The following is a 107,496-nucleotide window of genomic DNA, read 5'->3' as shown; positions in this document are numbered from 1 at the left end:
ACCGATCGACGCCAGCGAGCACGGCCACCAACTCCGGACCGGGAAGCATGTCGCCAAACCCGGGCGGGAGCGGAGAGATCCGCACACCATCGCCGTCGCTCGTACGTTCGATCTTACCCCACCAAGATCGTCACTGCAACGGGCGACGACCACAAGAGCCCTTATTTACAAAGCGATTCTGAGCGAGGAAGCATGGTCCCCTGTCACGTGGAGATAGATAGGCAGGCCCTGAATCCGCAGCCCGCTCCTATAGTCCTCACCATGGACCTCGTCTACCTCTACGGACCTCCGGCCGTGGGCAAGCTGACCGTCGCGACCGTGATCGCGGAACGCACGGGCTACCCGCTGTTCCACAACCACCTGAGTATTGACTGCGTCCGACCGGTCTTTGACTTTGGTAGCGAGCCGTTCTGGCGTCAGGTACACGCGATCCGCGAAGGCATCATTGCCGAGGCCGCCCGCGAGGGCCGCGACCTGGTTTTCACGACGGTCTACAACCACCCCGACTCCGCCCCACAGACCAATCGCCGCTTCGAGGCCGTCGAAAGCAACGGCGGCCGGGTCTGCCTCGTCCAGCTCACCTGCTCGAGGGAGGCACTGGAGGCGCGGGTACGAGCAGAGCATCGGTCCGCGATGGGCAAGGTCGCCACGGTGGAGCATCTGCGAAGGATGCTCGGGCAGTACGACATGTTCGCGCCGATCCCGGGACGGGACAGCCTGCACCTCGACACCAGCGACTTCAGCGCGACCGACGCGGCGGAGCGCGTCATCGAGCACTACCAGCTGTCGAGAGCCAGCCTGCCGCCCATCGGAGTACCGACTCGTCAGCCCGCGCGGTAGAACGCCTTCGCGGACGATCCGCTGAACCGAGCCGACGAACCCCGCGAGGTGCTCGTACACATGATCGAGGAGTACACCGGCACAACGGCCACGCCGACTTCCTGCGCGAACGCATCGACGGGACGGGTGGGGCAGTAACTCCGGGACCCCCGGCAAAATCGCCCCAGATCCGCCGATGAGTTCGGGCCGAGGGCCCAGTCTCTATTGACGTCACCCCACCTGAGAAGACCTGAGGAGCATCACTGTGAACGCCACCAACCGGGCATCTGCCGCCGAGGGCACCGGCCGGTACGTCGACGTCAACGGCATCAACCTCTACGTCGAGACCCACGGAGCAGGGCGCCCCATCATCCTGCTGCACGGTGGTCTCGGGTCGGGCGAGATGTTCGGGCCGATCCTTCCCGCGCTGGTCGACCACCACCAGGTCATCCTGGTCGACCTGCAGGGACACGGCCGGACCGCCGACATCGACCGTCCGCTCGACATCCGCCTCATGGCCGACGACATCGCGGCGCTCATCGACCACCTTGAGCTGGACAGGCCGGACCTCGTGGGCTACTCGCTCGGTGGCGGGGTCGCCCTGCAGACCGCGGTGAAGTACCCCACCAAGGTCGGTCGGCTCGTCGTGGTGTCGGCGCAGGTCCGCTCGGACGCGGTCTACCCGGAGATGCGGGCCCAGCAAGGCCAGATGGGCGCGGCCGCCGCCGAGTTCCTGAAGGACACCCCGATGTACGAGCTCTACCAGCGGGTCGCGCCGCGCCCCGAAGATTTCCCTCGCCTGCTGGACAAGATCGGCGAGGCGATGTCGAAGGGCTACGACTTCACCGAGGAGGTCCGCGGTCTCCAGGTGCCGACCCTCATCGTCGCCGCGGACGCCGACATGGCGCCGCCCAGCCACTACACCGAGGCGTTCAGCCTTCTCGACGGCGGCCTCCGCGACGGTGGCTGGATGGGCGAGGGACGACCGAAGGGCGGCCACGCGCTCGCGATCCTGCCCGGCCTGACCCACTACAACACCTTCAGCTCGCCGCTTCTCACCGCGACCGCCCTCGCCTTCCTCGACGAGTAGTCAAGCAGAGTGGCGTTCAACGGGTCCGATCTCGTAACGTCGGGCTGGACAGTGCGGGTCCGTCCAGCCCGACGTTACGCGTTCGACGACCACGACGATGGCCGCGACCTCTGGCTTGAGCGAGGTCGACCAGGCTGCAGTTCCTCGCCAACCTTCAGTGACACCTCAATGCGACTGCCAGACGATGCTCCAGGTCGGAGCGCAGCGTCGCCAACTGAAGGGGCTCGGACGGAAGGCCGAGGGATGCCGCGACCAACGCCTTCTTCGCGTTGAACGCCCGAACCCAGACGCCGGCCGCCCACGCCACGCCGCTCTCGGTTGGGGTGAAGCCGCGCGGCAACCGTTCGCTGTAGGCGTCGAGGAACGCCGCTGTCTGCTCGAAGGTGGCGGCCTGCCCGGGTCCTCCTCGCGCGACGTAGACCGCCGCCGCGGCGCCGGCCAGTGCTGCTTCGGGCTCGTAAACCAAGCTGTCCCAGTCGTACACACAGTGCAAGGCAGACGACATCCAGCGGAGATTCTGCGACTCCCAGTCCCCGTGACCGATCACGCGGTCGAGCGAGGCCGACAGAATCAGCTCGCGCGCATGTCGAGCCGCATCGTCGAGCCAGGACACTGCCGTGTGTTCATTCAGGTCGGCATCGAAGTCGTCGGGTGGTGGCCACAGGTCGGTCCCGTCATGGCGCCAGCCAACCCACGGAAGTGGTGCGCCAGCCAGCCGATCGGATCCGCAGCCACGCAGTGCTTCGACGAGATCGCGCAACCCCGCGGCAAAGCGGGACGCATGGGCGCGCGTGGCGGCCAGTTGCCGGCCCCCGCCGATCCATTCCTCCGCGGAGTACGCCTGACCTGCAACGTGTTCTGGCCCGGCAAGGACCCGCGGGCACGCGATCCCCTCGGCTGCGGCGGCTGACTGAGCCCGGCCGCAGTCGAGCAGCCGGTCGGCCCACGGCCTGACTTTCAGTACCACCCGTCGCCCGTCAGACAGCTCGACAAGCGACACCCTCGACAGATGCCCGCGCGACCACCGCAGCCGGCGGACGGATGAGCCGAGACTCATCTCGAGCCAGGCGTGGCCGTCCCGAGCGAGGTCGCCGCTCACTGGGCTACCTCGGCGGGGTGACCAAACGGGCCTGCTCGAAACCGACGCGGCATTGGATGTTGTCACTGCGACACTGTCCCGCATGCCTGAGCCGGAGTACAGCGACGACTACACCGACCCGCGCCTCGCGATCTTCTATGACCAGCTCAACCCGTGGGGGCCGGATCGCGACTTCTACCTCGATCTCGTCATGGCGGCCGATTCCGTGCTGGATGTCGGCTGTGGCACGGGCAGTGTGCTCCGGAAGGCCCGCCCGGCCGGACACACCGGGCGACTGGTCGGACTGGACCCTGCGGCGGCGATGCTGAACCAGGCCAAGGCCAGCACCGATGTCGACTGGATCCACGGCGACCTCGGCTCTGTTCCCTTCGACCAGGAGTTCGAGCTGGTCATCATGACCGGCCACGTCTTCCAGGTTTTCCTTACTGACAACGAGATCGCGGCGGCACTCACGGCGGTCCGGGCAGCGCTCGCCGACGGCGGCCGGTTCGCGTTCGAGACGTTGAACCCGCGGCTGCGTCCATGGGAGAGGTGGACTAACCAGGCAGAGGTCGTCGCCGCCGACGGCACCGTGGTCAGCACCGCGAACACCAACCCGCGGCTGGTGGAGCGCGGGATAGTCGAGGTGGTCGGCAGGTTCTCCAGCCCAAACTGGGAGCGGGAGGTGCTGTGCCCAAGCCGCTTCAGGTTCGTCGAGGTCGAGGAGCTCGACGCGTTCCTGTCGGAGGCGGGATTGGCGGTCGTGGAGCGTTACGGCCTCTGGGATCGGCGTCCGTTCACCGAGCAGCTGCCTGAGATCATCACCATCGCGACGGGCGTTTGATCGCCGAGCACTCTCAGCCTGAGCCTCTAGGGCGCCTCGGCGCAAGCCGGCCTGTCACTGCCCGGTTTCAGCCCAAACGCGATCAAGCGTCTGGACTAGCGTTGGTGAGGAACCGTCGAATCAGCTCGGCCACCTCGTCGACCGCGCTTTCGAGCAGGAAGTGGCCGCCGTCAAGCAGATGAATCTCGGCGTCGGGCTGATCCTGGGCGAAGGCGCGGGCTCCGTCGGGGCCGAAGATCTGGTCTCCGCGGCCCCATACCGCGAGCAGCGGCACTCGACTGGCGCGCAGGTAATCGTGCAGGAGTGGGTAGAGAGGAGGGTTGGTTGCATAGTCGAGAAACAGTTTGAGTTGGATTTTGTCATTGCCGGGGCGGGAGAGCAGCGCGAAATCATGGTGCCAGGTGTCCGGGCTGATCAGCGTCTGGTCCGGGACGCCCGTGACGTACTGCCACCTGATGGCATCGAGTGTGAACGCTTGCCTGATCGCGCTCTCGGTCCTCGGTGTCTGCTCGCGCTGATAGTCCCAAACCGTCTGCCAAAAGCTGGGGACGAACCCTGCGTCGTAGCCGTTTCCGTTCTGGCTGATGACCGCCGCGATCGCCTCGGGGTGTTTCAGAGCCAGGCGCCACCCGATTGGTGCACCGTAGTCCTGGACGTAGATGGCGTACCGGGCAACGCCGAGTTCACTGAGCAGGCCTTCGATGAGCTCGGACAGCGCGTCAAAGGTGTAGTCGAACTCCTCGACCGGCGGCATGTCGGACAGGCCGAAACCGAGATAGTCCGGAGCGATGACGTGATAGCTGTCGGACAGTCGCGGGATGAGGTTACGGAACATGAACGAACTGGCGGGGAAGCCGTGCAGCAGCACGATCGCGGGGGCGTCGGCGACGCCTGCCTCCCGGTAGAAGAGCTGCCGGCCGCGGACAGTGCCGTAGCGGTGGTGAACGGCAGTCATGGCCATACGTGCACGATAACCGCAAGACAGCATTGACGACGGTCGAAGCGGTGCGATTGCCTCCCAATGCGTTCCGCAGGAGCGGTCGGCCGGCCAGCATTGTCACCTACGCGTAAGCAGTTGCTCCCACAGTTGGGACAATTCTTCGGTTCGGACCGCCGACTCGGGAAGCTCGGCTTCCTCGCCACCTTCGACCCATTCGGGACCATTACCCAACAGCCGCCGGACATAGGAGCCATCGGCAAGGATGATGTGGTCGAGGGTGGCGCGGATGCTTCATCGACGCACTCTCCCCCGGGCCGTGCTCTTCGCTCAGAAAAGCTGCGGGTCCTGGCCAAGGGGCAGGTCGAAATCTGATGGCATCGCTTCCCTGGCTCTGCGATCCTGCGGCAATGGCCGAGGTACCCGCGCTACCTATGACGACCCTGCTCATGCTCACCGGGCCGGCTGGCTCGGGAAAGTCAACCGCGGCCGCCGCATGGGCGTCACGCGGAACTTCGCCTCGGTCCCTGATCGATACGGACGCATTGAGATGGTTGATCCGCGCTGGTGTTGCTCATCCGGAGCACGGCTGGACACAGGAGACTCAGCGTCAATGGGACGTTGCGATGGACCTCTGGAAGGCCATGGTCCGCGTCTACAAGCTCCACGGGATCGACTGCGTGGTCGACATCTACGCTCCACCGTGCCCGCCCGAGACAGGCGACGACATCATGACCGAGTTGGGTATTCGGCGGATCGTCTTACTCCCCAGCTTGGAGGTTTGCTTGGCACGGAACCTCGCACGTAACAGGAATCCGCTCCTGGAGGACAGCGACCTGCGCTCGAACTACGAAGACTTCGCATGGTGTGTTCGTCGACACAATCCCCACAACGTGATCGACAACAGTGCTCTCACGGTGGACGAGACTGTCGAGGCCATCGACGCGGTGCTGCGCGAGTCGGCAACCTCCTGATCCGGACGACCGCTCGCCGCTGCCCACTCCGACGCACCGCGAGCAGTTCGTAACGACGGACTATGCGGACAGCGCTTCGGGGTGCTCGAGCAGCCAACTGCTCAGCCGGATGGCGGCCAGGTTGTTGTGGAGCCACTCGCCCGGGTCGTTCCCGAAGCCAGCGTATGCAGCATGGTAGATCCGTGCAGCGGCGGTGTAGGGGGCAAGCGCACCGCGTTCCCTGGGAGTAAGCGGCCGGCCAGTGGCGATCTCGTAGTCCTTCACAAGTTGTCGTGCTCTATCCCACGGGAACAAGCAGGGATCCGCGGCCGTCCGCTCGTTCAGCATGAGCACCGAATGTGTGAAGGAGAACGCCAGGTCGTGAATACGCGGCCGCAGTGCAACGAATCCGAAGTCGAGATACACCGTCTCACCTGCTGGCGCGCTGCCGAAGTTCGCTAGCTTGACGTCCCCATGCACAAGCTGGGCTGGAAGCTGCGCGGGCGATACCCAATGACGCCGGAGTCTAGAAACCACTCTTCGGAGACTGCGTGCGATCTCCCTGGCCTCGCGGTCGTCGTCCACAGCCGCCTCGGTGGTTGGTAGCCACTTCGACAATGTGCTTGGTGCGGCGAAGATCGACGTTGGTGGGCGAGGAACCGCGACCCCGAGGGACGCCAAGCAACGGTGAAGCCTGCCCATGGCTCGGAACATCCACGCGTGCGAGGACCACGTGTCGGCGAGTTCGTCGTGCGGGATGTATGGCTCAAGTTCGGCCCACCGATCAGCGCAGCGGAAGACAGTCAGGCCATTTCGGCTGACGGCTACCGGGACAGTGAGCCCATGCTCGGATACCAAGCGCCGCACACGCTGTATCGACATCAGCCGCCTCCGGGAGACGAACGCCGGATGCACCCGCAGCACTAACCCGGCGGGCTCAAGCCGGAGGTTGCGGCTCATCCAGCCGCCGAGATCAGTGACCCGGCTGCCGGGAGCAATCTCGCCAGCCAGTCGTCGCACCACCAGATCGTCGGGCGGCGTGGAGCGAAGAAGGGGCGGCGAGGACGGAGGGGGTGGGCCAGCTCGGACACGATCCGTTTGCGGCATCGAGCCAGTATGAAGGGGCTCCTTGGTGCGCCTCAAACCCGTTTGGCGCCCGGGACTGCCCGAGGGGCACATGATCGACAGCGCCCAGCGCCTGGTCGCGGCAGTGCATCACACGTGCAACGACGAGAGGCGATAAGGGTCAGGAACGGGCGGTCGTCTCGTTACGCTCCTTACCCGCTGACCCATCCAGATCACTAACCTCCCCCTATGAACGCTCCCGAGCCAGTCGACGAAGATCCGTCAGACCGCCATCAGAGACGTTACGCATGGCGGGTTCTGGCCTTGAACGTCGTGGCGGTGTCGCCGCCCGCACTTACGGCCGGGATGCTCAATCTGGCTCTGCCAGATATCGTGCGGCGTACCGGCGCGAGCAGTACCGAGATCACGTTGGCGGTGTCGGTCTACTGGTTGGTTAGCACCCGTGCTGCTGCTCAGCTTCGGACGGCTCGCTGACATCTTGGGGCGACGCCGCCTCTACATTGCTGGCATCGCCTTGTTTACCCTCGCCAGTGGAGGCTGCGCACTGGCGACGTCCCCCGAAGTGCTTATCGGCATGAGAATAGGCCAAGCCATCGGCGCCGCAGCCATCTTCGCCAACTCGATGATCTTGCTCGCAGATGCGTTTCCACCGGACCTGCTGAGCACTGGCCTGGGAATCAGCGCATCCGTCTTGTTACGGTCGGCGCGCTCGTTGCAGCGCCCATCGCCGGGCGAATCGCCAGGAGGTACAGGTCTCAGGTGTTGAGCACGTGGGGCCTCGGGGTCCACACACTCGCGCTTCTGGTCCTCACGGTCGCTCTCAATGCCCCGTCGGACATTGTGATGATCGGATGCCTGGCGGCGATCGGGGCCGGCGCCGCGCTGTTCACGACACCCAACAACCACGCCATCCTGTCCAGCGTCGCCGCAGACCAACGCGGCATCGCCAATGCAGTCCGCTCGACAGTCCAGAATGCCAGCGGACTTACCGGCACCGCTATCGTCTCGCGATCGTGGCCGCGCCCGCAGTGACCGCCCAGCCGTTTGCTTCCGCAGTCTCGTCGTTCCAGCTCGCCAGCGTGGTCCTCGCGGTGCTGTGCGGGACCGGAACGATCTTCTCGCTCACCCGCGGATCTCTGCGCGACCCGTAGTGACAAGGAGGGCCGGTTGATCGGGCTCGTCTCACGGCAGCGAGCCGGGCGGGCCCACGCCAGACGCCCGTGCGAGGATTCCCTCCCGTGAACCGCCTGGAGAAGATCGACCCGCAGACGTGGCACCGTCGTGAGCACTTCGAGCACTACCGAACCCGCGTTCCCTGCACCTACGCGATCACCACCGAGATCGACGTCACCGCGATGAGGTCAGCTCTCAAGCGTTCCTCTCGCAAGACCTACATCGCGCAGGTGTGGGCCCTCGCCTCGGTCGTCAACCAGCGTCAGGAGTTCCGGCTCAGCCTCGACGACGATGGCGAGCCCGCGATCTGGGACGGCCTGCACCCGGCCTTCACCGTGTTCAATGACGCCAATGAGACGTTCTCGTGCGTATGGGCGCGGTTCGATGACGACTTCGGGCGCTTCCACGACGAAGCGGCCGAACTCCTCCTGAAGCACCGCTATGCGACGTCGATGTTTCCGCAGGGCTCGCTGCCACCGAACGTCTTCGACGTGTCGAGCCTGCCGTGGACGGACTTCACCGGCTTCACGCTCCAGATCGCCAAAGGCTGGGCCCATTTCCAGCCGATCTTCACCCTCGGCCGATACATCGAGCGTGCCGGCCGGACGCTGCTGCCGCTCGCGGTGCAGATCCACCACGCAGCCGCCGACGGGTTCCACACCGCGCGCCTCATCAACGACCTTCGGGCCCTCGTGGCCGAGCCGGACTGGATCGACTAACCGGAAGGCCGACGACTCACAAGGTGCTGGCAGTACGCCCAGCCGCTGCAGCCGCCGGCTTTCCGGGCTGTTGCGGTACTGCGGCGGAATGGCTTCCAGCGTGATCAGGTCCCCGGTACGCCAGCGTGCCGGGGACCTGATCACCACAAATGGCCGCGGCCCGGGCCCGGTCTCGATCCACTGCCGCAAACGTCGTCTCCACGTCGCAGACGGGATGAGTGTCTTGAGTCAAGAAAGTGGCAGGACGGACGTGGTCCCGCGATCGGATCGCTAGTTGGGCGTCCCCTCGCGCTCTCCTTTTCGGGCGAGCTGCTGTAGCTGCCATTCATAGACGCCGGGCAGCCAATCCTTGCCGAACGTGGCCGATGGCCCGATGCGCGGGTCGTCGGGTGCATGGCCGTCACGCAGGGCTTGCACGTACGCGCGATCCAGTTCGATCCGTGCGCGTACCTGATCAGCTCCGCCGACGGACCCGTGACCGGGGATGAGGACATCGACGTCGTTCGCCACGTCCTCGAGCAGCCGCAGCCCAACGAGGTAGTCCTCGATCGGATTCGCGGTGTCCAGGTCGGGGAACGGCATCAGGATGTCAGAAAGCATGTCGCCGGCGACAAGAACGCCGCGCCCCTCGATCAACAGCGCCGCATGGCCCGGAGCATGCGCCGGATGCTCGATGATCCGGACTTGAGGGCCATCCCAAGGAATCTGCGCAGTTTCGGCAGGCAGACCGGTAATGAGGCCGAACAGGTCCAGCGGTATCTCCTCGGCGATTTCCGGCGGCAACCCCTCGGCGACGCGGGCCTTCCAGTCCGCGTGCGACAGCAGATCTCGCATAGAAGCCGCGCAGCGGGCTGTGCCGTAACGGGGCGCTTCGCCGAGCTCGGCGTGCCAGAGCACGTGATCCCAATCAGGATGCGTCGAGAAGCCTGCCACCACGGGCTGGCCCAACTCGCGAAGGTCGTTCGCGAGGCAGGCCATTTCGGAGCCTTGTATCCCGGGGTCGATGAGCAACACGCCGGCCCGGCCTTGCACGACAACGGCGTTGTTCTGGAGTAATTCGCTCTGGTGAATCAGTACACCCTCCGCGACCTGCGTCAGCAAGGGGCTTCCTTCCGCTTGTGGTTTGCAACCGCTTGTCGAGACGGTATTACCTAGCGATGGTAGATTGCAAGCACTATGGGCCAAGTGGATGAGCCGCGGTCGGGGTGCCCGATCAACGCGGCGGTCGAGGTGTTCGGCGATCGCTGGACCCTGATCGTGCTCCGCGACATCATCTTCGGAGATAAGCGCTACTTCCGAGAGCTATACGCCGGCTCACTCGAGGGCATCGCCTCGAATATTCTCGCGGACCGACTCAAGAAGCTCGTCGCTCTGGGGTTGCTTACCCGAGAGGACACGCGACCCGGCCAGCGAGCTGGCTACAGCCTGACCGAACCCGCGATCCAACTCGTACCCGTGTTCGCGCAACTCGGCAGCTGGGGATCTCGCCACCGGCCCACGAACCCGACGCTGCGCGCGGGCGCCGAGCTGCTCGAACAAGGCGGCCCCGCGCTATGGCAAGAGATCATGACCGAGCTTCGCCACTCGCACCTTGGCCCCAAATCCCCAGCGTAATCACCGAGCGTTCGCGAGCGCCTGAACGCGGCCTACCTCGCTGCTACCCACCCCTCGTAGCTGCCCTCGCGGGTACCACCGCTGGCTCCGCTCCTGGGCGGAGCCAGCCCGGGTTGACACCTCACTGACTGAGTTGGATGGCGGTCTGTGCGAGCTGCGGCAGCACCCGGTTCCGCCATCCGGGGCCCATGCGGTCGAAGGCATCCCTTTCGGACTTCTGGTCGAAGTCGAATCCGCTGTGCTCGAAGAACAGGCGAGTGCCGTGACCTTCGGCGGCGAGACGCCAGGTCAGCGTCCAGGTCTCGTTGAAGGTGTAGACGAGCTTCTGTTCGGGGGTGACCTCGAGCACTTCACAGGGAACCGATCCCCAGCCGGGCATCTGGAGGTGGAAGCGGTGGCCGACGATGGCGGCGATGTCGCCGGGCACCCACCAGCGGGCGTGCAGTTCGGGCTCGGTGAGCGTGCGCCAGACCTTGCTCGGTGGGGCGTCGATGAACTGGTCGATAGCGATGGTGTCGGTGCTGGTTGCGGTCATTGGTCCTCCTCGGCGACGTCAGCGAGCGAGCGCAGCCGTTGGCGCCAGAATCGTTCGAACGGGTGGAGCCAGTCGCCGACCTGGGCGAGTGGCTCTGCGGTCAGGTAGTAGTGCCGATGCCGGCCCTTGGGTTCGTCGCGTACGAGTGCGGCGTGTCGGAGCACCTGCAGGTGCTCGGCGACCGCAGGCCGGCTCAGCTCGAACTGGTCGGCGAGTTCGCCGGCCGTTCGTGGACCCTCCGTGAGTAGCTGCAGCAGCCGGCGGCGGACCGGGTTGGCCAGCGCGAGGAACACGTCTTCTTGGGGCACCCACCCAAAATACGTCGGAAGTTTCCGACACGTCAATGATTTCCGACGCATTGGCAGGACAGGCCCCAGCCCGCCCGCGGTCGCCGAGCTACTCGGCTTCGACCAGGCGTAGGCGCCGGGAAATCTCGACACCGATCCCGTACGTCACGAGCTGACCGCCGAGGGATCGCTGCGAGGATCTGGCAGCGACCCGGAGGTCGACCTGGCTCAGCGGCGGGGTCGACCCGACGCAGGTCGCTGCGTGGGCCGGCCCAGCGCAGCCCGCGGCCTTGGATACGGCGCTCGCACTCACGGATCAGTGCCGAGCCGATGCCGCACGATTGCAAGGGCTCGAGCACGGCGAACTGCCATAACGCCCCGGCGCCGGGAACGGGCTCGTAGTCGACACCACCCTTGCCGATCACTTGACCGGACGGCAGACAGGCGACGAGGTAATCCGCCATACCGGCCCGCGCCCGAGCCAGCTGGTCGACAAGCTGCTTCACGTGCCCTGGCGTACCGGACCATCCCATCCCTGATAGGTCACCGTCGCGCATGTCGCGAATCGTCACGTTCAGTCTCATCAGCACGGGTGTGGACGTCGGCATCTCCGGAGGCTAGCAATCGCGTCGAAGCAATATCAGCGCCGTCATCGCCGGCTTCCTCGTCTGGGGGCTTCACTTGGGGCACGCGGAGGGCGCGTCGACCTTCATATCCGTATGGGCATCGTGATCACGAGCTGCTCGTCGGCGCTCGGGAGGTCGGCGACCTGGTGCTCATCGTCGCCCGGTGTTGCAGCTCGTTGGGGTCAGCGTGGGGGTACTCAGGGCCGCCGGCGATATCCTGTGGCACCACTAACGCGCCACCACTACCGTGCCCGGCTATGGACCGAACCGGCGTCTACCTGGAGATCACCGATCCAAAGCAATTGCGCGCCGCACCCGAAGTTCCGGAGCTTGTCCTCGATGAGGTGTCCGCGTCGGCTGCCCCCACGATCTGCAGGCTGTACAACGAGATCTGGGAGGACAGCGGCCGAAGCGGGTGGTCGCCCGAGCGGTGGGCCGGGGAACTGAGCCCTCCGCATATCCGCACCTGGATAGCCAAGATCGGCGAACAACCTGTTGGGTTCGCTGAGATCGGCTGGCAGGGCAACGGCCATGTCGCCATCGTTGTTATCGGTGTGATCCCCTCCTTCCAAGGCCGCGGCATCGGCGGAGACTTCCTCTCCCGTTTGACGCGTCTGGCTTGGAAGACACCCTCTTCGGAGGGAAGGTCAACCACCCGAGTGTGGTTGTGGACTGTTCCTGATGAGCATCCGCACACCATCCCGAACTACCTCAGTCGAGGCTTCCGCGAGACACAGCGGGGTAACGAAGCGGACTAGCGGCTTCGCTTACTTCGAAGGCCAGCGCAAGGGACGAGGAGTGCTGGCTCGCTCACCGCGCGTCTCGTCCGCGTCCTCAGCTTTACGAGACGCCGCCCTCACGTTCCTCCGTGTCGTCGTCGCCGTCTGGCTGCCCCACGGACGCTTTCCCACGTCCTCCTCGTCCCAAGCCATCATCGGGTGGAACGGAGCGGGTCAAGGGCGATCGAAGATCATCACGAGGTAACGGCGATAGCCGCCCGAAGACTGGCGAACGAGGAGGACGGGCCCCCGCGCGCTTGTTGAGCGCGGTCGTTGACGCCTCCTATCAAGCACCGCGCCTCTCGGGACAGCTCGCGTCCTTCCGTGCGGACGACCCACGAGACGGGTGGAGGCTCGAAGGCAGCGCACCGAGTTTTCAGAGGAACATCACTTAAAGCGCCGGCGGCGGAGGGCGACGCTTCCTCGGCTACTACAGCACGGGTGATGTGGAGTTTCGACTCAGCACCGTAGCTCGTCTTGCGCCTGGTCAAGTGTTCATACAGAACCCTCGGGAAGAGGGCCTGCCCGACCGAATGGTGACCATGCGCGAGTTCGTTGGAATCGTCCACGATTCGTGTTGATGGTGGACCATGCATGGAGGCTCATGCAGGAATGCACGCGCACCCGAAGTGGTAAATCTTGGCGAGTGGTGTGAGCCGTAGTCGCTGGCCGACGGTCTCCTCATCCACGCGTCGAGAGCCGGTGCTGTTCGGACGTGCCCCTGCGGTGGCCTGACAGACCGAGTTCATCTGCCCAGTCGGCCAGAATGTTCGCCTCGTCCATTCATTCCCGCCGTATATATGCCCACCATTCGCTATCATCTGCACGTAGAGCGATCGGCATTGGAGTGGCCTGAGCCAGGAATTCAGTGGTGAGACTTTTGTCGAAGTCCGCCAAAACCTCGGTCTCAACCTCCGAGACTATCTTCTCGACATCCTCATCCACGTCTTCCATGTCGTATAGGAATCTCGCCTTGATGTAATTCCGATCCCACGACACCGCAACGCCACGCAGTTCCGGGGTTACCATGCCCCATAGGGCTCTCTGCATCGACAACAGAGTACTTATGCGCATGTCTATCTGGTCGTAGGTCAGTTCGGCCTCGCTGGAATTATATGAATAGGGCCATTATTGTGGGTGTCTCGTTCGGAGAATGTCAGCGCTGAGGCGGGTCGTTCAGTAGCCGCTCTAATTCATCTGCTGGCGCGCTGCATCGCGTACGCCTGCATGCAGTGCGCGGCATGCTCCGCAGTGACCCGGCAGGTCCAGTCCAGAGTCCCGGCCGGGATCTGCCAGTCCTGGTCTGTTCCCGGCCGGAGCGCGGTGACCACGCTGTCGACTGCTCCATCGAGATACTCGGCTGGTCGCAAAGCGACTCCTCCATCGGTTGGTTGGCCCACACGGTAAGGAGCCTCACGCTTTTGCACAACGGCTTTAGTCCAGGCCGAGCCGCAGCGAAGGGGATGAATGAGACGGGAACTGAGACGGAGCGTCGGTGCCTCCAGTTGCTGGCCTTCGCACGCAGAACCAGCTTGGAAGATGTGCCACGTACGGCGGATCGCGTCACGCGGGCGGTACGCCTGGGTGAGCTGCCCCCTCCCTGCGCCGGCTACTCGACCGTGAGTGACCGAGATTCGCCGCGTCGGTCCGCACGATCGAGCACGTGGCGGGCACGCCGACCTTCCTATCCGTAGGAACGGGCACCGTGCTCACGACATGCTCGTCCGTGCTCCGCAGGTCGTCGACCAGGTGCTCGGCGTCGTCGGGCGTTGCAGGTCGTTGGGGTCACGCTGGGGTCAGGGCGAGCGAGGCATTACGAGTCTAGGTCGGGCATCTGGGAGGTGGTCGCGGTCTTCGTCATGGGCTCCTCCGGGTGGTCCGCGATTGGGGCAGTCCCCCTCGCGCTGGCTGAGCACCTTGAGGGAGGAAGGTCTCGAGCTGCAAGGGGCAGTCGCCAATCGACCTTCTCGGTCGTGATCACCTGGGCTCGGTCGTGCGCGAGAACGGGTCCCGTACGAAATCAGGTCGAGGGTTTCCAGCTTCGTGCGTAGGCTGCTGGGCCATGTCGAACTGGTACGACGCCTGGGCGGACAGATACGCGGACTGGACCGAGAGCGTCACTGCTGACGTCCCGTTCTACGTCGGGCTTGCCCGTGATGCTGACGGGCCACTAGTCGAGCTTGCAGTTGGGGATGGACGGGTCGCGATCCCGGTCGCACTGACAACGGGCAAGCGCGTCATAGGGATCGACGCTTCGCCCGCGATGCTCGCGCAGGCTCGAATCCGCGCATCTGAGGTGGGGGTCGAACTTGACCTGCGCGAAGGAGACATGCGGGAGTTCCAACTCGATGAGGCTGCCGCCCTGATCTACTGCCCCGGCCGGTCCCTTCTGCATCTGCCCACCTGGGCTGACCGCCGTCGCTGCTTTGAGCGGATCGCGGCATCGCTTCGGCCGGGCGGCCGCTTCGCCTGGAACGCCTTCACCTTTGACCATCACGTCGCATCCGCCATCGACGGCCAGCACGGCGACGCACCGCTGCCGCACACGACCCACTACAGCGTTGGCGACAACCGAGTGGACATCGCCCTGGACGATGGCGGAACCAGTTCGCTGTGGTGGGCAACGAAGAACGAATGGCTGGGTCTCCTCGACGTCGCTGGCCTGCAGCTCGAAGCTCTCTATGGCGGATTCGCCGGGGAACCGCTCGATGACCACAGCTCCGAGTACGTCTTTGTGGCCCGTCGCTGAGCATCGTCGTAGGTGCCGCCCGGGCCTGACGGTTGGAGCGGTTCTGGTCAGCCGAGGGTCACGATGACCAACGTGAGAAGGAGTCGTGTCGATGAACGATGCCCCGGCGGAGCCAGGACGCAGCATCATCGTCACTGGGCTGTCCGGGTCCGGGAAATCCACGTTCTCACACGCGCTTGAGGCCAGGTCCGGCTTGCCCCTCATTCATCTCGACATCCAGTTCTGGAAGCCCGGCTGGGTTGAACCGTCGGAAGCCGAATGGCGCGAGAAGCAACGTCGCGTCCTTGCGGGTGACGCGTGGATCGCCGATGGCAACTACACGGAGACGCTCGATCTCCGTCTCGAACGCGCCGACACCGTGGTGGTCCTCGCCACGCCGTGGTGGCGGTGCGCGGGACGAGCGTTCCTGCGCGGCTTCCGAAAGCCGGGCCAGCTACCAGAAGGATGTGAGTACTCGGCCTGGCAACGGTTGCGCGATGAATGGCGCCTGATCCCGGCCATCTGGCGGGTCCGGCGCACGAAACTCGAACGCGAGCTCGCGATCATTGCCCAGCACGGGCAACACGCGACTCGGCACGTGCTCAAGTCCAAGCGGGCGATCAGGGAGTTCCTCGACGGATTCGGCGCAGACCATCGCCCTACGCCGTGCTGTTCGCTCCTGGCGAGGAGGCCGTGCGGGTGCTCGCGCCGGACGCCATGATCGTCCTCGGCGCCAAAGCTGGCGAGCACCATGCCTGGTTCGCCTTGGTGAAGGATGGCGAGGCGGCTCCGAGACGACTAGAGCGGCCCGAGATCTCCAAGGTGACTGGCCCGCGTGGCATGCCGCCACCCTAGGCGGTGGGGGGCTCCTCTCCCGGAGTGAGGTCTGGGGTTCGGGGCGGAGCCCTCTGAGGTCTTCGATGAGTGCAAGTCCCGCGCTGGACGCTGGCCGTCCGAGGACGGCCCCCCAGGGCCGCCCGCAAGGGCGGCCGGCGAGCGCCCGCGTCAGCGGCGTCTTGACTCCATAGAGCCTGAACCAGCAACCCAGAGATCGGCATGTTTCGAGTGAAGGGCACAGGGGTGGGCGCGCCGTTCAAGATCTACGCCAAGTTCCTGGTTGGACAGTACGAGGCCCGTCAACGCCGCGTCCCCGCCGCACTCCGCCCGACCTGATCCGGGGCACGTATGGGGCACAGACAGCCGGAAAAGGCCGGTTAGAGCCGTCTACAGCCGGACACCGAGCCTCATGAAAAAGGGCCTCTCACCTGGTGTTTTAGCAGGTGAGAGGCCCTTTTCCTTTTTGCTCGATCTGTGGAGCTGAGGGGATTTGAACCCCTGACCCCCTCGATGCGAACGAGGTGCGCTACCGGACTGCGCTACAGCCCCAAATGGGTGCCGCCGCCGTGGAACCACCCGGCGCCGACCGTCGAAGACGATAGCACGCTGACCGCCCAGATCGACGCGGAGCCCGCCCGTGCACGGCCGTGTCGGCGCCGTCCGGATTGCCGGACTCCTGGTGATCCGGTTTTGGGTCGGGGGCACCCTTGGCCAATAGAGCCGTACAAAGGTGCCCCCGGCCCAAAACCAATAGCAACGAGAACGGAACTACGGGGGCAAGCGGGACCGGCAGCAGGGCAGTGGACGTTCAGTCGCCGACGGCCCGGCGGTGCTCCTGCTCGGGCATCGCGGCGTCGTCGTCATAGGAGTCGCTCGCCACGGCGTCGGTGCCCACCGTCTCGTCCAGCAGCACCCGCGGGGCCTCCGGATCGAGTTCCTGCTCCGACTCCGCGCTGTGCCCGGGCGTCCAGGTGCCGGGTTCGCCGATCTCCACCGTGCGGACCGTGCGGGTCGCCTTGGCCTTGTTGACGTACGTCGGCAGCGGGACCTCGACCGGATCCCACAGCTCTTCGTTCCCGGCGCGGTCGGAGGACTGGTCCTCGTCGCGGTCAGGCAGGACCGCCCAGATGATCTTCTCCTCGCCCGCACCGTCGCCTGCGCCGTCGCCCGTCGCCGAGCCCGGCGCCATCGAGCCCGCCGTCCCCGACTCAGCCGCGCCGGACCTGGCAGGCGCCGCCTGCCGCGAGGTCCCCGTCACACCGCTCGTACGCCTGGCCCGCCGAGCAGCAACCGCCCGCCGGCGTTCGCCCCGTGCGACCGACGTGGAGATCATCAGGAAGGTGAGCACGATCCCACCGGGGATGCCCAGCGCCCACCACGGAACGAGTTCGAGAGCGGCCAGCATCGCGACAACAGTCGCGAGGGCCAGGAGCACCACCAGAACCCGCCGGCGCCGCACCGCCGCCGAAGCACGCGGCAGGACCCGCGGCGCAACGCCAGCGACCTCACCGTCATCATGGGTCGCGGTCACGACGTCCTCGTCGTACTGCTCTCCGGCATCGTCACCCTCGTGCGGACGGCGCGCCAGCACCCGCACAGCGGTCGAGAAGCGGTCCATCGATCGCGCCGTGGCCGCCTCGTCGTACCGGCGAAGCCACAGGGGGACGAGGTAGGCAGCCCAGGCCGCGACGATCGCCGCGTAGATCAGGCCTGTACCCACGGGTACGAAAGTACGCAAGGTTCACAGCTTTATGGCGCAGGTCATCCGGTGTGTCGTCAGAGCGGCACCCGATTTCCTGATCAGGGCTGTCAACCTGATGTTGCGGTACGTCATCTAGCCGCTGCGTTCTGTGCCATACAGGGCAGTTCGGCGATGCGTCATCCAGGCGAGGCAGAACTCCCCCGCCGCTGCTGCCCGAACGCCTGGCTCCGCCGCCACCGGGCGAGCAGTCCCTCGGGTACCTCTTCGGAATTGAGCGCGAACGCCAGATGGTCGCGCCAGTCCCCGTCGATATGGAGATAGCGCGGCCGGAGTCCTTCCCGACGGAACCCGAGCTTCTCGACGACCCGGAGGCTGGCGGCGTTCTCGGGCCGGATATTGACCTCGATCCGGTGCAGCCCGAGGACGAAGAAGCAGTGGTCGGTCGCCAACGCCACCGCGGTCGGCATGATGCCGCGCCCGGCGTACGCCTGGTCCATCCAGTAGCCGATCTGCGCCCAGCGCGCCGAGCCCAGCGTGATCCCGCTGACCGTCAACTGCCCGACCAACCGCTCGACACCACCGACTGAACCCGCCCTTCCCGTCGGCTCGGTGTATGTCACGACGAACGGCAGGCACAAACCCGCCCGCGCCTGGGCCCGCAACAGCCGCACCATGGCGCCGAAGCTCCGGGGTCGCGGGTCGGTCCCGGCGGGCGGCGTCGCCTCCCACGGCTGCAGCCAGGCGGAGTTTCGGGCGCGGACCTCACGCCACGCCCGAGCATCCCGAACCCGGATCGGCCGCAGCCCGACCGGGCCCTCGGAAAGTCGTACCGGCCAGCCCCTGGTCAGGAGGCACCTCCTGGGTGATCACCACCGTGAACCTGCTCCACGGCGTGCACAAGCACCTGCTCGAGCACCGCCATCCCGTCGCGCGCCCCGCCCGTCGAGCCGGGGAGGTTGACGATGAGCGTGCCTCCAGCGAGTCCGGCGAGCCCACGCGACAGCACCGCGGAGGGCACACCGTGGGCGACACCGTACGCCCGAATCGCCTCCGCTATCCCCGGAACCTCACGGTCCAGGACCCGACTGGTCATCTCCGGCGTCAGGTCGTTCGGACTCAGGCCGGTACCCCCAGTGGTGAGGACGACGTCGTACGCCACAGAAATCGCCTCCCGCAGCTCCTTCACGACCGGCTCGCCATCGGGCACCACGACCGGCCCGTCGACCTCGAACCCGAGGCCGCGCAACCCTTCGACGAGGATCGGACCCGCCCGGTCGCTGTAAATCCCCGCTGCTGCCCGGTTGGACACGGTGACCACCACGGCTCTCATGCCCGCCGCCAGTCGCCCGACTTGCCGCCGGTCTTCTCGTCCACGCGTATGTCACTGATGACCGCGGCGGGGTCGACGGCCTTGACCATGTCGACCACCGCGAGCGCCGCGGTCGTGACAGCCGTCAACGCCTCCATCTCGACCCCGGTCCGGTCGGTGGTTCGGACCGTGGCCGCGATCGTCACGGCGTCGTCGGCGACCGCGAGCTCCACGTCGACGCCCGTGATGGCGATCGGGTGGCAGAGCGGCACCAGATCGGGGGTTCGCTTCGCTCCCATGATCCCGGCGATCCGCGCCACGCCCAGCGCGTCCCCCTTGGGCATACCGCGCCCCCGGAGCAGCTCCACCACCTCGGGTGAGACGAGGACCCGTCCGCTCGCCCGGGCCGCCCGCGCGCTGGTCGGCTTCGCCGACACGTCCACCATCCGGGCCGCACCTGTCTCGTCGAGGTGGGTGAGCCCGCGTCCCCGTGCGACACCAGGCGCTTCCCGCGCCGCCTCTTCGGGCATCGCCCGCCTTCTTTCTCCGCTGTCGGGTATGTGAGGGTCGCGGCTGCTCAGCTGCTCAGCTGTCGAGAACCATCACTTCCAGCGTCGCGCCTTCTGGCACCTCATGCACACCCTCGGGTATGACAGCCAGCGCGTTCGCCCGGGCGAGCCCCGCCACCAGGTGGGAGCCGGGCCCGCTGACCGGGGTCACCCGCGCCCGGCCGTCCTCGCCGACGGCGTACTCCACGCGGGCGTACTGCCGGCGACCCACCGACGACCGCCAGCCGCTCGTGGCCGTCGCCATCACCGTCGGCAGGATGTACGGCGTCACGCCCAGCATCTTGCGGATGGCCGGCAGGACGAAGACCTGAAACGAGACGTACGCGCTGACCGGATTGCCCGGTAACGTGAAGATCGGAGTGCTGTCCTCGCCGACCACGCCGAAGCCCTGCGGCATGCCCGGCTGCATCGCCACCTGGGTGAACTCCACCGTGCCGAGACGGCTCAGCACCTGCTTCACGATGTCGTACGCTCCGACGCTCACGCCGCCGCTGGTCACCACCACGTCGGCCCGGACCAGCTGGTCCTCCAGCACACGAATGAACTCCCGCTCGTCGTCGGGAACCACGCCCACTCGGTACGCGATCGCGCCAGCCTCACGGGCGGCCGCCGCGAGCGCGAAGCTGTTGGCGTCATAGATCGTGCCCTCGCCCAGCTGCTCGCCCGGCTCGCGCAGCTCCGACCCGGTGGACAGCACCACCACCCGGGGGCGCGGGCGTACCCACACCTCGTCCCGTCCCACCGAGGCGAGCACCGCGAGCTGCTTGGCGTCCAGGTGCGTACCCGCCCGCACCAGCAACTGGCCGGCGACGACGTCTTCACCACGGCGGCGGATGAAGCGGTTGTCGCCGGGCGCGTGGTTGATCGCCACCTTGGCGACGCCGCCGTCGGTCCACTCGACCGGGATCACCGTGTCGGCGCCGTGCGGGATCGGCGCGCCGGTCATGATCCGCAGGGCGAGCCCGGGCGCGAGCGCGTGGGTTTCGGTACCCCCGGCCGGAACGTCACCCACCACCGGCAGCACGACCGGATTCGTCTCGGTCGCCGACGCGACGTCCTCGAAGCGGACGGCGTACCCGTCCATCGCGGAGTTGTCGAACAACGGGAGGTCGAACCCGGCCACGACGTCCTCGCACAGTGCGCTGCCGTGCGCGTCCATCAACTGCTGCTGGAACGGCGGCAGCTCACGGACGCCGGAAAGGACCGTCCCCAGATGTTCCTCAACCGTCTTCACCCGGTGGCCTCTCGTACCGCGCTGTTTTCGGCGACGCTGCGTGCCGCTACGAACTGGCGCAGCCACGCCAGGAACTCCGGGCCGAGGTCGTCCCGGTCGCAGGCCAGCCGCACGATCGTCCGGAGGTAGTCGGCCTTGTCTCCAGTGTCGTACCTTCGCCCACGGAAGAGTACGCCGTGCACGGGCCCGCCCTCGTCCCTGGACCGACCGGCGAGCGTCCGGAGAGCGTCGGTCAGCTGGATCTCTCCACCGCGCCCCGGCGGGGTGTCCCGGAGGACGTCGAACACCTCGGGTGCGAGCACATACCGGCCGATGATCGCGAGGTTGCTCGGCGCGTCGGCGGCGTCCGGCTTCTCCACCAGGTCAGTGACCCGCACGACGCCTTCCTGGTCGGACGGCTCGACCGCGGCACAACCGTAGAGGTGCACCTGTGCCGGGTCGACCTCGATCAGCGCGACGACGCTGCCGCCCTTCGCCTTCTGGACCTCGATCATGGCGGGGAGGAGCGGGTCACGCTCGTCGATCAGGTCGTCGCCGAGCAGGACCGCGAACGGCGCGGGGCCGACGTGCGGCGCGGCGCACAGCACCGCGTGGCCAAGACCCTTGGGCACACCCTGGCGTACGTAGTGGACGTCTGCCAGCTCGCTGGAGCGTTGGACCTCGGCCAGCCGCTCGCTGTCCCCCTTCTCGCGGAGCGCCTCCTCCAGCTCGTACGCACGGTCGAAGTGGTCCTCGAGCGGCCTCTTGCCCCGGCCGGTGACCATCAGAACGTCGCTGAGGCCGGCCGCGACGGCCTCCTCCACGACGTACTGGATCGCTGGCTTGTCGACGACCGGAAGCATCTCCTTGGGCGTCGCCTTCGTGGCGGGCAGGAAGCGCGTGCCGAGGCCCGCCGCCGGGATCACTGCCTTGCGGACGATGGAATCGTGTGCACCGGAATGGCCCATGCGCCGACCCTAGTAGGTGACATGCGGCACGGGTCCGGATACTGCGGGCAAAGACGGACAGGTCACTCAATGTAGACGCTGACTCGGAGGGATTGCTCACGATCGGTCGCTCCGCCGACGATTTTGCATACGGAACGTCAACTTGACCGTGCCATCTCCTGGAACCCGCCCGCTCCCCGCGAAGGTTGAGAGAAGATAACGGACCATGCGGAGTCCGCGCTTCGAACCACGGGACGTCCACGAGGAGAAGCAACGCCTGCGCCGGCGGATACTTCTCCAGCGAAGCAAGCTGCGGCCAGAAGACCTTCACGCCGCGGCGGTCGCATTGTGTGACGTGCTGCTCAGCGTGCCCGAGGTGAGCCGGGCCGCGGTGGTCGCCGCGTACGTCGGCGTCGGCACCGAACCCGGCACCGGCCTGCTGCTCGACGCGCTCCAACGGCGCGGAATCCGGGTCCTCCTTCCCGTCCTGGAGCGGGACTTCGATCTCGACTGGGCCGTCTATACGGGCCCGGGCGATCTGGTCAGCGCACCACTCGGACTCCTCGAACCCACCGGCGGCCGCCTCGGTCCGCAGGCCGTCGCGACCGCCGACGCCGTGCTGCTTCCCGGTGTGGCCGCCGATCGCACCGGAATGCGGCTCGGTCGCGGCGGCGGCAGCTACGACCGGGTGCTTCCCCGGATCGCTCCCGAAGCGTTCAGCTGTGTGCTCCTCCACGAGGGCGAACTGCTCGAGGGGCCGATCCCGAGTGATCGGTACGACTGGCGGGTCAGGGCGGCGGCCCTCCCCTCCGGGTTGGTCCGCTTCCCCGCGCCGTGAGCGCCAAGCCGGCTAGGCGCGAAGTTGATCAACGGCGGGCAATTCGGAGACTCGCAGCGGTGGGCGTCCGATTTCGGGACCGTTGATCAACTTCGGGCGCCGGCAGCCGCTCCTTGCGAGCAAGCACATAGGCCACGATCTCGTCTGCCACCTCGTCGAGACGTTCCGCTAGATCCTCCACGGCGTACTGCGCCAGTTCCCACCCGAGTTCCAGGGTCACGGCGTTGGCCCGCCGGCGGCCGATGGCGAAGCGACGCATGTGGGTGAGGAAACCATCGATCTCGACGCCCAACCGAACCTCGGGAAAACCGAGATCGAGGTAGCACCGCCGACCTGACGGAGCGACCAACGACAGCTGGGGTCGCGGGCGCAATCCTCGCCTCACCAGGGCGTCGTGGAGGCGGCGCTCCCACACCGATTGGAATGCCGGATCGACCTCCTCCAGGATCTGTCGAAGGGCAGCCGAACCGGAGAGACCGCGACCCAGCACTCCCGACAGACGCTCCAGCGTGGTGCGCTGCTCCAACACCAGATGCTGAACCAGCGCGCGAAGATCGCGACGTGTCAGATGTGCCGCAAGATCCCGCACCGTGACCTCGAGTGGCGTGACCGGCCAGCCTCTTCGTACGACGGATCTGAACGCTGTGACCGCCACCCGTCGCACCCGCACGTACGCGAGATGAGTGAACCGACGGTTCCCCGGAACCACCAGCTCGGGGTAATCCACCCGCTCGGAGCCAGGCAGTGTCCACACCCAGGCAGCCGAGGCACCCGCGAGCGCGCAGTCACCCCCGACTGCCAGCAGCGCGGCTTGGCACTCAGACGCGGTGGTGGAGGGTTGCGTGGCGGCAAGGAAAATACCGGGATGTCGCTCAACCCACCGGCGCTCAGCCGTGAGCCGAATCAGGTCAGCGGGTGAGAGACCGCGCGCCAGCGCATCGCTCCGCGTGATCACGCCATGCTGGCGATGAGCGAGCCGGATGAGGTCAACGTCCGCCTGGCGCGGGCTTCGGCGGATCACAGCCTTCTTCATGCGCCGAGGATCGCCCGTCCGCTCGGTCCCGCGAGCTCCCGCGCACAGACCTGGGGACAAACCCGCCGTACGGTCCCCTGTGGACAGAAAACGGGCACACGTACGGCAAGCGAAGTTGATCAACGGTCTCCGAATCGGACATGCCACACGCCAAGCGTCCGACTTCGGGACCGTTGATCAACTTCGCCGAGGGCGTACCGTTACGGGACGAGGGTCAGGGTGTTCTCGGTCGCGCGTTCGACCGCCGCGGGCCTGAACGGCCAGCGCATGGTCCGGCCACGGCTCCATGCCTCGGTCTGGTCGTTGTAGTGATCTGACCCCGGATGGCCCGACACCCCGGCGACGTTGACCCAACGGGACCGGTCGAAGTCGGCGAGGTCGACCACCATCCGCATGCTCGGGACGGCGGTCACGTCATAACCTCCGGAAGCGGCGTTCCAGCTCGTGGCGAGCACCGCGTCAGTGCCGCCCGGGAGCTCGTACGGTCCGCGGTTGAAGAGGCGTTCCAGCGGCCCGATGTCACTCTGCCCGAACGACTGGTTGACCAGCTCCAGCTTGTGCAGCTTCCCCCAGCGCCAGCGCTTCGGGTCCTTCGCCAGCAGCCGGGTGAGCTCCTTACGCGCCTCGACCATCGCCTGACGCAGGATCGTGTCGCGGTCCTCGCGCACGCCCTTGGTCCTGACGTCGTCCCACCACAGGTTCCTGGGGTCCTTCATCAGATCTCGGACGACCTCGTACCACCGGTCGCCGCCGCTCGGCCAGGCATCCTTGGGGATCTGGTCGTGGAACGTCGCGGCGAGGAGGTTCTTCCAGACGGCGTTGAAGTACGCGGCCGGTGCCGAATCCACGCCCTGGGTGAAGTCCCAGCCGTCAAGGAGTGCTTGCCCCTCCGCGGTGAAGGCATCCACCTTGATCCGGCGAAGATGCGGCACGAGGAAGGCCGCGTTGGCGTTGTACGTGTCGAGCTGGATCCGCTCCATCGCCGCGACGTCAAGCTTGCCTTGCGCACGGATCAGGTCCGTGATCCGGTCACTGCGGTAGCCGTACGACCAGTGATCGGCCAGGCGATAGGGGTACGACGGTGGCGCGACCGCCTGGTTGGCCGTGACGATGTAGCCCTCCGACGGGTCGAACGCCGACGGGAGCTGGTCGAACGGCACCCACCCGGTCCATTCGAACCTGCTGGACCATCCAGGCACCGGCCACTCGCCCGTACTCCCGCGCCGGATCGGGATCCGGCCGGGTGCCTGGTAACCAATGTGTCCGTCCACGTCGGCGTACACCAGATTCTGTGCGGGCACCTCGAACCTCGCGGCCGCCGCCCGGAACTCCGACCAGTTCCGCGCGGTGTTGAGGTCGAAGATCGCCTCAGCGGTGGTGCCGGCGTCCAGAGCCGTCCAGCGCAGCGACACACCGGCCTTCCAGCCGCCGGCCCGCGCCTCGCGGCCGGTCGCCGCACCCGTCACCGCTGCCCGCAGCTGCGGATCCACGTCAGACAGCAACGGTCCGTGCCGGGTGGAGCGTACGACGATCTCGACCGAGGGCTGGTCCTTGACCTGGATGATCTCCCGCCGGCTCGACAGCGGGAGCCGGCTGCCGTCGTACATGTAGGTATCGCCGTCCAGGCGTTCGACGTAGAGGTCCATGACGTCCGGGCCGAGGTTGGTGAAACCCCACGCGATCCGGGTGTTGTGCCCGATGACGATGCCGGGTACGCCGGCGAAGCCGAAGCCCGCAACGTCGTATTGGCAGTCCGTCGAGGGGTCCTTGCAGTGCAGGCCCTGCTGGTACCAGATGGACGGCATCTGCGGCGACAGGTGCGGGTCGTTCGCCAGCATCGGCTTGCCCGTGGTGGTGCGCGAGCCAGCCACGACCCAGGAGTTGGAGCCGATGCCGTCCCCCTCACCGAGGCCACGCGGGGACGGGATGGTGTCGAGGAGCCGCTGGACCTGGCGAAGGGCCTGCGTGGTCCCCTCGGGAAACACGGCCCGGCGGTTCTGTCGTCCCGCATCCGCACCGGCCGTGGCCAGCCTGGTGACGATCGGCGGGTGCCGGTCGAACGGATAGGCGGGATAGAGGTCGGCGACCCGGGTGGCCGGGACCTTCGTGGAGGTGAGCGCGCGGGCGATCTCGTCGTCCATGTTGCCGCGCAGATTCCACGCCATCGCCTTCAACCAGGCGAGTGAGTCCACCGGAGTCCAGGGTTCTGGGCGGTCGTCCGGGCCGAGCAGCCCCATGGTGTACTCCACCGAGAGCCGCGAACCGCTGTGGGTGGCGAGGTAGGCGTTCACACCGTCGGCGTACGCCTGCAGGTAGCTCCGCGTCTGCGCCGAAAGGCGGGGGTACTCCTGCGAGGCGACCCGGCGCCACCCGAGGGTGCGCACGAACGCATCGGTCTCGACCATGCTCGGACCGAACCACTCGGCCAGCCGGCCGCTGGTCAGGTGGCGACCGAAGTCCATCTCATAGAAGCGATCCTGGGCATGGACGTAGCCCTGCGCCCGGAAAAGATCCTCGGGACTGCCCGCGGATATCTGTGGGACACCGGACGCGTCTCTGCGCACCAAGGCCTGCGAGCCGAGGCCAGCCAGGACCTCCCGGCCGTCGTACTCCGGAAAGGACCGGCGTACGCCCATTATCAGGCCCGCTGTCGTAGCGATCAGAGTGAGGCCGAGAAGGATCGCCAGCACCGTGCCGAGCCGCGTCAGGAGTGGTCTTTGCACCCTCCGCAGCCTAATCGCTACGGCGCGCCCCCGGATCATGATCGGCGATGCGGTCGTACAGTCTCACCACCGCGCCCCACCCGCAAGGTCGAGTTGCGAGGACCCGGGGGCTAAGGAGTGCTCGGGAGGAGAAATCCTCAACCGAGCGGCACGACCGCGATCAAAGCGAACCAGCGGGTTTTCCCGATCGGGATCAGGCGATGCCGCCTGCCTGAACGTAACACCTGAATTCCGCAAAGAATGAGGGCAATTAATCGACGCCCCCAATTTACGCGCGCGCGAATTCTCAAGAATTAGCCGGCCCGCCGCTCGGCCACCCGCCCATCAGCGGCCTTCAGCGGGTCCACGGACCTCCGACGGTGACGGACAGCAATTCCGGACCCGAGCCGGGACCTCTCCAGGCCGCGACCGGGATTGGCCATTCTCGTACGCCGACCCTCTTGCCTCGCGACCCTCTCATGTGCTGCTCGACGCGCCCTCCTTCCGTGACCGCACCTGGCGGCGTTCCCCTGCACACACAAGCGTCCCCGCTGCCAGCGACCGGCACGCGGGGCGTTGGCCGCCGAGTATGGCATCGGTACCAGCTCAGGTAAACCACCCACCTGGACTCGGTGGGTCGCGCCGCCCCGACCCTTGCGAGAAGTCAACCTCGGGCTCAGGTACGCACAAATCAGGTACGCATTGCGATATGTCGCTGACCCCCCGTAGTTCTCTTAGTGCAACTCTGATTTATCTTGATCCAGGGCCTTGGAACGTTGGCCTACCCGGCATTAACATGCCCGAAATTGTGCACGGGCTTCCCAGCCTCGGAGGCCCGGCATGACGGTGCCCGAAACAGGTAACGAGACGGTCGCAAAACGATGACGATTCAAGCGCAAGCCACCCGCCGGGGCCTCTGGAGGAGCGCTCTCGGGCGAAGCCTTGCCATTTCTCGCCAGCCACGGGCATCGCTCCGGGGTCGCACCTCGCTTACGTTCGTGAGCCGGGCATGACACCCGTCACGGCGCCGGCTTCGCGGCCAGCCACCCCGCGTGGCCGCTGCGGCGTCGCGACACCGTCTATCCGCGTCGTCGCCACTCCCGGCGCGACGAAGTATCCGCACCAACGTGACCGGGGCGTCCAACTCGTCTCCGCGGTGGGGTCGCGTGGTGCCAGTTCACTCGGAGCTGTGGGGTTACGACCTGCCACGGGCGTCCCCCGTCGGGTCCACGCCCACCTCGCACTCGCCGGCGACGTCCGGGAGTACTTGATGGCAGCTCCAAGCCCGTTGATGGAAAGGGCAAGACATCGATGAGTGAAAAGGCGACACTCAAACGGCGGACTTTTCTCTACACGTCCGCCGCCACCGCCGGCGCTGTGATGCTCGGAGCCTGCTCCAGCAATGAACAGTCGCCGACGTCTCCAGGCAGCACCAAGAAGCCCGGCGGCGGCCCGAGCGACGCGCCCAAGGGTTCGGAGACCAAGCCGCTCACCAAGCCGGCCAAGTTCAACGAGTCTCCGATGCTGGCTGAGCAGGTGAAGGCAGGGTCGCTCCCGGCGATCGAGCAGCGCCTTCCCGAGAACCCCTACGTCATCCCGCACAAGTGGGTGAAGCCGGGTAAGTTCGGCGGCAACCTCATGATGATCAGCGATGTCGCGACAGGTGGCGCGATCGCTGCTTCCAACAAGGAGTACAGCTACGGCCACTCGCTCCTTCGGTGGCTCAACGACGGCCTCAACATCGGCCCCGGACTCGTCGAGAGCTGGGAGTCCAACGACGACGCCTCGGAGTGGACACTCCACTTCCGCAAGGGTCTCAAGTGGTCGGACGGCGAGCCCTGGACCACCGCCGACATCATGTTCTGGTGGGAGGACCTCGTCCTCAACCAGGACCACACCGACGTGCCCCCGGACGAGTGCAAGTCCGGCACCGGCAAGGTGGCCACGCTGACAGCGCCTGACGAGGTCACGCTCGTCATGAAGTTCGACGTGCCGGCTCCGCTGACCGCCGACCGCCTCGCCATGTGGGTCAACGGCACAGTCGGTAACGGCCCCAAGTGGATGGTGCCGCGCCACTACGCCCAGCAGTTCCACCCGAAGTACAACAAGAAGGTGCCCAAGAACTGGGCCGCGGTGGGCGGGCTGTTCGAGCGTAAGGTCGACTACTCCCGCGAGCCGGCGTGCCCGACGATGACGGGCTGGAAGCTGAAGTCCCTCAAGGAGGGGCGCACCATCAGCTGGGAGCGCAACCCGTTTTACTACTGCGTGATGCCCAACGGTGACCAGCTGCCCTACGTCGACACCCTCACGATGTCGATCGTCCAGGACAAGCAGGTCGGCAAGCTGCAGATGACGCAGGGCAAGCTCGACTACGTCCACGGTGCGTTCTACTCCGTCGACCTGCCCGACATCTCGACGATGAAGCAGTCGGAAAGCACGTCGGGCCTGGACGTCGTCCTCTGGGACGGTGGATCCGGCACGGGCTCCATCTTCTTCTTCAACTACGACCACCCCGACGAGAACTTCCGCGCTCTCATCCGCGAGCCGAAGTTCCGCAAGGCCCTGTCGATGGCGGTCAACCGAAGCGAGATCCAGAAGGCGGTCTACTTCAACACCGGTGAGCAGACCACCGGCACGCTGAGCCCGAAGGCCAAGGAGTACCTCGCCAGCGACGAGGGCAAGCAGGTCTACAAGGACTGGCGCGACATGGCCGTCAAGTACGACCCGGAGGCTGCCAAGAAGCTGCTCGACGAGCTGGGCGTCGTCGACAAGGACGGCGACGGGATGCGGGAGTTCCCGAACGGCCAGAAGCTGACCGTTCGCCTCGACTACCCCGCTGACACCAGCGACGAGCACAAGAAGAAGAACAACTACCTCGAGCGCGACTGGAAAGCGATTGGCATCAACGCCAAGCAGAACCCCGTCGCACCTGACGGTTGGTCCGACAGCTGGAAGGCCGGAAAGCTCACGTCCCACACCGCGTGGGAGGTCGGCGACGGCCCCAACCACCTGGTTTATCCGCAGTGGCTGGTGCCGATCGAGCCCGAGCGTTACTGCCCGCTCGAAGGTCAGTGGTACAACGTGCGCGGTACGCCCGACGAGGGCAAGCAGCTCAACGTCGACCCGTACAAGCGGACTCCGCCTCGGATGGAGCCCGAGAAGGGCGGCCCAGTCGAGCAGCTGTGGAAGCTCTACGACCAGACCAAGGTCGAGCCGGACGAGATGAAGCGGCACGCGCTGGTCTGGGAGATGATCAAGATCCACATCGAGCATGGTCCGTTCTTCATGGGCACGGTCGCCAACACGCCACGCGTGGTGCTGGCGAAGAAGGAGCTGAAGAACATCCCGCGGAAGGAAAACCTCGCGCTGGGAGGCTTTGCCAACCCGTGGATCCACCCGACGCCAGCGGTTTATGACCCGGAGACCTTCTACTGGGAGAACCCCGACCAGCACACGGTCTAGGAGTTCATCAGCGTTGGGGGGCTCTCGGGCCCCCCAACGCACGAACGGCCCCGCCGCTCGCAAAGCCAGGCGAGCTGGCTCGACCGACCGGGAGACACTGCGATGCTTGCGTTCATTGTCCGGCGATGCCTCTACATGATTCTCACGTTGTTCATCATTTCGATCGTCAGCTTCGTCCTCATCGAGGCACCGCCTGGTAACGCGCTGACCGCGGAGATCCAGCGGTTGCGGAGCATCGGCAACAACGTCTCCCAGGACCAGATCGACGCGCTCGAAAAGCGCTACGGCATCAACGACCCGGTGCTGGTGAAGTACCAGAAGTGGATCATCGGCGACTTCCAGGACGGGAAGTACTCCGGTGGCTTCATCACTGGCAACTTCGGCCAGTCGTTCACCAACCGCCAGCCCGTCGCCGACCTCGTCTGGGGCCGGCTCGGCTTCTCGGTCATGCTGGCAGGTGGTGCGACCCTCCTCGCCTGGCTCATCGCCGTACCCATAGGTGTGTATTCGGCAACCCATCGATATTCGTTACCCGACTACATCATCACGTTGTTGCAGTTCATTGGCGTCGCGATTCCGGAGTTCCTGCTCGCGCTCATCGTGCTCGTCCTGGCGGCGAGATTCATGGGCGCTGATATCGGCGGGCTGTTCTCGGTGCCGTACCAGGACGCCCCGTGGAGCTTCGGTAAGGTTGTCGACCTTCTCCAGCATCTGTGGATTCCCATGTTGGTCATCTCGGCCAGTAGCACGGCCTGGCTCACCCGCGTCATGCGCGCCAACCTGCTCGACGTGCTCAACCAGCAGTACGTCCAGACGGCCCGCGCCAAGGGTGTGCTCGAGCGCAGGGTGATCTGGAAGCACGCGGTCCGTAACGCGATCCACCCGCTGATCATGGCGCTCGGCACGACGCTTCCAGTCATCATCGGCGGCGAGGCGATCGTCGGCATCGTGCTCAACCTGCCAACCATCGGACCGCTGTTCCTGAACGCACTCCTCAACCAGGACATGTATCTCGCGGGCAGTGTCCTGATGCTCCTGTCCATGCTGTTGGTCATCGGCAACCTGCTGGCCGATATCGCGCTGGCCTGGGTCGACCCCCGGGCGCGTTCGGCGGAGTGAGAGGGACGTACTGATGTCGATCGTTCAGGAACCAACTCACGATGTGACCGCCACGCCGCTGGAAAAGGGCAGCGATGTCGGCGACATTCCTCAGTGGCGCCTCATGGCGCGGAGGTTCAAGCAGAGCAAGCTCGCCGTAGGTGGCGGGATCGTTCTGCTCGTGATGTACGTCATCGCGATCTTCGCGCCGTTCCTCGCCTCCAACGACCCGAACGCGGTCGACTCCAACATGGCCAACGCCGCTCCCTCGAAGATCATCTGGAAGGGCGGGCTCGCGCTGTGTGGCCAGAGCCAGAAGCTCAATGAGGAGACCTTCACCTGGGAGTACACCACCGACTGCAACAAGGCGGTCAAGCTCCAGTGGTTCGGTCAGGGTTACGAACACCGGTTGCTCGGACTGATCCCCACCAAGACCCACCTGCTTACGGCCGGCAAGGGCACGAAGTTCTACCTCTGGGGTGGTGACGACCAGGGGCGCGACGTCTTCAGCCGTACCCTCGCCGGCTCGCGGGTCTCGCTGACGATCGGACTCTTCGGGGTCGGCATCGCCACCATTCTCGGCGCGGTCATCGGCACGATCTCCGGCTACTTCGGCGGCATCGTCGACAATCTGGTGCAGCGGGTCATCGAGATCATTCTCTCGGTGCCGACACTGCCTCTATGGGCGACCATGGCGGCGGTCCTGCCCCGAGATATGTCAGTGACCCGCCGATATCTGCTCATCTCGATTCTGCTGTCCCTGATCGCCTGGGCCGGCCTCGCCCGCCAGGTGCGCGGCAAGGTGATGGCGTACGCCGGATCCGACTACGTCGCCGCGGCCCGAGCCGCGGGGAGCGGCCATTCACGGATCATCCTCACCCACATGGTCCCCAACTCCGTCAGTCACCTCGTTGTCGTCACCATGCTGGCGATTCCGGGCACGATCATCGCCGAGACGTCCCTGTCGTTCCTGGGCATCGGTATGTTGCCCCCCGCGGTCAGCTGGGGCGTCCTTCTCCAGGACGCACAGAAGATCCAGGTGGTCACCCAGTACCCCTGGATGCTCATCCCCGCGCTCGCGGTGATCCTCGCGGTGACCTGCTACCAGCTGCTGGGTGACGGTGTGCGCGACGCGGTGGACCCCTATGGCTGATGCCCCTCCCACACCAACGGCCGGAACGACCAACCAGGCAGGGGTCCCCATGACCGAGGCAACGATCAGCACACCTGACGCGGAGATAGCGGGCGACAGTGTCATCAGCATCCGGAATCTGCAGGTGGAGTTCCCCACCCAGCTCGGAACCGTCAGCGCCCTCAACGGCGTGAGCTTCGACGTACCCCGAGGCCGCGTTCTCGGCATTGTCGGCGAGAGCGGTTGTGGCAAGAGCGTGACGGCCCGCGCGATCCTGCGGATCGTGGAACGGCCCGGTCGGATTGTCAGCGGCGACATTCTGTTCAAGCCCGGACGTCGCAAGCGCGGCGGCGCGGCCGCCACCAAACCGGGTCGCGCCGGCTCCGCCGCCCCGGACTCCGCCAACGGGTCCGTGGAAGGCGCGGGCGAGGTCGTCGAACTCACTGCCCTGGACCCAACCGGAGACAGGATCCGCAAGATTCGCGGCCAGGAGATCTCGATGATCTTCCAGGAGCCGATGACGTCACTGAATCCGGTTTACCCGGTGGGCGACCAGATTCAGGAAGCGATTCTCCTCCACCAGACGCCGGATCGCGCCGAAGCGCACAAGCGGGCCGTCGAGATGCTGCGCCGGGTCGGCATGCCCAACCCCGAACGCATCGCCAAGAGCTATCCCCACCAACTCAGTGGCGGAATGCGGCAACGCGCGATGATCGCGATGGCGCTCTCGTGCACACCGACGCTCCTCATCGCCGACGAGCCGACCACTGCGCTCGACGTCACGACCGAGGCACAGATTCTCGAACTCATGCGTGAACTCCAGGAGGAGTTCGGCATGTCGATCATGTTCATCACGCACAGCATGGGCGTCGTGGCTCAGTTGTGCGACGAGGTCGTGGTCATGTATCTCGGCCGGGTCGTCGAGCGGGCCTCGGTCGACGACCTCTTCCACGATCCCAAACACCCTTACACGGTGTCTCTTCTGCGTTCGATCCCACGCATTGGCGTCAACCGCGGAATCCCTCTGGAAGTCATCAAGGGATCGGTTCCCGACCCGTATTCCAGCGTCTCAGGGTGCCCTTTCCACCCACGCTGCCCAAGCGCCATGAAGGGCCTGTGCGACACGGTGCTGCCAGAGGAGACGACGATCGCCGGAAAGCCCGACCACACCGTCCGTTGCCACCTCTACCCCGGTAGCACCCCGGCGCAGGTGGCGAGCTCGGGCGCGGGCGAGTAGGAGGAATCGTGGACGACACGTTGCTCGAGGTCACTGACCTCAAGAAGTATTTCCCGATCAAGCAGGGCTTCCTCAAACGCACTGTCGGACATGTCCGCGCCGTCGATGGCGTCAACCTTTCGGTCAAGCGCGGCGAGACCTTCGCGGTGGTGGGCGAGAGCGGCTGCGGCAAGAGCACGACCGGCCGCACCATCCTGAGGCTGGAAGAACCCACCGGAGGTGAGGTCGTCTTCCAGCATTCCGAACTCGGCAAGATCAACGTCGAGACAGCGAGCGCCAAGGTGCTCAGGCGGATCCGGCCGGAGATGCAGATCATCTTCCAGGATCCGTTCTCCTCGCTGGACTCACGGATGACCGTCGGCCGGATCATCGCCGAGCCGATGATCATCAACAACACGTTGAGCGGGCGGGCGTTGAGGGACCGGATCGCCGAGCTGCTCACGGTCGTCGGTCTACGCCCCGAGCACGCCAGCCGTTATCCGCACGCGTTCAGTGGTGGACAGCGGCAGCGCATCGGTATCGCCCGGGCGCTCGCCCTCAACCCGAAGCTGATCGTCTGTGACGAGCCGGTGTCCGCGCTGGACGTCTCCGTGCAGGCGCAGGTGCTCAACCTGCTCGAGGACCTTCAGGACCGCTTCGACCTGACGTACCTCTTCATCTCCCACGACCTGAGCGTCGTCGAGCACATCGCCGACCGGGTCGCGGTGATGTACGTCGGCCAGGTAGTCGAGGTCGGCACCACGGACCAGCTCTTCTACAGCCCGAAGATGCCTTACACGGAAGCGTTGCTCTCCTCGCTTCCGACGCCCGACCCGCGCAAGCGCACCCGGCCGACGCTGCTGATGGGCGACGTACCCAGCCCGGCCAACCCGCCGAGCGGTTGCTACTTCCACACCCGCTGCCCGTACGCGCAGGATATCTGCAAGCAGGAGGCTCCACCGCTGCGCGACATCGGCGACAACCACCTGGCCGCCTGCCACTTCTCCGACGAGCTCCAGCTCAAGGGCGCGAGCCGCCTGAGCGAGGTCTCGGCGACGCTGGCGGCCACACCGCAATCGGCGGCGGCACCGCAGCCCGGAGGGCAGGACTCCGCGGCGTCGACAGCTTCAGCGCAGGAGGCAACGAAATGAGCACCACCACCCGCGAAGGACGGCCCCGGTTCACCGGGGTGAGCACCTACCAGGACTCCCTCGGACGCTTCTCGTTCCGGTTTCCTTCTGACTGGCAGCAGTTTGACCTTGCCGAGGATCTCGAAGGGGTGATGTTCTCCCCCGAGGCAGACGATCCCCAGACATACTTCGCGGTCTGGGTCAGCAAGCTGGACGACCAGGTGGTGGCCGAGGACCTCGACACCCTCCGGGAGGGCACCGAGGCCGGGCTGGAGCAGCTCGCCAACTGCGAGGTGGAGGCCAGGAAGGACGACCTGCTCGGCAATCTCGTGAAGCTCGAGCGGATCTACACCTTCGACGAGGGCGGGGTTACCCGGAAGCGCCGCGTCTGGACGTTGTACGTCGACACGTGGCGGATCGTGCTGGTCTGGCAGGGCTCCACGCCGCAGGAGTACGCGTACTGGCTCCCGATGGGCAACTACTCGTTCGCGACGTTCGAGATTCCCGAAGCGCTGTGGTTCGCGACCGACCGGGACCTGCAAGCGTTCGGCTGACGAATCGCCGCCTGCCGGCGCGTTGGGTCGGGGGACCCCTTGTCCAGTGTTGGGTCGGGGGACCCCTGGTCCAATAGAGCCGTACGAGGGTGCCCCCGACGCAAACGCAGCGGGCGGCGGGCAGGCGATCAGTCCGGGGGCGAAGACTTAGCAGTCCCACGAGTGGAGTGCTAACCTGTCCTGGGTTTCCGCCGTCTCGTGAGGCGGTGACGCTGACATGGAGGGGCCGTGCCGACTTATCAGTACGCCTGCGTCGACTGCGATGAGCAACTCGAGGTCGTCCAGAAGTTCACCGATGACCCGCTGACCCAGTGCCCGAGCTGCCAGGGTCATCTGCGCAAGGTGTTCAGCGCCGTGGGCGTGGTGTTCAAGGGTTCGGGCTTCTACCGCAACGACAGCCGCAGCGGCTCCAACGGCAGCTCCAGCTCCTCGAGCAAGTCCGAGAGCTCGTCTGGCTCCAGCAAGGACTCGAGCACTGACTCGGGCAAGGCTTCGAGCAGCGCGAGCAAGGACAGCGGATCGGGTTCGTCGACCACCTCGAGCAAGCCCAAGCCCAAGACCGAGTCCGCCGCCTGAAGGTCAAGGCGTCGTAGCGGGTCAACCTAGGCGACAGCGGCCTCGCGAACGGCTGGTTTCATCCACAGGCCGCGATTCGGCTGTCTCTGTGGACAACGCGGGCGAGGGTACGCGGTCTTCTCTAATCTCTCGGCATGACCCAATCGCCACCGTCCCGCTCCCAACCCACACGTGCCGAGATCGGTGTGATCGGCGGCTCCGGCCTCTATGCGTTCCTCGAGGACGCCACCGAGGTCCCGGTCTCGACGCCCTACGGTGATCCGTCCGACCCGCTGGTCGTGGGCACCGTCGCCGGCCGCCAGGTCGCGTTCGTCCCACGCCACGGGCGCGACCACCAGCATCCGCCTCATCGCATCAACTACCGCGCCAACCTCTGGGCGTTGCGCTCGCTGGGCGTCCGGCAGGTGCTCGCGCCCTGCGCCGTCGGGTCACTGCACGCCGATCTGGGGCCTGGCAGCCTGGTGGTTCCTGATCAGCTGGTCGACCGTACGTCGGGGCGGGTGCAAAACTTCTACGACCTCGGCGCTGTCCACGTGAGCTTCGCCGACCCCTACTGCCCCGACGGGCGCAAGGTGGTCCTCCAGACCGCCCGCGCCGCCGGCTGGCCACCGGTGGATAGCGGCACGATGGTGGTGGTCGAGGGCCCGAGGTTCTCCACGCGGGCGGAATCGCGGTGGTACGCCGAGCAGGGGTGGACGTTGGTCAACATGACCGGCCATCCCGAGGCCATCCTCGCTCGGGAGCTTGGTCTGTGTTACACCTCGATCGCCCTGGTCACCGACCTCGACGCGGGCGTGGCCCAGGGTGAGGGGGTGACCCAGGCGGAGGTCTTCGCGATCTTCGCGCGCCACGTCGAGCGGCTGCGTGAGCTGCTGTACGCGGCCGTGCCCGCCCTGCCGGTCGAGCGTTCCTGCCCCTGCACCTCAGCACTTGACGGACTTCCGTTGCCGTTCGAGTTGCCGGAGTGAGCCGGTCATGAGCACCTGGCGCGGGCTCTCGCGTGATCTGATGCGGGCGGTGTCGTGGCATCGCCGGCTACTCGCCGCCGCCCTCGCCGCGGCCAGCGTCGCGGTGGGTCTTCACCTCCTCCAACCCAACCCGGCGCCGACGGTTCTGGTTCTCGCCGCCGCCCGCGATCTTCCGGGCGGAGCCGCCTTGACCAGATCAGACGTACGCCAGGTCGCCCTTCCCCGGGACGTCGTGCCGAGGGGGGTGCTGCGTCCCGGGGACCCGTTGGCGACCCGGACTCTGGCGGGGCCGGTGCGAGCCGGCGAACCTCTCACCGACGCGCGGATGCTCTCGCCATCGCTGCTGGCCCACTTGTCTGAGGGCAAGGACACCCCCGACGATCTGGTGGCCGCGCCCGTACGCATCGCGGACGCGGAGACCGTCGGAATGGTGCGGGTAGGTGACCGGATCGACGTCCTGGCCGCACATACGGGAGTCGAGACGGCATCGCGGCCGGCCGAACTCATCGCCCGCGCCGTCGAGGTCGTCTCCCTGCCCGGCCGGCACGAGCCGTCAGACGCGGCGGCCGGCGGTCTGCCAGACCTCGACGAGCTCGGGTCCATCAGCGGTGACGGCGCCTCCGGCGACGGTGGGCTGGTCGTCGTGGCGGTCCCGGCGACCGTGGCGGCCGACCTCGCACGGGCCACGGTGACATCGCGGCTGTCGTTGGTCCTGCGTCCCAGCGATTAGCTGCCTTTGGCAAACTACGCATTCAGCTAAATTCGGACGGGGTCGGCACCCGCCGCCTCCGAGAGGGGACCAGCGTGATCCAAGGGTTCAAGCAGTTCCTCATGCGCGGCAACGTCGTCGACCTGGCCGTGGCGGTGGTCATCGGAGCCGCGTTCGGCAAGATCGTCACGGCCGTCCTCGACGGATTCATCAACCCACTCATCGCGGCGATCTTCGGCAAGCCCGACCTCACCGGCGTCGGACGCTTCACGATCAACAACGCCCACTTCAGCATCGGGCTGATCCTCGACGCCGTTCTCAACTTCGTCATCATCGCGGCGGCGGTCTACTTCCTGGTGGTGGTGCCCATCAACAAGCTCATGGAGCTCCGCCGGCGCGGACAGGTGATCGAGGACCCCGAGCCCACTCCGCCCACGGAGGACGTCGTCCTTCTCCGGGACATCCGCGACCTCCTCGCCCGCAGCGACCGCCCCACCTCAAGCGATCGGCCCACCTGAGAGGTCAAGGGATGGCCGCGCGGCCGTCAGCTGCCGTGGTGCGGCGGCATCTCGTTCAGGTACCACGCGTCGGAGTCCTCGGCACGGTCGCCCCAGCGTTCGGGCTCGTCCTCGGCGGCGCGTTCGGGCAACAGCGATCCGATCCGGTCTGCCCGCTGGTCAGTCCGCCGTGCCTCGTGCCGGGCTTGGTCGGGCGCGCCGCCCGCCGGCGGGTCACGGTCGACGTCCGGCCGCTCGTGCTCGTTCGGCTTCCCGCCTGGCTGCTTGGATTCCATGCCGTCGATGATGCCTCGCCTCCGTGCAAGCGGGCGAGGTGGAGTCGGGTCGGCGTGGGTGGACCGGGGCTGGTGTGGTGGAGAGGGCTGGTGTGGTGGAGGTGGGCCGGAGTGGTGGAGGTACGCCGGCGGGCGGCTACCGTCGGGTTCCCGGCACGTCTACGATCGACGAATGCGCCGTCGGCTGGTTCGTCCCCTGATCTTCCTCGGCATGCTCGCCCTCGCACTCACCGGCTGCGGCTCAGCCGGCAGCGGGAGCCCCGGCTCGACCGAGCCGGCCTCCCGAGCAGCGTCCCCCTCCCCCAGGATCAGTGGGACAGTCACGGTGCTGGCGGCCGCGTCGCTCACCGAATCGTTCGGCGTACTCGCGGACGAGTTCGAGCGGGCCCACCCCGGCACGACGGTGCGGACGAGCTTCGGCGCCAGTTCCGCCCTCGCCAGCCAGATCACCAACGGCGCACCAGCCGACATCTTCGCCGCCGCCAGTCCTGAGACGATGCGCCAGGTGGTCGACGCGCGGGCGGCCCGGTCGTCGTCGGTGTTCGCCCGTAACCACCTGCAGATCGCCGTACCCCGCGGAAACCCGGGCAAGGTCACCGGCCTCGCGGACTTCGGCCGGACCGAACTCCGGATCGCCGTCTGCGCACCCCAGGTGCCCTGCGGCGCCGCCGCGACCAAGGCGTTCTCGGCGGCAGACATCAGCGCCAAACCCGACACCTACGGCAACGACGTCAAGGCCGTCTTGACGGCCGTACGCACGGGCGAGGTCGACGCCGGCCTTGTCTACCGGACAGACGTGCGGGCCGCCGGCAACGCGGTCACCGGCATCAGCTTCCCGGAGTCCGCCCAGGCGATCAACGACTACCCCATCGCTGTCCTCGCGAACGCGCCAAACCCCAGTGCCGCCAAGGCCTTCGTCGCCTACGTACGCTCCGAGGCCGGCAGGCGGGCACTCAGCGCCGCCGGTTTCGACGTACCGTGACCCGATCGCGTCCCTTCTCGACCCGGATCCCGGTCGTTCTTGGCATTCCGGCGCTGTTCGGCATCGCGTTCCTCGTCATCCCGCTGCTCGGCCTCCTGGTGCGGGCGCCGTGGGGCAGCCTGATCACCCACCTGCACGAGCCGGGCGTGTGGGAGGCGCTCCGCCTTTCCCTCCTCTGCGCGACCCTCGCCACTCTGGTGTCCGTCGCCTTCGGTGTCCCGCTGGCCTGGGCGCTCGCGCGGAGTGAGATTCCGGGCCGGGCGTTGATCAGGGCGCTGGTCACCGTTCCGCTGGTGCTGCCTCCCGTGGTCGGAGGCGTCGCGCTCCTCCTCGTGCTGGGGCGACGCGGGTTGGTGGGCCAGTGGCTGGACCAGTGGTTCGGCATCTCCCTGCCGTTCAGCACGACGGCGGTCGTGCTCGCGGAGTCGTTCGTCGCGATGCCGTTCCTGGTCCTCAGCGTCGAGGGTGCGCTGCGCGGGGCCGACCGGAGGTACGACGAGGCCGCGGCGACGCTCGGCGCCTCGAGCTGGCTGACGTTCCGCCGGGTGACCCTGCCGCTGGTCGCTCCGGGGGTCGCGGCCGGCGCGGTGCTCGCCTGGGCGCGGGCGCTCGGGGAGTTCGGCGCGACGATCACGTTCGCCGGCAACTTCCCGGGCACCACCCAGACGATGCCGCTCGCGGTGTACGTCGCGCTGGAGACCAGCCCCGACGCCGCCATCGTCCTGAGCCTGCTGCTGCTCGCGGTCTCCGTCGGCGTCCTCGTGGCGCTCCGCCATCGGTGGGTGCCGACCGCATGAGCGAGCGAAGCGAGGGAACCGCTCAACACAGCGAGCGAAGCGAACGAACTGTCCAGCAGGGCGAGCGAACGATCCAGAAGGGCGGGCGGTCGCTGAGTCTGGACGCGGCGCTTCGGGTCGAGCGGCCGGGGTTCGTCCTCGACATCCAGCTGACGGCCCGGCCGGGCGAGGTGGTGGCGCTGATCGGCCCGAACGGCGCGGGCAAGTCGACCGCCCTGCGTGCTCTCGCCGGTCTGGAGCCGCTCAGCGCGGGCGTCGTACACCTCGACGGCGAGACTCTCGACGACCCGGCCGCACGGGTCCGCCTGCGTCCGGAGCAACGCCCGGTCGGTGTGGTGTTCCAGGACTACCTGCTGTTCCCGCACCTCTCGGCTTTGGAGAACGTCGCGTTCGGCCCGCGGGCACACGGCGTGGCGAAGCGTCAGGCACGGACCCTCGCCCAGGAATGGCTGCGCCGCGTCGGCCTCGGGGACCTGGCGAGCGCGAAGCCGGGCCAACTCTCCGGCGGGCAGGCCCAGCGGGTGGCGCTCGCTCGGGCGCTCGCCGTCGAACCCCGACTGCTGCTGCTCGACGAACCACTCGCCGCTCTGGACGCCGCGACCCGGGTCGACGTTCGCGCGGACCTGCGCCGGCACCTGTCCGCGTACGACGGGAGCTGCGTCCTGGTGACACACGACCCGTTGGACGCGATGGTCCTGGCCGACCGGATCGTGGTCCTCGAAGCCGGCCAGATCACCCAGGAGGGCCGCCCCGCCGAGGTGGCGCGGGCGCCTCGTACCACCTACGTCGCGCGACTTGTCGGGCTGAACCTCTACCGGGGGTACGCGGATGGTCCGGTCGTACGCCTGGCCGGCAGCGGCGAGGTCACGGTCGCCCAACCGTCCACCGGCGAGGTTTTCGTGGCGTTCCAACCGTCCGCGGTCGCGCTCCACCCCGAGCGGCCCGCCGGGAGCCCGCGCAACTGCTGGCCGGTCACCGTCTCGACCGTCGAACGCCACGGTGACCTGATGCGGGTGCGGCTGGCCGGCGTACCCCCTGTGCTCGCCGACGTCACCGCCGGTGCCGTCGCGGATCTCGGGCTCACCCCCGGCACCCAGTTGTGGGCCGCCGTCAAGGCCGCCGAAACCCGCGTCTACCCGGCCTGAACGCACCCCGCGCAGCTGCCAAAGGTCCCTCGTGGGGAGACGTTGGGCCCGGGCGGCTCCGGGCGCGCACCCAACTTAGGTTCGGCGTGCTCTTGTGGGCGCTGTGACCGCGAGCCGCGAGCCCTTCGTCGAGCATCAGGAACGCTTCGGCCGACCTGGCACCGAGGTGTTGGACGAGCTTCGCCGCGCTCGACTTCGGCAGGGTGAGGTGACGGACGCCGACCTGGTCCGGATCGCCGACCAGGAACGGGAGCCGGTCGCCAGGTGACGGTCGTCGCCCTGAGCCCCGCCTGAGCGTGTCGCGAGCTGCGCTGCTGCGTGGGGAGCCAAATGATCACGTATACGTGGTCATNGCATGCCTTGCATGGCATCGACACCATGTGAGGCAGGTAATGACCACCTATACGTGATCATTCGGCTCCCCACCCGAGGGGGCAGGGCAGGATTGGTCCGAAGGACCGACAGCGCTCTGAGCGAAAGAATTTTGGTGCCGCATTGTCAGGCGAAGCGGGCGCCGAAGCCGCCGTCGACGTTCCATTCCGAACCCGTGACGTACGACGCGGCCGATGAAGCAAGGAAGCACACGACTTCGGCGACTTCTTCCGGCGTGCCGATCCGGCCGAGCGGATGGACGTCGAGCACCTTCTGTTCCACACTCGGGTCGTCCTTGAGCGCGAAATACTCGTCAACCAAGCGGGTCCGCACATATCCGGGACTCACCGCGTTGACCCGGATCCCATGCGGTGCCATGTCGAGGGCGAGGCTCCGCGTCATTCCGACCAGGCCCGACTTGCAGGCGGCGTACGGAAACATCCCTTGGGTAGTGAGCTTCGAGTGCACCGAGGCAATGTTGACAATGCTGCCTTGACGGCGTTCGATCATCGCCGGCAGCACCGCGCGCGCCATCAGCCAGGCGCCCTTGAGGTCGACCGCGAAAACGTCGTCCCATTCCTTGACCGTCATCGCCACCGGGTCGGCGTACGAATTCCGCCCGGCGTTGTTGACGAGCACGCTGGCCGCGCCGAGTTGCCCAGCGAGACCCGAGACGGCGCTCGCCACCTGCGCCTCGTCGGTGATGTCGGTGCGGACGAAGGCGGCGTTCACACCGTCGACCGCGAGCTCGGCGACCGTGGCCCGGCCACCCTCCTCGTCGATGTCGAGCAGCCCGACCGATGCGCCTTCCCGGGCCGCGACCGCCGCGATCGCCCGACCGATGCCCTGCGCCGCGCCGGTGACGAAGACCACCTCACCGGCAAGCCGTCCTTGCCCCATTGATCGTTCCTCCTCGCGCGAGAGGAACGAGCCTGTCAGACCGCGTTCCGCACGTCTTCCACGACATCCTCCGACAGCGACGCTCGGACGCATCCGGCCACCAGCCGCACCACGTCGGGTGGGTCAACGAGCGCCGCGAGGTCGACGGCAGTGGTGGGAAGCCCCAGGCGTTCGGCGCCGAGCAGGGTCCGCTGGTCGACGTACGGCGCGAGGTCCGGCCACACGCCCTGCACCTCGCGGCAGAAGATCGACGCACCCACCGGCCCGATACCCGGAAACTCCCGCAGGAGCCGGGTGATCCCGTCGACGTCGCGGCCCTCCTGATGCAGCCGCCGCAGGTCGCCCGCCCAGCGTTCGAGAAGCAGGGTGGCGCCGTTACCCAGCATCGTGGAGGTCCGGAAGTCATACCGGACGTAGCCCGCACGGTCCAGCGCTTCGACCCGGTCCTCCCAGGCCGCATCGCTCATGGTGCGCGCTGACTGGTACCCCGCGGCGAACAGCTCGGCAGCCGACGCGACCGCGATGGCGGTGCTGATCCGGGCCGACAGCAGGGTCGCGAGCACCAGGAGCTGGTACAACGGCTCGGGCGCGTCCCCCAGGCGGATGCCCGCCTGCTCCGCGTACGTCGTGCCGTGCCGTTCGATCAGGGCGCGGGCGATGGCGCGCGAGGAGGCCACGCCGGCAGCCTGCCCAACGCCGGTCGGCTCACACCCAGGCCTTGGCCAGGAGGTCAAAGCTGCGGAGCCGGGCGTCCACGCCGTACGTCATCGTCGTCACCATCAGCTCGTCCGCACCGGTCGTGGCGACCAGCTCAGCGAGTTCGGCGCGTACGCTCGCCGGATCTCCGATCGTCGGGCGACCCGGGGACGCGGCGAGGATCTCGAGTTCGAGGTCGGTCCACTCGTGTGCCGCCGCCTCCTCCGGACTCGGGAGCGCTCGCGGGCGGCCGGTCCGCAGGGAGACCTGGACCAGCCGGCCGGGCAGGGCCTGCCGCTCCGCCTCCTCGTACGTGTCGGCGACGATCACAGACTGCGTCACCATCGCGTACGGCTCGTCGAGCACCGCCGAGGGGCGGAACCTACTGCGGTAGAGCTCCAGCGCGGGAATGGTGTTCTTGGCGCTGAAATGGTGGGCGAACGCGAACGGCAACCCCAGCAGGCCCGCCACCTGGGCGCTGTAGCCGCTGGAGCCGAGCAGCCACACGGCGGGCGACGACTCGGCGGCGGGCGTTGCCACCAGGCCGCTCGTACGCGACGGCGGGCTGGTCGGGCCGGTCGGGCCGTGCGGGTCCTGGCGTTCCGCCGCGCCGAACAGCCCGTCCTGTTCAGCAGGCTCGGGGCGCTCGAGCAGGGTCAGGAGGTCGTCCAACTCGCGCGGGAAGTCCTCGGCGTTCAGCCCTTCTGGCGTACGCCGTAACGCCAGGGCCGTCCTCTGGTCGGTGCCCGGCGCGCGGCCGATGCCGAGATCCACGCGGCCCGGATGCAGCGCCTCCAACATGGCGAACTGCTCGGCGACCACCAGCGGGGCGTGGTTGGGCAGCATGACTCCACCCGAGCCGACCCGGATGGTGGACGTCTGCGCCGCCACGTGCGCGATCAGGACCGCCGGGCTGGTCGAGGCGACGCCCGGCATGTTGTGATGCTCCGCCACCCAGAACCTGCGGTAGCCCAGCTGCTCGACCCGCTGCGCGACGGCGGCCGTGGAGCGGAGCGCGTCGGCGCTTGACTGGCCGGAGCCGACGGGAGCGAGTTCGAGGGCGGACAGGGGTACCCGCGCGTAGTCGTTGGACACGTTCAGCCCAACGCCGTACCCCCACCACGGTCTTCCCGTCCGCGGGGACGGCGTTGGGTTCAGGCCGGGGCTGGGGGTCGGGCGCGGCGAGGTCAGAGCCAAGCAGGACCGCATCTGGCCGGCCGTCCACGGTGCGCGACGGTTGGTTCTGGAAGCCGATCAGGGTAGGACCGGACGCATGACGAACATCGGGCTTGCTTCAGACCTCGTGGTCCCTCTGAACGACGGCCGCCGGATCCCCCTCCTCGGCTTCGGCACCTGGCAGCTGCGCGGCAACGAGGCCCGCCAGGCGGTGAGCCGGGCGCTCGAGGCGGGATACCGGCACATCGACTCCGCGACCGGGTACGCCAACGAGACGGAGGTCGGTGCGGCATTGCGCGAGAGCGGGCTCCCGCGTGAGGAGGTGTTCGTCACCACCAAGCTGCCGCCGGACCACGTCGGACGCGAACGCCGCACGTTGGAGGAGAGCCTGGCGAAGCTCGACGCCGACCACCTCGACCTGTGGCTCATCCACTGGCCGCCCGGGGGTACGGCGGGCGTGGAGTCCTGGCGGGTGTTCGTCCAGGCGCAGGCCGAGGGCCTGGTTCGTTCGATCGGCGTGAGCAACTACTCCCTCGACCAGATCGACGAGCTCACCTCCGCCACGGGAGTCACGCCGGCGGTGAACCAGATCAAGTGGAGCCCGTTCCTGTTCGACCGTTCGCTGGTGGAGGCGAGCAGGGAGCGCGGCGTGGTGATCGAGGGATATAGCCCCTTCCGGGCCGCCCGGCTCAATGACCCGGTGCTCACCGAGATCGCCGGGAGGTACGCCATGACCCCGGCGCAGGTGATCATCCGCTGGCACCTCCAGCACGGCATCGTGGTGATTCCCAAGTCGGCGCAACGCGAGCGGATCGAGGCCAACATCGATGTCCTCGGCTTCGAGCTCACCCCGGAGGAGGTGGCCGCGCTCGACGGCCTGTCCGGCCACTAGCCAGCGACCAGGTGAGGACGCCCGCCAACAAGAACCCCCGGAGCTCAGTGACTAAACGTAGATACTTGACTACTAATTGTCTACGAACTGTTCAGCAGAGCCCTATCACCAAAAAATCACCTCGATTCACCCGTTTTCATCCCACAAGGCGTAACCCGTGCCACAACAGCTCGTTCGTCCAGGGCACAAGGAGAACGCGAGGCACCGGGCGCCTTCGGGGGGCGGATGCGTTCTCCATAGGTGAAGGGATGTACAGCGTCGATGGTGATGCGAGGCCCGGGATCCTCCCCGGAAAAGCTCACTCGAGCTGGAACATGGATCGGACGTACCGCCGTGGTCGGTACGGGAGTGGCTCTGCTCGCGACGCTCACCGCGTCTCCCGGCGTAGCGGCCACCGATAACGACGGGATCGTTGACGGCAGCTGGACCAGCCGCGCATCGGCCCATTCGCTCAACCTCAGGGCCGGCGGGCAGATCGCCGACAGCGGCGCGTACGTCGCGGTCAACGACGGCGTGCTCGAATCGGTCACCGGGGCGAACGCCCCGAAGCTCCCGCTGATCGGCGACCAGCAGGTCGCGGTCGCTGGCGCGCTTGGTCAGGACGCCCTGGCCACGTCCAATGGGTACGCCGCGGCGTGTGCCGGTGTGGTCGGCAGCACCGGCACCGTACAGCTCGGCGTCGACAACACCTGCCTGGCCTCCGACGGGGGCGGCGTCCAGGTCTCCCTCGGCACGCTTGACCAGCTTGGCCTCAGCACGCTCCTCGACGGCGACCTGTCGCTCCTCTCCGACCTCGGACTTCCGGCACTACCGCTCCCCGACGTGTCGGTGGACGGACTGCCCAACGTCGAGCTGCGGGTGGTCGGCGACTCGCTCACCGCCGAGTGCCAGGCCACACCAGGCGAGCTGGAGGGCAGGGCCAACCTCGCGCAGGCCAAGGTCGTCGCGGTCGTCGACGACCAGCAGGTCGCGCTGGCCAACCTGAGCCCGGCGGGCGTCAACCTCAACCTGGGTGACGTTCTCGGTGCGGTTCGCAGTCAGCTGTCGGTGAACGCGAGCGGAACCCTCGACCGGGTGCTCGCCGCGGTCCCGACGTCGAAGCTGGACGCGGTTCCCCTGGCCAGCCTCACGGTGGGCGGGAAGTCCACCTCCGCCGGCCAGATCAGTGTGACCGCGCTCGGGGTCGAGACGGCCTACCCCGGCCTGCTCGACCTGCAGCTCGGCAAGGTGAACTGCGCCTCCGCCACCACGGTCAAGTTCCCGAAGGGGCCGCAGTCGGCAGGCATCAAGGCCGGTGCGCCTGACGTCAAGACCAGCGCTCCGCAGGGTCAGGCGGCCGCACCCAACACCGGCGTCAAGGGCGGCACCAACGCCGAGGCGCAGGCTCCGAACACCGGCGCGGACAACGCCGCCGACAACGCCGAAGCGGTGACCACCACTGACCGCGCGGCCAAGGGAGCGGACTCCGCCAAGGGCGACACGGTGGCCTCGGGCAGCGTCCAGCCCGCGGCCAACTCCACCCCGCTCGCTCCTTGGGGATGGGCTGCCCTCGGTATGGCGATGCTGGTCGGCCTCGGCCTCGCCGGCTTCAAGGTGCGCCAGCTCCGTCGTAACTAACCGGCTGGCCGCCCACCACTCCGCACCGGTCGGCCGGCTGACACCGGCTCTGCCCGACGCTCGACCCGCGATCCAGGTCGGGCCGCGGAGATAACAAGGCGCGCCGGGGGTTCGGGCCCAGGCTTTCCACCCCACCCCGAACCCCCGGCGCGCCCTCTCTTCTCATCCGGGCCTTCCACGTAGCCGTCCCGGTGACGTACCAGTCGCCGCCTTCACGTGCCGGCTCAGGTGACTCACCGAGTCGTACCCCGTGAGGTCGGCGATCGCCTGCAGTGTCAAGGTCGAGTTACGCAGGTGGCCGAGCGCGTGCCGCAGACGTACGCCGTGAAGATGCGCGCGCAGCGAGGTACGCCGATACTTCGCGAAGTACGCCCGGAGAGTCGAAGGCGAGACGCCGAGTTCGTCCGCGAGATCACTGATCCGGATGCAGGATGCGAAGCGGGCTTCGACAATCCGCTCGGCCTCGGCGACGATCCGTTCCCCCGTTGGGAGATCCGCGCGCGCCGCTGCCCGGCGGAGCAGGATGTCGAGTTCGGCCAGCAACAGCCTCGCCAACTCACCGCTGTCAACCACGGGTTGCGCGACCTCCCGCGCCAGCCCGTCGAAGACCCGCCCCATCGAGCGATCGCCGTCGTCGAAACAGACCCGGGGCCACGGCCAGCCCGCCGGCGCCGCGACCTGCACGTGGCGGTTGGTATAGCCGCCGGTGGTGTATTCGGCATGCGGAGTCTGCGGCGGGGTGAGCAGCACTGTGCCGGGGGTTGCGTCGTACCACTCCTCGCCCACCGGACAACGCGCCCGCCCGCTCACGTAATAGACCAGCTCCCAGGATCCGTGTGAGTGCAGGGGAAAGTCCCGTCGTGGTGGCGCGACATGGATGCCCGCACCGAGCAACCGCGGCTGCGGCTGCGGCTGCGGTTGCGGTTGCGCATCCTGCGGACTGCCGCTGCCGTCCATCAGTCTTGACGCAGACCTGACTCGCGGACGGTGATGTTGAGCCGGCCCTGGCTCATGCCGATGTCCGGTCCGGTGCCGGGGAGCGTGCGGGGTACGCCGTGGAAAGCCAGCCTTGACGGTCCACCGAAGACGAAGAGGTCACCGGACTCGAGTTCGACATCGGTCCAGGGGCGCTGGCGGTGCTCGGTGTTGCCGAACCTGAACACGCAGGTGTCACCGAGGCTCAACGACACCACGGGGGCCAGGCTGCGTTCGTCGCGGTCCTGGTGCATGCCCATCCGGGCCTTCGCGTCGTAGAAGTTCACCAGCGCGATGTCGGGCTGGTACGCCGCACCCGCGTCGGGATCGTCGTACGCCTCCGCGACCGCACGCCGCGCCAGCTCACCCAACCAGTCGGGGAACTCCTTGACCGGCACACCGTCCCCGTCATCGACGCTACGCGAATAGTGGTACGGGACCCAGTGCCATCCAAGGCACACCGTGCGCACCGACATCACGCCGCCGCTGGGCAGGCGGGTCGCCCGCATTCCGGCCGGCGGGGCCGCCCACTCCCGGCAGGCCCGGACCAGACGGCGCTGCTCCGCGAGGGACAACCAGCCCGGCAGTTGGACCGCTCCGGGAGGGAGGTCGACCGGTGGCCGGGGAATGAGTGCCGCCATAGCGGTCCACTGTGCCACCCGCGGACTTTGCTCGCACGCCCTGGTCTCGTCGGCGTTCTGTGCAACGGTCTCGTCGTGTCCTGCATCGCAACCCTCCCAGAAACCTGGGAGGTTCGGGATCGAGACGCTCCTCGCCCGTGCCGTTCCATGCAAGCTCGTGCCGCTCCATGAAAGCCCGTGCCGGTCCATGCAAACTCATGTCGTTCCAATGCGAAGGGAGCTTCGACCCGTGGACATGCTCAGCGCCCTGGCCGACCTCGGGGTCGCCGCCGACACCCTGTCCGCTGCGGAGAATCAGCGGTTGGATCGCGACGGTTTCCTGCCACTGCCCGGGATCCTGCGCCAATCCGAGGTTGACAGTCTCAACGCCAGGCTGGCCGCGCTCACCGACGCCGAAGGCGATCGTGCCGGACTCGAGGTGCACCAGGAGACGGGCACCGACCGGCTCGCCGATCTCGTCAACAAGGACCCCATATTTTACGTGTGTTTCTCCCACCCACGGGTGCTGGCCGCGATGCGGCATGTCCTCGGCGAATTCAAGCTGTCCTCACTCAACAGCCGAGCCGCGCTGCCCGGCCAGGGCCACCAGTCGCTCCACGCCGACTTCGGCGAGCCCGTCTCGGCGGGTGCGTACCGCGTGTGCAACTCGATCTGGCTGCTCGACGACTTCACGGCCGACAACGGCGCCACCCGCGTCGTACCCGGCTCCCACCGGCGTGCCACCATGCCGGCCCAGGAGATGCCCGACCCGGCCGGTTCCCACCCCGAGGAGGTCCAACTCATCGCGCCCGCGGGCACCGTCGTGATCTTCAACAGCCACCTCTGGCACGGCGGGACCCTGAACCGCTCCGACCGGCCCCGGCGAGCCATGCACGGGTACTTCTGCCAGCGGGACCTGCCGCAGCAGCTTGACCAGAACGCCTACCTCCGGCGTACGACGTACGAACGGTTGAGCCCGGCACAGCGGTTCGTCCTCGGAGTGACGGAGCCGCCCACGTCGTGAGACCGGCCCCGTGCCAGGGCCTCGCTTCGCCGGGTGGTGGGGATAATGCTCCGATGAATCACGACACGTCCACGCCCAACGTCTTTGTGGGCCCGCAGGCCCTGCCCGAACTCGTCGAGGCCGTCGTCGCCTCGGGCGGCAAGGTCGTCGATGAGGTCGCGGACGCCGAGGCGATCGTGTGGTTCGGCGGGCCGCCGCGGGATCTCGCGGACCTTGACCATGACGGCATCCGCTGGATCCAGCTCCCGTCCGCCGGGGTCGAGTCGTGGTTCGAGGCGGACGTCTTCCGCGGCGGCAAGGTCTACACGTGCGCGGTGGGCAGCTACGCCGAGCCGGTCGCCGAGCACGCGCTGGCGCTCATGCTGGCCGGCGCGCGCCAGCTCGCCACGCTCGCCCGGCGTACCACCTGGGACCACGTCACGTCGGGCACCCTCCTCGACTCCACCGTCGGGATCATCGGATGCGGCGGGATCGGGCGCGCGCTCATCCCGCTGCTGGCGCCGTTCCGGGCCCGCATCCTCGCGATCACGCGCTCCGGTACGCCAGTGCCCGGCGCCGCCCTGACCACGACGCCGGACCAGCTGGACGCCGTACTCTCCGAGTGCGACTTCGTCGTCATCGGCGCCCCCGCCACGTCGGCGACCCAGCACCTCATCGGGCGGCGCGAGCTCGACCTGTTGCGCCCGCACGCGTGGCTGATCAACATCGCGCGGGGCTCGCTGGTCGACTCCGACGCCCTGGTCGAGGCGCTGCGAGCCGGCATCATCGGCGGCGCGGCGCTCGACGTCACCGACCCCGAGCCGCTCCCCGACGGCCACCCGCTGTGGACCGAGCCGCGCGCCCTGATCACCCCGCACTCGGCCAACCCCGCCTCTCTGCTGTTCCCCCGGCTCGCCGCGCGGGTGGCCGAGAACGTACGCAGGTACGCCGAGGGCCGGGAGCTGCTCGGCTTGATCGACGTCACGCGGGGGTACTGACCTCGGGTTCTGGGCGCGCTGAGGCGGGTTTCGGACGCTCTGTCCTGCCTTGGCGCGACCTGGGCGGCACCGCCGTCTGCGTGCCGAGGGCTGGTGTCGGTACGCTGGGCCCGCTGATCCAGCCCTCGTAGCTCAGGGGATAGAGCAACGGTTTCCTAAACCGTGTGTCGCAGGTTCGAATCCTGCCGGGGGCACCCAGTCTCACCACCCGAAACATGCCTCTGAGCTGCAGTTTTGCGGGTTCCGCGCGATCTTGGTCGTCCGGCTGTGTCCGGCTGGCGGCGACGCTTTCCGGCAGTCTGTGCCCGTACCGTGCCCGTGAGCGGGCACATTGGCTGCCGGCGGCGATGCGGGTAGTCCGAGCTGCTGCGGCAGTCCAGCGCACCCGACGAAGGTGCACTCCGGTTCGGTGTATAGCGCCGAGCCTGCTGGAGCCATTGCCTGCCATCCTCACCGGCCGGACCAGAACCACCGGCGTCGCCTCCGCGGGCGCGGCCTTCGATGCCTCTGACTTCCTTGGCGCCCTGTCATCGCACCTCTCCGTGCACGTCCCGCTCGACACACGCGGCTGACCGGCGCCCCGTGCCGGGACCCAGACCAGGAGCCGGACGCCGCGGCGGCGGTCTACACCGAGTCCTGAACGTCCACCAGCTCCGCGAGGTGGGCCCGGTAGTTCGGGCAGGTCGCGATGTCCTCGTGCGAGCAGTTCAGCCCGGCCTCGAGGAGATCGAGCGCCGAGCGCAGCGTCGCCATCCTGGCCTGCAGCGCGCGGTGGTTGCGGCGTAGCACGTCCTTGCGTGCGGCGGTGTGGATCGAGGTGAGGAACTCGCCGATGTCCGGCAGTGGCAGGCCGGCCTGCTTCATACGCACGATCGACGCCACCCTGACCAGGTCGTCGCGGGTGTAGCGGCGGCGGCCGCCCTCGGCGCGGGCGGGAGCGAGCAGGCCCACCGACTCCCAGTGCCGCAGTACGTGCGCCGGCAGGCCGAAGTGGTCGGCCACCTGGCCGATCGTCATCGGGCTTGACTTCATGTCGACATTAAGTCAGACCATGGCGGGCATGTACAGCCTGCTTACTGTCCTCGATGCCGTAGACACGCAGCCCTGGGCCGTGGCGCTGCGCGCACGTTCCTACGAGTTGCTCGGCGACCTCACCGGCCGAACCGTGGTCGACGCCGGCTGCGGCCCTGGCCGCGCGGTCGCCGAGCTGGCCGAGCACGGGGCCCGCGCGATCGGCGTCGATCTCGACCCCGCGATGATCGCCGCGGCCCGGAAGCGCTGGCCGGCCGGCGAGTTCCACGTCGGCGACGCCTGCGAGCTACCGCTGGAGACCGAGTCGGTTTCCTGCTACCGCGCGGACAAGGTGTTGCACACGCTCGACGACCCGGCGCGAGCCGTGGCCGAGGCCCGCCGGGTGCTCGCGCCGGGCGGGCGGGCCGTGCTGCTCGGCCAGGACTGGGACACGTTCGTCATCGACTCGGACGAGCCGGAGATTACCCGCCGGCTGGTCCACGCGAAGGCGGACTCGCTCCCGTCGCCGCGCGTCGCCCGCAGGTACCGCAACCTGCTGCTCGACGCCGGGTTCACCGACCCAGTCGTCGAGGTGCGCACCGGTGTGTTCACCGACGACACCGCGCTCGGCCTGCTGCACCGGATCACCGACGAGGAGAGTTGGCTCGCCGAGCAGGCCGAGCGCGCCCGCACGAACCGGATCTTCGTCGCGGTGCCGATGTTCCTCGTCGCCGCACAGGGATAGCGTCAAGCTCGGAGATGCCGTCCTCATCGTTGATGTCTCCTGTGGCGGCTAAGGCCGAGGAAGCGCCTAGGACTACAGCCGTAGATCGTGATCTGAGGTTGTCCCCTTGCGGGTAAGGGCTCTGGGGCGTGGGCGTCCTCGCCTATAGGGTGACCAAACTTCTCGGAGGTCTTTAAGTCAAAACCTCCGGAGTGCGAGAGTTGCCCGGTGATTGTGCAGACGAAGATCTTGGGGGACACGTCGTCGCCGGATATCCAAGAGGTGTCGGTTGTCGAGGAGGTGGTCACACTTCGCCAACTGCTCGAAGTCCTGGTGAGTCATGAACTCGCGAGCTATGAGGAGCGGCGGGTGAGGAGTCGCACCCTGTGGGTGCTCACCCCTGGCGACGTGGCTCGCGGCGTCGAGACGGGACGGTTCGGGCGGGAGTCACGCGCGGTTCCGGCCGCACCGCCGCTGGATGTGGCGCTGGTCCGCGCCATCGAGGCGTTCACCGACGGGCTCTACTTCGTTTTCCTCGATGACATACAGGTCGAGGATCTCGACGCGGTCCTACGGATCGAGTCCGACTCCCGGCTGCGGCTGGTGCGGCTCGTGGCTTTGGCGGGTGGCTGACGTGCTGTCGGCGGAGCAGGCTGATCTCGAGCTGAGGAAGTATGCCGCACCGGAGGCCGAACGAAGGCGCGGGGTCTGTGTGCGGAAGCGGCTCGCGCCTCCGCTCGCAGCGCGGATCGCAGGCGCCCTGGCCGATCGCCGGCTTGCTTGGTCCGACCTCGCTTCGGAGCTGGATGGCCTTTCGACCCAGAAGCGCGCGAAGGTTCTTTCCGCCTTGTGCCCATCGCTGGGCGCCGACCTCTCGGTCTGGTGGGAGTGGTCGCGATCCGCGCCGTACCAGCGGGGCTGGGATCGTCGTGCCTACCGCTCCGGGAACCCGCGCGACTCCCTTGCTGGGCGCTGGGAGGAGCTGGTCCAGCTGCTGAACCATGGCACGTGGTATCCCCAGCCGCTGTCCTGGCATGCATCGTGGCTGCTGTACCTGGGCAGCTACGTGCCGCTTGGAGGACTCCTTGCTGCCGCCGTCGACGCCGGGAACACCGAGATCAAGAGGATCCTCTTGGACAGCGTGCGCGGGCGCCACCCCATCGGCGGGCCGTCGCAGCAGGCGTTCGTCGCCTTGCTGGCCTGCACGAGCTCGGACTGTTGGGAAGCAGTCGAGGACCTGCTGGTCAGTGCGCAGCGAGCCGAGGGCCTGCGACAGACGATCCTCGAAGCCAGCGACCTGGGTCATCCCGACGCGTTCGCACGCATGCTCGCGGTCATCGGCCAGCACGATCTGGTTCGCTTCGCTGGAACCGTGCGTGCGATGGGGGTGTGGCTGGGCGAGGAGCTCGAGGTCCGGCAACCGCTCGCCCAAGCCATTGCCACCCTTCAGATGTACCTCAGGCGCCCGCCCGCGGCCGAAGAACTCCTCGAGGCCGACCCCGCCACGGCATACCTCGGCCTCTGGGCGCACGCGGTTCGCGACGCGAACGCGGCGGCCGCCGTCGCCGCCTGGGTCCTCAACAGCCCTGACGGCGGGCATCGTCTAGCCGCTGCCCGGCTGCTCACTGATCTTGCCCTCCCTGAAGCCAGCGAGCACCTTGCGTTGGCCCTGGAGGACGAATCCCTACCGGTGTTCGCCGCCGCGGTTGCTGCCTGGCCGGTGTCTGTGTGGGGCAAGGAGACGAGCACGGATCTGCACCCGAGAGTCCGAGAAGAGCTTCAGCGACGGGTAGGTCAGCTCGGCAGACAACAAGACGTACAGACCGGAATCTTGGGATCACGGACGCAGAAGGTGAGCGCGGCTTTGGCTGCCGACGTGATCGTCGCATACAGTCCCGCGCGCGCCGTCGATCTCCGCATTGTCGAAGCCGCATCCACAGATGGACGCCAGATCGCCGTAGGTCGGTACGCCCGCGAACCAGATGTGAACCGTAAGGTCCTCTTCTCATTTCTCACCGACCGATCCTCGACGGTCCGTGGGCTGGCCGCCAACGCTCTCGAGGGACTTCCCACCATCACCTCGGAGGAGGCGGTCGGGCTGGAGAAGATGCTCACCCGAAAGGCTGCTGACTTGAGGACGGCCGCGCTGTTATTGCTGCGGAAGCAAGACGCCGCCTCGCTCGCGGGATCAATAGGGCGGCTCTCGGCTGGTGTGCCGGAACAACAGCGTGCTGCTAGGGAACTCGAAGGTCTGCTGGGCACGGGGGCCGAGTCCGGCAGTTCCGACGACGTGCCTGCCGAGGTCCGGTTCATGCCAGAGGAGCGAACACAGGCAGCGCGTCCGGTGGCACGGCCGGCGCATGTCTGGAAGAAGTACCACCGGGGCGTCGCCCTGGCCTGGACGTCGCTTGGTGCCTGGCTCGACGAACATGCAGACGTTGAGGTTCAGACCTACAGCGGCGTGGAGTTGCTGGCCAACCTCCGCTGGATCCCGAACGCCGCAGACGGCTCGATGCCCCTGGCGTCGTTGATCGACCCGTGGTGGGAGCGGACGCAAGGCCACTTGACCGACGGCGGAGTCGAGGTCGCGCTCCTCCACTGGATGGGTTCGAGCAATCGGCCATGGGTGCGGGGGGTGAATAACGCTGTAGTGGGTCCGATAGGAGACTGGGACCGCCCCGATAATCTGAACCGGTTGCGCGCCCAGCTGATCGGGCATGTCGCTCGTCGAGAATGGCGTCCCAGTTGGGCAGGTCCGCTTCTGGACATGCTCGAGACGGCCGCGGCGGCGCTGCCGGCAGACGGACTCATGGGCGCCCCCGAGATTATGGCCAAGCGCGGACGCAAGATCGAACGGGACGACTGGGGCAACATCATCGGAACCGACGACCGCGTCACGACCTTCGGAGGGCTCTTCCGCGGCGCACCGGACGTTGTTGATCCCACCGACCTCACCGACGACCAACTTGCACGTCTGTGGCGCGCAGTACGGTTCCTGGACGAACCGGAGGGAACCTTCGACCGGTGGCACGGACCGATGCTCGAGGTCGCGGTCACGCAGTCGTATGGACAGGTCCAGGACAGCCGAATCCTCGTCCCCGACCAGCCTGAACGTCTGACACCAGAACCGCTCATCATCGTCGAGGCCTTCGAACGTGGCATCGCCTCAGAAGCAGACCTCATCGACAGTCTCATCATGGCGCCCCGTCGCGCGACCTACATCCGCCACTTCGGGGGCCGCGGTCGAGACGCCGTCTGGACCCTCACTGCCCTCAATCCGCCGTCATGGGTTGCACGAGAGCGGACCCAGACCATCGTGGAGAAGGTTCGCCGGGCCGCCATCGCCCAAGAAGCCGATCGAGGCGACCTTCCTACCCGTCTATCGGAGACATCGAAAGCCCTGCGATCGGCGTACGGAGCCGACAGCCTCATCAGGGTGCTTGCCGCGCTGGGAAAGCGACCGTTCGCCCGCGGCTACGCGTGGACAGACACACGCGAGAGCGGGCTCTCCCATCTCGTACGGATCCACCAACCACGCCAATCCGACACCGCCGACGAGCTTGGTCGTCTCGCCAAGCAAGCTCGCATCACCAACGCGCGCCTCATCGAAACCGCCGTCTACGCGCCCCAATGGGCCCAGCTGATTGAAGAACACCTCGGCTGGACCGGCCTCGAGTCGGCCGTATGGTGGGTTCACGCCCACACCAAGGACGACAGCTGGTCCGTTGACCAGGAGATCCGCGCACAATGGGCCAGCGAGGTGAGCCAACGCACGCCGCTGGACAGCACCGACCTGGTCCGTGGCGCAGCCGACGTGGCGTGGTACCGCGACGTCGTGTCCACTCTGGGCCCGCAACGATTCGCCACAATCCTCAAGGCGGCCAAGTACGCCTCCTCCGCCGGCGGTCACAAGCGAGCAGAGCTTTTCGCCTCAGCGCTCATCGGCGATGCCGACGAGCCTTCCCTGATGACCCGGATCCAGGACAAGCGCCATCAGGACTCCGTACGAGCCGTCGGGCTGCTGCCTCTGTCACCCCAAGGAGGCGACGGAGTCCTCTACCGGCGGTACGAGACCCTTCGAGGGTTCGTCGCGTCCGACCGCACATCCGGCTCGCAGCGACGCGCATCAGAATCGACCGCAGTCGAGGTCGGACTCGAGAATCTTGCTCGGACGGCCGGCTACCGCGATCCCCAACGCCTGATCTGGGCAATGGAGGCAGCTGCGGTTCGAGACCTCGCCGAGGGCCCCGTCGTCGCGGCAGGCGGCGATTTGGTCGTGAGCCTCCAAATTGATGACGCCGGCGTTCCGCTCATCGAGGTCAAGCGAGCCGGGAAGCCGCTGAAGACCCTTCCAGCCAAGAGCGCCAAGCTCCCCGAGATCGCTGCCATTGCCGACCGCGCGAAGGATCTGCGCAAGCAGGCACGCAGGATGCGCACCTCGCTTGAGGCTTCCTGTGTCTTGGGCGACACGTTCGATGTCGACGAGGTATCCAGGCTGCTCCAACACCCGATCCTGGCTCCAATGCTTCGCGAGGTCGTCCTCGTGGACGTTGAGGGGATCGCCGGCTACCCGTCATCGGAGAGCCCAGGAACTCTGCTGGCCCCCGACGGAACAGGCCGGCAGGCACGCGGCGAGTTGCGGATCGCGCACCCACTCGATCTTCTGGAATCGGGTGAATGGCCTGACTTCCAGCACGCCGTAATGACTCGAGAACGGCCGCAACCATTTAAGCAGGTGTTCCGTGAGCTCTACACTCTGAACACCACCGAGCGCGACGAACGCGGCGCCGGTTCGCGCCGATACGCCGGTCACCAGCTGGAGGCCCGGCGTGCCGGCGGGATCTTCACCTCCCGCGGCTGGGTCGCCGACTTCGAGACCGGCTTCTCCCGAACCTTCCACCAGGAAAAGCTGACCGTCTGGTGCCACCTGCTCAACGGCTGGGGATCGCCCACCGACGTCGAGGACGCGACCATCACCGATGTCACCTTCCACCCAGCCGGTTCATGGCAGCCAATGCCACTCGAGGACGTTCCGCGACGGCTCTTCTCCGAGGCCATGCGAGACCTCGATCTGGTCGTATCCGTTGCCCACGCCAGCGGCGTCGACCCGGAAGTGTCCGAGTCATCGGTCGAGATGCGGACCCGCCTCGTCGACGAGACCGCGACCTTGCTCGGACTCAGCAACGTCGAAGTCGGTGGCCACCACGCGAGAATCAAAGGCACGCTCGGCACCTACTCCATCCACCTCGGCTCAGGTGTCGTACATCGGAGCCCCGGAAACGCGGTGTGCATTGTGCCAGTCAGCGCCCAGCACCGCGGACGCATCTTCCTCCCGTTCGCAGACGACGATCCGCGTACCGCTGAGATCGTGGCCAAGGTCGTACTACTTGCCCGCGACGACAAGATCAAAGACCCAACGATCCTCGAGCAACTGGTCCGCTGAGCCGCAGAGTTGCCCGCCGGCGTCGATCGTGGACTCACGAAAGGCGATCATTAATCCAAACGGATCTCCGCGTACCGCCTATCCAAGGTGATGGCAATGGATGAATTATCAATGCATTGGAAGATGCATCCGCCCGGCTCAGCCGACCTCGTTCTACACCTTCCACGAGAGGTCATCGAAATACACACCACATACATAGGGAATGGTCTTGGTTCCGTAGTGCAATCGGCAATTGACCTGCGACTGGGGTCGAGCTCGGCAATCGCCTTCCTGCCTGCCGAGCCCGGGGGTACCTGCCTGTTCTTTTCAAGCGCCGACGAAGAGGCTTACCTGCAGGTCGTCCAGTTTACGGATATGGCATCAGAGTCCGGCCGCTGGCGCGGTGGCAGTCTGCGATGGCACGGTCGGGTTGGCGTCAGAACATTTATTCGCAGCGTGGTGCTTATGGCTGGCGAAGTGCTGGTTCAGTGTGGGGGCAGTGACGCGTATTCAAGGGCTTGGGGTGGCATCCCCTTCCCGATTCGTGAACTGGAGACTCTCCGGCAAGGATCGTGATCCTGGTGCGCCCAGCAGTCAGACCTGAGAAAGGTCTCTGAGTGGGTGCGCTCGACGAGTGGTTCGGGCGGCGCACGTTTCGGGCGTTACTTGTCCTGGGCGGCAAGTTCAGCGATCTGGCCGGCGGCCTCGGCGAGGGTGGCGACGCTCTCGCCGGTCCAAGGCCCGGTTGTGATGACGGTGGCGTGGTCGATACCCAGCTCGGCGAACGCCGAGCAGCGGGCCACGAACGACTGAGTTGACTCGCCGGGCTGCAGCCGGGTGGAGATCACCTTCTCGATCTGCTCGTACGGCCGTCCGATCTCAACGCACAGCCCACGCAGCACGCCCAGCTTGTGCTGTAACGTCGCGCCGCCGTCCGGGATGTCGAACACGTTGCATGCGTCCGCGTAGCGCGCGACCAGCGGCAGGGTCCGCTTCTCCCCCGTGCCGCCGACCAGGATGGGCGGGTGCGGACGGGCGACCGGCGCGGGACTGCCTACCGGAGCCTCGAGGGTGTAGTGCCGGCCGCGGTAGGGCGAGGTGTCTCCGGTCCACATTCGCAGCGCGATCTGCAGCGTCTCCTCCAGCCGGTCGAACCGTTCCGGCACCGGCGGCAGGGCCAAGCCCATCGCCGCGGCCTCCTCGACCTGGTATCCGGCGCCGATACCGAACATGGCGCGGCCGCCCGAGAGCACGTCGAGGGTGGTGACGGCTTTGATCAGCAACGCGGGCGGGCGGAAGGTCACCGCGGTCACCAGCGCACCGAGCCGGACACGCGAGGTCCGCGCGGCAAGGTAGCCGAGCGTGGTGTACGCCTCGAGCATCTCGGTCTCGCCGGGGCGGGCGCCGTACGGGTCGACCTGCAGCAGATGGTCGGAGACCCAGACCCCGTAGAGGCCGCCGCGGTCGGCCGCCTCCACGATCTCTGCGAGCTGCTCTCCCAGCCCGCGGCGCCCGTCCCGCCACGAGAAGTTGGTGATGCTCATGCTCAACCGCATGACAGTTCTCCTTCGACAACGCGGTAGCGGATGCCGCTAGCGACGCGAGCGGCGTTCACGCAGCGCCTCCACGGTCTGCTCCAGCCGGCGCTGACGGGTATCGTCCCTTTTGGCTTGCTCGATCCATTCGGTGTAACCCCGCTGCTGGCTCGACGTGAGTCCATCGAAGAAGGCGTGCGCCTCGGGTTCGGCGGCGAGAGCCGCACGCAGATCCTCGGGGACGGCGACCCGCGCAGGCTCTGTCGCGAGCTCGACCTCAACGTCGAGCCGGTCACCGGCCGCGACGCCTGCAGCGCTCCGGATCCCAGCGCTGACCGGGATCATGACCTCGCCGGACATCGTGCCCAGGCTCGTCTGGAAGGCGTAACCATTAAGCGTGACGTTGACCCGTGGCCTGCGGCCTCCGCCCAGGCCATCGATGACATCCTCCGGAACGGGCACGCCCGTTGCCGTCATCCCGTTGAGGCGCAGTTCCGCATCGAACCTCATCACGCACCACCAATCAACTCGTCGTCTTGCCGGCCGCTGAGCCAGCCGCAACCGGCCTCGCTGGAATCCGGGTCAGCCGATCAACGTCGAGCAATGGCAGGGTGTGGGATCGCGCGGTAGGCGGCGATCGAGGTCATCGCCAGCCAGCCCCAGGCGACCAGCACCGTGATCCAGAGGAGCCCGACGCCGCCGGGAAGTGCGGACAATGCTCCGCCAGCGAGGAAGGCCACAATGATGACCACGCCCGCGACCCTCGACCATGTCGTTCCGCGCGATTGGCGTCGACCGAGCCAGGAGCCGGCGATGATCGCTGCGATGCCAACGCCGACGAACCCCACGCCGCCGAACACGAAGTGGAGGATGCCCGCGGTGGTGAACTCCCCGCCGCCGGCGCCGGGTGGGAAGTTCTCGGTCGCGTCCGGTGGGAAGATCGCGCTGAGCACGAAACATGCGCCGTACACGCCGACCAGCAACCCCGCTGCGCGCGACCACTCGGGGGTACGCAACAGCCCGATCGCGGCGACGATCGACATCAGGCCGGACAGGACGAGGTTCAGCCATTGCAGCCAGCCGAGGTCTCCGATGAGCAACAGACTCAGCGCATCACGGGTCAGGTCGAATCCCGGCCGGGTGAGAGCGAGGGTGATCCCGAAGAGAAGATAGAACGGGCCGGCCACGACTCCCCATCCCAGCATCGAGCGGGTAACAGCCGCGCCACGGTCGCAGCCAAGCTCGGTCTGCGTATCTGCCATTTCATGCTCCAATCTTGGTTCGGCGAGTCCGGCGAGTCCGGCGAACGTCACTCTGAGGGCACAGGACTGGATCGACCCGTCCCTCGTCGTAGCGGCAGTGTTCTCTGTCGCGACCGCCGGCCATGCCTGCCGGTGCACGGCCGCGATCACGACCTGCTCTGCTGTGCTGAGCAGCGCCGCAGCCGCGGGCGCTTCAGTTCGTTCCCGTCAGAGCCCAGCTGCAGGCGGATAGGGACACCGTCGAGGATCCGTCGCCCATCCGGCCATAGGTACGGATTTACCCAGAACCAGAACTCGTCGACCTCAGTCCAGTTTGGGGATCTCGATATTGGAGTAGTGCGGGTTGGTGAACGGGAATGCGTTGGTCGCCCAGTGCTGCAGCGCCTGATACAGCGTCTGGTAGTGACCGGCCTCGTACGCGTCGGGAGTGACCCACCAGCTGACGTCTACGTCATGCTGGAGCAGAGCCTCGGTGAGTGGGCTCCGGACGCCGACGGGATACAGGTAACAGCAGCCGAGGTAGAGACCGTCGTCGTCGTAGACAGCGTAGGTAAACGACTTTCTGTCCCGGAACTCGCACTCGTGCCAGACCAGATCGATGTAGTTGCCGTCCGCGGTGACCAATTCGGTGGGCCAGCGTCCGCCCCGGGTACGGCGGATGAGGTCCAGGCTGGCGTTGATGCCCGCGACGTCGTCCTCGAGATCGACCCGGCTGATCGCCCGGGCGTGCAGGTCAGCGTGGCGCAGTTCGGTGGGAGCCTCGAATCCCTCGGGCAGCCCGAGCCGCTTGATGAGTCCAGCGAGGTCGACCGGGTCCACCCCGTCTCGTGGAGAGCTCCTCGAAGCCTGTTTCCGTGCTGCGCGGGCGATCGACGAGGCCAACGCGTCGAGCATCGACTGGGCGCCGTGGACGTCGTCGCCGTTGCCGTACGGCTTGTGGTAACTGACTCTCGTGAGCCCCCGGGTCATCGGCTGCACGTCGAGGGTGACCGCTTCGTCTGGTTCGGTGAAGGTGAACTGGGCCAGGCGGGGCGGATCGACTCGTCCGTAGCGGATGTCGAATGGGATGCGGGTGGAACCGTCGTCGCTGACCATCACGCCAGTGACGGCGCCGCCGGGTCGCGGGTCAAGCCGGATCTCCTCCGCAGGGGTGGTGTACCCGTCGACGACGAACCAGTGGGCGAAGAGGTCGGGTTCGGTGAAGTACGCGAAGACCGCGTCCGGCGTGGCCGGCACCGAGACGGTCGCGGTGAATCCGGCGTGGTCCGCCGCGGACTCAACCACGACACCGCTGGCGAGGGTGGCGTCGGTCATGCTGACCCTTCCTGCCGAGCGGCCTGGGTGCGGTAGGTGAGGATCACCACTCCGGAGCCGAGGGTTCTCGTACCCTCAAGCTGCAGGACCTGGTTCAGGCCTTCGTGCAGCAGGAGATCATCGCCGGAGCCGACGCCGGCCAGGACGGGATGCAACCACAGGTGGAGTTCATCGAGGACGCCCTCCGCCAGCAGGTTCTTCGCGAGCGGCCCATAGCCGTGCATCAGTATCTGCGGCCCGTCTTCCTCCTTGAGCGCGCGGATCGCGGAGACCGGGTCCTCGGAGATGACGGTGGTGTTGTTCCACGTCGCGTCGGTGAGCGTACTCGACACCACGTACTTGGGCAGCCGGTTGATCAGGTCGGGGTACTCGCCCTCACGGTTCGGCCACGCGCTGGCGTACACCTCATAGGTCTGTCGTCCCATGAGCAGGGCGCCGCTGGATTGCAGCTGCTCCAGCGCGAGGGTTTGAGATTCGGCATCGCTGTAGGCGAAGTGCCACCGTTCCATGTGGTTGATGACGCCGTCGAGGCTGACGAACGTATGACAACTGATGGGGCGCATGAGGTTTCTCCAGGTTGGTGTAGCGGGTCGTGTGATGGTTTCTGAGTGAGTGGTCCGCCGCACCGTGCGGCGGAGCGGCCACGGGATAGGCCTCGGTGACGAAGAAGCGTGTGAAGTTTGACTACGGTGGCTCTCCTCATGGATCGGTGATTGGTTCAGCGGGGTCCGGCGGAGCGACCTGTGCTGTGAGCGGAGCCAGATGACGCAAGCCGCAGCCGATCATGATTGCGAGGACTGCGGCGATCCCTGCGGCGATAACCGCCATCAGCCGCACACCGTCGAGAAACGCGGTATTCGCGTACTGAATGAGCTCGGACTTGGCAGGCCCAGGCATGCCCTCGGCAGCGGCGTACGCGGAAGCGATGCCCGCTTGTGCGCGCGCCGCGACATCCGGAGCCAGCCCCGCCCGCTGCAGCGAAGCTACGTAGACGGCGGCGCCGACACTGCCGAGCGTCGCGGTGCCGAGCGCTGCGCCGAACTCGTTCGCCAACTGCGGCAGCGCTGCCGCGGCGCCTGCCTTCTCGGGCGGAGCCGCGCCGAGGACGAGATTGACACCGAGCGCGAGCAACGGCCCGCCGCCAAGTGCCTGCACGGCGAACGCGACGATAAGCACCACGGGTTGGTCGACGACGATCACGATCGCGACTTGCGAGACCACCACCACCAGCAGGCCCACTGCGATCAGCCGAGCTTGAGGTACATGGCGGGCGAGAGTAGGAGCCGTGGTGACGCTGATCGCTCCGGCGAGCAGGCACGGAAGCAGCGCTAGGCTCGCCAACGGCGGCGAGAGGCCCGCGACGGTCTGCAGATACGTGGTCAGGTAATACAGGCCGGCAGCGCCGACCGCGGTGTAGCAAAGCAGCGCCACTAACGGCAGGCTCAATGCTCGATCGGCGAAAAGAGACAGGTCGAGCATTGGCTCGGCGAGCCTCTTCTGCCGCCTTATGAACAAACCTCCGAGAACGAAACCGACCAGGAAAGCAAGCGCGATCACGGGATGCCATCCCTCGGTTGCGGCCTGCTTGACGCCAAAGACGATCACGAGGATTGCCATCAGCGACAGTGCGGCACTCACCACGTCGATGCGGCCGCCACCAATGTCGGACTCGGGAAGAAGCGCCCTAGCCGTCGCGATGATGACCACCGACACTGGCACCGCCAGGAGAAACACCGAGCCCCACCAAAAACTGGTGAGCATCAGGCCACCGATGAACGGGCCGACGATGGCTCCGACCGTGAAGGCGGCAGCCCAGATGCCGATTGCCTGCGCACGTTGAGCCTCATTGCGGAACATGACGCTGATCAAGCCCAAGGTGGTCGGCCCTAACGTGGCGCCCGCGACACCGAGCAGCGCGCGCGCGATAAGCAGCATCTCAGGGCTTGTCGAGAGAGCCGCCAATATCGATGCGGCACCGAATCCGGCGGCGCCGAGGACGAGCAACCTGCGGCGGCCGATCCGGTCGCCAACCGAGCCCATGGTCAGCAGCAAGCCGCCGACCATGAAGCCATAGATGTCGACGATCCACAACTGTTCAGAGGCGGTGGTACCGAGATCGGCGGCCAGGTGAGGTAGCGCGAGCAGGAGGACGAAGAAGTCGAACGCGACGAACAGCATTCCGGCCGCGAGAATGGCGAGCCCAATCCATTCCTTCCTACCCGCACTCGCGGGTATGGGATTAGCGGTCACTGTGGGCCCCGGGCGAGAACATCAGTTCCTTCTCCTTCGTTGTGTGCTCATCGGTCGCTGCCTTCGGCCGCGGTGCGCCTGCGCCGGCGTGTTCGAACGTCTCGCTGCCGCTCGGAGCTTCGTTGACACCGTCGACGGAGATGTACTCGGTGGCTACGATCCTGCCCATCGGAATCCTCGTTACCTTGAGTCGTGTCCGGGCCCTGATTGAACGAACGTAACGACCGGTTACCCCCGGCGGGCAAGCCGCGACGAGACTCATGGCCGGAATCCTGGGAAACGTGTCAGACAGCCGCCACCGCGCCGATGTCGTCATGCCTCACGTTGCGGGCATGACCACCACCGAGAACGAGATCCGCGAGCTTGAGCAGGCGTGGGCGGCCGCCGAGCAGGCCGCCGACGCCGACGCGTTAGAGGAGCTGTCCGTGCCGGAGTCCCACCTGCACCGAAATGCGTATTTGCAGCTCAAATGGCATTTGAGTGTGGCCGGCCGATAACCGCCGTCAGTAAATTCCTAAACCGTGTGTCGCAGGTTCTAATCCTGCCGGGACGCACCCACAAAGCCGCAGGTCAGGCGCATCGTCCTGCTTGCCGCAGCTCGCGCTTGTAGATCAGATGCAGGAACGTGAGGACCGCCGTGAAAGCATCGACTGCCGACGTTGGTCCATCCATCCACAGTGCCGGGACGTCGGCGACTGCCTGCCAGCCGGTTTGCAGGTTTTGGTGATTGATGTTGGTATAGCGACCTCGGTCTGGCTGGGGGGGCGATGGATGCGGAGACGTTGGTCGGGGTGGTCAACGAGCGGTGCGGCTACGGACTGACACTGGTGGGTGTGGCCGAGCACGGCGAGACCTCCGGTGCGGTCTACGTGCGCTGGCCCGGGGGCCGCGAAGGGGTGATCACCAGGACGAACATGCCAGTGGAGCGGATGCAGCAGACCGCTGAGGTGGTGGAGTCGCTGCGTCGGAGCGGTCTTCCGGTGCCGCAGCAGGAGCCGATCCGGCTCGACGACGTGTACTGGACCGTCCTGGTCCTGCAGGAGCGCCTTCCCGGCAGCCCACCGAAGGTCGCCAACGCTGCGGTCATCGAGGCCATGCTGGCGATGAACGAACACTTCGAAGGAGCGCTCGCCGACCGCCCCGACGTACCCATACGACAGCTGTGGCTGCAGCGCAGTAACCCTGACTACACGCCGCCGAACGTGCTCTTCGACAACTCCGGGCAGATCAGCGGCATCGTCGACTGGAACGGCGGGGTCGCTCGCGGCGACCGATGCTTCGCCCTCGTCGGGCTCCGCGCCGACCTCACCCTGGGCGCATGGATGCAGGCGAATCATCCACAGGTCCTCCAAGAAGCCATCGATCGCCTCGACGAATACCTCACCAACTTGCTCGATCCGACCCTGCTGCGGCGCTACTGGGCACACTGCACACTCCATCGCCTGCATTGGACGATCACCTTCAACGACGCCGAAGGGATCGACATGGGCCTGCGTCTGGGCAACGTCTACCTCCGCTGAACCGAAAGCCGACAGGCGCGAGTGACCGGATGCCATGCCGAGGTCCCACCCCTTGTGATGCACACGCCAATCTGTCGCCGCCGCTACTCCTGTCTTGATCCACGATGCGCGCGGAAGACAAGAACTCGGGAGTCGGCCGTGACTGGCTCGTTGTGCCAGCCGCCGCGCACGTCAACATCGCTGAATCCGGCACGTTCAAGGTCAGCGGTGATGTCCTCAGCGGTGCGGAAGTACAGAGCGGTTGTGGTGCGCGCCGAACGCCACACGAGCCACTCGCGGAGGTGACCGGACGAGGTGTCGCGCTCGGTATAGGTCTCATCCGGGTTCCAGCGCTCCCACTCTTTGGCCCGCGGATTGCGGGTTTCGAAGCTGATCACTCCTCCGAGCCTGAGCGCGTCCCTAAGGGAGCCCAGGACCGTTGGATAGGCCTTGGGGCTTATGTGCATCATCGTGTTCCCGCTGCTCACGGCCAGATCCGCGTCGCCGGCGCCGGCGATAGTTGCGTCGCCGTGGATCCAGGTAACGGCTTCGGCGCCCGGCTGGCGGCGTGCGTAGCCCAGCATCGTTGCGCTCGGGTCAACACCGATAACCACCCGGCCCGGCGTCGCGAGCGCACGAGTGAGAAGCCCGGTGCCGCAGCCTAGGTCGATAATCTTCTCTGCTTCGATCGCGTCGGCGAGCGCCCGATAATACGCGTGGTCGTCGCTGGCAGCATTGTCGAAGTCATACCGCGCGACGAACTGCTCATCCCGATACGGGTCCCCAGCCATGCCGCTGCACGCTAGCGAGACCGTACAGCGCACGCGACGGGTTTCCCCTCTCCTCCAACAACAAGGACCCGGCCACGGTCAAATGCGGCCGGGTCAAGGGCCGCACGAAAACCCACTCGTAATCCGTAGGTGGGCGTGCAACCCGCGTGCAATGGGCGGCTGGACGAGCCTGGACTGACTACCACCAGTTGCGTAGCCGTCTACGTCGAGGAGCGCGGTCCGCACGAGTTGCCTACGTCGAACTTCGTATCCGCTGCCGCCTGCGGACGGAGGACGCCCCGGTCTCAAGACGCGACGATCGTTTGTGTCCATTCAACGACGGAGGCCCTCCATGAGCACCCGTCGTTCGACCGAAGGGATCCTCATGTCGATCCTTCACCTGCTTGTCGCACCGGCGGTCGCGCACGTCACCGTCGCCGCCGGTGGTTACGGCCCTGGCTCCGGGCGATTCGGCGCCATCGTGGCCGGCGTGGTGGGGCTGATCAGCTTGGTCATCGGTGGGCTGGCTCTGGCCCGCTCCGCTGGTCGTTTCGGCACCGGCAACGGGCGGGCCGGGGCGATCGCGGCCGCCGGGGTGGGGCTGAGCGGCATGGTCCTCAGTGTGCTGCACCTGGCCGGCTCCGCCGGTGGTTTCGGTACCGGCAACGGGCGGGCCGGGGCCATTGTGGCCCTGGTGGTGGGGCTGATCGGCGTGAACCTCGGTGGGCTGACTCTGGCCCGCTCCCGCCGCACCGGCTGACCCGGCTGACCCGGCTGACCCGGCCATGGTGTACCCGAAAGGATCCTCAATGTCCTTCCGTCACTTGCTTGCCGCACCGGCGGTCGCGCACGTCACCGTCGCCGCCGGTGCTTACGACCCAGGCTCCGGACGCCTCGTGGCCACCGTGGCCGCCGTAGTTGGGCTGATCAGCTTGGTCATCGGTGGGCTTGCTCTGGCCCGCTCCGCCGGTCGTTTCGGCACCGGCAACAGGCGGGCCGGTGCCATCGCGGCCCTGGTGGTGGGGCTGATCGGCACAGCCCTCAGCGTGCTGCATCTGGGCAGCTACACCGGTGCTGTCGGCACTGGCAACGGGCAGGCCCGCGCCATCGTGACTCTGCTGGCGGGGCTGATCGGCATGAACCTCGGTGGGCTAGCTCTGGCCCGCTCCCGCCGGCAGCCCGAATGACGCGGCCGGCATAGGTTGGACGCCGTGCGGATCACGAAGTACACCCACGCGTGTGTACGGCTCGAACACGATGGCCGGGTGCTGGTCATCGATCCCGGGACGTGGAGCGAGCCAACTGCCCTGACCGGTGCGGATGCCGTGCTGGTGACTCACGAACACGCCGATCACATCGATGTCCTTCGCCTGGCTGGGCTCGGCGTACCGGTCTATGCCCCGGCCGAAGCGGACATTCCACTGCTGGAGGTCACCGGGGTGTCCTCCGGTCAGGAGTTCACCGCCGCCGGCTTCCAGGTAGGCGCGGTCGGCGGGCGGCACGCGTTCATCTACGGCGGCCAACCGGACTGCGCCAACCTCGGCTACATCGTCGACGAGGCGATCTACCACCCCGGTGATTCGCTGCACGTCCCCGAGCAGCCGATCGAGACGCTCCTGGTTCCAGCCCAGGGATCGTGGATGAAGATGGCTGAGGCGATCGATTTCGTCAAGGCGATCAAACCGCAGCGGGCGTTCGCGATCCACGACGCCCAGATCAACGATCGCGGCCTCAGCAGCGTGAACGGCTGGCTCGCCGAGGAGACCGTCAGCGGCTACCGGTATCTAACGCCCGGCGAATCGGTTTGAGATGAGTCGCTGGCTTGTGGGGCGTGTCCTGCCGGCAGCTTGAGGGTGACGGTCAGCCCGCCGCCGGTGTTCGGCGCCGCCGTGACCGTGCCGCCGTGGGCGTGCACGATGGACCTGACGATGGCAAGGCCCAGGCCCGTTGATCTGGAGCCCGCGGTGCGGTCAGACGCGAGCCGCTGGAACGGCTCGAACAGCCGGTCGACCTCGGTCGGGGAGATGCGGTCGCCACTGTTGCGTACCGTGACGACTGCTTCCCCGCCGCCGTGACCGGTCACCACCTCGACCCAACCGCCTGGCTGGTTGTGCCGGATCGCGTTGTCGACGAGGTTGCTCACCAGGCGGTCCAGCAGGACCGGGTCGCCGTTGACCGGCGCCGGGCGCAGGTCGGTGGTGATGGTCAACCCGGCGCGCTCGGCTTCGCCGTCCGCCTCGCTCAGCGCCCCGGCTGCTGCGACCGCCAGGTCATGCGGCTCGCGAACGATGACGCCGCTGTCGCTGCGGGCCAATGCCAGCAGGCCATCCAGCATGCGTTCGGCTCGACCAGTCGCAACAAGCACGCGATGGGCTGTGGCCTCCCACTGTTCGGAGGTGCTGTGCCGCTTGGCCAACTGGACCTCGGCGCCGGTACGCACGATCGACAGGGGCGTACGCAGCTCGTGTGCGGCGTCGGCGATGAACCTTCGCTGGCTCTTGAACGAGGCTTCCAGTCTGGTCACCATCTGGTCGAAGGTGTCGGCCAGTTCCTTGAGCTCGTCGCGCGGCCCGGAGAGCGCGATGCGCTCGTGCAGCCGGTCCTGGGAGATCCGCCGGGTGGCGGCGGTGAGTGTACGCAGCGGCCGAAGCATGCGGCCAGCGACCACCCAGGAGACCCCGAGCCCCACCATGGCTGTGATCGCGAGCGCGATCGCGGAGGTTCCGGCGGTGCTCAGCAGCATGTCGTCCCGGAGCCGGGCGATCTCGGCCTGCTTGGTCTGGTAGGCCCTGAGCTTCTCGCCCGTCAGCCACGCGTCTCCTTCTGGCGGAGCGCTTGCTATCGCTTCCATCTCGGCCAGCGTCGGGGCGTCGATGTCGCTGTAGAGACTCTGATACAGCAGTGCGTAATTGAGCGCGAGAAGGGCCGCGCAGGTCGCCACGAGCACGACCGCGTACACAAGGGCCAGCCGCAGCCGGATCGACGGGTGCTTCCAGCGCGGCTTCACAGCCGGTACCCCGCGCCGACAGCGGTCTCGATCAGCGGCGGGTCGCCCAGCTTGCGGCGCAGCCGGGCGATGGTGACCCGGACGGTCGCGGTGAACGGGTCGGCGTGCTCGTCCCACGCCCGTTCCAGCAGATCCTCGGCACTGACGACGGCACCGTCGGCGACCATCAGGATCTCCAGCACGGCGAGCTCCTTCGTGGTCAGCGGGATGATGCGGCCGTCGCGGGTGACGACGCGCCGCGCGGTGTCGAAGGTCAGGCCGGCGCTCCGCAGGACCCGGGGCGCGTTGTTGGCCCGGCGAGCCAGCGCGCGGATGCGCAGCACCAGTTCGTCGAAGACGAACGGCTTGGGCAGGTAGTCGTCGGCGCCGAGGATCAGGCCGGCGACCCGGTCAGCCGCCTCGCCCGCCGCCGTGAGCATGAGGATCCGGGCGTCGCTGCCACTCGCGGCCAACGCCGTGCACACCTGGTCGCCGTGGACGAGCGGCAGGTCGCGGTCGAGCACGATTACGTCGTACCGGTTCGCGCCGGCCTTGTGCAGGCCGTCGATCCCGTCGGCGGCGAGGTCGACCGCCATGCCCTGGTCGCGCAGCCCGTCGGCGACCTGCTCGGCCAACAGCACCTCGTCCTCGATCAGCAGCACCCGCACCCGCACATCCTCCTTGACCGGCAGTCTCCGCGGTCGGGCATTACACCGGCGTTACAGGCGCGGTAACGGTGCTGTTGCGGGCCCGCGGCTGCACTGAAGCAATGAGAAAACGTGTCCTGGCCGCCTGCCTGCTACCGCTCCTGCTGGTCATGGCGGCCGGCTGTTCGAAAGCAGATGACGGCGAGGGCGTGGCCTCGGTGGGTAGCTCCGGACCGGCGCCGAGCCCGACATCGAGTCTCAGCGTGCTGGAGCAGGGAATCAAGTATGCGCAATGCATGCGGGCGGAGGGCCTGCCGTGGCCCGACCCAGAAGTAGACGGCGACACCGTCCGGCTTCGGGGGCTCGACAGCAGCAAGGGTGCGGTGGACGCAGACACGCTGCACAAGGCGGAAGAAGCGTGCAAGCAGGACCGCCCTGTCCTGAACGCCCCCGATATGGAACTGAAGCTGGAGGGGGCGCTCGAGTACGCGCGGTGCATGCGGGCCCACGGGGTGGAGAACTTCCCCGACCCGGACGCCAACGGCGGCTTTCAGCTCCCGCAGGAACAAACTGACCCGGACTACGACCAGGCGAGGGCGACCTGCCGGCAGCCTCGCACGCAGAGCCCGAGCCCGGGAGCGACGCGGAGGTGACGAGCCCATCCACAGTGCGTCGCAGGCGGCGCGGCCGGGGCATCGCGGTAGCTGGTGCGGTCGTGCTCGCGGCGGGGGTGGTGACCGTCGCCGCCGTGGGCTTCGGCGGAGGCGGCACGCGTACGCCGAACCCCACGGCGGACCTGCCGCCGGCCGCCGCGCAGGTGACCCGCCACACGATGCTGGACACCGACGAGGTGTCCGGCGATCTGGGCTACGGCGTCGAGACCACGCTGCCGGGCCGGATCGCCGGTGTGATCACCAAGGTGCCGCTGGCCGGCGACGTCATCGGCCGGGGCCGACCGATCTACCGGGTGGACAACGCGCCGGTCGTACTGATGTACGGCAACGTCGCCGCTTACCGGACGCTCGCCCCGGGCGTCACCGGTGCGGACGTACGACAGCTCGAAGCCAACCTGAAGGCCCTTGGCTATGGCGGGTTCACTGTCGACCGCACGTACACGTGGGCCACCGCGAGAGCGGTGCGGCGATGGCAAAAGGATCTGGGCCTGCCGCGGACCGGCCGGGTCGAGCTGGGCCGGGTGCTGTTCGCCCCGGGCGCGATCCGGGTCGACACCGTCACTGCCGGGGTGAACCAGTCCACCGGTGGCGGGCAGGAGGTGTTGCGCTACACCGGGACCGGCCGCCAGGTGACGGCCCGGCTCGAGGTGTCCCAGCAACGGCTGGCCCGCAAGGGGGTCGAGGTGCAGATCCAGATGCCCGACGGCAAGCAGGTGGCCGGCCGGGTGGAGCGGGTCTACACCGTGGTCGAGCAGTCGACCGACCCGGGTGGCGGCCAGGCCGAGACCCGAATCGAGGCGATCGTCTCGCTGGGCGACCCCGCGGAGGCGGCGGGGATCGAGGCGGCCGCGGTCACTGTGGTCTTCACCGCGTCCGAGCGCAAGGACGTGCTCACCGTGCCGGTGGCGGCGCTGGTGGCACTGGCAGGGGGCGGGTACGGCGTCGAGGTCGTCGAGGGATCGACCACGCACTACCTCAAGGTGGAGACCGGTCTTTTCGCGAGCGGCCGGGTCGAGGTCACCGGCGACGGGTTGACGGAGGGCATGACCGTGGGGATGCCGCGATGATCGAGTTGACCGACGTGACGAAGGTGTACCCCGGGAACGTCCACGCGCTCGCCGGCGTCACCCTGACCATCGGCCCCGGCGAACTCGTCGCGGTGGTCGGCCCGTCCGGCTCGGGCAAGTCCACCATGCTGCACATGCTGGGCACGCTCGACCGGCCCACGTCTGGCCGGGTGGTCATCGACGGGTACGACGTATCGAGGCTGTCCGACCGGCAGCTGTCAGCCCTGCGCGCGAGCCGGATCGGCTTCGTGTTCCAGCAGTTCCACCTCGCCGCCGGCGTACCAGCTCTGGACAACGTGGCCGACGGCCTGCTCTACGCGGGCGTACCGATGAAAGAGCGCCGGCAACGGGCGGCGGCCGCGTTGGAGCGGGTGGGGCTCGGACATCGGCTCGACCACGAGCCGCACGAGCTGTCCGGTGGTGAGCGGCAGCGGGTGGCGATCGCTCGGGCGGTGGTCGGCGGCCCCGCGCTGCTGCTCGCCGACGAGCCGACCGGCAACCTCGACTCCGCCTCAGGCGAGGGCGTCATGGCCGTGCTGCGGGAGCTGCACGCCGCTGGTACCACCGTGGCGGTCATCACCCACGACCGTGAGGTCGCCGGGGGCCTCGACCGGCAGGTGCACATGCGCGACGGCCAGGTGGTCGGCGACAGTGCGACCACGCCGCAGGCGGCCGGGATGGCGCAATGGTGACCGCGCTGCAAGACGGGCGCCGGCTCTCGCCCGCCCGGATGGCCCCTCGGGACGTGGCCCGGGTCGGCGCGGACGGCCTGCGCACCCGCCCGACCCGGGCGCTGCTGTCCGCGCTCGGTATCGCGATCGGCATCGCCGCGATGGTCGCCGTCGTGGGCATCTCGTCCTCCTCCCGCGAGGAGCTGAACCGCCAGCTTGCCGCGCTCGGCACGAACCTGCTCACCGTCTCCCCCGGACAGACAGTGGAGGGCCAGAACGCCAAGCTGCCGGCCGAGGCCGAGGCGATGATCGCGCGGATCGGCCCGGTCACCGCCACGTCGGCGACCGGGGCGATCACGAGCGCCAAGGCGTACCGGTCGGACAGGATCCCCAAGGTGGAGACCAACGGGCTGACCGTGGTGGCCGCCCGGGTGAGCCTGCCGCAGACCGTGGGCGCGACCGTACGCAGCGGCGTCTGGCTCAACGGCGTGACCGGCCGGTACCCAGCGGCGGTGCTCGGCGCCGACACGGCCGACCGGCTCGGCATCGGCCGGCCCAGCCCGCAGACGGAGATTCTGGTCGGCGGCGCACGCTTCACCGTGATCGGCATACTCAACCCGGTCACGCTCGCGCCCGAGCTGGACACGGCCGTCCTGATCGGCTGGGACATCGCCACCGACGCGTTCCGCTTCGACGGACGGGCGACGACCGTCTACACCAGGTCGCGGGACAGCAAGATCGAGGCGGTACGCGGCGTTCTGGCCACCACCGCCAACCCGCAAGCACCCGGCGATGTGAACGTGTCCCGACCATCCGACATCCTGGCCGCGCGCCGAGCGGCCGACGCCACCCTGAACGGGTTGCTGCTCGGCCTGGGGTCGGTGGCGCTGCTGGTAGGCGGAGTCGGGGTGGCGAACACGATGGTCATCTCGGTTCTGGAGCGCCGGGCCGAGATCGGGTTACGCCGCTCGCTCGGCGCGACCCGAGGACAGATCCGGCTGCAGTTCCTCGCCGAATCGCTCCTGCTGTCCACGCTCGGCGGCGTGGGCGGGGTGCTGCTTGGTGTCGCCGTCACCACCGGGTACGCCGCGTACCAGTCGTGGCCGGCGGTGGTGCCAGCGTGGGCGACCGCGGGTGCCCTCGCGGCCACCACGCTCATCGGTGGCGTCGCGGGGCTCTACCCCGCGATCCGTGCGGCCCGGCTGTCCCCGACGGAAGCGCTGGCCACACCCTGACCCTGGCGACGGATGCCGCGTGGGGGCCTGCGTGAGGGGTACTGACAGTAACTCCCACGCGCGGTCCGTGCCGGTTTAACGTCGACGGCATGGACAACCCGCGGTGGGCCGGATGAGGGCAGAACGCGCCACGCCGCACACCGTCCGATCGTGGGCGCCGTTCCGTCGCCGGGCGTTCTTCTGGCTCTGGCTGGGGGTGGTGATCTCCAGCGTCGGGACGTGGGCGCAGACCGTGGGTGCGCAGTGGTTGTTCGTGAACGACCCGCGAGCGGCCACGATCGTGCCGCTGGTGCAGACCGCGAGCACGCTGCCGATGATGCTGCTCGCGCTTCCCGCTGGGGCACTGGCGGATGCGTTCGACCGGCGCGGGCTGCTGTTCGTCGTCCAGGTGTACTTCATCGGGGTCGCGGTCCTGCTCGCCGTACTCACCGCGCTGGGGATGATGCCGCCGGCGCTGTTGCTGACGTTCACGTTCCTGGTCGGGGCCGGCCAGGCGATGTCGTCGCCCACCTGGCAGGCCCTGATCACCGAACTTGTGCCGCGGAACGAGCTGGCAGCCGCGACCCGGCTGGACATGGTCAGCGTCAACGTCGCCCGAGCCGCCGGGCCGGCCCTGGCCGGATTCGTGATCGCCTACTGGGGTGTCCCACCCGTCTTCGCTCTGAATGCCGTCGCCACTACCGTCCTCGCCGTCGTCCTGCTCGCCTGGCGCCGGCCCAGGGTCACCAGGGGTGAGCGCGAACGGTTCATCCCCGCCCTGCGGGCCGGTAGCCGTTACGTACGACACGAACCGGTCGTCCGAACGATCCTGCTCCGCTTCGCCACCTTCGTCTTTCCTGCCGGCGCGGTGTGGGCGCTGCTGCCGCTGATCGCGAGCCGACAGCTCGGACTCGCGGCCGACGGCTACGGAGTCCTGTTCGCGGCACTCGGCGTCGGTGCCGTTGTCGGCGCGCTCGGGCTCGGCCGAGTCAAGCAACGGCTGTCGTCGAACACCGTGCTCGCTGTGGCCGGGGCGGCGTTCGCACTCGCCTTCGCCGCTGTCGCCGTCACCTCCTCGATGTCTGTGGCGATGCCGCTGCTCGTGGTGTGTGGAATCGGTTGGACGGCGACCGTGGCCACTGTCATCTCCGAGCTGCAGCTGTTCCTGCCCGGCTGGGTCCGTGCCCGGGTGATCGCGGTCTACCTCATGGTGTTCCTTGGTACCCAAGCTGTCGCCGCCCCGATCTGGGGGCTGGTCACCCAACTCACCAGCCTGAGAGTGGCGCTGCTCGCGGCGGCCGCCCTCGTCGGGTTCAGCGCCGCGGCCGGTCGCGTCCTCCGGGTGCCCGACAGCCACCAGCTCGACCGCTCGCCGCTCGCGTACTGGGACACCCCCCGCCTCGCTGTCGATCCCGACCCGACCGTCGGCCCGGTCGTGGTGTCCATTCAGTACGAAGTCGACGACGACCACCAGCCCGCCTTCCTCGCCGCCATGCGGGCAATGCGTCGATCGAGGCTTCGCAGCGGCGCGACCCGGTGGCGCCTCTACCGGGTCGGCGAGGACGTCCGTCTGTTCATCGAGCAGTTCGAAGTGTCCACCTGGCAGGAACACCAACGCCAACACGACGGACGTCTCACTGCCGAAGACAAGGCCATCGAGGACGCCGCCTTCTCTCACATCGCCGGGACCCCGCGTACCCACCATCTGCTGCCCTCAACGCCCGAGTGACGAAAGCCGCGCCCGCCTGCGGTAAGGATCTGCCTGACTCCGGACATTCATGAGGTATGAGGGGCGGATCTGTGGCGGACCGGAAGGCGGAGGCGCGGTTCATCGGGCTCTACCGCGACAACTACGGCCGCGTGCTCCGGTTCGTGATGCGGCGGGTCGGCGACGAGAGCGAGGCGGAGGACCTCGCCGCCGAGGTCTTCAAGATCGCGTGGGCGCGGACCGTTGACGGGTCCTCCCCGTTGTCGCCTGGTTGGCTGTTCGTGACGGCGCAGAATCTGCTCAGAAACCATCACCGATCGCTGTTCCGCTCGGAGCGGTTGCTCCAAGCGGCTGAAGCGGAGTTGAAGACCCGCCAGACGACTCCGTCCTCGGTGGAGATCGTGCAAGCCGTCGTGTCCAGTCTCGACGAGCATCACCGACAGGTCCTTGTACTGGCGTACTGGGACGGGTTGAGCGCACGGGAGATCGCCGAGGTCATGCAGGTGTCGGTGTCCGCCGTGTGGGTCAGGATGCACCGGGCACGTCGCGCCTTTCGTGATTCCTTTCAAGGTCAGGTCGGGAGAACAGAATGACCACGATCAAGCGACTGATGCGTACCTCGAACCCGGTTCCCGGACCGTGGACGACCGAACTTTCGGAGCGTGCCCGCAATGAATTGAAGGAACTTGTGGAAACGACAGCCCAGGAACAAGCGCCGCGAACGGTTGCTCGCCGGCGACGCCTCGTCATGGTGCTGGCCGCGTCTTCGGCTGTGGTGGTAGCTGTCATCATCGGCTGGACAGCGATCCGGACCGGCGGCGGAGGCACCGCCGAGCCGCCGATGGTCGACGAGCCGGTCTACGAGAATTCGAGAGCTTTGGAGGATCGCGCCGACCTCATTCTGCGGGGAACTGTCGTCTCCACGCGGGAACAGGACAGCAATGGCTTTCCTGAGACCATCGCGAGAGTGGAAGTCGAGAAGGTGGCAAAGGGACAGGTCGCCGCGGGTCGGCAGATCGAGGTCGCGTACGTGACGCCAGGCTCGGGGCCCGAGACGCCGACTGGGATGTCCGTCGGTGGCCGGTACGTACTCCTGTTGGCTTCGTACACCGACGCTCCGGCCAGCCTGGTCAACACTTTTCAGGGGTACTACACGATCTCCGGCGGTCGAGCTGTCCCTGCTCCCGACAACGACGTGGCGCTGAGTCCGGCCGTGAAGCAGACGCTTGGCGTCCAGTAGGTGCCACGTGCCGCCGATGAGCCGACATCCTGCTTCCTCCAGACGAGCTCGAAAGCATCGCGTGATATCTCGAACGGCTCGAACTCGGCGACCTCCAAGGGCGCCTCGGCCAAGCAACCGTACTCATCCTCCGAGTGCCCCCAAGCGATCGTGCTCATCGCCGCGGGACTCGTCCCAACGGCGGCAGAAATAGCGCATCATGCGGCAACGATCCCACGCGAACGTCGGGTTAGGTGCGGATGGGGTGTTGGTTGATGTCGATCCAGGGTGGGGGTATGTATTCGGGTCTGCTGTTTGGTCCCATGCGGACTTGCCAGTCGCTGTTGTGGATGAGGTTGTGGTGGGCGCTGCATAACAGGACGCCGTTGTTGAGGTCGGTTCGGCCTCCGTCTACCCAATGGGTTATGTGATGTGCATCGCACCATTTGGCGGGGCGGTCGCAGCTTGGGAAGTTGCATTCCATGCCGTCGCGGATGCCTAGTGCGTGGCGTTGGGCGGCGGTGAAGAAGCGGGTGGTGCGGCCGAGGTCGAGTACTTGGCCTTTGCTGTTGAGGACGGCGGGAATGACGTCGGCGTCGCAGGCCAGCAGTCTCGCGGTCTCTGCGGAGATCTGTTCACCGCTGTCCAATGTNGCGTACCCGATTCCGGTGACGAGTTGGGCAAGCGTCATGGTGAGGATGATCTGCGGCCTCGTCCCACCACGCGTGGGCGCTTCACCGGCGGCGAGGGCAAGGTCGAGGAGTTCGACGAAGGCGTCGCCCAGGCGGCGGGAGGCGGTGCGGGTGTCGGGTGTCGGGTCCGTTCGCGTCGGTCTTTCGTGGTCTGGCTAGCGGGTCGAGGAGTGCTTTGAGGCGTGCCATCTCGTCAACGGGCAGTTGAATGCGGGCGCTGTGAAGTCCGGGCCCTGCTTGGGAGAACGTGATCGACCGCTTCTGCTCGGCCCGTTTGCGTTCCCGTTCCAACTGCTCACCCAGCCGCCGCTCAGCATCCTCCGGGGCGATCGCTTCGTACAGCTGGACCCCCAACTGCCGAAGCTCCTTCGGGTCATGTTGGGTTGCCAACTCCAGCAGGCGCCTCTCACCTTCCCGNTTGAGTTCGTCGCTGATGTCGTTGGGGAGCAGGTTGATCGACTCGCGGATGATTTTCGCGTGCAGGAGAGAGATCCTGCCCGCGGCAAGAGCTTGGCCGGTGGCTTGGAGGTTGGTCTCTAATGCCTTGGCGAGTTTGACGTCCGCGCCGATCGCGCCGGGGTGGAGGTGCAGCTTGTGCCGTAGCCACGCCGCGGTGGAGGTCGCTCCTGCTTGCGAGGCAAGCTCGTGGGTGTCGACGTCGTGGATGGTTCGGAGCCGAACCGCNTCGAACTTCCCAGCGAGCTTATGCGCCAGCTCCACAGCCTCGGCCAGATCAGCGTCCGTACACGACCAGGTTGGAAACCCCAGAATGTCGTCGAGCATGGAATCGACCGCACCCATCAAGCCCAACACCGGATGCGTGGGCGGGGAACCAGTCGTGACATCCATAGGTAGAACGCTATCGGCGACCACCGACAAAACCCCGCCCAAATGAGCCCATTCCAAGGCTCCCGGAAATGTAATTTTCTGTGGCTACGAGTAACCGATTGTGAACGGATCATTGGACCAATGAATGAACCGAATAATACTCCCCCGCAATGAGGGCAGCGTTCAGAGCCTTCTTGCTGCTGGGCTTACGTGCGATAGAGGGTGAAAGCGTCTCGATGGCGACCGCGGCGGCGCCACGCGCCAGCTACCATGGCCAACTCGATCGCGGGACCGGTCCGGTCGAAGACCGCCCTGACGGCGGGGTTCCGCATGGGCGGTCTTACAGTAACTGCCCCCGTCGAGCGTGGCCCTGCTCGAGGCAGTCCTCGATTCGGCAACCAGCGACTCCAAGGTCGCCGTCGTGGAGAACCAATGAATCCGCTTGCTAAGCGAGGAATCTTCTGACAGTGTCTCTCTCCGTGTCCGCCGTGGATGATCTGCCGAGCGATGCCGCTCAGCGTCCCCTTGTGCGGGCGGCCGGGCTGGTGAAGGAGTTCCGCCGGGTCAAGCGGGTTAGCGGCCGCCTGGGCGGGCTGCGCACGCTCTTCAGCCGGGACTATGACGTGATCCGGGCTGTGAACGACGTGTCTTTCGACATTCACAGCGGCGAGCTGGTCGGGTATCTCGGACCCAACGGTGCCGGGAAGTCGACGACGATCAAGATGCTCACAGGGATTCTCACGCCCACCGCCGGCGCGGTGTCAGTCGCGGACCGCGATCCATCGCGTGAACGCAAGGCGAACGCACTCAACATCGGTGTCGTCTTCGGGCAGCGCAGCCAACTGTGGTGGGATCTGCCGCTGCGCGAGTCGTTTCGCGCGGTGCGCGACCTCTATGGCGTACCAACAATGGAGGGCGACCGCAGACAGCACGAGCTCGTGAAGCTCCTCGACATGGACGAATTCCTCGACGCGCCGGTACGCCAACTCTCGTTGGGACAGCGGATGCGTGGTGACATCGCCGCGGCCATGCTCTACCAACCACGGCTGCTCTACCTCGACGAGCCGACCGTTGGGCTGGATGTGGTCGCGAAGCAACGCATTCGCGAGTTCATCGCACACGTGAACGCCGAACGCGGAACCACCGTCGTCCTCACGACCCACGATCTCGAGGACGTCGAACAGTTGTGCCGCCGCATCGTCCTCATCGACCACGGCAGGGTTCTCTACGACGGCGCCCTGACTGAACTCATGGCCCGCTACGCGCCATACCGCGACCTGGTTGTCACGCTAGCCAGTCCGGCAGATGTCGCGGTCAACGGCGCGGAGCAGATCGGCCGGGATGGTCCGGTCGTGACCCTGCGGTTTCGGTCTGATCGGGTGAAAGCACCGGAGATCATCGGGGCGGTCACCGCGGCACACGAGGTCGTCGACCTTTCTGTCGCCGAGCCGCGCCTCGAGGCGGTCATTGGTCGTATCTACACCCAGCGAGGTTTGCCGGAGAGTCCGGCATGACACTGGTGCGGCAGGTGCTGAGCCAGGTGCGGATCGGCTGCCTCACGCCGTGGGCGTATCGGGCGTCCATGCTGCTTTCGTTCCTGGTTCTTGCGCTTCAGGTTGCGCTCTTCAGCGTGGTGTGGCGTGCCATCTACGCGGGTCACAGCGGGCCGGTCGCAGGTGTCGACGTCGATACGGCGGTCGGCTATGCCGTGCTGAGTCTCACCGTCGCTACCGTCCTCAACACCTCGCCGTACAGCTCCATCGAATCACGCGTACGAGACGGCCTCATTGGGGTAGACCTGACCCGCCCGATCGGCCTCCTCACCCAGAGCCTTGCGGTCCAGGCAGGCTATGTCGTCGCCACTTTGCCAGCCGCCGCGGTCGGTCTCGGCACGGGACTGGCCGTGCGGGGACTCGCGCCTCCCCCTGACGTTAGCGACACGGTCCGCTTCGCGGTCAGTCTGCTTCTCGCATTCGGGGTCTCCCAACTGATCACCTTGCTGATGTCGCTCACCTCGTTCTGGACGTTGGAAGTGGGCGGCGTGGGCATGGCGTTCTTCGTCGTACGCACGTTCATGTCAGGCGCCGTCGTACCGCTGTGGTTCATGCCCGACTGGCTGCAGGCGATCGCCGTTGCCCTGCCGTTCCAAGCGTCGACGTACACACCGATCGCGGTCTATTTTGGACGGCCGCCGGGCGGCTTTGTCAGCGCCGTCGGCCTGCAGGCACTGTGGATAGTCATCCTGACTGGGCTCTGCCTGTGGCTGTGGTCGCGAGCGAAGCATCGGGTGGTTGTTCAGGGTGGCTGAGCTCACCAAACCGCCCTCGGCGATGCGCCAGTACGCCATCCTGCTGCGCGTCGGTCTCGCGTCCGCGATGCAATACCGTGCGGATTTCGTGATGACCGCGGTCGGGGCCATCTGCTACGAAGCGGTGTCATTGGCCTTCGTCGGAGTCATCGTGTATGCGTTCGGCAGCATCGGCGGATGGAGCCTTGTTGAGGTCGCCTTCGTGTACGGGATCCGATCCATGGGCCACGCACTGCACGGGATTCTTTCCGGCCAGCTGTGGACAGCCGATGGCGTGGTGCGCCGCGGGGAGTTCGACCGATACCTGTTGCGACCGGTCAACCCGCTGATTCAGTTGCTGGCCCGTCGATTCCAGGTGACTGCGGTGGGCGACATCGTGTTCGGCGCCGTGGTCCTGGCCGTTACCGCGGTGGCCGCCCCGATTTCGTGGTCCCTCGCCTCGGTCGTGTTCCTCATTGCTGCCGTCATTGGCAGCGCGCTTGTCGAGTCCGCGGTCATGCTGGCGATAGCGTCGCTGACCTTCCGGCTGCTTGCCAGCTCCCCCATTCTCAGCGTGGCCGACACGGTCTTCGTGACGTTCGGGCCTTATCCACTCAGCGTGTTGCCGCGGACGGTGGCGCACCTGCTGACGTTCGTGTTGCCGCTGGCGTACGCGGCCTTCTTTCCGGCCGCAGTGCTACTCGATCGAACGACCGAGCTGTTCGTGCCGACCTGGCTGGCGTTCGCATCTCCAGTGGTTGGGCTGTTGCTCTATGCCGCAGCAGTGCTCTTCTTTCATCGGCAGATGCGGCACTACTCCAGCCCCGGCCACTAACTGGCGAGGGCGGATTCGTCAGGTCGGACTTTGACGGACCCCTGACCGGTCGCTGGAGGTGGCGTCGGTCCCGTGCGTAACGATGAGATCGTTGGGCGAACAGCCGAAGATGTCACACAATGCCGCAAGAGTAGGAAGTGAAAGACGGGTGGGGTTGTGGTTGACCAATCGCCAGGCAGCGACGGCGGACAACCTGACTCCTCGCGCGGTCAGTGGTTTCAGGAGTTCGGTCGCGGCGACCATCTCGTGTGCCGCCATGACTTCTCGAAGTTTCCATTGATAACCGATGGAGCGGGAACGGCTGGTCATTCGCGTTCCCCGAAAGCACTAAGCGAGATCACGTCATTACCCTATGACCTTCACGCAAGAATGAAGACTTCGATAGGTTCACCCGCCGATGGACTCGTCAACGACTGCGAAAACCTTGCATTCATACTCGAAGTGCGGGTGTCGTCCACAGTTGTGGCAGGCATCGCGCTGGGTCATGGCGTTAGCAGGTTCCACGGCGCCGGCGGGCGAGAGCTGAGGAACTGGAAGACGTGGATGAGCCGCGCCAGAGGCTGCGCGCTCCAGTGAGAAGCGTGACTCGGTGGACGGTCTACACCAAGTGCCCAGTTCAGGTGGTGCCAGATGATCTGTGCGGCCATCCCTTCCGGCTCCGCGGTGGGGCGCTCGTTGAGATAGCCCTCGAGGGTGGCGGGCAGGTGCCACAAAGGGACCTTGGCGAAGTCCACGGCTGGGTCTGCCCACGCTGCGTCGCCCCAATCGATGAGGGCAACCAGGGTTAGGTCGGTCGGATCAACGAGGACGTTCTGAGGGGCTACGTCGCCGTGGATGAGCGTTGGGGTTATCGCCTGGGTCAGATGGGGCTCGAGGCGCTGGAAGAGACTTCGGAGCCAGTCGGCGTTCTGCTGATTGATGAGGCCGGCGGCAACCAGTTGTTCGATGGCCGGGAACGGGCTGGTCTGTGGGTCCGGTTCGACGAGGTCGGGTGGGCTGCTGAGGTCCGAGGAATGTAATCTCGCCAGCTGCCGACCGACCTCACGATAGGACTTGGCCAAAGCATCGGCCGGCTCGTCGATCGTGTCGAGATCAGCGCCGGCGACTCGGGTGATCACCATGTGCGGTACATCCCGGCTGTCCTTGTCGGCACAGGATCCGTCGAACAGCAAGAGCTCCGGAGTGGCGACGCCGAGCGTCCTGGCCACTGGGATGACCATTGCCTCTCGGCACAGGTCCCGTTTGGTGTCTTGGTGCGCAATCCGTAGTACGAGCTGATCGCCGAGGAAGTACACGTCGTTCGCCACCCCTTGGCGTGCGGCTGGCGTAACCGCAGCAGCTGGCACGCCGTATGTCTCGGCGATCGCAACTGCCTTCGAGTATGTCGTGACGGTGGTTCGCGTCACAGATAGTCCTTACTTGGTCTCATGTGGTGCCACCCCGGCGAACCACGATGTCGTGCACGGCGCAAGTATGCAGACGGTCGCGGTAGCGCACTCACCGCGGTTCGACCGCCACCTCCGCGGGCTCGGCGACCCGGCGGCGGGCGACAACGGCATACAGCAGCGCCGCTACGACAATCGTGAGCGGAAATGCCGTACCCACAAGGAGGCCGATCCGGAGTCCGGAGCCATCGTCGTCGGGGAGTACGCCGGCAAGATCGTGCAGGACCCCGTTGGTCCCAGCGGAAACGTCCGCGACAGCTCCGGCGATCCACGGCCCGCCCGCGCCGCCGGCATCACCGAATACGGCCAGGATTCCAAACATCGCGGCTCCACCGAACGGGAATCGCGCAGCGGCCAAGCTGAACGTCCCCGGCCACAACAGGCTCACCGCCAGCCCGCACACCGCACATCCGACGAGGCTGATCACGGGATGCTGCGAGAGTACGGCGACCAGGTAGCACACGGTCGCGAGCACACCGCAACCCGCCAGGGCGGGCACCAGCGGAACCCTCTCGCCCCATAGCCCGTACGCGATCCGTCCGATGCCCATGAGCACCGCGAACAGACACGGCCCGGCCAGGTCTCCCCACACCTTCGACACGCCGAGGCCCTGCTCAGCGAACAGCGAAGACCACTGCGACATGGTCAGCTCCGCTGCGCCCGCACCCAACATCAGCACCATCGCGAGCGCGAATGTTGGCGCACCGAACAGCGCCCGAAGCGGCGTACGATGCTCGTCGGGCACCGTCGCTGGCAACGGTACGCGAAGGAATGCGAACAGGTTCACCAGTGGTACGAGCGCCCAGATCAGCGGCAGGACCTGCCACGATGCCTGCCCGATCTGCGCGAGCAGCACGGTCGTGACGGCGACGACACCCACCTGGCCCCAGCAGTAGAAGGAATGCAGGAGGCTCATCTGCGCCGCCTTGCCCTCCTGCGGACTAGGCAGGGCATCGACGACCGGACTCACCAGCACCTCGAGCAACCCACCGCCGACCGCGTACACAATGACGGCGCAACTGAGGCCGACGTACGGCGACGGCAGCACAGCCGGGGCAACGGCGAGCATCACCAGCCCCAGCGCAGCGAGGATGTGGGCCAGCACCAGCAGCCCGCGATAGCCGACGCGGTCCACCACTTTGACGGCGACGATGTCCGTGAGCAGTTGGGTGGCGAAGTTCAGCAGCACCAGGCGGCCCAGCATCTCCAGCGGCACGGCGTACCGCGTCTGGAAGACGATGAACAACAGGGGCGCGAGGTTGTTGACGATTGCCTGGGTGATGTAGCCGGTGTAGCAGGCGCGACGGGTGGAGTTGAAGGTCATGGCACCCGCGGCTGGACGGCGCCCTCGCAGCTGCCGGTCTGGGGTTGTTTGGCGTCGACGACGAGCGTGTGCCGCAGGTCGTTGTAGCCGGTCCGCGGCTGCCAGACCCCCTGATTGGCAAGCTGGATGGCGTACGCCGCGTTGTAGCTGGTCTGGGTTCCGGGAAGCGGTGCCTGTGAGCGAAGCGACGGCGCGGGGTCCGGGAGGTTGAGCAGCAGCTGGTATCGGCCGGGCGGGAGGGCGGCGCAGGCCCGCACGGACAGGTTGGCCGTCGTACCAGCCTCCCAACGCCTGGGGTCGGCCTTCACCGAGAAGGCGTACGAACGCCGCTCGCCCTGGAGAACAAGCTCGACTCCCCGCCGACTGAACGGCGCGGCCCATCCGTCGTTGCGCAAGGCGAGGTTGACGGTGAACGACCTGCCCGGCCGCACGCCGTCGGTGAAACTCCCCTGGGTCAGCCGGAACCGATAACCCAACCGGCGCTTCGCTTCGACGAGGCCCTCACCCCAGCTATTCAGTACGGCACGGTTGTAGTCGGCGTTGAGATAGCTGTAGTGGTAGCGGGCCAGCTCCGCCGCTGCGGACGGCCATTCCGACCGCGGCGGATTGACATTGCAGGTCTCACCTCCAGCCGGGACGAACCTCGTCTCCTGCGCGAGGTACTCCTGGTCGAGGGTGATCGGATCCGACAAGAACGTGCCGAAGTCGTCGGGGCTGGCCAGGAAGCAGTCGTTGTGATGGCCGATCCTGGCGGCCGGACCGCCGGTGAACGCCTCCTCCGCGGTGAGCGCACCCTCCACACCGCTGGGCCGGCCCAATGCCTTCTGCTTCATCTGCATGGTGCGTACCTGGATCATCCGGTCCGCCGGCAGCGCCTTGAGGAGCGCGAGGTAAACCTCCCGCCGGTTCGCCCAGTCCTGCTCGGTCACCGTTCCCGGATCGCTCGGGTCAGCCACGAAGTGATCGGTGTAATAACCCTCGCCCCACAGCCCGATGAACCCGGCCTGCACCACCTCGATGACATCTGCGTTGCCACGCAGGACCGGCGCGAGCTGGGCGATGTGCTTGAGCACCCGGGACTTCGGCGCATCGCCGTACGGCGGCTGGTAAGGCCAGTCATCGCGCGGCTGCGCATAGGCGAAACGCAGGATCAGCTTGACACCCGCGGCCCGGGCGGACGCGAAGTCAGCGCGCATCAGGTCGAGATAGCGTGAATCGATCCGGTCGGTGGTGGCGAACTTCTCCAGATAGAAGACCCGCAGGACCTGCGTGACCTTGTCCTGCTCCCGCCACGTCCGCAAGGTCGCGGCGTCCAGCGGCGCATACCCAGAACCATCAGGCCTGTAATGGGTTTCGGTGTGGTGGTAGAAGCCGCGCTGCGGGTTGGCCAGCACCTCATCGCTCGGTGCGTACGTGCGGACAGCGCCGTCAGCGGTGGTCCGCGCCGGCGAGGTCGACGGCGGCGCGCTCGCCGACGTGCCCGCCGCACCAGCGAATACCAGCGCCGGGACCAACGCCGCAAAGACAACCAGCCGCCTCAAGACCCGCTCCCCTCCGCCCCTGGCCGGGCACGTGGATCCGCATCAGGACCAGGGTCACCGCACACCCGACCCCGCATCCTAGGATGCGCTTTCAGGCCATCACAATGGCACCGCCCTGGCAGGTGTCAGGATCCGGCCGTTCTCACCTCCGCCCCACGAAACACCGGAGAGGAAGCACGTGAACACCATCCCGGCTCTGTTTGGTCCGTACGGCAGCGCTGCCGTGGAATTCATTGACCAGTTTGAGCGATACGGCGCGAATGCCCTGTGGTTTCACGGCTTCGACCCCACCGCGTTCGAGGCCTGCCAGAAGCATCAGCTTTCCGCGTGCGTGGAGCTCAAGACCTTCCGGGCCGACTTTGCTTCCCATCCGGAACTCATCCCCATCGGCGCGGACGGTCACCCGATCCGCTACGGCGAGTTGGTACAAGGCGTCTGCCTTTCTCAGACGGCGTTCCTGGAGGAGATCGAAGCCGACCTCATCGACGCCCTGCGACAGTACGCACCTGCCGGCATCTGGCTGGACTACCTGACCTATGCGGGCTGGTTCGAAGTACCCGAGCCAGATCTGCAAGAGAGCTGTTTCTGCCCCGCCTGCATCGCCGACTTCTGTGAATCGACCGGCCTGGACGCGACCTCGCCGGACGAGATTCTCGGCACGGCTGCCGCGCAGTGGGAGCAGCACAAGTGCCAGCGTATCGCCGGCTTCGCCCGCCGATACGCGGACCTGATCCACGCCCACCTTCCCGAATGCATCGTGGGCGCGTACATGTGCCCTTGGCAGCCGCACGAGTTCGACCGGGCCAGCACGCGAATCTTCGCCCAGGACTACACCTTGCTCGCTCCGGCGATCGACGTGTTCACACCATTGATCTACTGCGCCAAAAGCGGCCGAGGTCCGGCCTGGGGACGTGAGTTTCTGGAGGCTTCGCCAGCCTTCATTCCGCACGATCGGCCGGTGCAACTCATCCTTGACGCGCTCGATTTTCCGGCCAGCTTGCACGAAACGGCCGCGTCCACCCACCCAAGCTGGGGATTGCAGATCTTTTCCGGCGCGCAGGTCTTCCGCGATCCGCAACCTGCTCTCGAGTTCGCGGCCGCGGTCGAACAGATCCGCGAGGCTCAGACGGGTTCGAGCCGGCCTTCGTAGAGCAGCACGACGGCGTGGTTGTCGTTGTACGGCGCGTTCTGGTAGATCGGGTCGCCGTCCGGCGGCCACTCCTTGACGCGTACGCCTTCGAGCGCGGCGTTGTTGCCGAGCCGTTCGAAGATCGGGATCTTCGGGAGCAGCTCGTTGAAGATCAACGCGAGCCTCGCGACCTTCGCCTTCTGCGCTTCGATGTCGAGGCCGGCGCCGGACTCCGCGAGGAGTTTCTGAATGTCGACCTTGCCGAAGGCCTCGGTGTTCTGAGTGAGTTCGAACGCCATACCGCGGCCGAGTTGGGCCGCCGTCCGGGGGATGTTCTGCGTAATGAGATCCTGCTCCAGGGCGAAGTAGGGGTGCGGACTTCCGACGCTCCACTGCTGGATCGCGAGCTCGAACTCCCCGGTCGGGATCAGCGGAACGACCTCGGGGTTGACGATCGCCTTCTCCTCGATCGCGAAGCCGAAATCGATCAGCTGTTCCATGACGTTCTGGGCCGCGCCGGCCCAGTCGAGCAGATCGCTGGGATAGAGGAGCTCGAACTTCGCGGGGCGGCCGTCTGGTGTCATCCAGCGCGAACCCGACTTCCGCCAGCCGGCTTCGACCAGCAACTGCTCGGCTTTCCCGGGGTTGTGTTCGTACCGCTCGAGCTTGGCGAGCTCCGCCTCGGTGAGCCATTCGCGCACCTGAATGTCGAAGAATCCGGCCATGAACTCTGACACCCGCGCCGACTCCCCCAGAGCCACCCTCGCCGCCTTGGCCCGGTCGATCGCGAAGGCGAGCGCCTGCCGCGCCTTGACGTCCTTGAACATCGGTACCTTGTCGAGGCTGAAGGTGATCGACGGTCCGGTGTAGGTGAGCGGCTTGAGGATGCGGAATCCGCCCTGCTCGAAGCGCTGCTGGGTCTCGAGGGGAAAGCCGTGCGTGGCGAAGTCAATGGTCTTGCTCAGGACCAGCGGTGTGATGTCGGCGGTCTCGCCCTTGTAGACGACGATCTGGTCGAACTTCACCTGCTTGGCGAGGACCCCGTTGTCCTGCTTTCGCAGGACGAGCCGCTTGTTGTCGTAGGCGTCGAAGTCGTAGCGGTACGGACCTGACGTGATCACCTCCGAAGCGTCGTCCTTGGGGTCCTTCGGACGCCAACTCTGCAGGTCGTCGCTCAGCTTGCCGCCTTCCGGCTCATCCATCGAACCGCCGGATTCGAAGAGTTCCTTCGCTCGCTGGGCCCACCTGCCGTAGATCCGCTCGGGAAAGACGTTCGCGCGGATGATGAACCGCTCAAGAACGTTGGCTGGGCTCTTCAGCTGAAACGTCACCTGATGCTCACCGGTCACCCGCATGGATTCGATGAACGTCCACTCCTGCAGGCGCATGATCCAGCGGCACCAGAACGTCGCCTCAACGTCCCTGGCCGTGATCGGATCGCCGGTGTTCCAGGTCAGGCCCTTGGCGACGTTGTAGACGAAAGTGCTCTCGTTGAACTCGAAGCTCTCGCACACCAGGTTGAGCCACTTTTCCTCAGCCCAATACCACAGGCCGCCGGGCGCGACGATGAGGTCGAGGTAGGCACCCAGGTCGACGCGGTTCTGGACGTCGGTGAAGAGGTTGAAGTGTCCACCTTCGGCCGGCATGAGGTAGGGCCAGCCGCCGTGGAACGCCTTGCCGTCATCGGTCGCGCTCGCCTTGGCAGCGTCGAGTCGGGTTTCGTCCCGGGCACACGCCGCCAGGCCGGAGACGCCGACCGCACCAAGACCGAGAATCTCGAGTACGCGACGACGGGAGATATCCCGATCGAACGCACCCAAGGGACCCGTTGTCGACGCCATACCAGTGCCGTCCTCTCCAGCCAGAGACTCAGAGCGCGCCAAATCTACGCGATCCGGATCAGGTCCGTGCGCCGAACCCAGATGTGCTTTCCGCATTCGAAAGGTGACGTTCTGTCGCGAGATGCGGAGATGATTGCCTGGCTTCCCGGCCTCTTGGGTTTACTTATTGCTCTCTCTCGGTGGGTTCGTCGACACTTAGCCCCGAAATACTTCTCGGGTACGTGAGGAGACCGCGCATGGGCGTGACCGGGAGCCAGTAGGTTGACGAGCACTTCGGCGCGGGGTGAGCGACCCAGGTAGGTCCGCAAGGCGTGACCACACCGCGATACGGGCCGTACCCACGGGCGCTCGCCGGGGACCGACTGTCAGGGGGTAGCTGCTGAGGAGGAATGGGCCGGATGAGTCGATGCGCCGACGCCGAGTGCACCGGTGAGGTCGAGGACGGCTACTGCAACGTCTGCGGCCTCGCGCCCGCGCAGGTGAGCGCGCGGGCGCAGCCTTCCCCTGCCTCCCCGCAGCCTGTGACGCCATCGGCACCGCCGGTTGTCGAGACGTCCGAAGCGCAGGTCCCGGCGACCGAGACCACGAACCCCGGGCTCTCGACGGCTTCGCACGCGCCCAGCGTCTCGAGCGGGTCGAGCCCCTCGACCCCATCGAGTCCGTCGACCCCATCCAGTCCGTCGAGTCCATCCAGTCCGTCGAGTCCATCAAGCCGCAGCACGTCCCTGGGGTCGCTCTCCACCCGGGTGAGTAGCCGGACGCGGACAGCCTCCAGCCGTACGTCGCGCTCCTCCAAACGTGGCACGCTCGGCGCGGGCCTGCTCGACGTCACGCCGGTGCCCGTCCGTGATCCCGCCGACGCGGTGCTCGACAAGCCGGAGGTCCGGGAGAAGGACCGCTTCTGCAGCGGCTGCAACGAACCCGTCGGCCGCAGCCGAGCAGGCGTGGCCGGCCGGCTGGAAGGCTACTGCCGCAAGTGCGGTCGCAGGTACTCCTTCGTCCCACGCCTGAAACCCGGCGACCTCGTGGGCGGCCAGTACGAAATGCTGGGGTGTCTGGCGTACGGCGGATTCGGCTGGATCTACCTCGCGCGCGACCGGAACGTGAACGACCGGTGGGTCGTCCTCAAGGGTCTGCTGAACGCCGGCGACACCGAGGCCATCATCGCCGCGGCGGCCGAGCGCGCGTTCCTGGCCGAGGTCGAGCACCCGAACATCGTCAAGATCTACAACTTCGTCCACCACTTCGACCCGTCGACGCAGTCGATGGTCGGCTACATCGTCATGGAGTACGTCGGTGGTCGCTCACTCAAGGACCGCCTCGTGGAGTTGCGTCAGGAGCAAGGCGACCACACGTCCATCCCGCTCGTCGAGGCCATCGCGTACACCCTCGAGGTGCTCAGGGCGTTCAGCTATCTGCACGATCGCGGCCTGCTCTACTGCGATTTCAAGCCGGAGAACGCCATCCAGTCAGAGGAGCAGCTGAAGCTCATCGACCTCGGTGGCGTCCGCCGCCTGGGTGACATGGGCGACGTCTACGGCAGCGTCGGCTACCAGGCGCCGGAGATCGCCAGTGAGGGTGCGACGATCCCGTCCGACCTCTACACCGTCGGCCGCACGCTGGCAGTTCTCAGCTTTCCGTTCAGGGGCTTCTCGACGAGACTCACCGACCGGCTCCCACCGCAGGAGGAAGTCCCGCTGCTCCAGCGGTACGACTCGCTGGATCGCTTCCTGCGACGCGCTACCCACACGGACGTGAGCGCGCGCTTCCAGGATGCCGCGGAGATGGCCGACCAGCTCACCGGAGTTCTGCGCGAGGTGCTGGCGTCCGAGGACGGTCAGCCCCGCCCCGGGCAGTCCCAGCTGTTCGGCGGCGAGACCGACCCGGCCGGCACTGAGATTCCTGGTCTGGAGGGGGCGCGCGGCCCGGCGCTCGGTGTTCTCGATCCCGTGCGGGCCGCGGCGGCACTGCCGGTGCCGCTGGTCGACAAGGCGGACCCGGCCGCACCGTTCCTCGCCGGCCTCACGACCCGCGATCCGCGCGAGGTCCTGCCCGCACTTTTGGCGAGCCCGCTGCAGTCGCCCGAAGTCTCGTTGATGATGGCGCGCACCCACATCCAGCTCGACGATCTGGAGCGCGCCCGAGCGTTGCTCGCCGACGTCGCGGCGAAGCTGCCGGGCGACTGGAGGGTGTTCTGGTACGAATCTGTGGCCGCACTCGCCGGCCGCGAGTTCGGCGTCGCGGTGCAGCGCTTCGAAGACCTCTACTCCCTCTTGCCGGGCGAGGCGGCCACGAAGCTCGCCCTGGCCTTCGCCTACGAATGTGCCGGCGACCTGGCCGCGGCGGCCCGCCACTACGACACCGTCTGGCGTACGGACCACACCTATGTGAGCGCGGCGTTCGGACTGGCCCGGACCCTCGTCGCCCGGGAGGACCGCGACGGCGCGATCCGGGTGCTCAACTCGGTGTCCAACGTCTCCAGCCGCTACATCTCCGCCCAGGTGGCGGCCATCGCCTGCGGGGTACGCGGTCGACCACCGGCGAACCTCACCGAGCTCGACATCACCAGCGCAGCCGAACGTCTGGAGGCCCTCCAACTCGATGCCGTACGCCACAGCCTGCTCTCGATCGAGATCATCGATGCCGCCCGGGCCTATGTGCGGGCCGACCGACCGGTCCGACCCGGCGTCGGCGTGCTCGGTGCGCCGATGACCGATACCGGTCTGGGCCGCGCGCTCGACCGGATCTATCGCAGCCTGGCACACCACTCCCCCGACAAGGATGAGCGGCGCGAGTACGTCAACCTCGCGAACGCCGTACGACCGAGAACGTGGGTGTAGGTGTGCTGACCTGTCCGTCCTGCGAGATCCTCGTCCACGAGGACGATGGCTTCTGCGAAGGCTGCGGCTACCAACTGCTCCCCCGGCGGTCGCAGCCTCGTGACCACGTGGAGGTCGACCTGGGCAGTGTCGGTGGGATCACCAACCGCGGCCTGCACCACTACCGCAACGAGGACGCGCTGGGCGTCGTTGGCTACACGTTCGGTTTCAGGCGGGGAATCGCTGCCGTGGTCTGCGACGGCATCTCGAACTCTCCGCGTCCCGACGTCGCCGCCCAGACAGCCGCGGACGTCGGCTCGGAGGTACTCGTCCAACACCTCGAGGCCGGCTTCCGGCCGGACTTCGCGACCCAGGCCGCGGTGGCCAGCGCCGGGAGAGCGGTGGCAGCCCTCGCCACCTCGGCCGACGACGCGCCTGCCTGCACGTACGTCTCGGCCGTTGTAGCACCGGATTCGGTCACCGTCGGCTGGTTGGGCGACAGCCGGGCGTACTGGCTCGCGACCAATGAAAGTGCGCGCTCGATGGTGCTCACCGAGGACGACACCTTGCTCAACCACCTGTCCGAGTCGGGAGAGATGACTCGTGAGGAGGCGCAGCGGCAGCCGCAGGCCGGTGCCCTGGTCAAGTGGCTGGGCGCGGATGCCACGGACATCCAGCCCCGCATCGTGAGCTTCGGGCCCGGCACCCCAGGTGCCGTGCTGATCTGCAGTGACGGCCTGTGGAATTACCTTCCTCAAGCCGAAACCCTCGCCGCGGCCGTTCCTGACGCAGCCAAGGCGCCGATGGCGGCGGCGCGCACGTTGGTGAACATCGCGCTCGACGCTGGTGGTCATGACAACGTCACGGTGGTCGTGATTCCGTTCCCATCTGAGGGAGTGCACAGAAGATGAATGCTGAGTCCGGCTTCACGTTGAAGGTCTCCCAGAACAAGTTTCTCGTCGGTGGAGCCCGGGAGGTCAACGCCGTGGTGACCGTCGAGTCCACCGGGCTCGACGATGGGCCGGGCCAGGCGCCCGCCACCGAAGCGGTCGAGGTCATCATCCTGGACACCTCGGCCTCGATGGAGTGGCCGATCCTCAAGATCGTGGCCGCGCGGCAGGCCGCGATGAAGGCCGTGGACAACCTGCGGGACGGCGTTTCCTTCGCGGTAATCGCCGGCAACCACCTCGCCAGCATGGTCTATCCACGGGGCGAGCACACCGTCGAAGCCAACTGGAGTACGAAGATCGAGGCGAAGGCCGCGCTCGGCGGCCTGATCACCAGCGGCGGCACCGCGATGGGAACGTGGCTCCAACTCGCCGATCGACTGTTCGCCCCGCACAAGGACGCCATCCGGCATGCGATCTTGTTGACCGACGGCAAGAACGAGCACGAGACGCCGGAGCAGTTCGGCGAGACACTCGCGAAGGTCGCCGGGAGGTTCGTGTGTGACTGCCGCGGGATTGGTACTGACTGGGAGCCCGACGAGCTGCGACGGGTGTCGTCCGCCCTCCTCGGGACCGTCGACATCATCCCCGACCCCAATGACCTCGAAGCCGACTTCCGTGCGATGACCGAGCACGCGATGAACAAATCGGTCGCTGACGTCGGGTTGCGAATCTGGCGACCGCAGGCAGCCCGCCTGAAGTTCGTCAAGCAGGTGCTCCCGACCGTTGAGGACCTGACGCACCTGGGTGTGGAGTCCGGTCGCCTGATCCGCGACTTCCCGACCGGCTCATGGGGGAACGAAAGTCGTGACTACCACATCTGTATAGAGGTGCCGCCCGGCGAGGTAGGTCAGGAGATGCGGGCCGGGTGGGTACGCCTGGTCACGTCCGGAGATGCGCCCGAGGTCCTGGCGTCGGCCAACATCCTCGCGGAGTGGACCGACGAAGAGCGGTTCTACACCCAGATCGACGCTCAGGTCGCTCACTACACAGGACAGCAGGAGCTCGCGAATGTCATCCAGGCCGGCTTGCACGCCAAGCGGGCCGGTGACCTCGACACGGCGACGACCCGGTTCGGGCGGGCGGTCGCCCTGGCACGACAGACGGGGAACGAAGCCACCGCAGCACTCCTCGACAAAGTCGTCGACGTCATCGACTACGAGTCTGGAACAGTCCGGCTGAAGTCAATGGTCGAGAAGGTCGACGAGATGTCACTTGATACCAGATCGACTCGTACCGTGCGCACCCGCAAGGAGTGACATGCCGACGTGTCCTGCCGGTCACCCGTCCGACGACGCTGAGTACTGCGAGACCTGCGGTGCCCGCATCGCCAGCAGTTCCACGCCCAGTACCTCAGCGCCAAGTATTTCCACGCAAAATGTTTTCGAGCCAAGTATTTCGGCGCCCAGCATTTCGGGGCCCAGCATGTCCGCGACCACGGTGTTGGGCGTCACCTCACCGGATCCAGTCCAGGTCTGTCCGGAATGTGGTGATCGGCTCACGGACCGATTTTGTGAAGGCTGTGGATTCGACGCCCTCCACCGGCAGGTACGAAGGCCCGCATCGCCCGTGCCGCGGAACGCCAATCCGACGCCGGGTGGTTGGGCCGGGTCGACCACGAGTGGCCGCAGCTGGACAGGCGGCGGGATCGACTGGATCGCGGTGGTCAGCGCCGAGCGCGCCTACTACGAGCGGCTGATGGCCGAAACGGGGTCGGACCCGGCCACGCTGCCCTACCCGTCACGCCTTCCGGAGCGGCAGTATCCCCTTACGTCGCAGTTCCTCCGGATCGGTCGGCGCAGCGTCGGGCGGGGCATCCAGCCGGACATCGATCTCAGCCTGCCCCCTGAAGACCCGGCCGTCTCCCACGAGCACGCGTTGCTGCTCGCCAAGCCTGACGGCACCTGGTCACTGGTCGACCTCGGCGCCACGAACGGCACGCTCCTCAACGACGAGCCCGAGCCGGTTCCGGCGCATCTCGAAGTCCCACTGCAGAACGGCGACCGGATCTACGTCGGCGCCTGGACCGTCATCACCCTCCGGAAGGGATGAACGCGAGGTGCCTGTAAAGACCGCGGCCCGACAACGACGCACGGCCGTGATCCTGCGAAACGTGCGTACGACACCGGGCCGGGTGCGGATGCTCACCGCACTCGTTCTGGTCACCATCGCTGGCCTGGCGACGCTCGGCAGCCTGGCGATCGACAACGCCCGCAGCGGGGTCCGGGTCATCGGCCATGGTGCGGGACCGCAGGTCGTCGCCACCAGCGACCTCTACTACGCGCTCAGCGACATGAACGCCCAGGTCGCCAACGTGCTGCTGGCGCGCGGTGAGGAGAATCTCGGCATCAGCCAGAAGGCCGCACTGGAGCGTTACGAGAATCGGCGCACACAGGCCAGCCGCGCACTCATGCAGGCCACCAGCCTCGCGGGCGGTGAGCGCGCTCAGGACAACACGATCCGGGAAGTGCTCGACGGCATCGGTAAGTACGAGCGGCTGGCGTCCCAGGCGATGATCCTGGCCGGGCGGGCGCAGGGCACGGGGCCGTTGCCGCAGCAGGCACTCGAGTTGTACCGGCAAGCCAACACTCTGATGACTCGCGACCTCCTGCCCAAGGCGGAGAAGGTCACCCTGGAGAGCGACGGGGCCGTTCAGGGTAGCTACGAGCACGCGCAGTCGCAGGTGAGCACGCTCCCACTCTGGATCGCCGTGGGCGGGGTCTGCGCGGTCCTCGCCCTGATCGGGCTGCAGGTCTATCTGGCCGCGCGGTTCCGGCGCATCCTCAATCTCGCGCTCGTGCTCGCGACTGTCGCGACATTCGTACTCGCCGTCGCGAGCCTGCTCGTCCTGTCTATCGCACAGGAGAACCTCACCACGGCCAAGGACGAAGGCCACGACAAGATCCTCTCGGTGTCGCGTTCGAGAGCCGCCAACAACACCTTGCAGGCCAACGAGGCGGGCTACCGTCTCGACGTACGCCAGAACGTCACCTCGAAGGAGACGCTGCGCGGCATCGAAGCGCGGATGGGCCCGCTGCTCGACGGCTTCGCGAGCACCGACCGCACGATGGTCGCGCTCATCGACGATCACCGGCAGGTCTTCGAGCAGGCGATCGCGGGCAGCGACCGAGCCCTGAATGGCTGGCACCTGATCTTCCCCGGCGCCGCCGGAGGGATTGCCCTGCTCGTCCTGCTGGGGGTTCGACCGCGGCTCGGCGAATATCGTTGACAGCCAGTAACAGGCTCTAATCTGGTGTCTGTCCGGGTGCCCACAATGAGCGGACGTCCTCCCCGCGAGCGTCGCGCCTCTGAAGGTCGGTCAGGAATTCAACGATTCCGTACCTTGGCTTCCAGTCGAGCAGCCGTTCGGCCTCGGTGAGGTCATGCTGCTCCACTTGAGCAGGCAAGGCGATCTCGTACCGATCGAGCAGCGCCGCTGAGCCGGGCACCCGCTCCTCACACCAGTCCCTGCCCTTGCTCGCGAAATCTTTGGCGACCTCGTCCGGCATGGCGTGGTTGGTGTGCACGATCGTCCGGAACAGGTCGACTTTGTGGTCAACGACACCGCGCAGAGCCGCGACCGTAGCCGAAGCCACGTCCCGCCGATCGACGCCGTTGCGCAACAACATCGACCCCCACGCAAGATATTGCTTGGGAACGAAGTCGTGGTAGCGCAGCTGCACAACGGATGCACCGGTGACCTCGTGGTACATCCGCCACAGGTCCTCGCCGATGACCTTCGTCACGCCGTAGACGCTGCCCCAGCCGTAGGCCATGGACGATGCGAAGACCACCGATGACACGCCATACCTGCGGCAGGCCTGCACGACGTTGAAGGTCCCATCCACGTTGACGGCGAAGATGGTCTCGTCACTGACCGGCGGCTCGTGCGCGCAATGCCACGCCGCCAAATGGACGACCGCGTCACAACCGCGGACCGCGCGGTCGACGTCAGACGCTGTCCGCGTGTCGCAACGGAAGAACTCTGCGCCGCGAAGATCGTGATCGGCGGGTGGTGCGATGTCAGCCATGCGCACGTCAAAGCCTGCGTCCAGGGCCATCCGGGCGACAACGCTGCCGGCATTGCCCGCGGCGCCGGTGATCAGCACGCGGCGTCTTTCCTGCGAACTCGTCATGGAAACAAGTATTCCAGGGCGGCGAAGTTGATCAACGGTGCCGTTCTTGGGCGCTTGCCGCTGTCGGTGTCCGATTCACCCACCGTTGATCAACTCCACCCCACCAGACAACTCACCATATCGAGCCGTCTGCGGCCAGTTCGCTGAGCCGATTCACCCTCTGAGGTTTCACCGCACGCTGAACTCCACCTTGTGTAGTTCGCTGATACCGCCGCCGACCGCGTCGGTGCCGGCATAGAGCTCGCCGGCGCTGTCCACGCCGAAGGTCGTGATCCGGCCGGGCAGCTGACCAATCTCCGCGGTCCGATAGGAATCATTGGTCGTACGCTGGATACCCCAGGTCTTTGCGGTGCAGTAGTCGGTCGCAACGTAAATGCCGGCCGCGATGTCCGCGAACTCCTTGCCGCGGTAGACGAACCCGCCGGTGACCGAGCATTCCGGCGCGCTTCCGCCACTCTGGTACGAGAACACGGGGGCGACGTACTTCTCCCCGGCGATGCAGCGGCTGCTGTTGAAGACGTCCGGTCCTTCCATGCAGGACCAGCCGAGGTTGGCGGCCCGCTGGGTGGATCGAAGACGGTCGACCTCCTCGGTCTGATTCTGGCCGACGTCACCGATCCAGAGCGACCCGTCGGCCGGGTCGAAGGAGAACCGCCACGGGTTCCGTAGCCCGTACGCCCAAATCTCGGGCCGGGCGTTCCTGCTCTTCGCGAACGGGTTGTCCGGCGGGATGCAGTAGAGCCGGCCACCGCAGATGTGCATGACGTCGAGGCGGAGAATCTTGCCGAGCAGCTGAGTCAGATCCTGCGCCGTGTTGAACGGGTCACCCGCACCACCACCGTCCCCCAGGCTCCAGTACAGGTAGCCGTCCGGACCGAATGCGATCTGGCCGCCGTTGTGGTTACTGAACTGCGCGTGCTGCTGAGTGATCAGCACCTCCTCGGTACCAGCCGGCACGGAGGCCTGCGTCGCATCGGCGAGCTTGAACCGGGACAGCGTGAGTGCTCCGTCGGGCAGCCTGGTGTAGACGACGAACAGGGTGCGGGTCTCGCTGAAGCGGGGTGAGGTAGCGATACCGAGCAGGCCCCGCTCATTGCCGTTGATGTTCACCCGGTTGGTGATGTCGAGGTACGCCTGCGCGGCCACTCCTTCGTTCGGTCGGAAGACGCGGACCACGCCGCTCTTGTCGACCACGAACATCCGTTTGCTGCTGTCGTCGGGAGCGACCATGGCGCTGATCCGCCCCAGGTCAGACGCGACGACGGTGGTGCTCACTGTGAGCTTGGACGGATCCGGGCCCGCCACCGGAGCGACTGCCACCGACGTGGACGGATTGATCGGCGAAGCCTGCGCCACCAGGGTCGAACTCCCCGCCAGCGGCACGATGAGGGCGGCGAGGACCGCTGCCATTCGCGTACGTCCCGATAACCGGCGAGATGCAGAGCTGTTTGCCATGCTGCCTCCAGAACTGGGGACCTTGCGAGATACGGGATCTGCTCCGTCCATCACGATCAGCGATCGCGAATGGTTCAGGACACGGCCGGAACTGGACTCAAAGCCGTGCCATCTCCCGCGACCAGCACCGAGCCGAACGGCTCGTCACCTACGTCGAGCGCCTGGGCCGCCAGCTCGACGCAACGCCGCAGGTGCCTCATCTCCACCGCGCCGATCATCAGCACCTTCCTGAAGGAGAACGACTCGTCGAATCAGGTTACCCACCTAGGTTGCAATCCAACCTAGGTGGGTCTACCGTCTAGATCGCATCGAACACTTCTTGGGGCCGTTCGGCCGTGTGAAGGGACGTGACATGGGAATCGCGCCGGAGTTCTCCACGCTGGCTGTGGTGCTGTCCATCCCGTTGCTCGCTGTCCTGGTCGTCGATCCGCTGCTGGGTAGGCGGATGTACGACCGGCTCCAGCGCCACAGGGAGCACGACAGCCAGGCGCTGAAACGGGTCTACCGCCGCATCCTCATCGCGGAATGGAGTTGTGCCGCGGTCGTCGTGCTGATCATCACGGTGTCGCCCGGCGCCGCGCTCGCCGACTTCGGGCTCGCGCTTCCGGACACGTGGTTCGACGTGGATGTCCTGCCCCGTGAGTCGTCGGAGATCGCCGGTGCGGTGGTGGGCTTGCTGGTTGTCGGCACCGTTCTGTTACTCCTCTCCCGCAGGCTGGCCAAGGTGAACGCCAGACCGGCCGGCGGGATCAAGGTTCTGCAACAGGCCGGCCTGGACACCTTCAATGCGATCATTCCTCGCACAGCCACGGAACGGCGGCTGGCGATCGCGGTCTCGGTGACAGCCGGGGTCTGTGAGGAGCTGATCTACCGCGGCTTTCTGATCGCGTTCGGAGTCGGGGTGCTCAACCTGAACGTGTACGTCGCGGCCGGTCTTGCGGCGTTGCTCTTCGGCGCCGCCCACCTTTACCAAGGCTGGCTGGGAATGATCCGAGTAACCTTCTTCGGCGTTCTCATGACGGCTCTCTACCTGAGCACCGGCAGCCTCGTTCTCCCGATCGTCATTCACGCGGTCGGCGACATCGTAAGCCTGGTAGTGATGCCCAGCGTTTCACGTACCAATCGGACTACCGTGCAAGAAGAATCCGCGCGGATCGCGGAGGTGAGCTAGGCGTGGCGACCGACCGGCGGGCCAGTTGGCTCAAGGGAGTGCTCGACCTGCTCGTACTCGCGGCGCTGACCAACGGCGAAAGCTACGGCTACAAAATCGCCAAGACCCTGGACAGTGCCGGGCTCGGCCAGATCCGCGGCGGCACCCTCTATCCGGTGCTCAACCGGCTGGAGGAGGCCGGACTCGTGGCCGCGGAGTTTCGCGCCTCCGAACGCGGGCCCGGCCGCCGCTACTACAGCCTGACACCGCGAGGGCTCGAAACCCTCAGAGAACAAGGCGAACTCTGGCTGGCGTTCGACGCGTCCGTGCGGAATGTGCTGGCCAAAGGAGGAATCGGATGACCGGCTATTTCGATCACCTCGCCGAACGCCTGCGCGGGCAAGGCATTCCTGAAGACCAGGTAGCGGAAACGCTCGACGACCTCACGACGTACCTCAGTGAAAACGGCGGGGACCCGGAGGTCGAATTCGGGCCGGTCTCTGAATTCGCTGCACAACTCGTACCCCCACCGGCCGGGAACGGCGGCGATGGCCCGGCCGGGCGGGCCGGGCGGGCCGGGCGGGTCAGGCGGGTCGACCAAGCTGGGCCAGCCAACCCACCCGACGGCGAGGTCTGGCGGTGGCGGGCAGCCGCGTTCAACGAACTGCGCTGGCTGGAAACGTTCGGGGATCAGGGCTGGGAAGTGGAGCGAGTCGACACTGCGGGTAGGTTCGTCTGCCGGCGAGACGCACAGGATCCGCAGCAGTGGGCGTACCGTCGAGAGCTCGTCAGCCGCAAGAATCTCCAGGCCGATACCGCCGCACTCGAGGACCAGCTGGCACCAGATGACTGGGAGCCCTGCGGCACCTGGGTGTGCTACGCGTACTTCAAACGGTCCAAGGCCGCGCTCATCGGGCCGAAGGCGATGATCGATGCCCCAGAGCGCCAGCCGGGACGGAAGTCCTTCTACAGCAGGCGGTTCTATCTGTTTCTGATCGCCTTACTGGCGCCCGTCGCCGTTGCGGTCGCTGTCCTGATGGCTGTCGGGGACCGCTACGCGGGTGGCAACTTCGCTACAGGCGCCCTGATCGGCGCGATCGTCGCGGGCATAGGACTCGTCGTACTCTGCGGCCTTCTGATCAGGCGGGCCGAAGCCCGCGCCGACCGCGAATAGACCCGGCCTCGCGCTCGGGGGTCTATTTGTCCCCGGCGTTCACGGCATAGATGGCCAGCTGGACGCGGTTGGCGCTACCCGTTTTGGTCATCAGGTTCGCCACATGCGTCTTGACGGTGGTGACACCAAGGTGCAGGCGTTCGGCGATCTCCGGATTGGAGAGCCCGATCGCGACCAGCGCGAGGACGTCGCGCTCGCGCCCGGTGATGTCGGCCGGCGTCTGGGGTGGCGGGGGCGGTGCCTGCACCGCCTGCGTTCGTACCGCATGCTCAACCAGCCGGCGCAGCACAACCTGACTGAACGGACTGTCGCCGCCGGATGCCCGCCGTATCCCATCGAGGAGTTCGTTCGGGGCGGCATCCTTGACCAGGAAACCGAAGGCACCCGCCGCCAGCGCGGGGTACAGGTGATCGTCGTCATCAAAGGTCGTCAGCACCACGACCCTGGTCGACGGGCGCCGCGCCATGATGCGCGAGGTCGCTGTGGTGCCGTCGACACCGGGCATCCGCAGATCCATGAGTACGACGTCGGGGGTCACCTCGTCGACGAGGCGGACCGCCGTCGCGCCTTCGGCTGCCTCACCCACCACCTCCATGTCGGGAACGGATTCGCACAACATGCGCAGGCCGGCACGGACCAGTTGTTGGTCGTCGACGAGCAGGACCCGGATCACGTCGCGGCCCCCGTCGGCACCAGCGCGGTCACGCGCCAGCCGGAGCCGGTCGCACCGGCCTGCAGGCTGCCGCCCAGGACCTCCACACGTTCGCGCAGGCCGATGAGGCCGTGCCCACCGCTGTGATGCCCGCCGTTGTGATGCGCGCCGTTGTGATGCCCGCTGTTGTGGTGACCGGCGGCGGCTGCGGCCGCTCCGCCGAAGTCGCGCAGATCGAACTCGACCCGGTCCTCACTGAGCCGGATCGACAGCTGTGCCTTGGCATTGGTGCCAGCGTGCTTGGCCACGTTCGCCAATCCTTCCTGGGTGAGGCGCAGCATGGCGAGGGCGGTACGCGCGTCGACCTGGGAGATCTCCGGATCAATGTCCGCCTGAACTGTCAGGCCGAGCTGCTGGCTGCGTTCGACCACGGACGCGAGGGCGACCGGTAGGCTCGTCGGATCGACAACGGGCGACGGCTGCGCAGACCCGGGGTCGCGGAGTACGGCCACCAGGCGGCGCAGATCGGCAAGTGCCCCGGATCCGGTCGCGTGGACGTCGTCGAGCACCTGCCGTACCCGTGGATCGTCGAGCGGCAACACGTTGCGTGCCACAGCCACCCGCAGCACGATCGAGGCCACGTGATGCGCCACCAGGTCATGCAGCTCGCGGGCGATCGTGGTGCGCTCCTCGGCGCGCACCCGCGCCGCCTCCTGCTGGGCACGGTCGGCGGCCTGGCGGTTCAGCTCACCAAGCGTCCGCACGTGCAGGCCCAGCAGAAGCGGCCCAGCCACTCCGGCAGCGAGGCGATAGATCACGGTCAGCGCCACCTCGCGAACGCCGGCGTAGTCCGACAGCATGGTCCCCGCGATCCCGACGATCAGGCCGCACCACACCTGCCAGCCGAACCTTCGCGCGCCCAGCTCGAACATCGCCCAGGCCAGCGCGACCGCGGGAACCGCGTCGTTCTCCACTCCGAGGAGATGACCAACCCCCAGCCCCGCGGAGATGCCACCCACGACCGCGAGCGGCGACCAGATTCCAACAAATCCAAAGACAAGAGCACCGACCGCGAGGATCCATTCGAGGCCGCTCTGCGTACGTGCCTCGGGCACCATCGCGAGATAGGCGACACCGGTGAGGCTCACAATGCTGAGCCTGAGGGCCGTGAGGCGCTCCTCGAACAGTCGCCCCACCCAGAGCATGACCGTCATCCTATCGACCAGCAGCCTGCAGGGGGCGGAGCCACGAGACGGTCGCCGCCAGCGCCGTCGCCGCTGCGAGGGCGAGGAGTGCCGTGATCGTCGCCGAGTCGGGGGCGAGCAGCGGCTGAGCCCGAAGCGCCTGCCAGGTCACGAGAACGAACAACCCGCCATAGGCGAAGGCGAACACGAACACCAGGTGGGTACGGCGTACCGCGTCCTTCACCAACCAGGTCACCAGCATGGTGAACAACAGGATCGCCTGAAGCCCATGGAGTCCCACGAAGTGGCCGATACGAAGATCTCCGCCGGTCGTGCTCCAACCGGTCAGCGGCATCCCCGGGCCACCATCGGGTACGCCGACAGCATGGGCGCCCATGTTTGTGGTCAGCCCGCGTTCGGCGAGTGCGATTTGGTCAGGCGTCGGAATCACCATCAGGAACGCTTCCAGGAACCCTCCCATCAGCAGGACGATTCCCAGCCGGATGGCCCACGTGCCGGCACGATCCGGCATCCCGTGACGCCAGAGCAGGACCGCGATCACGATCGTCCCCAGCGACAACGCCACAGTGAGGCCACCGAGGGAACGCCACAACACCATGTCGAGCAGCGTGGCCTCGTTGAAATGGCTGACCCGCCCCCGAATCACCTGGCCGACGATAATGGCCATCTCGAGATAGGTTGCGGCGGCAATGACGATCCCCGACCACTGGGCGACCCGCCTTCCCCGGCGCAGGTAGGCCATCAGCCAGGCCAGGGTGAATCCATAGACCCCCAAGGAAACCGAGAACTTCGCCGGCTTGAGCCAGATGGGCTGCCCGCCGAGCAGGCGGTCGTCGGCGACGAGCCCGACGATGCTGATCAGGAAGATGGCGGACATGACACCGGCGAGGATGGTGAGTGCTCTGCTGCCCTGGAGCGCTGTGCGCAGTGGCGTAGTAGTCGTCATGTCCTCGAGGATCACGGCTGGCGCGGGCGCGCACCTCCTGCCGGAAGGCCGGATTCGCCTCCTACGACCGGCCGCCGCCTCCTCCTATCGGAGGAGCCCGCCCTTTGCGCGTCGACATTTCCGTCACGCCGTCGCAGTCAATCAGCGTAGGCGGCGAGCTGGTCGCTGACCGGGGTGAACCCGGGTCGGCGTACGCGCGAGAAGTACTCCGCCTTGGCCGTACGCAGCAACTCCTCACCGTCGCGGGTCCAGTCGAACCGCGGTCGCTTCAGCAGGCGTCGGAACAGCACCCTGGCCATGTCCGGGTTTCGGTCGGCCAGCCGCCGCAACACCATTGGTTCGACGCTGTCGTCGTGTAGATATGACAGCACCTGTTCGCGATATCGCCGGCGCCGCACCAGATCCGGGTCGGTGAAGGCGTCCTCGACCAGACCGAACTCCGCGTAGAAACCGAGCCCGTCTTCTTCGTCGTGAATCAACGCCACTGTTTCGGAGTCGACGAATTCCAGGGGAGTTCCGTCAGTGGCTCCGGAGTGCTCGCGCTACGACGCCTTGCCCCCGAATTCGTACGAAGCACGTCCTCATGGCAGAACGCGTCAAACGCGTCGAGTTTATCCTGCGCCTGATCACCCGGCACGACCACGAGGTCGGCGCCGAAGAACCGGATAAACCGTTCCCGGTTTGCTCGCTGGAGCTCCCACGCCTGGGCCAGCTTCTCCGGATTTCGGTACACGGCCTCCGGGTTACGCACCGACATCTCGAGCGCCAACTTGTAGGCGAAATCTCGATTGGCTCGCCTTATCACGTTGGTCGGCCCGCTCAACATCCATTCGTCGCCGACCGCTACCAGGCGGGTGATCAGAAAGGACCGGCGCGGCATCTGCCGAAACATCGAGGAGCCCCTGTTGGACCGTACGCGGTAGGTCAACTCGTCCACAAGATTGACAGTGATCAGTGCCGGTCCGTCGCGCCGCTGGACCTCGAATGGCCCCTGCACTACATCGCGCCATCCGAGCAACATCTGCCGCTCCTGCTCGGGAAACTCCGGATGCGCGTCGACGAACTCCTCGACGACAGTCCGGCCATTGCGCAGACGGTACTCCAGCACGAAATAGTCCCACAGCGCGATCAACTGCTGCTCGTCGAGTGCCTCTGTTCCATCACCGTGTTGGGCCAGCACCTGGCGGACCGCCTTCTCGTACCGAGCACCCTGGGTCTATGCCACCAGCTCGGCCTTCAGGTCGCCAGCACGCTCAAGAAGTGCGGCATCCACTGCCATCCACTGCTCCATTCACCCGACGGGTTGACCTCCGACCCCGGTCACAGCCCACCCTATCGTGATCGTCTGCGCGTCGACGCCGCCCGGCGAATCGCTCGAAGGTCGGACGTCGACCACGACCAGGGTAATCGAATCTAGCGATATCCCCGCGCTTGCAGTCCATACAATTCGGCGTAGTGGCCGCCCGCCTTGAGTAACTCGTGGTGGGTTCCCTGCTCTGTGATCCGGCCGTTGTCCATCACGATGACGCGATCAGCGGCGGCAACTGTCGAGAACCTATGCGTGATGAGGATGGTGACGGCTCCCCTGCTCCTACTCGTCTGAGTGGCAGCCGCGTAACGCTCGAAAAGGCTGTGTTCGGTGCTCGCGTCGAGCGCCGCCGTGGGTTCGTCCAGAACGCGGAGAAGCGAGTTGTCGCGCATCATTCCTCGGGCGAGCGCAAGGCGCTGCCACTGACCGCCCGACAGTCCCACAACGTCCGGCCAGGTGGTGCCGAGCTGCGTTTCCAGACCGCGAGGCAGCGAGGAGACCACCTCGTCGGCGGCGCCAGCCGTGACCGCGGCTGTGATGCGAGCGTCGTCGTCGATGCACTCAAGATCACCCACGCCGACAGTTTCTCTGGCCAGCACCTCGAGTTTCGCGTAGTCCTGGAAGGCGGCAGAAATCCGGCTACGCCAGGCGGCAATGTCGAACTCGAAAAGATCAACGCCATCGAAGTATTCGACCACCTGTCGGCCGATAGAGACCGGTCAGCAGCTTGACCAGGGTCGACTTTCCGGCGCCGTTCTCTCCGACGATCGCGACGACCGATCCTGGCGCCAGCTCGAGAGAGAGGGGAATCACGACGAACAGGACTGCGGTCGCCCCGAACCAACGCCATACGCTGTCGGCCGCGGGCGTACCCAAACCGGCCCGCACCGCGGCCGGCATCGCACCGACCAGACGTCCCGTCGTCACCAACGCTGCCTACTCGCGGCCGCCATCAGCACGGTCAGGGTTAGACAGAGCAGCGAGAGTCCTGGCGCGGAACGCCACAGGAGCCTCGCGTGCAGGGCGTATCGACGCAGCGTCGGAACGAAAATGAGCGCAGCATGCCGTCACCTTTCGATTCGGTGTACGGCCGCCACTCGGAGAGCCCACGGCATCGCTCCGCATCGGATGGGAGCGACAGGTACGCCGGTGAGTCGGGCACGACATCCGCACCTCGGCAAGCTCCCGCCGTTGTTGCCCGTCCGCCGTCAATCGGCGGTTCGGTCGCGCTCTGCTGCTCCTGACCTGTCAGGTTCGGAGGCGGTTGTTGCGGATGGGGTTGCGGTTGGGGTCGATCCATTCGGGTGGGGTGAATTCGGGTACGCCGTCGGCTGCTAGCTGGACTTTCCAGGTGCCTTGGTGGATGAGCCTGTGGTGGTAGCCACACAGCAGTGCCCCGTTGGCCACCGTCGTCGGTCCGCCGTTCAGCCACGACTGGACATGATGGCCGTGACACCACGCCGGTGGCCGATCGCAGCCAGGGAACGCACATCCCCGATCCCGTAGCTCCAGCAGTTTGCGGAGCCTGCCGGTGAAGAACCGGGTCCCGTCCGATAGTGCGACTTCGCCGTCGCGGATGCCGAACCAGCTGACCTTCGCATCACACGCCCACTCCTGCACGGTGCGGGCCGACACATAGGTGCCGGTGCGCAGGAGCCGGCCGAGTCCTGTGCCGTTGACCAGATCCTCATCTGTGATCGTCACGACGATGTGCGGCTTCTCCCCACCCTGGGAGGGGGACGCACCGGAGTCGAGGTAGCGGCGGACGAGCTCGTCGAACGCGTCGCCTCTGCGCTGGGCCGGACTGCGGGGGTCCAACCCGTCGGCGGTGGTGGGTAGCGGCTTGGAGAGTGGCTCGATGGCGGTGCGGAACCGGTCGGCCGCAATTGGGTCCAGCTTGCCGCGGATGTGGGTGCCGGATCCGTCTGGGTCGTCGTACAGCGACAGCTCGCTCTGCCGGGCAGCCTTGGCTTCTTCCTCGGCGAGCTTCTTGGCGAGTACCTTGTCGGCCAGGTCGGGGTCGACGGCGTTCAACACGGCTCTGCCCAGACCGGCGAGGTCTTTGGGATCGAAGACCCGGGCGTGCTCGACCAGCACCTGTTCGGCCTCAGCCCGTGTCTCCTGGCCGGCTTCCTTCGGCAGGTCGCGGATCGCCTTCGCGATCACCCTCGCGTGATCAGCGCTGATCTCACCAGCGTTCAACGCCAACTGAACCAACGGCAAAGCCGTATCGAGATCGTTCGCCAGGCGCACCGCCGCCCGCGCGTGTTCGGGACGCATCCGCAGCAGCGACGACAGCAAGGCGGCTGTGCTGGTCGCGCCAGCGGTGCGGCCGAGGTCCTGTCGGTCGGCCTCGCGAATCACTTGGAGCTGGACCGCCTCGATCTGTGCCGAGAGAGCTTCAAGACTGATTAGGAGGTCGGTGAGTTCGTCCCCTGGAGTCGACCACAACGGCGCACCGGACTCCTCGGCGAACCGGGCCCGCGCCCGGTCCGCCAGCACCGAGAACGGGTGCCGGCCCGCATCCGTCGAGGTCGAATCCATGCCCAAACACTAGCGGCGACCACCGACAAGACCTCAGCCCCGAAAGCCCAACAAAACAAGGGCATCCAGCGACCCAGACTGACAGCGTCTGTACGAGTTAAGAGGTCCGTCGGCGCCCGCCTTGACCGCAGGTAACATTGACACGATGGCTACTGCTTCACAGGCCGGATCTAGCCCGTCCGACAGGATCAGCCCGGCCGAGGCCGACCGCCTTACTCAGATCGCCACAGCGTTCGCTGCAGTCAACGGCGATAAGAACCCCAAGGCGACTCAGGTCGTACGTGCCAGCGGGGCGACAGTCCTACGTCACCTGCTCGGCGCGGATGCCGTCACAGATGCGAAGGCAACGGAAGTGGTGGCTGAGGTGCTCGGTGCAGAGTGGTCTGCCCCGCGTTTTCCGGACAGCGGATTCAAGTGGTTCTACGCTGCCTGACGCTGGTTTAGGTACTCGTTGTAGACCTCGTGTGGGGTCTTGTAGCCGAGTCCCGAGTGGAGCCTTCGGGAATTATAGCGGAGCTCGATGTACCGAGCAATATCCGCGATAGCTTGTTCCCGGGTCGGATAAGCGGTCCGGTAGACCAACTCGACTTTCACGACGGCATTGAACGATTCCGCCATCGCATTGTCATAGCAGATTCCGGTCCGCCCGACCGACGCCCTGATCTCGCAGGACCGCAGATACTTCCTGAACTCGGCAGAAGTATATTGGCTGCCGCGGTCGGAGTGGAAGATCGCACCAGGTGGAATCTTGTGATTTCTGACCGCCATGGCCATCGCGGCGATTACCAGATCGGCGCGCATGTGGTCGGCCATCGCATAGCCGAGAACGGCTTTGGAATAGCAGTCGATGACCGTGGCCAGAAACACCCAGCCAGACCAGGTGCGAATGTAGGTAATATCGCCNACCATCTTCTGTCCGGGCGCGTCCGCGGTGAAGTCACGCCCCACCAGGTCCGGGACATCCTCGGCCTCGGGGTCGGCCACGGTGGTCGTCGGCCGGTACGGGCGCGGCTGACAGGACACCAAGCCCAGCTC

General features: G+C 66.8%; 113 protein-coding genes, 2 tRNA genes and 2 pseudogenes. 62 read left to right on the top strand and 55 right to left on the bottom strand.

Annotation, left to right across the window (positions count from 1 at the left end; all coding sequences use genetic code 11):
• Positions 1-261: 261 nt before the first annotated feature.
• Together B141_RS40750 and B141_RS0114970 are read left to right on the top strand one after the other, a co-directional pair.
• Positions 262-840, top strand: coding sequence for a P-loop nucleotide/nucleoside kinase family protein (locus B141_RS40750; protein ID WP_020575989.1), 579 nt, complete (start codon positions 262-264; stop codon positions 838-840).
• Between the two features lie 244 nt (positions 841-1,084).
• On the top strand, positions 1,085-1,909 hold the full coding sequence (locus B141_RS0114970; protein ID WP_020575987.1) for an alpha/beta fold hydrolase: 825 nt from the start codon (positions 1,085-1,087) through the stop codon (positions 1,907-1,909).
• Between the two features lie 154 nt (positions 1,910-2,063).
• Here B141_RS0114970 and B141_RS40745 read toward each other — a convergent pair whose 3' ends face one another.
• Positions 2,064-3,008: a phosphotransferase gene (locus tag B141_RS40745; RefSeq protein ID WP_020575986.1), complete on the bottom strand. Its 945-nt coding sequence runs from the start codon at positions 3,006-3,008 to the stop codon at positions 2,064-2,066.
• Between the two features lie 82 nt (positions 3,009-3,090).
• On the opposite strand from B141_RS40745, the gene B141_RS0114960 reads away from it, so the two are divergent.
• Entirely contained in the window at positions 3,091-3,831 is a 741-nt protein-coding gene (locus B141_RS0114960) for a class I SAM-dependent methyltransferase (protein ID WP_020575985.1), read from the top strand.
• An 82-nt stretch (positions 3,832-3,913) separates the two neighbouring features.
• Here B141_RS0114960 and B141_RS0114955 read toward each other — a convergent pair whose 3' ends face one another.
• Positions 3,914-4,792: an alpha/beta fold hydrolase gene (locus tag B141_RS0114955; RefSeq protein ID WP_020575984.1), complete on the bottom strand. Its 879-nt coding sequence runs from the start codon at positions 4,790-4,792 to the stop codon at positions 3,914-3,916.
• A gap of 410 nt (positions 4,793-5,202) precedes the next feature.
• On the opposite strand from B141_RS0114955, the gene B141_RS49295 reads away from it, so the two are divergent.
• On the top strand, positions 5,203-5,742 hold the full coding sequence (locus B141_RS49295; protein ID WP_157181023.1) for an AAA family ATPase: 540 nt from the start codon (positions 5,203-5,205) through the stop codon (positions 5,740-5,742).
• Between the two features lie 60 nt (positions 5,743-5,802).
• Here the strand turns inward: B141_RS49295 and B141_RS47455 are convergent, their stop codons facing one another.
• Positions 5,803-6,681, bottom strand: coding sequence for a phosphotransferase enzyme family protein (locus B141_RS47455; RefSeq protein ID WP_157181022.1), 879 nt, complete (start codon positions 6,679-6,681; stop codon positions 5,803-5,805).
• 354 nt (positions 6,682-7,035) lie between these two features.
• Between B141_RS47455 and B141_RS50705 the strand changes: the two genes are divergently transcribed.
• From B141_RS50705 to catA, 5 genes are all read left to right on the top strand, one after another.
• The gene (locus B141_RS50705) at positions 7,036-7,281 is read left to right on the top strand and encodes a hypothetical protein (protein ID WP_202805786.1); all 246 of its coding nucleotides are present in this window, start codon (positions 7,036-7,038) and stop codon (positions 7,279-7,281) included.
• Positions 7,250-7,573, top strand: a complete 324-nt coding sequence (locus B141_RS52820; RefSeq protein WP_202805785.1) for an MFS transporter — start codon at positions 7,250-7,252, stop codon at positions 7,571-7,573. Before B141_RS50705 ends, B141_RS52820 begins: the two co-directional genes overlap by 32 nt.
• The gene (locus tag B141_RS52560; protein WP_420313592.1) at positions 7,492-7,839 is read left to right on the top strand and encodes an MFS transporter; all 348 of its coding nucleotides are present in this window, start codon (positions 7,492-7,494) and stop codon (positions 7,837-7,839) included. Before B141_RS52820 ends, B141_RS52560 begins: the two co-directional genes overlap by 82 nt.
• Entirely contained in the window at positions 7,821-7,958 is a 138-nt protein-coding gene (locus B141_RS49290) for a hypothetical protein (protein ID WP_157181020.1), read from the top strand. The genes B141_RS52560 and B141_RS49290 overlap by 19 nt, the downstream gene beginning before the upstream one ends.
• A gap of 87 nt (positions 7,959-8,045) precedes the next feature.
• Positions 8,046-8,699: a type A chloramphenicol O-acetyltransferase gene (gene catA / locus B141_RS0114925; RefSeq protein ID WP_020575978.1), complete on the top strand. Its 654-nt coding sequence runs from the start codon at positions 8,046-8,048 to the stop codon at positions 8,697-8,699.
• 270 nt (positions 8,700-8,969) lie between these two features.
• On the opposite strand, the gene B141_RS0114920 is transcribed toward catA, so the two are convergent.
• Positions 8,970-9,800, bottom strand: a complete 831-nt coding sequence (locus B141_RS0114920; RefSeq protein ID WP_020575977.1) for an MBL fold metallo-hydrolase — start codon at positions 9,798-9,800, stop codon at positions 8,970-8,972.
• Positions 9,801-9,875: 75 nt separating this feature from the next.
• Here B141_RS0114920 and B141_RS40740 point away from each other — a divergent pair, with 75 nt between their 5' ends.
• Positions 9,876-10,313: a winged helix-turn-helix transcriptional regulator gene (locus tag B141_RS40740; RefSeq protein ID WP_020575976.1), complete on the top strand. Its 438-nt coding sequence runs from the start codon at positions 9,876-9,878 to the stop codon at positions 10,311-10,313.
• Between the two features lie 121 nt (positions 10,314-10,434).
• On the opposite strand, the gene B141_RS0114910 is transcribed toward B141_RS40740, so the two are convergent.
• From B141_RS0114910 to B141_RS52815, 3 genes are read right to left on the bottom strand one after another with little or no spacing between them, the layout of a single operon-like run.
• Complete coding sequence (locus B141_RS0114910; RefSeq protein ID WP_020575975.1) at positions 10,435-10,848, bottom strand: SRPBCC family protein; 414 nt, start codon at positions 10,846-10,848, stop codon at positions 10,435-10,437.
• Positions 10,845-11,156, bottom strand: coding sequence for an ArsR/SmtB family transcription factor (locus B141_RS0114905; protein WP_026257238.1), 312 nt, complete (start codon positions 11,154-11,156; stop codon positions 10,845-10,847). Before B141_RS0114905 ends, B141_RS0114910 begins: the two co-directional genes overlap by 4 nt.
• A 32-nt stretch (positions 11,157-11,188) precedes the next feature.
• Positions 11,189-11,599, bottom strand: coding sequence for a GNAT family N-acetyltransferase (locus tag B141_RS52815; RefSeq protein WP_420313591.1), 411 nt, complete (start codon positions 11,597-11,599; stop codon positions 11,189-11,191).
• 419 nt (positions 11,600-12,018) lie between these two features.
• On the opposite strand from B141_RS52815, the gene B141_RS45650 reads away from it, so the two are divergent.
• A complete protein-coding gene (locus B141_RS45650) occupies positions 12,019-12,519 on the top strand; it encodes a GNAT family N-acetyltransferase (RefSeq protein ID WP_020575972.1) in 501 nt (166 codons plus the stop codon).
• A gap of 804 nt (positions 12,520-13,323) precedes the next feature.
• Here the strand turns inward: B141_RS45650 and B141_RS40730 are convergent.
• Positions 13,324-13,614 carry a MafI2 family immunity protein gene (locus B141_RS40730; protein ID WP_020575970.1) on the bottom strand — a complete coding sequence of 97 codons (291 nt, stop codon included), beginning with the start codon at positions 13,612-13,614 and terminating at the stop codon, positions 13,324-13,326.
• 119 nt (positions 13,615-13,733) lie between these two features.
• Complete coding sequence (locus B141_RS49280; RefSeq protein WP_157181018.1) at positions 13,734-13,910, bottom strand: hypothetical protein; 177 nt, start codon at positions 13,908-13,910, stop codon at positions 13,734-13,736.
• 692 nt (positions 13,911-14,602) lie between these two features.
• Between B141_RS49280 and B141_RS0114875 the strand changes: the two genes are divergently transcribed.
• Entirely contained in the window at positions 14,603-15,289 is a 687-nt protein-coding gene (locus B141_RS0114875) for a class I SAM-dependent methyltransferase (protein WP_020575968.1), read from the top strand.
• Between the two features lie 91 nt (positions 15,290-15,380).
• A complete protein-coding gene (locus B141_RS45645; protein WP_020575967.1) occupies positions 15,381-15,989 on the top strand; it encodes a P-loop NTPase family protein in 609 nt (202 codons plus the stop codon).
• 591 nt (positions 15,990-16,580) lie between these two features.
• Here the strand turns inward: B141_RS45645 and B141_RS0114855 are convergent.
• The 7 genes from B141_RS0114855 to galU form a co-directional block, all read right to left on the bottom strand.
• Positions 16,581-16,654 (bottom strand) — tRNA-Ala (locus B141_RS0114855).
• A gap of 259 nt (positions 16,655-16,913) precedes the next feature.
• A complete protein-coding gene (gene sepX, locus B141_RS0114850; RefSeq protein WP_020575964.1) occupies positions 16,914-17,825 on the bottom strand; it encodes a divisome protein SepX/GlpR in 912 nt (303 codons plus the stop codon).
• Between the two features lie 158 nt (positions 17,826-17,983).
• The gene (locus B141_RS0114840; RefSeq protein WP_337587605.1) at positions 17,984-18,601 is read right to left on the bottom strand and encodes a GNAT family N-acetyltransferase; all 618 of its coding nucleotides are present in this window, start codon (positions 18,599-18,601) and stop codon (positions 17,984-17,986) included.
• Positions 18,602-18,651: 50 nt separating this feature from the next.
• Positions 18,652-19,137 carry a MogA/MoaB family molybdenum cofactor biosynthesis protein gene (locus B141_RS0114835; protein WP_040421310.1) on the bottom strand — a complete coding sequence of 162 codons (486 nt, stop codon included), beginning with the start codon at positions 19,135-19,137 and terminating at the stop codon, positions 18,652-18,654.
• Positions 19,134-19,646: a cyclic pyranopterin monophosphate synthase MoaC gene (gene moaC / locus B141_RS0114830; protein WP_020575961.1), complete on the bottom strand. Its 513-nt coding sequence runs from the start codon at positions 19,644-19,646 to the stop codon at positions 19,134-19,136. The genes B141_RS0114835 and moaC overlap by 4 nt, the downstream gene beginning before the upstream one ends.
• A 55-nt stretch (positions 19,647-19,701) precedes the next feature.
• On the bottom strand, positions 19,702-20,919 hold the full coding sequence (gene glp, locus B141_RS0114825; RefSeq protein ID WP_020575960.1) for a molybdotransferase-like divisome protein Glp: 1,218 nt from the start codon (positions 20,917-20,919) through the stop codon (positions 19,702-19,704).
• A complete protein-coding gene (gene galU, locus B141_RS0114820) occupies positions 20,916-21,866 on the bottom strand; it encodes a UTP--glucose-1-phosphate uridylyltransferase GalU (protein ID WP_020575959.1) in 951 nt (316 codons plus the stop codon). The genes glp and galU overlap by 4 nt, the downstream gene beginning before the upstream one ends.
• A gap of 205 nt (positions 21,867-22,071) precedes the next feature.
• On the opposite strand from galU, the gene B141_RS0114815 reads away from it, so the two are divergent.
• Positions 22,072-22,683, top strand: coding sequence for a 5-formyltetrahydrofolate cyclo-ligase (locus B141_RS0114815; protein ID WP_020575958.1), 612 nt, complete (start codon positions 22,072-22,074; stop codon positions 22,681-22,683).
• A 28-nt stretch (positions 22,684-22,711) separates the two neighbouring features.
• Here B141_RS0114815 and B141_RS0114810 read toward each other — a convergent pair whose 3' ends face one another.
• Positions 22,712-23,716, bottom strand: coding sequence for a type IV toxin-antitoxin system AbiEi family antitoxin domain-containing protein (locus B141_RS0114810; protein ID WP_020575957.1), 1,005 nt, complete (start codon positions 23,714-23,716; stop codon positions 22,712-22,714).
• 200 nt (positions 23,717-23,916) lie between these two features.
• Positions 23,917-26,439: a penicillin acylase family protein gene (locus B141_RS0114805; protein ID WP_020575956.1), complete on the bottom strand. Its 2,523-nt coding sequence runs from the start codon at positions 26,437-26,439 to the stop codon at positions 23,917-23,919.
• A 1,290-nt stretch (positions 26,440-27,729) separates the two neighbouring features.
• Here B141_RS0114805 and B141_RS0114800 point away from each other — a divergent pair.
• The 10 genes from B141_RS0114800 (at position 27,730) to mscL (ending at position 37,781) form a co-directional block, all read left to right on the top strand.
• Entirely contained in the window at positions 27,730-29,880 is a 2,151-nt protein-coding gene (locus tag B141_RS0114800) for an ABC transporter substrate-binding protein (RefSeq protein ID WP_020575955.1), read from the top strand.
• A gap of 102 nt (positions 29,881-29,982) precedes the next feature.
• Entirely contained in the window at positions 29,983-30,999 is a 1,017-nt protein-coding gene (locus B141_RS0114795; RefSeq protein ID WP_020575954.1) for an ABC transporter permease, read from the top strand.
• Between the two features lie 13 nt (positions 31,000-31,012).
• The gene (locus B141_RS0114790; RefSeq protein ID WP_020575953.1) at positions 31,013-32,131 is read left to right on the top strand and encodes an ABC transporter permease; all 1,119 of its coding nucleotides are present in this window, start codon (positions 31,013-31,015) and stop codon (positions 32,129-32,131) included.
• A gap of 49 nt (positions 32,132-32,180) precedes the next feature.
• A complete protein-coding gene (locus B141_RS0114785) occupies positions 32,181-33,347 on the top strand; it encodes an ABC transporter ATP-binding protein (protein ID WP_020575952.1) in 1,167 nt (388 codons plus the stop codon).
• A gap of 8 nt (positions 33,348-33,355) precedes the next feature.
• Positions 33,356-34,477, top strand: a complete 1,122-nt coding sequence (locus tag B141_RS0114780) for an ABC transporter ATP-binding protein (protein ID WP_020575951.1) — start codon at positions 33,356-33,358, stop codon at positions 34,475-34,477.
• Complete coding sequence (locus B141_RS0114775) at positions 34,474-35,010, top strand: PsbP-related protein (RefSeq protein WP_020575950.1); 537 nt, start codon at positions 34,474-34,476, stop codon at positions 35,008-35,010. The genes B141_RS0114780 and B141_RS0114775 overlap by 4 nt, the downstream gene beginning before the upstream one ends.
• Before the next feature lie 228 nt (positions 35,011-35,238).
• A complete protein-coding gene (locus B141_RS0114770; RefSeq protein ID WP_020575949.1) occupies positions 35,239-35,586 on the top strand; it encodes an FmdB family zinc ribbon protein in 348 nt (115 codons plus the stop codon).
• A 134-nt stretch (positions 35,587-35,720) separates the two neighbouring features.
• On the top strand, positions 35,721-36,554 hold the full coding sequence (locus B141_RS0114765) for an S-methyl-5'-thioadenosine phosphorylase (RefSeq protein WP_051114076.1): 834 nt from the start codon (positions 35,721-35,723) through the stop codon (positions 36,552-36,554).
• 7 nt (positions 36,555-36,561) lie between these two features.
• Positions 36,562-37,284 carry an SAF domain-containing protein gene (locus B141_RS0114760; protein ID WP_020575947.1) on the top strand — a complete coding sequence of 241 codons (723 nt, stop codon included), beginning with the start codon at positions 36,562-36,564 and terminating at the stop codon, positions 37,282-37,284.
• Between the two features lie 74 nt (positions 37,285-37,358).
• Positions 37,359-37,781, top strand: a complete 423-nt coding sequence (gene mscL, locus B141_RS0114755; RefSeq protein WP_020575946.1) for a large conductance mechanosensitive channel protein MscL — start codon at positions 37,359-37,361, stop codon at positions 37,779-37,781.
• A 26-nt stretch (positions 37,782-37,807) separates the two neighbouring features.
• Here mscL and B141_RS40720 read toward each other — a convergent pair whose 3' ends face one another.
• Positions 37,808-38,056: a hypothetical protein gene (locus tag B141_RS40720; RefSeq protein ID WP_020575945.1), complete on the bottom strand. Its 249-nt coding sequence runs from the start codon at positions 38,054-38,056 to the stop codon at positions 37,808-37,810.
• A 172-nt stretch (positions 38,057-38,228) separates the two neighbouring features.
• Between B141_RS40720 and modA the strand changes: the two genes are divergently transcribed.
• The 5 genes and pseudogenes from modA (at position 38,229) to B141_RS49275 (ending at position 41,248) form a co-directional block, all read left to right on the top strand.
• Positions 38,229-39,038, top strand: a complete 810-nt coding sequence (gene modA, locus B141_RS0114745) for a molybdate ABC transporter substrate-binding protein (RefSeq protein ID WP_020575944.1) — start codon at positions 38,229-38,231, stop codon at positions 39,036-39,038.
• Positions 39,035-39,835, top strand: a complete 801-nt coding sequence (gene modB, locus B141_RS0114740) for a molybdate ABC transporter permease subunit (protein ID WP_020575943.1) — start codon at positions 39,035-39,037, stop codon at positions 39,833-39,835. The genes modA and modB overlap by 4 nt, the downstream gene beginning before the upstream one ends.
• A 149-nt stretch (positions 39,836-39,984) precedes the next feature.
• Positions 39,985-40,407, top strand: a pseudogene (locus B141_RS52810) (ABC transporter ATP-binding protein); the annotation flags it as partial.
• A gap of 117 nt (positions 40,408-40,524) precedes the next feature.
• Positions 40,525-40,980 carry a TOBE domain-containing protein gene (locus B141_RS52805; RefSeq protein WP_420313590.1) on the top strand — a complete coding sequence of 152 codons (456 nt, stop codon included), beginning with the start codon at positions 40,525-40,527 and terminating at the stop codon, positions 40,978-40,980.
• A 103-nt stretch (positions 40,981-41,083) separates the two neighbouring features.
• Positions 41,084-41,248, top strand: a complete 165-nt coding sequence (locus B141_RS49275; protein WP_157181017.1) for a hypothetical protein — start codon at positions 41,084-41,086, stop codon at positions 41,246-41,248.
• Positions 41,249-41,478: 230 nt separating this feature from the next.
• On the opposite strand, the gene B141_RS0114725 is transcribed toward B141_RS49275, so the two are convergent.
• The 3 genes from B141_RS0114725 to B141_RS0114715 are packed head-to-tail and all read right to left on the bottom strand — an operon-like array spanning position 41,479 to position 44,043.
• Positions 41,479-42,252 carry an SDR family NAD(P)-dependent oxidoreductase gene (locus B141_RS0114725; protein ID WP_020575940.1) on the bottom strand — a complete coding sequence of 258 codons (774 nt, stop codon included), beginning with the start codon at positions 42,250-42,252 and terminating at the stop codon, positions 41,479-41,481.
• A 35-nt stretch (positions 42,253-42,287) separates the two neighbouring features.
• On the bottom strand, positions 42,288-42,929 hold the full coding sequence (locus B141_RS0114720; protein WP_020575939.1) for a hypothetical protein: 642 nt from the start codon (positions 42,927-42,929) through the stop codon (positions 42,288-42,290).
• Positions 42,930-42,957: 28 nt separating this feature from the next.
• Positions 42,958-44,043, bottom strand: coding sequence for an LLM class flavin-dependent oxidoreductase (locus B141_RS0114715; RefSeq protein ID WP_020575938.1), 1,086 nt, complete (start codon positions 44,041-44,043; stop codon positions 42,958-42,960).
• Between the two features lie 178 nt (positions 44,044-44,221).
• Between B141_RS0114715 and B141_RS0114710 the strand changes: the two genes are divergently transcribed.
• Both B141_RS0114710 and B141_RS0114705 read left to right on the top strand, forming a co-directional pair.
• Positions 44,222-45,016, top strand: a complete 795-nt coding sequence (locus B141_RS0114710) for an aldo/keto reductase (RefSeq protein WP_020575937.1) — start codon at positions 44,222-44,224, stop codon at positions 45,014-45,016.
• Positions 45,017-45,349: 333 nt separating this feature from the next.
• Entirely contained in the window at positions 45,350-46,633 is a 1,284-nt protein-coding gene (locus B141_RS0114705) for a hypothetical protein (RefSeq protein ID WP_020575936.1), read from the top strand.
• Positions 46,634-46,795: 162 nt separating this feature from the next.
• Here the strand turns inward: B141_RS0114705 and B141_RS45640 are convergent, their stop codons facing one another.
• The gene (locus tag B141_RS45640; protein ID WP_020575935.1) at positions 46,796-47,590 is read right to left on the bottom strand and encodes a helix-turn-helix domain-containing protein; all 795 of its coding nucleotides are present in this window, start codon (positions 47,588-47,590) and stop codon (positions 46,796-46,798) included.
• On the bottom strand, positions 47,590-48,267 hold the full coding sequence (locus B141_RS0114695) for an alpha-ketoglutarate-dependent dioxygenase AlkB family protein (protein WP_202805784.1): 678 nt from the start codon (positions 48,265-48,267) through the stop codon (positions 47,590-47,592). The genes B141_RS45640 and B141_RS0114695 overlap by 1 nt, the downstream gene beginning before the upstream one ends.
• A 217-nt stretch (positions 48,268-48,484) precedes the next feature.
• Between B141_RS0114695 and B141_RS0114690 the strand changes: the two genes are divergently transcribed.
• The 3 genes from B141_RS0114690 to B141_RS0114680 all read left to right on the top strand — a co-directional run bounded on the left by B141_RS0114690 (position 48,485) and on the right by B141_RS0114680 (position 50,423).
• Entirely contained in the window at positions 48,485-49,252 is a 768-nt protein-coding gene (locus tag B141_RS0114690; protein ID WP_063828613.1) for a phytanoyl-CoA dioxygenase family protein, read from the top strand.
• 53 nt (positions 49,253-49,305) lie between these two features.
• Entirely contained in the window at positions 49,306-50,229 is a 924-nt protein-coding gene (locus tag B141_RS0114685; RefSeq protein WP_020575932.1) for a D-isomer specific 2-hydroxyacid dehydrogenase family protein, read from the top strand.
• Between the two features lie 121 nt (positions 50,230-50,350).
• Positions 50,351-50,423 (top strand) — tRNA-Arg (locus B141_RS0114680).
• Positions 50,424-50,853: 430 nt separating this feature from the next.
• On the opposite strand, the gene B141_RS0114670 is transcribed toward B141_RS0114680, so the two are convergent.
• On the bottom strand, positions 50,854-51,261 hold the full coding sequence (locus B141_RS0114670) for a MerR family transcriptional regulator (RefSeq protein WP_026257230.1): 408 nt from the start codon (positions 51,259-51,261) through the stop codon (positions 50,854-50,856).
• 28 nt (positions 51,262-51,289) lie between these two features.
• Between B141_RS0114670 and B141_RS0114665 the strand changes: the two genes are divergently transcribed.
• From B141_RS0114665 to B141_RS45635, 3 genes are all read left to right on the top strand, one after another.
• Positions 51,290-51,985 (top strand): methyltransferase domain-containing protein, encoded by a 696-nt coding sequence (locus tag B141_RS0114665; protein ID WP_026257229.1) that lies wholly within the window; start codon positions 51,290-51,292, stop codon positions 51,983-51,985.
• 207 nt (positions 51,986-52,192) lie between these two features.
• A complete protein-coding gene (locus B141_RS0114660; protein ID WP_020575928.1) occupies positions 52,193-52,597 on the top strand; it encodes a hypothetical protein in 405 nt (134 codons plus the stop codon).
• On the top strand, positions 52,590-57,407 hold the full coding sequence (locus B141_RS45635; RefSeq protein ID WP_020575927.1) for a DUF4132 domain-containing protein: 4,818 nt from the start codon (positions 52,590-52,592) through the stop codon (positions 57,405-57,407). Before B141_RS0114660 ends, B141_RS45635 begins: the two co-directional genes overlap by 8 nt.
• 641 nt (positions 57,408-58,048) lie before the next feature.
• On the opposite strand, the gene B141_RS0114650 is transcribed toward B141_RS45635, so the two are convergent.
• The 7 genes from B141_RS0114650 to B141_RS0114615 form a co-directional block, all read right to left on the bottom strand.
• Entirely contained in the window at positions 58,049-58,942 is an 894-nt protein-coding gene (locus B141_RS0114650; RefSeq protein WP_020575926.1) for a TIGR03560 family F420-dependent LLM class oxidoreductase, read from the bottom strand.
• Between the two features lie 36 nt (positions 58,943-58,978).
• Positions 58,979-59,431, bottom strand: coding sequence for a YdeI/OmpD-associated family protein (locus B141_RS0114645; protein ID WP_020575925.1), 453 nt, complete (start codon positions 59,429-59,431; stop codon positions 58,979-58,981).
• An 80-nt stretch (positions 59,432-59,511) separates the two neighbouring features.
• Positions 59,512-60,183: a DUF998 domain-containing protein gene (locus B141_RS0114640; protein WP_051114081.1), complete on the bottom strand. Its 672-nt coding sequence runs from the start codon at positions 60,181-60,183 to the stop codon at positions 59,512-59,514.
• Positions 60,184-60,486: 303 nt separating this feature from the next.
• On the bottom strand, positions 60,487-61,497 hold the full coding sequence (locus B141_RS47440) for an SRPBCC family protein (protein ID WP_020575923.1): 1,011 nt from the start codon (positions 61,495-61,497) through the stop codon (positions 60,487-60,489).
• Positions 61,494-62,060: a dihydrofolate reductase family protein gene (locus B141_RS0114625; protein ID WP_020575922.1), complete on the bottom strand. Its 567-nt coding sequence runs from the start codon at positions 62,058-62,060 to the stop codon at positions 61,494-61,496. The genes B141_RS47440 and B141_RS0114625 overlap by 4 nt, the downstream gene beginning before the upstream one ends.
• A 136-nt stretch (positions 62,061-62,196) precedes the next feature.
• On the bottom strand, positions 62,197-63,675 hold the full coding sequence (locus B141_RS40700) for an MFS transporter (protein ID WP_020575921.1): 1,479 nt from the start codon (positions 63,673-63,675) through the stop codon (positions 62,197-62,199).
• Positions 63,676-63,736: 61 nt separating this feature from the next.
• Complete coding sequence (locus B141_RS0114615) at positions 63,737-63,916, bottom strand: hypothetical protein (RefSeq protein WP_020575920.1); 180 nt, start codon at positions 63,914-63,916, stop codon at positions 63,737-63,739.
• 163 nt (positions 63,917-64,079) lie between these two features.
• On the opposite strand from B141_RS0114615, the gene B141_RS0114610 reads away from it, so the two are divergent.
• A complete protein-coding gene (locus tag B141_RS0114610) occupies positions 64,080-64,244 on the top strand; it encodes a hypothetical protein (RefSeq protein ID WP_157181016.1) in 165 nt (54 codons plus the stop codon).
• A gap of 270 nt (positions 64,245-64,514) precedes the next feature.
• Positions 64,515-65,267, top strand: a complete 753-nt coding sequence (locus B141_RS0114605) for an aminoglycoside phosphotransferase family protein (protein WP_020575918.1) — start codon at positions 64,515-64,517, stop codon at positions 65,265-65,267.
• Positions 65,268-65,350: 83 nt separating this feature from the next.
• Here the strand turns inward: B141_RS0114605 and B141_RS0114600 are convergent, their stop codons facing one another.
• Entirely contained in the window at positions 65,351-66,037 is a 687-nt protein-coding gene (locus B141_RS0114600; RefSeq protein WP_020575917.1) for a class I SAM-dependent methyltransferase, read from the bottom strand.
• A gap of 304 nt (positions 66,038-66,341) precedes the next feature.
• On the opposite strand from B141_RS0114600, the gene B141_RS0114595 reads away from it, so the two are divergent.
• From B141_RS0114595 to B141_RS0114585, 3 genes are read left to right on the top strand one after another with little or no spacing between them, the layout of a single operon-like run.
• On the top strand, positions 66,342-66,776 hold the full coding sequence (locus tag B141_RS0114595; protein ID WP_272944078.1) for a DUF6223 family protein: 435 nt from the start codon (positions 66,342-66,344) through the stop codon (positions 66,774-66,776).
• Between the two features lie 49 nt (positions 66,777-66,825).
• Positions 66,826-67,203, top strand: coding sequence for a DUF6223 family protein (locus B141_RS0114590; protein WP_020575915.1), 378 nt, complete (start codon positions 66,826-66,828; stop codon positions 67,201-67,203).
• Positions 67,204-67,227: 24 nt separating this feature from the next.
• On the top strand, positions 67,228-67,824 hold the full coding sequence (locus tag B141_RS0114585) for an MBL fold metallo-hydrolase (RefSeq protein WP_020575914.1): 597 nt from the start codon (positions 67,228-67,230) through the stop codon (positions 67,822-67,824).
• Here B141_RS0114585 and B141_RS0114580 read toward each other — a convergent pair.
• Both B141_RS0114580 and B141_RS0114575 read right to left on the bottom strand, forming a co-directional pair.
• Positions 67,791-69,023, bottom strand: a complete 1,233-nt coding sequence (locus tag B141_RS0114580; RefSeq protein ID WP_020575913.1) for a sensor histidine kinase — start codon at positions 69,021-69,023, stop codon at positions 67,791-67,793. The genes B141_RS0114585 and B141_RS0114580 overlap by 34 nt on opposite strands.
• Positions 69,020-69,670: a response regulator transcription factor gene (locus tag B141_RS0114575; protein WP_026257226.1), complete on the bottom strand. Its 651-nt coding sequence runs from the start codon at positions 69,668-69,670 to the stop codon at positions 69,020-69,022. The genes B141_RS0114580 and B141_RS0114575 overlap by 4 nt, the downstream gene beginning before the upstream one ends.
• Before the next feature lie 101 nt (positions 69,671-69,771).
• Between B141_RS0114575 and B141_RS40695 the strand changes: the two genes are divergently transcribed.
• The 7 genes from B141_RS40695 (at position 69,772) to B141_RS40685 (ending at position 76,223) form a co-directional block, all read left to right on the top strand.
• Positions 69,772-70,302 carry a hypothetical protein gene (locus B141_RS40695; protein ID WP_063828611.1) on the top strand — a complete coding sequence of 177 codons (531 nt, stop codon included), beginning with the start codon at positions 69,772-69,774 and terminating at the stop codon, positions 70,300-70,302.
• Positions 70,299-71,390, top strand: coding sequence for a peptidoglycan-binding protein (locus B141_RS0114565; RefSeq protein WP_202805780.1), 1,092 nt, complete (start codon positions 70,299-70,301; stop codon positions 71,388-71,390). Before B141_RS40695 ends, B141_RS0114565 begins: the two co-directional genes overlap by 4 nt.
• Positions 71,387-72,082, top strand: coding sequence for an ABC transporter ATP-binding protein (locus tag B141_RS0114560; protein ID WP_020575909.1), 696 nt, complete (start codon positions 71,387-71,389; stop codon positions 72,080-72,082). The genes B141_RS0114565 and B141_RS0114560 overlap by 4 nt, the downstream gene beginning before the upstream one ends.
• Positions 72,076-73,296, top strand: coding sequence for an ABC transporter permease (locus B141_RS0114555; RefSeq protein WP_020575908.1), 1,221 nt, complete (start codon positions 72,076-72,078; stop codon positions 73,294-73,296). The genes B141_RS0114560 and B141_RS0114555 overlap by 7 nt, the downstream gene beginning before the upstream one ends.
• Positions 73,297-73,408: 112 nt before the next feature.
• The gene (locus B141_RS0114550; RefSeq protein ID WP_040421340.1) at positions 73,409-75,004 is read left to right on the top strand and encodes an MFS transporter; all 1,596 of its coding nucleotides are present in this window, start codon (positions 73,409-73,411) and stop codon (positions 75,002-75,004) included.
• Positions 75,005-75,075: 71 nt separating this feature from the next.
• On the top strand, positions 75,076-75,576 hold the full coding sequence (locus B141_RS40690; RefSeq protein WP_020575906.1) for an RNA polymerase sigma factor: 501 nt from the start codon (positions 75,076-75,078) through the stop codon (positions 75,574-75,576).
• Positions 75,573-76,223 (top strand): hypothetical protein, encoded by a 651-nt coding sequence (locus B141_RS40685; protein WP_020575905.1) that lies wholly within the window; start codon positions 75,573-75,575, stop codon positions 76,221-76,223. The genes B141_RS40690 and B141_RS40685 overlap by 4 nt, the downstream gene beginning before the upstream one ends.
• 229 nt (positions 76,224-76,452) lie before the next feature.
• Here B141_RS40685 and B141_RS52800 read toward each other — a convergent pair whose 3' ends face one another.
• Positions 76,453-76,986 (bottom strand): HNH endonuclease signature motif containing protein, encoded by a 534-nt coding sequence (locus B141_RS52800; RefSeq protein ID WP_272944079.1) that lies wholly within the window; start codon positions 76,984-76,986, stop codon positions 76,453-76,455.
• Entirely contained in the window at positions 76,937-77,677 is a 741-nt protein-coding gene (locus B141_RS47435; protein WP_474775223.1) for a DUF222 domain-containing protein, read from the bottom strand. The genes B141_RS52800 and B141_RS47435 overlap by 50 nt, the downstream gene beginning before the upstream one ends.
• A 524-nt stretch (positions 77,678-78,201) precedes the next feature.
• Here B141_RS47435 and B141_RS0114520 point away from each other — a divergent pair.
• Genes B141_RS0114520 through B141_RS0114510 form a run of 3 tightly spaced genes read left to right on the top strand, consistent with a single transcriptional unit; the run spans position 78,202 to position 80,844 of the window.
• Positions 78,202-79,236, top strand: coding sequence for an ABC transporter ATP-binding protein (locus B141_RS0114520; RefSeq protein ID WP_237742700.1), 1,035 nt, complete (start codon positions 78,202-78,204; stop codon positions 79,234-79,236).
• On the top strand, positions 79,233-80,030 hold the full coding sequence (locus tag B141_RS0114515) for an ABC transporter permease (RefSeq protein ID WP_020575903.1): 798 nt from the start codon (positions 79,233-79,235) through the stop codon (positions 80,028-80,030). Before B141_RS0114520 ends, B141_RS0114515 begins: the two co-directional genes overlap by 4 nt.
• Entirely contained in the window at positions 80,023-80,844 is an 822-nt protein-coding gene (locus B141_RS0114510; protein WP_020575902.1) for an ABC transporter permease, read from the top strand. The genes B141_RS0114515 and B141_RS0114510 overlap by 8 nt, the downstream gene beginning before the upstream one ends.
• 18 nt (positions 80,845-80,862) lie before the next feature.
• On the opposite strand, the gene B141_RS52795 is transcribed toward B141_RS0114510, so the two are convergent.
• From B141_RS52795 to B141_RS0114490, 4 genes are all read right to left on the bottom strand, one after another.
• The gene (locus B141_RS52795; protein WP_026257220.1) at positions 80,863-81,153 is read right to left on the bottom strand and encodes a helix-turn-helix domain-containing protein; all 291 of its coding nucleotides are present in this window, start codon (positions 81,151-81,153) and stop codon (positions 80,863-80,865) included.
• A gap of 173 nt (positions 81,154-81,326) precedes the next feature.
• Positions 81,327-82,250, bottom strand: a complete 924-nt coding sequence (locus tag B141_RS0114500) for an aminoglycoside phosphotransferase family protein (protein WP_020575900.1) — start codon at positions 82,248-82,250, stop codon at positions 81,327-81,329.
• A gap of 91 nt (positions 82,251-82,341) precedes the next feature.
• Positions 82,342-83,613 carry an MFS transporter gene (locus B141_RS0114495; protein ID WP_020575899.1) on the bottom strand — a complete coding sequence of 424 codons (1,272 nt, stop codon included), beginning with the start codon at positions 83,611-83,613 and terminating at the stop codon, positions 82,342-82,344.
• Positions 83,610-85,154 (bottom strand): DUF4832 domain-containing protein, encoded by a 1,545-nt coding sequence (locus B141_RS0114490; protein ID WP_020575898.1) that lies wholly within the window; start codon positions 85,152-85,154, stop codon positions 83,610-83,612. Before B141_RS0114490 ends, B141_RS0114495 begins: the two co-directional genes overlap by 4 nt.
• 178 nt (positions 85,155-85,332) lie before the next feature.
• Between B141_RS0114490 and B141_RS0114485 the strand changes: the two genes are divergently transcribed.
• A complete protein-coding gene (locus B141_RS0114485) occupies positions 85,333-86,304 on the top strand; it encodes a hypothetical protein (RefSeq protein WP_020575897.1) in 972 nt (323 codons plus the stop codon).
• Here B141_RS0114485 and B141_RS0114480 read toward each other — a convergent pair.
• Positions 86,277-88,124 carry an ABC transporter substrate-binding protein gene (locus tag B141_RS0114480; RefSeq protein ID WP_020575896.1) on the bottom strand — a complete coding sequence of 616 codons (1,848 nt, stop codon included), beginning with the start codon at positions 88,122-88,124 and terminating at the stop codon, positions 86,277-86,279. The genes B141_RS0114485 and B141_RS0114480 overlap by 28 nt on opposite strands.
• 445 nt (positions 88,125-88,569) lie before the next feature.
• Positions 88,570-88,956 (bottom strand): hypothetical protein, encoded by a 387-nt coding sequence (locus tag B141_RS51415; RefSeq protein ID WP_237742704.1) that lies wholly within the window; start codon positions 88,954-88,956, stop codon positions 88,570-88,572.
• A gap of 4 nt (positions 88,957-88,960) precedes the next feature.
• Here B141_RS51415 and B141_RS0114470 point away from each other — a divergent pair, with 4 nt between their 5' ends.
• From B141_RS0114470 to B141_RS0114460, 3 genes are read left to right on the top strand one after another with little or no spacing between them, the layout of a single operon-like run.
• The gene (locus B141_RS0114470; protein ID WP_020575894.1) at positions 88,961-90,964 is read left to right on the top strand and encodes a serine/threonine-protein kinase; all 2,004 of its coding nucleotides are present in this window, start codon (positions 88,961-88,963) and stop codon (positions 90,962-90,964) included.
• Positions 90,955-91,854, top strand: a complete 900-nt coding sequence (locus B141_RS40675; protein ID WP_084678298.1) for a PP2C family protein-serine/threonine phosphatase — start codon at positions 90,955-90,957, stop codon at positions 91,852-91,854. Before B141_RS0114470 ends, B141_RS40675 begins: the two co-directional genes overlap by 10 nt.
• Positions 91,851-93,149 carry a VWA domain-containing protein gene (locus B141_RS0114460; protein WP_020575892.1) on the top strand — a complete coding sequence of 433 codons (1,299 nt, stop codon included), beginning with the start codon at positions 91,851-91,853 and terminating at the stop codon, positions 93,147-93,149. Before B141_RS40675 ends, B141_RS0114460 begins: the two co-directional genes overlap by 4 nt.
• Before the next feature lie 21 nt (positions 93,150-93,170).
• On the opposite strand, the gene B141_RS50700 is transcribed toward B141_RS0114460, so the two are convergent.
• Positions 93,171-93,344 carry a hypothetical protein gene (locus tag B141_RS50700; RefSeq protein ID WP_020575891.1) on the bottom strand — a complete coding sequence of 58 codons (174 nt, stop codon included), beginning with the start codon at positions 93,342-93,344 and terminating at the stop codon, positions 93,171-93,173.
• Between the two features lie 115 nt (positions 93,345-93,459).
• Between B141_RS50700 and B141_RS50695 the strand changes: the two genes are divergently transcribed.
• Positions 93,460-93,942: an FHA domain-containing protein gene (locus B141_RS50695; protein ID WP_020575890.1), complete on the top strand. Its 483-nt coding sequence runs from the start codon at positions 93,460-93,462 to the stop codon at positions 93,940-93,942.
• A gap of 61 nt (positions 93,943-94,003) precedes the next feature.
• A complete protein-coding gene (locus B141_RS40670) occupies positions 94,004-95,119 on the top strand; it encodes a hypothetical protein (RefSeq protein WP_157181015.1) in 1,116 nt (371 codons plus the stop codon).
• A gap of 16 nt (positions 95,120-95,135) precedes the next feature.
• Here B141_RS40670 and B141_RS0114440 read toward each other — a convergent pair whose 3' ends face one another.
• From B141_RS0114440 to B141_RS49270, 3 genes are all read right to left on the bottom strand, one after another.
• On the bottom strand, positions 95,136-96,026 hold the full coding sequence (locus tag B141_RS0114440; protein WP_063828609.1) for an NAD-dependent epimerase/dehydratase family protein: 891 nt from the start codon (positions 96,024-96,026) through the stop codon (positions 95,136-95,138).
• Between the two features lie 168 nt (positions 96,027-96,194).
• A complete protein-coding gene (locus B141_RS0114435) occupies positions 96,195-97,436 on the bottom strand; it encodes a PQQ-dependent sugar dehydrogenase (RefSeq protein ID WP_020575887.1) in 1,242 nt (413 codons plus the stop codon).
• A 119-nt stretch (positions 97,437-97,555) separates the two neighbouring features.
• Positions 97,556-97,699: a hypothetical protein gene (locus B141_RS49270; RefSeq protein WP_020575886.1), complete on the bottom strand. Its 144-nt coding sequence runs from the start codon at positions 97,697-97,699 to the stop codon at positions 97,556-97,558.
• Positions 97,700-97,833: 134 nt separating this feature from the next.
• On the opposite strand from B141_RS49270, the gene B141_RS40665 reads away from it, so the two are divergent.
• Genes B141_RS40665 through B141_RS40660 form a run of 3 tightly spaced genes read left to right on the top strand, consistent with a single transcriptional unit; the run spans position 97,834 to position 99,805 of the window.
• Complete coding sequence (locus tag B141_RS40665) at positions 97,834-98,652, top strand: CPBP family intramembrane glutamic endopeptidase (protein ID WP_020575885.1); 819 nt, start codon at positions 97,834-97,836, stop codon at positions 98,650-98,652.
• A gap of 2 nt (positions 98,653-98,654) precedes the next feature.
• Entirely contained in the window at positions 98,655-98,993 is a 339-nt protein-coding gene (locus B141_RS0114420) for a PadR family transcriptional regulator (RefSeq protein WP_020575884.1), read from the top strand.
• Complete coding sequence (locus B141_RS40660; RefSeq protein WP_020575883.1) at positions 98,990-99,805, top strand: hypothetical protein; 816 nt, start codon at positions 98,990-98,992, stop codon at positions 99,803-99,805. The genes B141_RS0114420 and B141_RS40660 overlap by 4 nt, the downstream gene beginning before the upstream one ends.
• Positions 99,806-99,827: 22 nt before the next feature.
• On the opposite strand, the gene B141_RS0114410 is transcribed toward B141_RS40660, so the two are convergent.
• The 7 genes and pseudogenes from B141_RS0114410 to B141_RS0114375 form a co-directional block, all read right to left on the bottom strand.
• Positions 99,828-100,478 (bottom strand): response regulator transcription factor, encoded by a 651-nt coding sequence (locus B141_RS0114410; RefSeq protein ID WP_020575882.1) that lies wholly within the window; start codon positions 100,476-100,478, stop codon positions 99,828-99,830.
• On the bottom strand, positions 100,475-101,662 hold the full coding sequence (locus tag B141_RS0114405) for a sensor histidine kinase (RefSeq protein WP_020575881.1): 1,188 nt from the start codon (positions 101,660-101,662) through the stop codon (positions 100,475-100,477). The genes B141_RS0114410 and B141_RS0114405 overlap by 4 nt, the downstream gene beginning before the upstream one ends.
• A 10-nt stretch (positions 101,663-101,672) precedes the next feature.
• On the bottom strand, positions 101,673-102,608 hold the full coding sequence (locus tag B141_RS0114400; protein WP_040421312.1) for a hypothetical protein: 936 nt from the start codon (positions 102,606-102,608) through the stop codon (positions 101,673-101,675).
• Positions 102,609-102,745: 137 nt separating this feature from the next.
• On the bottom strand, positions 102,746-103,093 hold the full coding sequence (locus B141_RS0114395; protein WP_026257219.1) for a hypothetical protein: 348 nt from the start codon (positions 103,091-103,093) through the stop codon (positions 102,746-102,748).
• On the bottom strand, positions 103,084-103,788 hold the full coding sequence (locus B141_RS0114390) for a hypothetical protein (protein ID WP_026257218.1): 705 nt from the start codon (positions 103,786-103,788) through the stop codon (positions 103,084-103,086). The genes B141_RS0114395 and B141_RS0114390 overlap by 10 nt, the downstream gene beginning before the upstream one ends.
• A gap of 233 nt (positions 103,789-104,021) precedes the next feature.
• Positions 104,022-104,817 (bottom strand): annotated as a pseudogene (locus B141_RS0114385) (ATP-binding cassette domain-containing protein).
• Between the two features lie 348 nt (positions 104,818-105,165).
• On the bottom strand, positions 105,166-106,461 hold the full coding sequence (locus B141_RS0114375; protein WP_020575877.1) for an HNH endonuclease signature motif containing protein: 1,296 nt from the start codon (positions 106,459-106,461) through the stop codon (positions 105,166-105,168).
• Between the two features lie 145 nt (positions 106,462-106,606).
• Between B141_RS0114375 and B141_RS49265 the strand changes: the two genes are divergently transcribed.
• The gene (locus tag B141_RS49265) at positions 106,607-106,894 is read left to right on the top strand and encodes a hypothetical protein (protein ID WP_157181014.1); all 288 of its coding nucleotides are present in this window, start codon (positions 106,607-106,609) and stop codon (positions 106,892-106,894) included.
• On the opposite strand, the gene B141_RS0114370 is transcribed toward B141_RS49265, so the two are convergent.
• A complete protein-coding gene (locus B141_RS0114370; protein ID WP_474775222.1) occupies positions 106,882-107,484 on the bottom strand; it encodes an IS3 family transposase in 603 nt (200 codons plus the stop codon). The genes B141_RS49265 and B141_RS0114370 overlap by 13 nt on opposite strands.
• Between the last annotated feature and the right edge of the window lie 12 nt (positions 107,485-107,496).

Source organism: Actinopolymorpha alba DSM 45243 (assembly GCF_000373925.1).
Taxonomy (GTDB): domain Bacteria; phylum Actinomycetota; class Actinomycetes; order Propionibacteriales; family Actinopolymorphaceae; genus Actinopolymorpha; species Actinopolymorpha alba.
The sequence above is the reverse complement of the archived record's forward strand: the minus strand, read 5'-3'. Positions and strand labels throughout refer to the sequence as shown.

Bases quoted from the DNA above. Each gene is read 5' to 3' on its own strand.
- B141_RS40750 (WP_020575989.1), top strand. From the start codon at position 262: ATGGACCTCGTCTACCTCTACGGACCTCCGGCCGTGGGCAAGCTGACC.
- B141_RS0114960 (WP_020575985.1), top strand. From the start codon at position 3,091: ATGCCTGAGCCGGAGTACAGCGACGACTACACCGACCCGCGCCTCGCG.
- B141_RS0114955 (WP_020575984.1), bottom strand. From the start codon at position 4,792: ATGGCCATGACTGCCGTTCACCACCGCTACGGCACTGTCCGCGGCCGG.
- B141_RS49295 (WP_157181023.1), top strand. From the start codon at position 5,203: ATGACGACCCTGCTCATGCTCACCGGGCCGGCTGGCTCGGGAAAGTCA.
- B141_RS47455 (WP_157181022.1), bottom strand. From the start codon at position 6,681: ATGAGCCGCAACCTCCGGCTTGAGCCCGCCGGGTTAGTGCTGCGGGTG.
- B141_RS50705 (WP_202805786.1), top strand. From the start codon at position 7,036: ATGAACGCTCCCGAGCCAGTCGACGAAGATCCGTCAGACCGCCATCAG.
- B141_RS40740 (WP_020575976.1), top strand. From the start codon at position 9,876: ATGGGCCAAGTGGATGAGCCGCGGTCGGGGTGCCCGATCAACGCGGCG.
- B141_RS0114910 (WP_020575975.1), bottom strand. From the start codon at position 10,848: ATGACCGCAACCAGCACCGACACCATCGCTATCGACCAGTTCATCGAC.
- B141_RS52815 (WP_420313591.1), bottom strand. From the start codon at position 11,599: ATGGCGGATTACCTCGTCGCCTGTCTGCCGTCCGGTCAAGTGATCGGC.
- B141_RS45650 (WP_020575972.1), top strand. From the start codon at position 12,019: ATGGACCGAACCGGCGTCTACCTGGAGATCACCGATCCAAAGCAATTG.
- B141_RS40730 (WP_020575970.1), bottom strand. From the start codon at position 13,614: ATGCGCATAAGTACTCTGTTGTCGATGCAGAGAGCCCTATGGGGCATG.
- B141_RS0114875 (WP_020575968.1), top strand. From the start codon at position 14,603: ATGTCGAACTGGTACGACGCCTGGGCGGACAGATACGCGGACTGGACC.
- B141_RS45645 (WP_020575967.1), top strand. From the start codon at position 15,381: ATGAACGATGCCCCGGCGGAGCCAGGACGCAGCATCATCGTCACTGGG.
- B141_RS0114835 (WP_040421310.1), bottom strand. From the start codon at position 19,137: ATGAGAGCCGTGGTGGTCACCGTGTCCAACCGGGCAGCAGCGGGGATT.
- moaC (WP_020575961.1), bottom strand. From the start codon at position 19,646: ATGCCCGAAGAGGCGGCGCGGGAAGCGCCTGGTGTCGCACGGGGACGC.
- galU (WP_020575959.1), bottom strand. From the start codon at position 21,866: ATGGGCCATTCCGGTGCACACGATTCCATCGTCCGCAAGGCAGTGATC.
- B141_RS0114815 (WP_020575958.1), top strand. From the start codon at position 22,072: ATGCGGAGTCCGCGCTTCGAACCACGGGACGTCCACGAGGAGAAGCAA.
- B141_RS0114810 (WP_020575957.1), bottom strand. From the start codon at position 23,716: ATGAAGAAGGCTGTGATCCGCCGAAGCCCGCGCCAGGCGGACGTTGAC.
- B141_RS0114800 (WP_020575955.1), top strand. From the start codon at position 27,730: ATGAGTGAAAAGGCGACACTCAAACGGCGGACTTTTCTCTACACGTCC.
- B141_RS0114795 (WP_020575954.1), top strand. From the start codon at position 29,983: ATGCTTGCGTTCATTGTCCGGCGATGCCTCTACATGATTCTCACGTTG.
- B141_RS0114790 (WP_020575953.1), top strand. From the start codon at position 31,013: ATGTCGATCGTTCAGGAACCAACTCACGATGTGACCGCCACGCCGCTG.
- B141_RS0114785 (WP_020575952.1), top strand. From the start codon at position 32,181: ATGACCGAGGCAACGATCAGCACACCTGACGCGGAGATAGCGGGCGAC.
- B141_RS0114775 (WP_020575950.1), top strand. From the start codon at position 34,474: ATGAGCACCACCACCCGCGAAGGACGGCCCCGGTTCACCGGGGTGAGC.
- B141_RS0114765 (WP_051114076.1), top strand. From the start codon at position 35,721: ATGACCCAATCGCCACCGTCCCGCTCCCAACCCACACGTGCCGAGATC.
- B141_RS0114760 (WP_020575947.1), top strand. From the start codon at position 36,562: ATGAGCACCTGGCGCGGGCTCTCGCGTGATCTGATGCGGGCGGTGTCG.
- B141_RS40720 (WP_020575945.1), bottom strand. From the start codon at position 38,056: ATGGAATCCAAGCAGCCAGGCGGGAAGCCGAACGAGCACGAGCGGCCG.
- modA (WP_020575944.1), top strand. From the start codon at position 38,229: ATGCGCCGTCGGCTGGTTCGTCCCCTGATCTTCCTCGGCATGCTCGCC.
- B141_RS52805 (WP_420313590.1), top strand. From the start codon at position 40,525: ATGGTCCTGGCCGACCGGATCGTGGTCCTCGAAGCCGGCCAGATCACC.
- B141_RS0114725 (WP_020575940.1), bottom strand. From the start codon at position 42,252: ATGGGGCAAGGACGGCTTGCCGGTGAGGTGGTCTTCGTCACCGGCGCG.
- B141_RS0114710 (WP_020575937.1), top strand. From the start codon at position 44,222: ATGACGAACATCGGGCTTGCTTCAGACCTCGTGGTCCCTCTGAACGAC.
- B141_RS45640 (WP_020575935.1), bottom strand. From the start codon at position 47,590: ATGGACGGCAGCGGCAGTCCGCAGGATGCGCAACCGCAACCGCAGCCG.
- B141_RS0114690 (WP_063828613.1), top strand. From the start codon at position 48,485: ATGCTCAGCGCCCTGGCCGACCTCGGGGTCGCCGCCGACACCCTGTCC.
- B141_RS0114685 (WP_020575932.1), top strand. From the start codon at position 49,306: ATGAATCACGACACGTCCACGCCCAACGTCTTTGTGGGCCCGCAGGCC.
- B141_RS0114670 (WP_026257230.1), bottom strand. From the start codon at position 51,261: ATGAAGTCAAGCCCGATGACGATCGGCCAGGTGGCCGACCACTTCGGC.
- B141_RS0114665 (WP_026257229.1), top strand. From the start codon at position 51,290: ATGTACAGCCTGCTTACTGTCCTCGATGCCGTAGACACGCAGCCCTGG.
- B141_RS0114650 (WP_020575926.1), bottom strand. From the start codon at position 58,942: ATGCGGTTGAGCATGAGCATCACCAACTTCTCGTGGCGGGACGGGCGC.
- B141_RS0114645 (WP_020575925.1), bottom strand. From the start codon at position 59,431: ATGAGGTTCGATGCGGAACTGCGCCTCAACGGGATGACGGCAACGGGC.
- B141_RS0114640 (WP_051114081.1), bottom strand. From the start codon at position 60,183: ATGGCAGATACGCAGACCGAGCTTGGCTGCGACCGTGGCGCGGCTGTT.
- B141_RS47440 (WP_020575923.1), bottom strand. From the start codon at position 61,497: ATGACCGACGCCACCCTCGCCAGCGGTGTCGTGGTTGAGTCCGCGGCG.
- B141_RS0114625 (WP_020575922.1), bottom strand. From the start codon at position 62,060: ATGCGCCCCATCAGTTGTCATACGTTCGTCAGCCTCGACGGCGTCATC.
- B141_RS40700 (WP_020575921.1), bottom strand. From the start codon at position 63,675: ATGCTGTTCGTCGCGTTCGACTTCTTCGTCCTCCTGCTCGCGCTACCT.
- B141_RS0114615 (WP_020575920.1), bottom strand. From the start codon at position 63,916: ATGGGCAGGATCGTAGCCACCGAGTACATCTCCGTCGACGGTGTCAAC.
- B141_RS0114610 (WP_157181016.1), top strand. From the start codon at position 64,080: ATGACCACCACCGAGAACGAGATCCGCGAGCTTGAGCAGGCGTGGGCG.
- B141_RS0114605 (WP_020575918.1), top strand. From the start codon at position 64,515: ATGGATGCGGAGACGTTGGTCGGGGTGGTCAACGAGCGGTGCGGCTAC.
- B141_RS0114600 (WP_020575917.1), bottom strand. From the start codon at position 66,037: ATGGCTGGGGACCCGTATCGGGATGAGCAGTTCGTCGCGCGGTATGAC.
- B141_RS0114590 (WP_020575915.1), top strand. From the start codon at position 66,826: ATGTCCTTCCGTCACTTGCTTGCCGCACCGGCGGTCGCGCACGTCACC.
- B141_RS40695 (WP_063828611.1), top strand. From the start codon at position 69,772: ATGAGAAAACGTGTCCTGGCCGCCTGCCTGCTACCGCTCCTGCTGGTC.
- B141_RS0114560 (WP_020575909.1), top strand. From the start codon at position 71,387: ATGATCGAGTTGACCGACGTGACGAAGGTGTACCCCGGGAACGTCCAC.
- B141_RS0114555 (WP_020575908.1), top strand. From the start codon at position 72,076: ATGGTGACCGCGCTGCAAGACGGGCGCCGGCTCTCGCCCGCCCGGATG.
- B141_RS0114550 (WP_040421340.1), top strand. From the start codon at position 73,409: ATGAGGGCAGAACGCGCCACGCCGCACACCGTCCGATCGTGGGCGCCG.
- B141_RS40685 (WP_020575905.1), top strand. From the start codon at position 75,573: ATGACCACGATCAAGCGACTGATGCGTACCTCGAACCCGGTTCCCGGA.
- B141_RS0114515 (WP_020575903.1), top strand. From the start codon at position 79,233: ATGACACTGGTGCGGCAGGTGCTGAGCCAGGTGCGGATCGGCTGCCTC.
- B141_RS52795 (WP_026257220.1), bottom strand. From the start codon at position 81,153: ATGACCAGCCGTTCCCGCTCCATCGGTTATCAATGGAAACTTCGAGAA.
- B141_RS0114495 (WP_020575899.1), bottom strand. From the start codon at position 83,613: ATGACCTTCAACTCCACCCGTCGCGCCTGCTACACCGGCTACATCACC.
- B141_RS0114480 (WP_020575896.1), bottom strand. From the start codon at position 88,124: ATGGCGTCGACAACGGGTCCCTTGGGTGCGTTCGATCGGGATATCTCC.
- B141_RS0114460 (WP_020575892.1), top strand. From the start codon at position 91,851: ATGAATGCTGAGTCCGGCTTCACGTTGAAGGTCTCCCAGAACAAGTTT.
- B141_RS0114440 (WP_063828609.1), bottom strand. From the start codon at position 96,026: ATGACGAGTTCGCAGGAAAGACGCCGCGTGCTGATCACCGGCGCCGCG.
- B141_RS0114435 (WP_020575887.1), bottom strand. From the start codon at position 97,436: ATGGCAGCGGTCCTCGCCGCCCTCATCGTGCCGCTGGCGGGGAGTTCG.
- B141_RS49270 (WP_020575886.1), bottom strand. From the start codon at position 97,699: ATGATCGGCGCGGTGGAGATGAGGCACCTGCGGCGTTGCGTCGAGCTG.
- B141_RS40665 (WP_020575885.1), top strand. From the start codon at position 97,834: ATGGGAATCGCGCCGGAGTTCTCCACGCTGGCTGTGGTGCTGTCCATC.
- B141_RS40660 (WP_020575883.1), top strand. From the start codon at position 98,990: ATGACCGGCTATTTCGATCACCTCGCCGAACGCCTGCGCGGGCAAGGC.
- B141_RS0114405 (WP_020575881.1), bottom strand. From the start codon at position 101,662: ATGCTCTGGGTGGGGCGACTGTTCGAGGAGCGCCTCACGGCCCTCAGG.
- B141_RS0114400 (WP_040421312.1), bottom strand. From the start codon at position 102,608: ATGACGACTACTACGCCACTGCGCACAGCGCTCCAGGGCAGCAGAGCA.
- B141_RS0114375 (WP_020575877.1), bottom strand. From the start codon at position 106,461: ATGGATTCGACCTCGACGGATGCGGGCCGGCACCCGTTCTCGGTGCTG.
- B141_RS49265 (WP_157181014.1), top strand. From the start codon at position 106,607: ATGGCTACTGCTTCACAGGCCGGATCTAGCCCGTCCGACAGGATCAGC.